Origin of the sequence: Martinezella lusitana (assembly GCF_014207095.1) — a bacterium.
GTDB lineage: Bacteria > Pseudomonadota > Alphaproteobacteria > Rhizobiales > Rhizobiaceae > Rhizobium > Rhizobium lusitanum_B.
The window spans coordinates 169,785-285,127 of record NZ_JACHBG010000005.1 but is presented as its reverse complement, the minus strand read 5'-3'; the positions used below and the strand labels follow the sequence as shown (position 1 = coordinate 285,127).

Below are 115,343 nucleotides of genomic sequence, written 5' to 3'. Positions count from 1 at the left end.
CATTGTGTGAAGCACATCAACTGGATGTATCTGCGGTGCGCTTTGAGCCGCTCCCTGACTATCTGTGGGACTCTTATTTACCTGTCGTATGGGACGAGCCGATCTGGCCTGCGCTCATTTTCGATCCGTTGGCGAGGGGGCGGGGTCTTGAAGATGTTGGTCAGCGCGCCGGCTTTGCGGCGACTGCCATGCGCGCCGCCGGCATCCGCTGGCTGCAGAATGTAGTCGGCCATACAATTCTTGTTTCCGCTACCTCCGCGGATCAACGGTGATCGCCATGTTGAAGTCGCTCAGAGCCGCAATCCTCAATGCTCTCGGCATTACAGCCCTGAGGGCGCAATTGAGTAGCGTCGAGAACAATATCCAGAACAATGTAAGCGCCACGAACCGGATTTTGGCGGAGCAGGAGTTGCGTGCTGCCGGATGGCATGCGGCAACGACGAATCGTCAGCTGAAGCTCGAGCAAACCTTGCGGAATGTCGAGGTTTCTCTTCAACAGATAACAAAGCAAATCGAGTCTGGGGCAAGCAGGGATGAGATGCGCCTGCGGGAACTTGGTCTCGAATTGCAACGCCTGGGCCAGTTGGTAAAACAAGTCCGGGATAGCGGCCAAGAGTTGAGTTGATTATGGATACCTTTGACACCGATCGGTATCCGGGACGACCCAGGATCCTCTTTGTGGGATTCCCGGAAAGTTCACACACGCATTCCTGGATCGACCTTCTGGCAGACGCATCCTTCAACGCGCGGCTTTTTGCATTACCTTCGGCGGATCCTCCGGCTGACTGGCCTGTCAAGACCTATGTGACCTTCACCGGCGGCGCCAACCAAAACAGACCCGACCGAAAACTGGTTTTTCCGCCGGCCGATAGCACTCTGATGGGGTTGGCGGTAACGGCGCGAAGCGCACTTGACCGCGGGATCCTTTCGGCGCGACCACGCATATCCCGTTTGGTCCATGGCGGCGTCAGGCTCGCTGAAAAGATTGGCGGAAATGGCCAGCCGACAACGATCGAGGCGGCTCTGGCAGCCGCCATACGGGACTGGCAACCGGACATAATCCACACGCTTGGCTTCGATTCGGCGAGCTATCTTTATCTCCGCGCCCGCAAGCAGTTTGGGCTTGAGGGTTTGGGCCGCTGGGTAGCGCAGGCGCGTGGAGGGCCGGATCTTGCACTTCAGCGGTACCAGCCCGAATATCGCGAATTGATCGAAGAGGTGCTGCGCACCTGCGATCACTTCATAGCCGATAACCAGCCAAACTACGACTATGCGCTCACCGCCGGACTCACGCCTGAGAAAATGCTTGAACCGGGCATGGGCGTGGTATCGGGCGCCGGTGGTATGGACATAGATGCGCTTCGTAGCATGTGGACGCTCCCGCCATCGCAGCGTGAGAGGGTAATTCTGTGGCCAAAGGCCTATGAGACCTACACCGCGAAGGCGATGCCCGTGTTTGAGGCCATCATCAATGTTTGGGAGCAGATCCAGCCCTGCCGCATCGAGATGATCTGGATGGTGCAGCCGGACATCAAGATTTGGTACGAAAAGATGTTCCCGCCGCACATCAAGATTCATTGCCCAACGGCGGGTAGGCTGACGCGGGAGGAGACTTTGAAGCGGATTGCGTCGGCACGCGTCATGCTGGCGCCCTCGCTCAGTGACGGCATTCCCAATACGATGATGGAGGCGATGGCCCTCGGCGCCGCACCTCTGGTATCTCCGCTTGATACGATCGCGCCCGTTGTTAAGAACGAAGAGAATGTGCTATTTGCGCGCAACCTCTACCCGGATGAGATCGGCGAAGCTCTCGTACGCCTTATGACGGACGATCAGCTGGTTGATCGCATGGCCTCGAATAATCTGGTGCGGGTACGGGAAATGGCAGACAGGCAGCAAGTCAAGCTCCGAGCCCTTTCCTTCTACGAAACGATTGCCGAAATGTCGCGCATCCGTCGCAAAACATCGGAAAACTGATCTATGTCCAACGCTTCTGCGACCGCTTTTCTCTTTAGCAGCCTCAGGAAAAACCGTCGCCTGCTCCTTGAAATGGCGCGTCGCGACATCTCCGATCGCTATGCCGGCCAAATGCTCGGTTCCGTTTGGGCTGTCGTGCATCCCGTCATGACTGTGCTGGTTTTCATCTTCATCTTCGCCGTGGTCTTTCGGGTCAAGGTGGATGACACGCTGAAAATACCCGGTGATCATACGCTGTACATGTTGTCTGGCCTTATTCCATGGCTGGTCATCGCCGATGTATTGGGCCGCAGTTCCTCGATCATTTCGCATCAGGCGTCGCTCGTGAAGCAGGTGGTTTTTCCGGTAGAGATCCTGCCCGTGAAAATGGTGCTGGCGACCTTGCCGACCTTCCTGATCGGCTTCAGCGGGCTGTTGATTTATGCGATGGCAACGGGCCGCATATCATTCGGTATCCTGCTGTATCCTTTGGCGGCCGTACCGCTTTACCTTTTCTTGTTCGGCGTTGCGTTTACGCTGTCGGCAATCGGTGTTTTCCTGCGCGATATCAGGGAAGTCGTTCAAATGTATTCGCTGATCGGCGTCTACATCGCTCCGATCTTCTATTTCATGGACTGGGTGCCGGCCGCGGTAAGGCCCGTGCTCTATGCCAACCCCGTGACGCTTTTTATCGAGACGTTCCATGACGCCGCTTACTACGGCGGCATCAGGAGTTGGTTGGTCTGGATCATTGCAAGTGCCGTCGGACTCCTCTCCACATGGATTGGCGCTACGATCTTTGCGCGGCTGAAGCCGCATTTCGGGAGCTATCTGTGAGCGAAAACAAGGAAATCGCCGTCAAGGTCAGCGGACTCGGCAAGATGTACCGCCTCTACAATCGTCCATCGGATGTCTTGCGCGAGCTCGTCACCCGCAAGACGCGGCATCGCGAACATTGGGCTCTGAAAGACATCGACTTCGACGTTCGCCGCGGCGAAGTCGTGGGAATCATCGGCCGCAACGGCGCCGGCAAAACCACGCTGCTGCGCATCATCGCGGGTACGCTCGACCACACGGTTGGTACCGTCGACGTGCGCGGCCGCGTCTCGGCGATCATGGTGCTCGGCACCGGCTTCAACATGGATCTGAGCGGGCGAGAGAATATTCTCTTAGGCGGCCTGTGCCTAGGCATGACCCATCAGGAAATCTCGGCCAAGACCGATGAGATCATCGCCTTCAGCGGCTTGCAGGATTTCATCGAGTCGCCCTGCAAGGAATATTCGAGCGGCATGGTTGCTCGCCTTGCCTTCAGCATCGCCGTCAGCGTCGAGCCGGATATTCTGATCGTCGACGAAGCGCTTTCGACCGGAGACATGATCTTCAATGCCAAGAGCTACGCCCGTATGCGCGAAATCGCGCGCAGCGGCGCAACCGTCCTGTTCGTGACCCACAGCCTGCAGCAGATCTACGACCTCTGCGACAAGGCCATCCTGCTGAACAAAGGCACCGTCGCAGCAACAGGCAAGCCTCGGAGTGTCGGCTATCTCTACGAGCAGATGGTTCATGAGGAAATGGCAAGCCTCCACGGGGCTGATTCAGCGCCTTCTATGGAAATTGGCGCCAGTACTGCCGATAACACGCGCAAAGCGGAGGTCGTATCGTCGACAATTATGGATGTTGACGGTGGGGTCGCGCGTTATCTTGAAGACGACAGGACTTATCATCTCGTGATCAAGGTGAAGAGCAATGTCGACATCTCCTCCGTATCCATAGGCTTTGATATCCGAACGCAGACTGGCGTCCAAGTCTATGGTACATCGTCCGCCTTTTGCGTCAATGCAACGGATCTTTCGCTGGTGGCTGGCCAGGTGAGGGAATTCAAATTCGAGTTAACGCCGCGGCTGAACAATGGCTCCTACTTTGTTTCTGTAGCTGTGGCCGAGTTCATAAGCGGATTTGAATCCAAGGAGCAGTATTCGCTGCTTCATTTTGTCGGCGACTCATTAATCATAGAATCGCGCAGCGCCACATATTTTCCAGGTCTCGTGAACTTGGAAAGCCGCTTAATCGACCATAGCTGAACATAGCAAGGCGCGAGAAAAGGCCCTTTGCGGTGGCACTTTAGGACGCGATATCAAGGAGAGGATTGGTTTTGAATCCGAAACATCTAGAACTTCTTAGTTGTCCCACATGTCAGTCGGAACTTCGATTGACGGAGGCAACCGAGGTAGGTGGGCGCGTCAAGAGTGGACGTCTCGTCTGCAGCCAAAGCCATTCGTTTCCAATCGTTGAATTCATTCCACGCTTTGTCGACGCCGGACATTACGCCTCCAATTTCAGCTCTCAATGGGATGCCTGGCCGGAGCTGCTGTCGCTATACGACGGATACGGCGAACGTTTTACCAAAGAGACGCGTTGGGGATCCGATTTGTCTGGAGCTGTTATGCTTGAAGCAGGCTGCGGCGCTGGTACCTTTACGCCATTTGCAGCAGCGACGGGTGCAACAGTCGTGTCGTTTGATTTATCCCAGGGCGTGGAGGCGAACTATCGGCGTTCCGGGCATCTGGACAATGTACTGATTGTACAAGCGGACATCTTCTCGATACCTGTCAAGAAGACAATCTTTGACTACGTTTTCTGCTTCGGTGTTCTGCAACACACACCGGATCCTAAAGCCGCATTCCTGTCGCTTGCGACCTGCCTTAAGGCAGAGGGGAAAATTGCGGTGGATGTATACACAATGCCGCCGGCTGGACACCCCTATGAGATTCTTTGGAAGAACAAGTATCGAGCGCGAAAGCTGGTGCGCTCGCTTTCCGATGAAACCATCCTTAAATTGGTCAAGGGTTATGTGAATTTGATGTGGCCTTTGGTGAAGCGCTTGGCGGCGAAGCCAACGGATCGTCGAAGGAAAATAAATCGCTTCTTCCTGTTTGACGACTACAAAGCCCGGCTGCCCGGTATGCTCGAAAGTCGGTATCAGTCATTTGCCAAGCTTGATATCTATGACTTTCTCGGCCCTGCATACGACATACCCGCCACACAGGCGGAGTTGCAAGGCTGGTTCAAAGAGGCTGGTCTTTCCCAAATCGACGTTCATCCGGGCTACAATGGTCTGGAAGGACGCGGTGTGCGATAAGGCTACCTGCACGCGAAGCGCTTGACAGTAACTTAAACGATCGGGCCTAGGTACGATGGGTATTAATGCAGAGCTGGTAAATATGGCCGCATCGTTGCGCCAGTCGGGAAAGTTGACGGGTGCGTCGATTATCGAACTGGGCGCACAGGACGTCTGCGTCGTCGATGAGGTCATCGGCCGGATTTTGTCCCGGTTTGCTTTGCCTCGGGTAACGACGCCGATTTCCGGGGCGGCGGATCTCTACAAGCTGTTGGGTTTTTCCACCTATCGCGCAATCGATGCTAGCGGCCAGCAAGGTTCACTTCTCTTCGATTTGAATGAAGATTTGCAGCGCCGTTATAATTACTCCGAAACATTCGACCTTGTCACCAATCTCGGGACCGCAGAGCATTGTTTCGATCAGCGCACAGTTTTTTCCAACATCCATAATCTCTGCAAGGTCGGTGGTCTGATGATTCACGCACTGCCGGCGCAGGGCAACGTGAACCATGCTTTCTACAACTATCATCCGCGCTTCTTCGCCGATCTGGCGACGGCGAACGGCTATGAAGTCATAGATTTGTCGTTTACGGTTGACTATAAGCCTGCACTGACCGGCTATACTCGCGGAGATTTTCAGAAGTGGGATTCTCACGACATACTGTTCTATGCCTGTTTCAAGAAGGTCGATGACAAAGAGTTTCGTGTGCCCTTCGATGGAATGTTCGCAGCGAACAATCAGCTCGAAGGCTATATGGCGTCGAGCGCCGATCCGCTGAAAACGGAGTTCTCCCCTTATCTGAAGGGTGGCAATTGGGAAAACACCAAAGGCCGATCGATCGACGAGCCTGAGCATAAAAATACCCTTGGGGGTATTCTGAAGCGTCTCTTGGGTGGGCAGAAATAGAATGTGCGGAATAGCCGGAAGTTTTCAGGCAGCAGATCGTGATGCCGTTCAGGCGATGATCGCGGCTATGCGGCATCGCGGGCCTGACGATACCGGCCTGTTTGCCGATGAAAAGGTCGTGCTTGCGCAGGCGCGACTTGCCATTATCGATACATCGAGCGGTGGTCATCAGCCGATGTTCTCGGAAGATGGCAAGATCGCTATGGTCTATAACGGCGAGATCTACAATTTCAAAGGCGAACGCCAGCTCCTCGAAGCGCGTGGCTATATCTTCCAGACCAGCTCCGATACGGAAGTGGTGCTGAAGCTTTATCAGGAGTTCGGCGAGGAATTTCTGGTACGGCTGCGCGGCATCTTCGCGCTGGCGATCTATGATCGCCGCGATGGGCGCGATACTCTTCTTCTCGCGCGCGACCAGTTCGGCATCAAGCCGCTGCTTTATGCCGAAAGCGGCAAGGGTCTCGTTTTCGCTTCCGAGCTGAAAGGATTGCTTGCGAGCGGCAAGGTTGCGCGCACCGTCAATCATCAGTCGCTGCAGCAGCTGCTCAGCCTCGGCTCCATCTATCAACCGGCAACGCTTGTCGCTGGGGTGAAGGCTCTTCCCGCGGCGCATCTGATGCGCATCAACGCCACCGGCATCGAGATCAAGCGCTATTGGTCCTATGGGCTCGACCGGGTGGCGGGCCTTCGAGCCCTGCCATATCGTGAGCAAGTCGAACGGTTTGCGGCGCTGATGCGCGATTCCGTGCGCCAGCAGATGGTCGCCGATGTACCTGTTGGTGCGTTCCTATCCGGCGGCGTGGATTCGTCTCTGATCGTTGCGCTGATGGCGCGGGAAGCAGGTGGACACATCAAGACCTTCTCCGTCGGGTTCGAAGCTGGCGCCGATGCCGCAGACGAGAGCCACGAAGCCGCCGAGGTCGCCAAGCTTCTCGAGACGGATCACAGCCGCGTCGAAATTGCCGCCGCAGACATGGTCGGGCACCTGCAAAACTTCATCCGCGGGCTGGACCAACCTTCCGTCGACGGATTGAACAGCTATTTCGTATCGCATGCGGCGGCCCAGCATGTGACCGTATCGCTTTCCGGAACCGGAGGCGACGAGCTCTTTCTCGGCTACCCCTGGTTTGCGAGTGTCGAGCGGACGATCAAGCAGACGCTTGAAGGCAATCATGGCCGTGTCAACCAGTTCTTGTCGCGCTTGCCGATGGGGCGGGCGATTACCGCCCGCATGGCGCCGCAGGAAATCGATCCCGCAGCGTTTCATGAGATTTTCGGACGCCAGTATCATTGCTTCGGGCCGGATCTTGCGCACGAATTGCTATCTGGCGATGCCCGGAAGACGGTATCGCTCCGAAGCTTCGCCGAGGAGATCGGCGGCTGCGACGAGCTTCGGGACGCAAGCTGGCTCGACCGCGGCAGCGTGCTTTGCCTGAACGGCTACACGCGAAACCAGCTTCTGCGCGACATCGATGCCTGTTCGATGATACATTCGCTTGAAGTGCGTGTCCCTTTCCTGGATGTGGACATTGCCGACTTCGCTTTTTCCCTGCCGACATCAAGCAAGATCCAGATTTCGGAAGAGACCTTTAATCCCTACGCCAGCTACAGCGCGGCGGGAGTGAAGAGAATCGTCTGCGACGTGGCGCGCCGCTATCTGCCGGCCGAATTCTTCGAGACTAGGGCGAAGCGTGGCTTTGCGCTGCCTTATGGCGACTGGATGAAGGGCCCTCTGTCAGATGTCCTCAATGATTGCCTGTCCCGAGAGACGGTGATCAAGGCTGGCTTATTCAATCCGGATACCGTAGAGCGCATCCTCGATGACTTCCATCAAGGGCGTCGCCCCTGGTCGCATCCATGGCTTCTCATGGTGACCGAACTCTGGCGCAGGGAAGTTCTCTCCCCATAAGCAGGCGCCGATGAGACAGCGCGATGCGCCGGACCGGGACATTTGAAACTAGGACTATCACATGACGATCTTTGACAGATTTTTCGGTTGGCGACGCCATGTTGAGCGTCTGAACACCCAGATCGAGCAGCAGAGTAGCCAAATGGAGGCCCTCGCATCCAGGGTTAGCCATCTGGAAGACCGTTTGCTCAGCTACTACAAGAACCGCTTCGATGTGGTTGACAAGCTTGCCGACTATCTCGTCGGTACCGAGATCGAAGGCGACTATCTGGAGTTCGGTGTCTACCTCGGCACGACTTTCGGCTACACCTACCGCACCATGGCTTCGCTGTTTCCTAAGATGCGGTTCGTTGCGCTCGATTCGTTCGAGGGATTGCCGGAACCCAAGGGTCTCGACAAGGTCGGCAACTACACGAGCGGGTTCTACGCGGGACAATTTGCCTGTGACATTGCGGATTTCGAACGCAACCTGCGCACAGCCGGCGCCGACATGACGCGCATTTCGATGATCAAGGGCTGGTTCGACGAAAGCCTGAAGCCCGGATCGGGCAAAACCGGAGACGTTGGTAAGGTGGCTGCTGCCTGGATCGATTGCGATCTATACGAATCCACCATTCCAGTGCTTGATTTCCTGGTCGGGCGGCTCTCGGTCGGATCGGTCATTCTATTCGATGATTGGCGCTGCTATCGCAATCTGGCGGACTATGGGCAGCAGCGAGCATGCCGTGAGTGGCTGGAGCGCAACCCTCAGATCAAGCTCAACCAGTTCGTCGATTTCGGCTTCCACGGACAGGCGTTCACCGTCGCTGCCTGCTGACGGCGAAAGAGCAGGTGTTCGAAATGGCGGCTTACGAACAGTCCATCCCAGCGCTTGAAGGCGGCCCGAAGGTGTCGGTGATCATCCCCACCTACAATCGGGCTCGTTTCATAGGTGCGGCCTTAGAGAGTGTTCTTGCCCAGACCTTCACGGACTTCGAGCTTGTTCTGGTGGATGATGGTTCCACCGACGAAACGCCCGAAGTCGTCGCCCGCTATCTCGATGACCCCAGGGTTCTCTACATCAAGCAGAACAATCGGGGCCGCTCGCAGGCGCGAAACCGGGCGCTCGCCGTAGCGCGGGGCGCCTATATCGCCTTCCTGGATTCAGACGACAGCTATCTTCCCGAAAAGCTCGCCAAGCAGGTTGCTTATCTCGATAGCAAGTCCGATGTGGACATGATCTATACGTCGGCAACCTGTGTGGACGAGGCGGGCAAACCGTTGGCGGTTCAGGCATACAACGCCCGGGAAGAGGGTGACATATACAATCTTATTGCCTTCTTTCAGCCGCTGACGATCACGCTTCCGACTGTTATGGTCCGCCGAGCCGTCATGGACCGGGTGGGCGGTTTCGATATCAATATGGAGCGCTTCGAGGATACGGATCTATGGCGCCGTATTGCTAAATCCCATCGCGTTGGCGCGATGCCGGAGGTTACCTGTCTGCTGACGACCCACGACGATAATTCGCTGGCAAGCCAGAATCCCGGGAAGATCCTTCGGGCTATCGACTACTACATCACCAAGGTGTTTCGCGACGACGCCGACAGGGGAATGCCCTCCCTGCGCCAGGGCGCGTCGCGGCTTTGCGAATATTACGGCCGCGCCCTTCTTCTCGCGGCGGATCATCGAGGTAAGGGCCTGTCACTGCTCACTCGGGCGATCTCCTACGCACCCGGCCGCAGTCCCGGCATCGCGCTGCGTGCCATCAGAACCTTAGTGGGAGCTGTGCTGCGTGGGCGGATTGGCTCGAAGGGTTTGGAGCAATGAACGATTTGAAACCCAAGGTCAGCCTAGTCATTCCTGTCTACAACGGCGCTGATTATCTGCACGAGGCGATCCGCAGCGCCCTTGCGCAAACCTATGGCAACCTCGAAATTATCGTTGTCAACGACGGCTCGAAGGATGGCGGCGCAACCGATGCGATCGCTCGCGAATACGGCGATTCCATCCGCTATATCGCCAGGGAGAATGGCGGCGTCGCCGCGGCCTTGAATACCGCCGCCGAAGCTATGACCGGCGATTATCTCTCCTGGCTGAGCCACGACGATCTTTATGCGCCGCAAAAGGTCGAGCGGGATGTCGACGCCCTCCTCGCCCTCGACACGCGAGAGCGAGACAGGAGCATCATCTATAGCGATTATGCTGTGTTCTCCGATACGCCTGACCGGGCGACAGAGGTGCGGATGGAGGGGGTTCGGCCCGAGGCCTTCCGCTACTGGTTGACGATCAAGAACGCGCTTCATGGCTGTACGCTTCTCGTTCCGCGCCAGGCCTTCGCAGAGTCCGGTGGTTTTGATGAGAGATTGCGCACCACGCAGGATTTCGATCTCTGGTTCCGTCTGGCAGGCCAATATCGCTTTCACCATCTGCCGGAGGTGCTGGTCTATGCCCGCAGTCATGCCGAACAGGGCAGCGTGAAGATGGCAGGCACGGCCTATGAGGAAAGCAACGCCCTGCTCGAGCGCTTTCTCAGTGGGCTGACATCCGACGATTTCAAGGCCGCCGGATACACTGGCCGTTTCGACGCCTATACGGCGTTGGCACGGAGCTTTTGGCGCAGAAGTTTTGTGCCAGCCGCCCGCGCGGCCAGCAATGCAGCTTTTTCGGCGCGCAATGAGGTGCCGTTCTCCGGTCAGATTCGTCTTTTGTCGATGCTCGTTCTGGCGCCGCTGGAAATGCGGTTTTGGCAGACGGTTCGCCGTGTTCTATCGCCGCATCGCCGGGCACGCCTGCGCATGATGGCATCGCTGTTGACGGCAAGGCGGCGTGTGCGTGGTCTCGAGACTGGCGATTTGAAAAAGCGGTTCTCCCGCATCTACAAGGAAAATATCTTCGGCGGTGGTGTCTCCCGCTCGGGCGAAGGCTCGGATCTCGTGCAGACGGAGATCATTCGCCGCGAAATTCCGTCGCTGCTCAAACGGCTTGGCGCTCGCTCGCTGCTGGATGCACCTTGCGGCGACTGGCACTGGATGCAGAAAACCGAGCTTGGTGTGGACCAATATATCGGCGTGGATCTCGTCGAGGAGATGATTGATCTCAACAGCCGGAAGTTCGGCAACGAGCATGTACGCTTCGCGAGTTTGGATTTGACCAGGGATGCGCTGCCGCGTGTCGACGTCATCTTTTCGCGGGACTGTTTGGTGCATTTGACATCCGCCGATGCCCTCAGGATCATTGAGAATTTCAAGCGGTCCGGCGCTCGCTACCTGTTGACGACCACGTTTACGGATCGGCAAAAAAATAACGAGCTGGCCGGCAGTAATGCCTTCTGGCGACCGCTGAACATGCAGGCTGCCCCTTTCAACTTCCCCGAACCCATTGCTTTGATCAACGAAGGTTGCACGGAGGAGCGGGGCAAGTATCAGGACAAATGCCTAGGCCTTTGGGAGCTTGCCGATATCCATATCCCGTCGATGCCCGATAGCGGCGGGCCTCCATGAGCAAGCTTTTGTTGCACGCGCCTAATGTCCATGTGGGAGGAGGCTTGAGCCTTCTTCGCGCCATGCTGCGTGTGAGACCGTCACCTTTTGCCATTGCCCAGCTTGACGAAAGGGCGCGAGGCAAGCTGGACCTTCCCGCCGGCGTCGACGCCGATTATGTGGCGAAAAGCCTGGGGAGCCGCCTTAAGGCGGAATGGCGGCTGCGACGCGTATCCTGTCCCGGTGACGTTGTTCTATGTTTTAACAATCTGCCGCCGCTGTTTGACATAAGAGGCAAGTCGGTGGTCTTCGTGCAAAACCGGCTGCTTGTAGAGCGCTATGGGCTTGACGGCTATCCATTGTTCGTACGCGTTCGCATCGGCTTGGAACGCCTTTGGTTGCGAGCCCGCCGCCGTCAGGCAAGCCGGTATATCGTCCAGTCCCAATCGATGGCGCTTATGTTGCGCCAGCTGGTCGGTGCGGACAAGCCCATATCGATCGTGCCGTTTGTCGGCGAGGATTACGATACCACGCGTCCGAACCGGGATGGCGCGACGCGGCGTTTTGATTTCATCTACGCGGCCAGCGGCGATCCTCACAAGAACCATGCCGTGCTCCTTGAAGCCTGGCGTCTGCTGGCGCAATCCGGCCTCCGCCCGAGCCTTTGCCTGACCGTCGATCCAACCCGTCACCCAGCTCTGGCATCGGCCATCAGCGCGGCGGCTCGAAACGAAGGTCTTGCCATCACGAATGCGGGATGGCTTTCGGCTCCGGAACTTCAGAAGACCTATGCGGAAAGCGGCGCGCTGATCTACCCGTCGCTGGTCGAATCGTTCGGCTTGCCGCTTCTGGAGGCGGACCAGGCAAAGCTACCTATTCTTGCGCCGGAGCGAGATTATGTGCGCGACGTAGCAGATCCGGCGGAAACTTTCGATCCGACCTCGCCTCTGTCGATCGCCCGAGCGGTAAAGCGCTACCTGAAGCGGCCTGAAGAGCCCGTCACGGTTTCGAGCGCGTCTGATTTTCTGGCGGATATCCTGTCATGAAAATCTTGATCTGGAGTCAGTATTTTTGGCCGGAGACCTTCAGAATCAACGATATAGCCGCCTGCCTGACAACGCTCGGGCATGAAGTTACCGTGCTCACCGGCAAGCCGAATTATCCAGAGGGCGACTACTATCCCGGCTATGGTCTCATGGGGGTGAGGCGAGAAAAGTGGCGAGATGCCGAGGTTGTACGCATTCCGCTCGTCCGGCGCGGGCGTTCGCAATTGGGACTGGCGCTCAACTACCTCTCTTTCGTTGTTTCGGGCTATCTGTTTGCGCCGCGCGCCCTTCGCGGGCAGACGTTCGATCTGGTTTTCATTTACGCTCCCTCGCCGATATTCCAGGCGCTACCGGCCCTCTTCCTGTCGCGCGTGAGGAAAATTCCGAGCGTGCTCTGGATACAGGATATCTGGCCGGAGGTGCTGATGGGCCGAGGCGCCTTGCGCAACCGGTTCATCGTCGGTGCGGTGGAGCGCGTCGTGCGGTTCATCTATGACCGGTCGAGTGTCTTGCTGGTTCAATCCGAGGCGTTTCGCCGCTCCGTCAGCCGGCTCACCAGGCATCCGGAAAGAATCCAGTATATGCCGAACCCTGCGGAAGGATTTGCGGCCGGTGCCCATCCGACGCCTCGTGCGGTGGAGCTTGCAGCTCGCATGAGGCGTGCATTCGCCGTAACCTTCACCGGAAATCTCGGCAAGGCACAGGCGCTGGACACGGTGCTCACTGCCGCGGCAATCCTGTCGAACGAGCCGCTGATCGAGCTATATCTCGTGGGGTCGGGAAGCTTATCGGCATGGGTCGAGGCCGAAATCGAGAAGCGCGGCCTGAAAAATGTCATCCTTTCCGATCGCCTCCCTGCTACCGATATGCCGGAAATCATGGCTGCTTCGGGGGCTCTGCTCGTCAGCCTTGCTGCCGATGCCGTCGGTGAGGCGACGATCCCCAGCAAGCTGCAGAGCTATCTTGCCGCGGGCAAGCCGATAATCGCTTGCATGGACGGCGAGGGCGCCCGTATCGTTCTTGAAGCTGAGGCTGGTCTTGCGTGCAAAGCAGAGGATCCTGCCGATCTCGCCGACGCGATCGTCAAATTGTATTCGCTCGATGAAGAAGGCCGGCGGAGACTCGGTGAAAACGGCAAGCGCTACTTTCTTGCCAATTTCGATTTGAGTTTTCTGAGCCAAAGGCTCATTAGCATGTTTGAGGCTCTCCTCACCACTGAGAAAGAAAGATAGCGATGAAGGTTTTGGTCCTCGGGGCATCGGGCATGCTCGGTAGCGCAACGATCCGGACGCTCTCCGAAAATAAAGATCTTGAGGTCTATGGAACGCTGCGCTCGGAGAATGGGCTTCGGCATTTCGAAGCTGAGATTGCGAAGCGGTTACTGACCGGAATCGATGTCGAAAATCAGGATGTCCTGGTATCCACTTTGGGCAAAGTATGCCCAGACGTGATCATCAACTGCGTCGGCCTCATCAAGCAGCTTTCGGCGGCGAAGGATCCTTTGGTCGCTTTGCCCTTGAATGCGCTGTTTCCCCACAAGCTTGCTCGTCTGGCTGCGCTCTCGGGGACGCGGCTCGTTCATGTCAGCACTGATTGCGTCTTTTCGGGTGCGACGGGCAATTACACCGAAGAGAGCACGGCTGATGCAACGGATCTCTACGGCGTTTCAAAGCATCTCGGTGAAGTCGTGACCTACGACAACGCCGTTACCTTGCGCACGTCCATCATCGGGCGCGAACTCACCTCCAACAACTCGCTGGTCGATTGGTTCCTGGCGCAGCAGGGCGAGGTCAAGGGTTACGACAAGGCGATTTTTTCCGGCCTGCCGACCTGCGAGCTTGCGGCAGTCATCAGGGACGTGGTTCTTCCGAACTCAGCGCTGACAGGCCTCTATCACGTTTCGGCCAAGCCCATCTCTAAATACGAGCTGTTGCGACTGATCGCCGCCGAATACGGTAAAGACATAACGATCGTTCGCGATGACAAGGTCGCCATCGACCGCTCTCTGGACTCCTCCAGATTTTCGAAGGCAACCGGCTATGTTGCCGCCGAGTGGCCGGTCTTGGTCAAGCGCATGCACGACAACGATTTCCGCGGAGACAAATAGAATGTTCGACGACAAGACCCTTCTCATCACAGGTGGCACCGGATCCTTTGGCAACGCAGTACTGCGCCGCTTCCTCGATACGAACGTCAAAGAGATTCGCATCTTCAGCCGCGACGAGAAGAAGCAGGAAGATATGCGTATCGCGCTCAGCAACGAAAAGCTGAAGTTCTTCATCGGTGACGTGCGCAACTACGACAGCATCCGCGACGCAATGACGGGTGTCGACTACGTGTTTCATGCCGCCGCACTGAAGCAGGTTCCGTCCTGCGAATTCTACCCGATGGAAGCGCTGCGGACCAACGTGCTCGGAACCGAGAATGTCATGAGCGCGGCTGCGGAGAAATCCGTTCAGCGCGTCGTGTTCCTGAGCACGGATAAGGCTGTCTACCCGATCAACGCCATGGGCATTTCCAAGGCTATGGCGGAAAAGGTCGTGGTGGCCAAGTCGCGCATGATGAATGGCGGCCCTGTCCTGTGTGCCACACGCTATGGCAACGTCATGGCGTCGCGCGGCTCGGTCATCCCGTTGTTCATCAGCCAGATCAAGGCGGGCTTGCCGCTCACGGTCACCGATCCGCACATGACCCGCTTCCTGATGTCGCTCGAGGATTCCGTCGATCTCGTGATCCATGCCTATGAGAACGGCTCACAGGGCGACATCTTCGTTCAAAAGGCCCCGGCCTCGACACTCGAAGATCTGGCGATTGCGCTCAAGGATCTGTTCAACGCCAGCAACCCGGTCAAGATCATCGGCACGCGCCACGGCGAGAAGCTTTACGAAACGCTGGTCGCTCGCGAAGAGATGGCCAAGGCCTACGATCTCGGGCGCTACTACCGCATACCGGCGGACAACCGTGACCTGAACTACAACAAGTATTTCGTCGAGGGTGAGCAGAAGATCTCCGAGATCGACGACTATACGTCTCACAATACCGAGCGCCTCGATGTGGAAGGGGTCAAGAAGCTGCTTCTCTCGCTCGATTACATCCGTGAGGAATTGGCCTCGTAGAGGCGGCTCGTCAGTTTTTCCTACTTACGTCGAAAGCAGAGAGTACAATGTTGAAGGTCATGACCCTGGTCGGCACCCGACCTGAACTCATCAAGATGAGCCGTGTGATCGCGGAGTTCGATGCACATGTGAAGCATGTGCTCGTTCACTCCGGTCAGAACTACGACTACGAGCTCAATCAGGTCTTTTTCGACGATCTTGAAATCCGCAAGCCGGACTATTTCCTCGGCGCTGCCGGAGAAACGGCGGCAAAGACCATCGCGGATGTCATTGCCAAGGCCGATGAGGTTTTCGAGGCGGAAAAGCCTGATGCTCTGATGCTTTACGGCGATACGAACACCTGCCTTGCGGTGATTGCCGCCAAGCGCCGCAAGATTCCCGTCTTTCACATGGAAGCAGGGAATCGCTGCTTCGATCAGCGCGTGCCGGAAGAACTGAACCGCAAGGTTCTCGATCATCTGAGCGATATCAATCTGGTGTTGACCGAGCATGCGCGCCGTTACCTGATTGCCGAAGGCATCAAGCCGGAGACGATCATAAAGAGCGGCTCCCACATGCAGGAAGTCCTCGACTTCTACATGCCGAAGATCGCCGCTTCGGATGTGCTCGAGCGCATGAAGCTCGAAAAGGGCAAGTATTTTATCGTTAGCATTCATCGCGAAGAGAATGTCGACACTCCGGAGAATCTGCGCGATCTGCTTCAGACGCTGAGGGACCTAGCCGAGCGATACGGCTATCCGGTGCTGATTTCCACCCATCCGCGCACGCGCAAGCGGCTGGATGCGCTGGGCGAGCCGATCGATCATCCGCTGCTGCACTTCATGAAGCCTTTCGGCTTCGTCGACTATATCCATCTGCAGATGTCGGCTTTCTGCGTGTTATCGGACAGCGGCACGATCACGGAGGAAGCATCGCTCCTCAATCTTCCCGCCATCACGCTGCGCAATGCGCATGAACGGCCGGAAGGCATGGATGTCGGCACCCTTGTCATGAGCGGCTTGCGCAGTGCCCGCGTGCTGGAAGCCGTTGCCGTCGTCACGTCCCAGCACAATGGCAATGAGCGTGTGTTCCGCACGGTCAACGACTATGAGGCCGGTCCCGTGTCGAAGCAGATCCTGCGGATCGTGCTAAGCTACGTCGATTACATAAATCGTACCGTTTGGCACAAGGAATAGGTGCTGCACTGGCCGGGCACCGTAAGGGCGCCCGGTTTTGTTGATCGCATCTTTGCTGATCGCATCAAGCCGCGGCTTTGGCTTCCTGCTGCCCCGGCTTTGCCGCCGCCAGATATTCTCCCTTCAGCCGCATATGGCACCAGCAGGCGAAGGCGGAGGAGGCGAAGGCTAGGCTTTCGCCGATGGCGAGGCGGTTGTTGGAGTTGCTGAGCAGCGTCAGCGAGAAGAAGACCAGGCATAGGACATAGGCGTGCCATGCTGCTCGCGGGATGATGCCTGCCTTGCGGGCTCGCCATGCGGCGCGCAGAAATACGCCGAGCATCAGCGACATCACCGCTGCGCCGAACAGGCCGAAGCGCACTAGGATCTCAAGATAGCCATTGTGCAGCAGCGTATATTGAATGTGCGAGTAGCGCGTCTCCGCCCAGCGCTCGAGCCATTGGTTGCCCCAGCCGAAGATCGGCGCGGAGGAGAAGACTTCCCAGCTATTGGCCCAGAGCTGCAGGCGCTCATCCATCGATACCGGAGTATTGGCGGAGCTGATCGTATTTGAAACGACGCCGCCGACGTCGTGGCTGCCGGTGACGCCTTCCACCATGGAAAGGGCGGCCGATACGGTCGGCCCGGCCGTCTTGTCGAGATTGTGCCTGACGCCGTAAATGCCCGCGACCAGCAGCGCTGCAACGACCACGATGGCGATGACGCCGCTTTTCATGCGCAGATAGGTCAATGTGACGAGTGCCAGCAGCGGCATGGTAACGCCGAGCGACAGCCAGACGCCTTTCGATTTGGCGCCATAGATGGCGATGAAACAGAGCGCGAAGATCAAGGGCGAAGCGATATAGGCGAAGCGCGCAATCCGGCGGTCGCTGGATTTTTCCGTCAGGTAATGCAGCAGCCAGAACAGGGTGAAGATTATGATCATGCCGCAGGCGACGGCGCCGTGGATCTGATTGTTCATGATCAGCGGGCGGATGGTCTCGCCGGCGAACACTTCGCGCAGATGCTGGGTGGCCACCAGCATGACGAGCACCATCGCGAAATAGGCCGCGACGATCTTCTCCATCAGCTCCTCGTAGAGCAGGAAGGCGATACCCATGATCGGAAAGAAGAAGGTGAAGGCGTAGAGCCAGTCCGAAGCACCGATGTCGTGCTGCGGCGTCAGCCAACAGATGATGGCGAAGCGAGCCATGACGTAGAAGGCCCAGCCCATGCAGAGCCAGCCGATCCAGTCCGTGCGCGGCTTAACCGGCGCTTTCACATAGTAATAGAGGGCGATCAGCGAGAGCAGCGCGGTCGCATAGCGGTAGGCGTCGCTTTCGACGACGGTCGGCGAAGCCACCAGCAGCCAAAGCAGGCTGCCGATGATCGCCATGGCCTTCGGCATGGCGCTCGCTGCCGTGACGACATCGCGGGGGTGGGGCGCGGGACCGATATGCGACGTGTTCATGCGTGAATCATCCAATGTCGTCGTTCCCTTCGTCCGCATCGATTCCCCGTACAACCCGCCGAAACGCTCATGACGGCCCCTATGAGCGCAAAGGGGCAGGAATACGGCGTTTTTACACCTGCGTCCGTTCCGCCTGCGATTTCGCCCGGCGCTCCACTCAGAAATGCTTTAATGGGTCACTCCATCGCGCCGAACCACCTTCAGAGCCGTCAGGGCGATGATCTTGAGGTCGAGAAAGAACGAACGCCGCTGCAGATAATCCTCGTCCAGCGCCACTTTCTGAGGAATCGGCAACTCGTCGCGGCCGTTGACCTGCGCCCAGCCCGTGAGACCCGGCAGCAGCTTATCGACGCCGCACTCGGTGCGCAGGGCAATCAGGTCGTGCTGGTTGAAAAGGGCAGGCCTGGGGCCGACGATGCTCATTTCGCCCTTTAGAATGCACAGGAGCTGTGGCAGCTCGTCCAGGCTGGATTTGCGCAGGAAGGAGCCGATCGGGGTCAGATAGATCTTGGGGTCCTTCAGCAGATGCGTCGCGACAGCGGGCGTATCTGTGCGCATGCTGCGAAATTTCGGCATATGGAAGATCTTGTTACCGCGGCCGACGCGATCCGACCAATAGAGAACCGGCCCGGGCGATGTCAGCCGAACGGCAAGGGCGACGATCAGAATCGGAATGGAAAAGACGATGGCCGCGGCAAGGGCGGCGAGAAAATCGAAAAGGCGCTTTGCGATCGTATAGAGCATCGTCTCTTGCAGTTGCATCGTCTCCCGCGTGGAGCGGTGACGGCGGTTTGATATTTTGTGCATCTCACATTGCGGATTAGTGCACAACTGGCTTGCTCCAGATTCCCCGGCCTTGTTCCCGATCGGTATCCGGTGCAAAGCATCGGGACAGCAATGATGGTTGGCGTGAACGAGCAGAGGCAATGGACGGATGATCCTGATCACCGGTGCGACGGGTTTTGTCGGGCAGGCGCTCTGCGCAGAGCTTGCGCGGCGGCAGATGGCGTATCGGCCGGTAAGCCGCGCGCCGCGGCCTGGCTTCATCGCCACCGGCGCGATCGATGCCACGACGGATTGGTCCGCTGCGCTTGCCGGCCTCGATGTCGTCATGCATCTGGCGGCGCGCGTTCATGTCATGAACGAAAGTGCCGCCGATCCGCTCGCTGCATTTCGCGCAGTCAATGTCGATGCCACGGTCAATCTGGCGCGGCAGGCGACGACGGCCGGTATCCGGCGCTTCATTTTTTTAAGTTCGATCAAGGTCAACGGCGAGGAAACGGCGCCAGGAAGGCCGTTTCGGGCTTCCGACGCACCACATCCGGAAGATCCCTATGGCCATTCGAAGCTGGAGGCGGAAGAGGCGCTGGTCGCCATCGGCGCCGAAACCGGCATGGAAATCGTCATCATACGGCCGCCGCTGGTCTATGGGCCTGGCGTCAAGGCGAATTTCGCCAGCCTGATGAACTGGGCCGCAAAGCCGTTTCCCTGGCCGTTCGGTGCGGTTCGAAACCGCAGGTCGCTCGTCTTTGTCGGCAATCTCGTCGATTTCATGCTGCTCTGCAGCTCCCATCCGGCCGCCGGAAATCGTACCTTCCTGATCAGCGACGGCGCGGATCTTTCAATCGGCGAATTGATCGGCAAGCTGTCATCGGCGCAGGGGAAGAATGCGCTGATGCTACCCGTGCCGCCAATGCTGCTGGAAGGGCTCGCATCGCTGCTCGGGCGCGGGGCTGCGGCACGGCGCCTGCTGGGGTCGCTTCAGGTCGATATTGGTGAGACAAAAGCCGTCACCGGCTGGTCGCCACCCTATTCGGTCGAACAGGGGTTAGCTGTCACGGTTGCCGGCTCCGGAGCGAAGGGCCGCTGAGCCGGCGCCGGAGCCTGTCAAAGGCTCCAGACCGAATGCCCCTGCAGCAATGAATTGTTGCGGTCGAGTGCCGCCTTGACGTCGACGACGACTCCGCTTTCGTTCAGGAGATTGAGAATATCCGCAGCGCCATCGGCCAGATAGGATTTGTGCGGCACGGCAAGAACGACGGCGTCGAGTTTGCCGAAATCCTCAAGTGCTGCCAAGCGTATGCCATATTCCTCTTCGGCTTCATCATGGTTTGCCATCGGATCGTGCACCAGCGGTTCCAGGCCGAACTGATGCAGCTCTCGGATGATATCGGGTACGCGGCTATTGCGCAGATCCGGCACGTTTTCCTTGAAGGTCAGGCCGAAAATGCCGATGCGGGCGCCATTGATGGGCCTTTTTGCCGAGACCAGCATCTTGATAAGCTTCTGGGCGATGAAAGCGCCCATGCCGTCATTGATGCGGCGACCGGAGAGGATGACTTCCGGGTGATAACCGAGCTCTTCGGCCTTGGCCGTTAGATAGTAGGGGTCGACGCCGATGCAGTGGCCGCCCACGAGGCCTGGAGTGAAGGGCAGGAAATTCCATTTCGTCCTTGCCGCCTTCAGCACGTCGGCGGTCCGGATATCCATCTTCTCGAAAATGATCGAGAGCTCGTTCATCAATGCGATGTTGACGTCGCGCTGGGTGTTTTCGATCACCTTGGCGGCCTCGGCGACCTTGATGCTCGGGGCGCGATGGATGCCGGCCTCGACCACGGCGCCGTAGATGGCGGCGATCTTTTCCAGCGTCTCTTCATCATCGCCGGCGACGACCTTCACGATGCGCTCGAAGGTGTGTTCCTTGTCGCCGGGATTGATGCGCTCCGGCGAGTAGCCGACATGGAAGTCCACGCCCTGCTGCAGGCCGGAAACCTCCGCCAGCACCGGGCCGCAGACTTCTTCGGTCACACCGGGATACACGGTCGATTCGTAGACGACGATCGAGCCTTTGCGCAAAACCTTGCCGACCGTGCGCGAGGCGGAGATCATCGGCCGCAGATCCGGCTGGCGGTTGCGGTCGATCGGTGTCGGTACAGCGACAATGAAGATATCGCGATCGTGCAGATCCTCGATCTCGCTGCTGATACGCAGCCCGCTCGCCCTCAGCCGTTCGACGGAAACCTCGCGGGTATCGTCCTCGCCAGCCTTCAGCGCTGTGACGCGCGAGGCCTTGATGTCGAAACCGACCACATCATGAAATTTTTCGGCGAGCGCAATCGCAACTGGAAGGCCCACATAACCGAGGCCGATAACGGCAATTTTTTCGTTCAACACAATTTACCTCGAACAATTCACCTGAATTAGCCCAAATCCGGAGCGCATGTCAGCGCCAATATTTGCCTTCAGGATCTTTTCAGGTGCCAGTCGCATGAATGTGATGACCGGTTGTCCGCTTTGCAACAGACCCAGGATGACGCATTGCCGCAAGCGGCGATTGCAGTTTGCGGGAGATGGATAGGATACCTATCGAAACTTTCTGCCGCCGAACCCATTTATTCAGGTGAGACTTACTTTTTTAGAAAGCGTGGTTTGCGATGCGAAACAGCTATCTCAAACAGTTGCGCACCCAGCGTGAGGTGCTCGAAGCCAAGCTTGAGCTGCATATAGCACGCTATTGTTTCGGCGATGGCGATGTGGATGATGGCACTGAGTCCGAGCTTCGGCAACGAATTGCGGAATTGTCCGACGAAATCACCATGCTTGAAACCCAGTGAGGTGAATAGTCCGCCGATCGCGGGACACAGGCGCCACCTTGCTGACTCCGGCTAGTATTCGGTGCGATATCAGGTGCCAGAAAATCCTGCACGGGGTTCAGTTGCCAATCCGCAAAGGGTGGGTTGGCAAAAACAGCCGCCAAATCCGTAGACACGGGCGCCTGGCAGGCCGAAAACGGCTGGCCGGTCGCGCAAGATCCGGCCTTGATCAGGTCATCGGCGGAGGCCTGGTCGGTTCGCAGGCCGATTTTCATTGCCTCATCCGGCGTAATGAGCCGTATCGAACTTGGAGCGGCACTCATCGCCATATCCAGTATCGACCGATCGATGCCCATTTCCTTGAAGTAAGCGAGGAATCTCGATCGTTGCGATTTTGACAGTTTCGTACTGTCGTGCTGTCCGACAAATTTGCGGCTGATTTCCCGGCGACTGACGAGGCGCTTCTTGCCGTTAACGATCTGATACTTCATCCGGTAGATGATCCGCTCTTGATCATAGGTCGTTTTGACCTGATGGACTCCCACGATACTGAACGGGCTGACGACGCGCCTGACGCCGGCCGCCAGCACGAAAGGGCAGGCCGAAAAACATCTGCTGCCTGCAGAATAGACAACGCCTTTCGATCCGCCGCGCCATCCGTCGGCACAGAGCGGCTGGTTGTTTGGACAGGATTGTAGCCGGGTTCCACCCACGGCCACCGACAGGCCGCGCTTCCGAATGATTTCACCCATTTCCATTGCGGCTTCTACATTCCCGCCGGGCGAGTTCACGATTATCGGCAGCTTCCTGTTGCCGATGCTGGCCAGAAGTTTGCGCAGATCGGTGGGAGATCTCGCATCGATCATGCCTTCAGCCGCGATCCAGTCCATACAACCATCGGGTCGACAGTCGCCGGAGCTGGGGTCGGCATGAACGAGCATGAACTGCATCGGCGCGCCCGGCACTTGCGCCGCTGCGGCCGTCGTTAACGCAAGGAGCCCCAGTCCCGCCGCGGCTCCGAGCCGACAGATCCGAGCAATGCGACGCGAAAGATGCGAGAAAACTATGGGAATCATGAAACGATGCCTCCCAACACCGGTCGGATGGAGAGCCAGTAGAGCACAACTCGGTTAAGCAAGTGGGTACAACCTTGATCTGCAGCATGCTTCCATCGTTCAATTGGCGTCCAGCGGCAGCGTTTTGTGAGGCCGAAGAGCAGGCATCTCGACAGGAGCGGTCGTTCGGCGCGATAAGATCGGTGACGATCGAAGCGCGCGAGGAGCCCAATGAAGCCGAGTCTGCCTACTTTGTTGAGCATCAACGGCGGCTATGTCGACACCGCCGGCTTTCTGGCCTTGCACGGCCTGTTCACCGCCCATGTCACGGGCAATTTCGTCACGCTCGGCGCGGCCTTGGCCTTGGGGGCCTCGGGGGCGGTCGCCAAGCTTCTGGCGCTGCCCGTCTTTTGCATCTTTGTCATTTTTGCTCGCCTCCTGGGCGGCGATCTGTCTCGGCGCAATCTGCCGACGTTGCAGATCGTCCTGACGCTGAAATTCCTGCTGCTCGTGCTTGCGGCGATCCTTGCCCTGCGTTTCGGTCCGTTTGGCGACGGGGACGGCTGGCAGGCGATCCTGACCGGCATGATCCTTGTCGCCGCCATGGCCATCCAAACGACGGCGCATCGCATTCATCTCGGCTCGACACCGCCGACGACGATGATGACAGGCACGACGACGCAGATCATGATCGACATTGCCGATCTGCTGCGCGGGGCCAAGCCCGAGGAGAAGGCGGCGATGAAAGCGCGGCTTGCCCGCATGGGCGCCGCCGTCGGCGGCTTTGCGCTTGGCTGTGCCGTGGCGGCGGCGCTTTTCCTGCTTGTCGGCATGGCGTGTTTTCTCGTTCCGCCGGTTCTGGCGCTTGCCGGAATCCTCATGCAAGCCGGCAATGCGGAGGCAAAGCCGGCTTAGCTTCTGCTACCCGTCCATTCTTGACGATGCCAATCTTGCTCCTTTATCCCGCCTTGCAAGTCGGCTACAGCTCCCTAAGTGTACGCGTCGGATCGAACCGGTCCGCCGCGCTTGGGGCGGCAAATCCTTGTAGTTATTAAGGGGTAGTCATGGCAGGAGAAACGGTACTTGTGGTGGGTGGAGCCGGATATATTGGTTCGCACACATGTCTGGATCTGGCGAATAAGGGGTTTCAGCCTGTCGTCTACGATAATTTCTCCAACGGTCATCGTGAGTTCGTCAAATGGGGACCGGCCGAGGAGGGCGATATCCGCGATCGGGCGCGTCTCGACGAGGTGCTTGCCAAATACAAGCCCGCCGCCATCCTGCATTTCGCTGCGCTGATCGAAGTGGGGGAGTCGGTCAAGGATCCCGTATCTTTCTATGAAAACAACGTCATCGGCACGCTGACCCTGCTTTCGGCCGCCCAGGCGGCCGGCGTGAAGGCTTTCGTCTTTTCCTCCACCTGCGCTACCTATGGTCTGCCGCAGAGCGTGCCGCTCGATGAGAGCCACCGGCAGGTGCCGATCAATCCCTACGGCCGCACGAAATACATCGTCGAGCAGGCCCTTGCCGATTACGACCAGTACAAGGATCTGCGCTCCGTCGTGCTGCGCTATTTCAACGCCGCCGGCGCCGATTTCGAGGGCCGCATCGGCGAGTGGCATACGCCGGAAACCCATGCCATCCCGCTCGCCATCGAGGCGGCTCTTGGCCGCCGTCAGGGCTTCAAGGTGTTCGGCAGCGACTATGACACCCGCGACGGCACCTGCGTGCGCGACTACATCCATGTGCTCGATCTCGCCGACGCCCATGTCCGTGCGGTGGAATACTTGCTGCGCGGCGGCGAATCCGTCGCTCTCAATCTCGGCACCGGCACGGGAACGACGGTGAAGGAACTGCTCGGAACGATCGAAACCGTGTCGAACCGGCCGTTTCCGGTCGAATATGTCGGTCGTCGCGAGGGCGATTCCACGACGCTCGTCGCCAACAACGACAAGGCCCGGGACATTCTCGGCTGGTCGCCGCAATATGATCTGACCCGCATCATCGAATCCGCGTGGAACTGGCATGCCAAATCCAACCAGCATTGAGCGCTCTTCCGGGGGCAAGCGTCCGAATGTTCTGCTGATTTCGGCAGACCAATGGCGGGGAGATTGCCTCTCCGCCGTCGGGCATGAATGCGTCCGGACGCCGAATGTCGATGCGCTGGCCAAGGAAGGCGTGCTTTTCCGCCGCCATTACGCCGGTGCCGCGCCCTGTTCGCCGGCGCGGGCGACGCTCTATACTGGCCTCTATCAGATGAACCATCGCGTTTGCCGCAACGGTTCGCCGCTGGATGCCCGTTTCGACAATGTCGCCCTCGCGGCACGTCGAGCCGGCTACGATCCGACGCTGTTCGGCTATACGGATACCGCGCCGGACCCGCGCGGCCGCGATCCGCGTGACCCGCATCTGACGACTTATGAAGGCGTTCTGCCCGGTTTTACTGCGCGGCAGCTGTTGCCAGAGCATGAAAAACAGTGGCTGTCCTGGCTGCGCTCGCGCGGCCATGCCGGTGCCGTCAGCCGCGATATCCATATCCCGGCCGGTGCGGCGCCGGGCGAGATTTCCAACGATGCGCCCGCCTATTCCAAGGATGAGACGCAGACGGCCTTCCTGACGGGTGAATTCATCCGCTGGCTCGGCGAGCAGGATGCCCCCTGGTTTGCGCATGTGTCCTTCCTGAGGCCGCATCCGCCATTCTCGGTGCCGGAACCCTATAATCGCATGTTCTCGGAAAAGGATGGGCCTGCCTTTGCTCGTGCCGCCGATCGGGCGACGGACATGTCGGCGCATCCGCTGCTTGCCTTCGCGCTGCCGCAGATCAGTAAAGGCGGCTTCATATACGGCGGCCACGGCTCCATCAGCGAATGGACGGCGGAGGACCTATCCGCGATCCGCGCCATCTATTACGGCATGATCGCCGAAGTCGACGCGCAGCTCGGCCGGATCTGGCAGGCGCTGAAAGATGCAGATGCCTGGGACAACACCGTTATCGTCTTCACCTCCGACCATGCGGAGATGATGGGCGATCACTGGATGCTCGGCAAGGGCGGCTTTTATGACGGCAGCTACCATGTGCCGCTCGTCATTCGCGATCCGGGCCAGCCTGCCACGCATGGCCGGCAGGTGGACCGTTTCACCAGCGCTGCGGATATTTTCCCGAGCCTGTGCGACCGGATCGGGGTCGCGCCGCAAAACCATGTCGACGGTGAAACGCTTTTGCCGTTCCTGGATGGTTCCGAGCCGGAGACGTGGCGCAAAGCGGCATTCTGGGAGTTCGATTTCCGCGATATCGCCGATGAGACCTTCGAGCGGCATTTCGGATTGAAATCCAATGCCTGTAATCTCGCCGTCATTCGTGACGAACGGTTCAAATATGTCCATTTCGCCGGTCTCCCGCCACTCTTGTTCGACCTGGCGAAGGACCCGATGGAGCTTTCAAATGTCGTAGATGACGCGGCGTACGCGGCAACGCGGCTTGCCTATGCGGAAAAGCTGCTTTCCTTGCGGGCGGAACATCTGGACCAGACTCTTGCCTATACGGAACTGACGGAAAAAGGGCCGGTTTCGCGCCAGCCCTGATCGGCATCAGCCAAGAGCGCCAAGATAATTCAGCTTGCCGACGGGCAGGCCACGGCTGCGCAGAATGTCGTGCGCCGTGGTCACGTGGAAGAAGAAGTTCGGCAGCGCGAATTTTGCCAGATAATCCTCGCCCTTGAAGGTGATCTTGTTGCCTCCCGGCGAGATCGTCACCTCTCGCGTTTCGCTGCCTTCCATCGTGGCCGGTGTGATTGTCGCCAGGAAATCCTGCGTTTTCTTCAGGCGTTCGCGCAGATCCGACACCGTCGTTTCATTGTCTTCGAAGCGCGGCGCATCGATGCCGGCGAGCCGGGCGATCGCGAGCTTGGCGGTATCGGAGGCTCGCTGGAACTGGCCGGAGAGCGGCAGCATGTCGTCGATCAGGCGAGCGGAGACGAGTTCGTTCGCCTCGATGCCCTTCTCAGCGGCATAGGTTTCGATCTTGTCGAGGTAGGCCGAAAGGTTTTGTAGGCCGCGTTGAAAGACGGGGACCGAGAAACTGTACATTGAGGGCATGTTTGTTCTCCGTTGCGGGCCGCCGCCCGGCGGCCAGAGCCAGTATAATCCTACCCCCTTCCTGTGGCGATGGAATAACCGTTTCATCGGAAGGGGTGCCGATATGTAGGTTCGGTGGGCCGATACTTGCCAGTGGCGCTCGTAAGAAATCCACCTTCTTCGCCTCCCGCGAAGCTGCCTGAAATTAGTATTGACCTTTGCGACGAAAAATGGAATGAATATTCCGTACTTATCGTTTTACGGTTTGTTTGTTCCGTTTTTTCAATGTGGCCGCCATGGGAGTGTCGGCTGAATTGATGACAGGCCCTGCGGTCGAGACCGAGGGCTCCGGCATTAAGGAGGGGTGTGGCCGGACACCGCATCTGGGAGGAAAACATGAAGAAATTCATTCTTGGCACCGCGATGGCGCTTCTGTTGTCGACTGCCGCTCACGCCCAAAACATCGGCGTGTCGATGGCGCTGTTCGACGACAACTTCCTGACCGTTCTGCGCAACGGCATGCAGGACTATGCAAAGGGTCTGAACGGCGTGACGCTGCAGGTCGAAGACGCTCAGAACGATATCGCCAAGCAGCAGAGCCAGATCCAGAACTTCATCGCCAGTAAGGTCGATGCCATCATCGTCAACCCGGTCGATACCGACGCAACGGCTGCCATCTCCAAGCTGGCTGCCGATGCCAAAATCCCGCTGATCTACGTCAACCGCGAGCCGGCCAACGTCGACAGCCTTCCGGACAAACAGGCCTTCGTCGCCTCCAACGAGCAGGAATCCGGCACGCTGGAAGCCAAGGAAGCCTGCCGTCTTCTCGGCGGCAAGGGCAAAGCCGTCGTCATGATGGGCGAATTGTCCAACCAAGCGGCCCGCATGCGCACCAAGGATGTCCATGACGTCTTTGCGACCGACGCCTGCAAGGGCATCCAGATCGTTCAGGAGCAGACTGCAAACTGGCAGCGTACCCAGGGCGCCGACCTGATGACCAACTGGCTCTCCAGCGGTCTCGAATTCGACGCCGTCATCTCCAACAACGACGAAATGGCGATCGGCGCCATCCAGGCGCTGAAGGCTGCCGGCAAGCCGCTGGACAAGATCGTCGTTGCCGGTGTCGATGCGACACAGGATGCGCTTGCCGCCATGCAGGCCGGCGACCTGAAGGTCACCGTGTTTCAGGATGCTGCCGGTCAGGGCAAGGGTGCGGTGGATGCCGCGCTGAAGCTCGCCAAGGGCGATAAGATCGACAAAAAGGTCTATATTCCCTTCCAGCTCGTGACGCCGGCAAACGTCAAGGACTTCGTGAAGAAGAACTGATCGCTGATGATCGACGGATGCGGGCAAGTAAGCCCGCATCCTCACAAATCCGATCTGCCCGGGAGGGAAAAATGGTTGTGAGCCCATCCACCATGGCGGCGGTGCGCGCCAGCGGCGTTGTCCCCAATGCCACCTATCTGCTGAGCGCGGAAGGCATCCGCAAGGAGTTTCCCGGCGTTCTGGCCCTCGACGACGTTTCCTTCCACTTGAAGCGTGGAACGGTGCATGCGCTGATGGGTGAAAACGGCGCGGGCAAATCGACGCTGATGAAGATCCTCGCGGGCATCTATATTCCCGACCAGGGCGACGTGCGCCTTAAGGGCGTCGAAATCCGGCTCAAGTCACCGCTCGATGCGCTGGAAAACGGCATCGCCATGATCCATCAGGAACTCAACCTGATGCCCTTCATGACGGTAGCGGAAAATATCTGGATCCGGCGCGAACCGAAGAACCGCTTCGGCTTCGTCGATCACGCCGCGATGCGGCGCAAGACCGAAGAACTCTTCGACCGCCTGAACATTTCCATCGACCCTGAAATCCAGGTGCGCGAGCTTTCCGTAGCAAGCCGCCAGATGGTCGAGATCGCCAAGGCGGTCTCCTATAATTCCGACGTGCTGATCATGGACGAGCCGACCTCTGCCCTGACGGAGCGCGAGGTCGAGCATCTCTTCCGGATCATCCGCGATCTGCGCACCCAGGGCATCGGCATCGTCTACATCACCCACAAGATGAACGAGCTGTTCGAGATCGCCGATGAATTCTCGGTGTTCCGCGACGGCAAATATATTGGCACGCACGCTTCCACCGATGTGACGCGCGACGACATCATCCGTATGATGGTTGGCCGCGAGATCACGCAGATGTTTCCGAAGGAAGAGGTGCCGATCGGCGACACCGTGCTTTCGGTCAAGGATCTGAGCCTCGACGGCGTGTTCTCGAATGTCTCTTTCGATGTCAGGGCCGGCGAAATCCTCGGCGTCGCCGGACTGGTCGGCTCCGGCCGTTCCAACGTCGCGGAAACCATCTTCGGCGTGACGCCGGCATCGTCGGGCACGATCCAGCTCTTCGGCAAGGCAGCCACGATTTCCTCGCCGGCCGACGCCATCCGTCACCGGATGGCCTTCCTGACTGAAGACCGCAAGGATACGGGCTGTCTTCTCATCCTCAGCGTTCTCGAGAACATGCAGGTCGCAGTGCTGCACGACAAGTTCGTGCGCGGCGGTTTCGTGCAGGAAGGGCCGATCGAGCAGGCCTGCGAGGAGATGGCTAAGAAGTTGCGCGTCAAGACGCCCAACCTCGATGAGCGCATCGAAAACCTTTCCGGCGGCAATCAGCAGAAGGCGCTGATCGGCCGGTGGATGCTGACAAACCCGCGCATCCTGATCCTCGACGAGCCGACCCGCGGTATCGACGTCGGCGCCAAGGCGGAAATCCACCGCCTCGTTACCGAAATGGCGCGCAACGGTGTCGCCGTCATCATGATCTCTTCGGAAATGCCAGAGGTGCTCGGCATGAGCGACCGGATCATGGTGATGCATGAAGGGCGGGTGACCGGATTCCTGGATCGCGCGGAAGCAACTCAAGTGAAGGTGATGGAACTGGCCGCGCAGTAACGCCGCCAACCGTCGCAAGGGAGGATTGAACCATGGTTACCAAAGTTGCAGAGGCGACCGCCCCGGCAGTCACGCGGCCAAGACGCCGCCGTGTTCCGCCCGAGCTCGGCATCTTCCTTGTGCTGATCGGCATTGCGCTTCTCTGTGAAATCCTCGGCTGGATCTTCGTCGGCCAGAGCTTCCTGATGAACCTGCAGCGCCTGAAGATCATGATCCTGCAGGTCTCCGTCATCGGCATCATTTCGGTCGGTGTGACGCAAGTCATCATAACGGGCGGCATCGACCTTTCCTCCGGTTCCGTCGTCGGCCTCACGGCGATGGTCGCCGCGAGCTTTGCGCAGTCCTCGACCTGGGCAAGAGCGGTTTATCCGGCCCTGACGGACATGCCCTTCTTCGTGCCGATCGGCATCGGCCTTCTGATCGGCCTGCTTGCCGGCTTCATCAATGGCCAGCTCATCACCCGGACGAAAATCCCTCCCTTCATCGCTACGCTTGGCATGATGGTCTCGGCACGCGGCCTAGCGAAGCTCTACACTAGAGGGCAGCCGGTCTCCGGCCTCACCGATCAGTTCAATTTCATCGGCTCCGGCATCTGGCCCGTCGCAGTTTTCCTGATCGTGGCAATCATCTTCCATATCGCACTGCGCTACACCCGTTATGGCAAGTTTACCTATGCGATCGGTGCCAATGTGCAGGCCGCGCGCGTATCGGGCATCAATGTCGAGGCACATCTGGTCAAGGTCTATGCAATTGCCGGGCTTCTGGCAGGGCTTGCGGGCATCATCACCGCCGCGCGTGCTCAGACGGGGCAGGCCGGCATGGGTTTGAACAATGAGCTGGATGCGATCGCGGCTGCTGTCATCGGCGGCACGTCGCTCACCGGCGGGGTTGGGCGCATCTCCGGCACCGTCATCGGCACCGTCATCCTCGGTGTGATGATCTCTGGCTTCACCTTTCTCAATGTCAATGCCTACTACCAGGATATCGCCAAAGGGGGCATCATCGTTGCCGCCGTCGCCGTCGACGTTTACCGCCAGAAGAAGCGAGCCAAGCGCTGAAATGCCCGACACATTATCAGCGATCTTGAGGCGGGGTTTTCACCCCGCCTTTTTCGTTTCAGTTGACTGTTCCATGCAAATGCAAATTTTTTTCATTTGGGTATGGCGAATCCTGCCAGCTTTTCTATTCTGGCCGCTTTCCAGTCGCCCCCACCGGGCGCTTCATCCAGGGTAGACGATGCAATCCGTATTCGATGGTCATAACGACGTTCTTTTGAGGCTGTGGCATCATGCGCGCGAAGGCGCCGACCCGATCGCCGAATTCAAGGATGGAATTTCGACCGGCCATATCGATGGACCGCGTGCGCGCGCCGGCGGCCTGATTGGCGGTCTCTGCGCCATCTACATCCCGTCCGGCGATCTCGTCTTTGCCGATCCGGATAGCAATGGCCATTACTCGACGCCGCTTTCCGCTCCTCTGGAGCGGGCGCCTTCGCTTGATATCGCCCTTGAGATGGCGGCGATCGCACTCAGGCTCGATCGCGCCGGCGCCTGGAAGCTTTGCCGCTCCACGGCGGAAATTCGCGATTGCATCGAAAAGGGTGTCTTCGCGGCGGTGATGCACATGGAAGGCTGCGAAGCCATCGATTCCGATCTTGCCGCCCTTGAAACCTTCTATGCCGCCGGCCTGCGCTCGCTCGGCCCGGTCTGGAGCCGCAATAACGTCTTCGCCCACGGTGTGCCCTTTGCTTTCCCCAGCTCTCCGGATACCGGGCCGGGGCTGACGGATGCGGGTTTTGCGCTGGTGCGTGAGTGCAACCGGCTGGGTATTGTCGTCGATCTCGCCCACATCACCGAAAAAGGCTTCTGGGACGTCGCAAAGACCTCGGATCAGCCGCTCGTCGCGAGCCACTCCAATGCGCATGCGCTGACGCCGGTTGCCCGCAACCTCACCGACAAGCAGCTCGACGCCATCAAGGAAAGCCGCGGCATTGTCGGCCTCAACTATGCGACGACCATGCTGCGCGAAGATGCACGCTCGGATATCGATACGCCGATCGAGGACATGGTGCGTCATGTCGACTATCTTGTGGGACGCGTCGGCATCGATTGCGTCGGTCTCGGATCGGACTTCGATGGAGCGACTATCCCGCAGGAAATCACCGATGCGGCAGGCAATCAAAACCTGATTGTTGCCCTTCGCAAGGCTGGCTATGCTGAAACCGATCTTGTAAAGCTGTGCCGGGAGAACTGGCTTCGGATCCTGGCCTCCGCCTGGAAGGAAGACAGCGGAACAAGTGCGTCCTGATATTGTGTAGAGTTTAAAAAAAGGGGAATGAAAACAATGATGATTACCAAGATGAACCGCGGCTTTCGCGCGCTTTCCGCAAGCGCGGCTTTGTCGCTTCTGTTGATGGCGGCGCCGAGCGCTTTCGCCGCAACGCCCAAGGACACGCTGGTCGAAGGCTTCGCGTTCGACGACATTCTGAGCATGGATCCGGCCGAAGCCTACGAGCTGTCCGCCGCCGAAATCACCGGCAACACCTACAGCCTGCTCGTTCGCCTCGACATCAACGATACCTCCAAGATCAAGGCCGACATCGCCGAGAGTTGGTCGGTTTCCGATGATCACCTGACCTATACGTTCAAGCTGAAGCCCGGCTTAAAATTCGCGTCCGGCAATCCGATCACCGCCGACGACGTTGCATGGTCCTTCGAGCGCGTCGTCAAGCTCGACAAGAGCCCGGCCTTCATTCTCACCCAGTTCGGTATCAACGGCGGCAACGTCACGGAGAAGGCCAAGGCCACCGATCCGAACACTTTCACCTTCACCGTCGACAAGCCCTATGCGCCGAGCTTCGTGCTCAACTGCCTGACGGCAACCGTTGCCGAAGTGGTCGACAAGAAGCTGGTTCTCCAGCATGTGAAGCCGGTCACTCCGTCGGCCGACTACAAGTATGACAACGACTTCGGCAATGCCTGGCTGAAGACCGGTTTTGCCGGTTCAGGTCCGTTCAAGCTGCGCGAATGGCGCGCCAACGAAGCCATCGTTCTTGAGCGGAACGAAAACTATTATGGCGACAAGGCGAAGCTGAACCGCGTCATCTACCGTTTCATGAAGGAAAGCTCGGCTCAGCGCCTGGCGCTTGAGAATGGCGATATCGACGTTGCCCGCAACCTGTCGCCGACCGATCTTACCGCGATCGAAAAGAACCCGAAGCTCGCTTCTACCAGCGCGCCCAAGGGCACGATCTACTACATGAGCCTTAACCAGAAGAATGCGAACCTTGCCAAGCCGGAAGTGCAGCAGGCGTTCAAGTCGCTGGTCGATTACGACGCTATCGGCAAGACCTTGATCAAGGGCATCGGCGAAATCCATCAGACCTTCGAACCGAAGGGCATGCTTGGCTCGCTGGATGACAATCCGTTCAAGCTCGATGTCGCCAAGGCCAAGGAACTGCTGGCCAAGGCCGGCCTGCCGAACGGCTTCTCCGTGACCATGGACGTGCGCAGCGTCGAGCCGGATACGGGCATTGCGACCGCAATCCAGCAGACGCTCGGCCAGGCCGGCATCAAGGTGGAGATCATCCCCGGCGACGGCAAACAGAAGCTGACGAAGTATCGCTCGCGCGGTCATGACATCTATTTCGGCAACTGGGGCCCGGACTATTGGGATCCCCATTCCAATGCCGATACCTTCACCACGAACGACGACAATTCCGATACCAGCACCAACAAGACGCTCGTGTGGCGCAATACCTGGACCTCTCCCGAGCTGGAGAAGCAGGCCAAGGCTGCGCTCTTCGAAGGCGATGCGACCAAGCGTGGCGCCATGTATCAGGACATCCAGAAGAAGTTCATGGAAGCCAGCCCGTTCGTCATCCTCTACCAGCAGACGGAAGTCGCCGGCTATCGCAAGGATGTGAAGGACTTCAAGCTCGGTCCGAGCTTCGACAACAACTTCGTCTGGCCGATCTCCAAGTGATGATCCGGCAGGATTAGTTCTTTGAGCACTGTCGAACGGAAAATGCAGGTGCGGCCCCAAAAGGGCCGTGCCGCCCCCTTTTTCATGGGTCTGCTACGGTTTCTTACCGTAGCGGTCACGACCTATCTTGGCCTTCTGGCCGTTACCTTCTTCATAGGGCGTGTCATCCCGATCGATCCGGCATTGGCGATCGCCGGCGACCATGCGCCGCAGCAGGTACTGGAGCGTCTGCGGCGCGAAATGCATCTCGATGCGCCGCTCTATCTGCAATTCTATTACTACCTGATCAGCGCGCTGAGTGGCGATTTCGGCATCTCGGTGTTGACCACCAATCCCGTCATGGACGATATCAAGCGCGTCTTCCCGGCGACGATGGAGCTTGCGACCGTCGGCACGATCATAGGTGCCGTGTTCGGCGTTCCCTTTGGCGTTCTGGCCGCGGTGCGCCGGAACAGTTTCATCGACCAGATCGTTCGCGTCATCGGCCTTGTCGGCTACTCGGTACCGGTCTTCTGGCTTGCGATGGTGTCGCTCGTCATCTTCTATGCGAAGCTGAACTGGGTGGCCTATCCCGGGCGCATCGACATCGCCTATGAGTATACCTTCACGCCGATCACAGGCTTCTTCCTGCTCGATAGCGCCCTGCAGGGGCAGTGGGACGTCTTCTGGGATGTCTTCCGCCACATCATCCTGCCGGCATCGCTGCTCGGCTACTTCTCGCTTGCCTATATCAGCCGCATGACGCGCAGCTTCATGCTGAACGAGCTGGGCCAGGAATATGTCGTTGCCGCCCGTGCGAAGGGTCTTTCCGAGACGCGGGTGATCTGGGGGCATGCCCTGCGCAGCGCCATGGTGCCATTGATCACGGTCATCGCGCTTTCCTACGCAGGCTTGCTCGAGGGCTCGGTGCTGACGGAGATCGTGTTCTCCTGGCCCGGCATCGGCTTCTACATCACCAGCTCGCTGCGCAATGCCGATATGAACGCCGTCCTCGGCGGCACGATCATCGTCGGCACGGTTTTCATCGGCATCAATCTTATTTCCGATCTCCTGTATCGGACTCTCGATCCAAGGACTCGACGTAAATGACGGCTGAGACCACCCAACCCAGCTTGCGGGACTGGCTGCTGTCCGATCGGCCGCAGTCACGCCGGCAGGCAAGACTCGGGCGCGCCTATGTCACCTGGCGGCAATTTTCCGCCAACCGCCTGGCTGTCCTCGGCCTGCTGATCATCATCGCGCTCGTGGTGGTGGCGGCATTTGCCGATGTCATCGCGCCGCACTCGCCCGTCATCGGCGACCTGACCAATGCCTATCTGCAGCCGCCCGGCACGCCGGGTTATCTTCTCGGCACCGACGATCTCGGTCGCGACATTCTTTCGCGCCTGATCTACGGATCGCGATGGACGCTCTACATCGTCGTTCTGGTGGCGATCATATCGGCGCCGATCGGGCTGATCATTGGCATGGTGTCGGGCTATATGGGCGGCTGGGTCGATGTGATCCTGATGCGCATCACCGATATCTTCCTTGCCTTTCCGAAGCTCGTACTGGCGCTTGCCTTTGCCGGCGCGCTCGGCGCCGGCATTGAAAACGCCGTCATTGCCATCGCGATCACTTCCTGGCCGCCCTATGCGCGCCTGGCGCGAGCCGAGACGATGACGGTGCGGCACTCCGACTATATTTCCGCCGTGCAGCTGATGGGCGCTTCGTCGCTTCGCATCATTTTCCGTCACATCATGCCGCTTTGCATCTCCTCGGTGATCGTGCGCGTGACGCTGGATATGGCAGGCGTGATCCTGACCGCCGCCGGCCTTGGCTTCCTCGGCCTCGGTGCACAGCCGCCGCTGCCGGAATGGGGTGTCATGATCGCCAGCGGTTTCAAATACTATCTCGATCAATGGTGGGTGGCGGCCATGCCCGGCATCGCGATCCTGATCGTCAGCCTCGGCTTCAACCTGCTCGGCGACGGCCTGCGCGACGCGCTCGATCCGAAGGAGAGCGGCCAATGACAACGCTGTTGACCGTAGACAATCTCAGGGTTCGCTATCCGACGCGCACTGGCGTCATCGAGGCGGTGCGGGGCGTGTCTTTCACGCTCGGCCGCGAAAGGCTCGGGATCGTCGGTGAAAGCGGCTCCGGCAAGTCGCAGACCGGCCGGGCCATCATGGGACTGACGCCGCCGCACGCGCTCGTCAGTGCCGACACCCTGAATTTCAGCGGCATCGACCTTTTGTCGATTTCCGCCAAGCAGCGCCGTTCCTTGCGCGGCAAGCGCATCGCCATGGTGTTGCAGGATCCGAAATATTCGCTCGATCCCGTCATGACCATCGGCAAGCAGATCACCGAGACGCTGCGCACGCATGAGACGATCAGCAAGGGTGAGGCGCGGGACCGCGCGCTTGCCATGCTGGAGGCCGTTCAGATCCGCGATCCCGGCCGCGTCTACGACCTGCATCCACATGAAGTCTCGGGTGGCATGGGCCAGCGCGTCATGATCGCCATGATGCTCATTGCCGGACCGGAGCTGCTGATCGCCGACGAGCCGACCTCGGCGCTCGATGTGACCGTGCAGCTCGATGTTCTCAAGATCATGGACAAACTGGTGTCGGAACGCGGCATGGGGCTGATTTTCGTGTCCCATGATCTGCGGCTGGTTTCCTCTTTCTGCGATCGTGTGCTCGTGATGTATGCGGGCAAGGTCGTGGAGGAGCTCAAGGCGTCGGAGCTTACCAATGCCCAGCATCCCTATACGCGCGGCCTGCTGAACTGCATGCCCGTCATCGGCGAGAGCAGGCATCCGCTGCCTGTGCTCGACCGCAAACCGGAGTGGGCGGCATGACGGCAGCACTTGCGGTTGACGGCCTCAGCGTCGTTTATAACGGTTACTATGCTCTCGATGCCGTCAGCGTCGACGTGAACAAGGGCGAGTCCTTCGGGCTGGTCGGCGAATCCGGCTCAGGCAAGTCGACGCTGCTGCGTGCCGTGGCAGGCCTTGCTCCCGTCACCGACGGTACGATCCGTGTCGGCAGCGAACAGCTGAAGGGGGCAAGGCGCAGCAAGACCTTCTATCGCCAGGTGCAGATGGTGTTTCAGGATCCCTATGGCTCCCTGCATCCGCGCCAGACGATCGACAGGCTATTGCTGGAGCCGCTGTCGATCCACGGGATCGGTGACGCGGAGACGCGAATTGCCAGGGCGCTCGATGAAGTGGGCCTCGGAAACGGTTTTCGTTTTCGCTACCCACATCAGCTCTCTGGCGGTCAGCGTCAGCGTGTCGCCATCGCCCGTGCGCTGATCGTCGAGCCGTCGATCCTGCTGCTTGACGAGCCGACGTCGGCGCTCGACGCTTCGGTACAGGCCGAAGTGCTCAATCTGCTCGAACAGGTGCGCAAGGATCGTCAGTTGACTTTCGTCATGGTCAGCCACGATCTCGGCGTCGTCACCCATATGTGCGAGCGTCTCGCCGTCATGCGCAATGGCGCAGTCGTCGAGAGGCTGACGGCAAGAGAGCTGGCAGCCGGCGACGTCAAGGAAGACTATACGCGCAATCTCATGGTTGCCAGTAAGGGCTTCGTCCGCGCCTGAGCGGACGATTTCAACCAGCCTGTTAACTTAAAGCGGCCCAGCGTTTCACTAGAGGCGGATGATTTTAGGTCTGTTCGACCTAAAATCTGAATCCGCCCTAGAATCAAATAAGTAGAGCGTGATGTCGTCCGAAAACCGCTAACACTTTTCGGCATCGTGCTCTAAATCGCGGGGTCGCTTTAACTGCTTGTTTTGATGGAATTCCTGACGGAAATCAGCCGCTTCGCCTTTGCCGGAACGGCGTGGTGAGCGCACCGTTGAAACACGACCAATCGTATAGACTATTGACACCTGCCGCAATTCTGTCATGATCTCGTTAATGGCGGTTAACTTTCGTGATCCCGATCATGGGTCACACGCAAGTGGAGGCAGGTATGTTTTTCATGGGTGGCATGACCATGGGCTATCTTCATCCGCCGGTCCCGGCGAAGCAGGAAGGTGCGCGGTCTACCTCCCTTTCCGATGACAAGTGCCGCCGCCAGGCCGGACCTGCCGAAGAGCAGGCTGCCGATGCAAGCGCCATAGAGCGCAGCTTGATTTGGGCTCGACGCATTCTTTGCTGATTTGGCTGTGCCGATCTTTTGAGCCCCAGCAATCCAGTGGTTTATTTTTTCTCGAGCGATCTTCTGGACAGAAATTCATCTCTACCTAATTGATAGGAAATGTATGAATGTCTGTTTCGAGTTCGACACGAGACGCATAAAGAAAAACGAACGGAGGCAACACATGGCGAATTTGGGCATTTCGAATGCGCATGTGAATCAGTTCGATGGTTCCAAGCGGGCTGCGAAGACGCGGCAGAAGATTCAGACGGCAGTTCACGTCGTGCTGTTTTCCGCGGCGTTCCTGTTTGTCGCGGCTATTGTTTGCGGCATCGTGGTCTGATCGAAGCCGCTTGCGGATAAGGCGATCTGAGCGTTCCAGTATCGGTCGTCTTCGTCTTACTTAGTTCCCAACATAACTGGCATTGAAGGCGTGGCCGGCGGGATTGTCGGTGCCGCGCCTTTTAAGCGCTTCGCTCACTTTGTGCGAAGCGGCCATATCCTGTCGAAAAGAACGGTTTCTGCTCGATATGCAAGCCCGACCGGCCTTGCACGCGATCGTGATTGCGGCGATATCGATCGTGTAAAGCCCCGACTCGCGGCGGCTGATATCTATTGTAGTGAGAGAATGACCGCCGTGGCGGCAGGTCCTGACGTGCAGGATCCGCCGATGGATGGCATCGCGTCGCGATCGAAGGCATTTTCGGCTTTGTATCACGATGGCAGACGCCATGTTGCGCCGATACTGCCTTAGACATGGGATGGCTTTTCGGTGGACATTGAACCGCCGGGCGGAAAATGTCTGGTTCCGTCTCAAAAGCGCCCGATGCGGCGGGATACTCGGTCATCGTAATTTACAGGCGGTTATCCCTTCCAGGAGGGACGGCCGATTAGACAGTCGCATTTCTGCACTGTTTTGCGTCGTCGTTCGACGGCAAGGAGGGAACTCTTTGGCTTCGATCGCATTTGATTGACGGAACAGGAGAGTTTCATGAGCTCAAGGGCGAATATCGGCCCGGCAACGGCAAAGCAGATCACTCTGCCGAAGCCGATGTCTCAGAGGGATACGCGGCTCGATGTCCTCAGAGCCTTGGCTCTGATCATGATCTTCATCAATCATGTGCCCGGGCAAATTTTCGAATTCATGACCTCGAAGAACTTCGGTTTTTCAGATGGCGCCGAAGCTTTCGTGTTGATCTCCGGCATATCGGTCGGCCTTGCCTACGGAACCCGGTTTTCTCCCGGCAACCGGCTGTCTGTGGCGTGGAAGGCGGTCAGGCGCGCATTCACGCTCTATACCGCGCATATGATCACGACTTTCGTGACCTTGGTGCTGTTCATTTCCGGTGCGTGGATATTCCAGCAGAAGGGCTTGCTGTGCGAGGTGAATATCCTTGCCCTGCTCATGGACCCGGCCGGCGGTATTCCGGCGCTGCTCACGCTTGGACATCAGATCGGCTACAACAACATCCTGCCCATGTACGCCGCCCTGTTTCTGATGCTGCCGTTGATCATGCTGCTGGAGGCGAGGAGTCCGTTGCTGCTGCTTCTGGTTTCCGCGGGCGTTTGGCTGGTGTCCGGTATCTACTACATCGCGCCCCACACGACATTGCTTGAAGGCTTCTGGTTCCTCAATCCGCTGTCCTGGCAGTTCCTGTTCGTCATCGGCTTTGCCGCCTGCATGCACGTGAAGAAGGGCGGCCGGATATCCGCCCATCCGGCCTTGATCGCACTCGCCGCTGTTTATGTTTTCGTGTCTTTCGTCTGGGTCACGGACAAGCTCTGGGTGCTCGGCGACTATCTGGCGATGCTGGGCTTGCCGACCGTGATCACCGGCTTCGACAAGACCTTCCTGTCGCTGCCGCGACTGCTGCATGTGCTGGCGTTGGCCTATCTGATCGTCAGCGTGCCCGCGATTTCGCAGTTCCTGCGTCGTACCGCCCATCATCCGCTGACGATCCTTGGGCGGCATTCGCTCAACATCTTCGTTGCGGGCACGATCCTCGCCATGGCCGGTCAGGTTCTTCTCTACGTGACAAACAAGAGCCCTGTCGTCGGTGCGATCTATGTCGTCATCGGGGTCACTGCGCAGTTCCTCTATGCCTATCATCTCGAGAACAGACGGCTTCAGGCTGCCGGTCAGCGTTCTGCAAAGATACCGGAGGGAGCGGCGACCATGGTTGCTCCTGTTGCAAAGCGCCCCTGAGAAAGCCTTCAAGGCAGCCGCGCATATGGCGCGGCTCAACCATCTGATTTCCTTGAAGTAATGTTTGTGACGCTTTCACGAAGGAAGTGTGACGTGATTTTTCTGCAACGCGAAATATTTGCGCCGCATCGTGGCGGAAATTTAAGTGCCCAAAATCTTGTTGTGCAAAATTTAATTGTTATATCGTCGATGTGACGGCGCTCGGGAAGTGCCGCCATCGCGTCGCCGGCTTTTCCAAGGGGGATAGCCGCGCATTCGTGGGGATTTGTCAAAATAGGGAAATGGGTGCGGACGTCGAATTCTCGGCGCGATAGCTCATGTCCAATCGATACTGAATTGGAGTAATCTATGAATATCAGAAGTCTTCTTCTCGGTTCGGCCGCCGCTTTGGCAGCTGCATCGGGTGCGCAGGCGGCTGACGCCATCGTGGCCGCCGAGCCGGAACCGCTTCAATATGTTCGCATTTGTGATGCTTATGGCCCCGGCTACTTCTTCATTCCCGGCACGGAAACCTGCCTCAAGGTCGGCGGTCGCGTCCGTACCGAGGGCGAATGGTACGATGCCTACAACGCCCGCAGCAAGAACGGCACGCTCTGGCATACCCGCGCAGAGCTATCGGTCGACACCGCGACCGACACCGAATACGGTCCGCTGAAGACCAATACGGTCGTCCGCTGGGACTGGAACGACGGCAACACGACCAGCACGAAGCTGCTCTGGGCCAATATCAGCCTCGGTGGCTTCCTCGTCGGTAAGGCGGACTCGCAGTACAATTCCTACATGGGCTATGCCGGCAACGTCATCAACGACGATGTCATCTATGACGGCCCGAAGGAACTCAACCAGCTGACCTATAAGTATGATGCCGGCAACGGCTTCACCGCTGTGATCTCGGTGGAAGATTCCAACTCGTCGGGTGATACCTCGTCCTATGGCGGCGCTTGGCAGACCGGCAAGGGCAACCACTACGCTCCGGACGTCGTTCTCGGTGCGGGCTACAAGACGGGTGCTTGGACGCTCCGCGTCATCGGCGGCTATGACAGCGTCGTCGAAGAGGGCGCGATCAAGGCTCGTGTCGATGCCGATTTCGGCGCCTTCAAGGCCTTCCTGATGGGCGGCTGGAATACCGACGGCGACAAGCTGAACAAGTATGCCGGCTCTTACCTCAACAGCAACCGCTCCGCTTGCCCGACCAACGGTGCCGATTGCGGCTGGGGCGACTGGGCTTTCTGGACCGGTGCCAGCTATCAGCTGACCCCGAAGCTGCAGGCCAATGCTCAGGTTGCCTACACCGACTCGAAGATCTTCGCCGCGACCGCCAATGTTGCCTGGCGCCCGGTCAAGGATCTGCTGGTCCAGCCGGAAGTCTCCTACACGAACTGGGATGCTGCCGATCGCGACCAGTGGGCTGGCGTACTCCGTTTCGAGCGCAAATTCTGATCCGATCCCGGTTGGGCGCCGATGCTAACTCCTGGTGTCGCTCAATCGAATTGACCTCCGATCAGAAAGCGGAAAGGCCCGGTTTTCCCGCCGGGCCTTTCTTTGTTTAGGGTGGCCGTGTATTCCGGGCGCAAATTTCTCGCGGACAAAGCCCCTCACCCTAACCCTCTCCCTGCCTGCAGGGAGAGGGGATTATTCCGTGTTTGCAGCACCATCTCGCATATGCTGACGACTGAAGACGTTGGTCTCACGCGGTAAACTCTCTCTCTCCGTTTCAACGAGGAGAGGGCCATATGGGCTTAAGGTGAGGGGGGCATACATCGAACCCGGTGTCGCCCCTGCCTGACAATCATCGCCAGGCTCAAAGCCTCGACAGCAAAAAGCCGGGAGAACGTCGTTCTCCCGGCTTCGATCTTGGGCCCCTTGCGAAGATCAGGCGGCTTCGTTTTCCGTGGCGTATGCCTTGCGGACTTCTTCGTCCGTCAGGATGCCGCTGGCGCGCAGCAGAGCGGCGAAGCGGCCGTTGCTCTGGCTGAGCTCGTTGAAGCTGCCGTTCTCGATGATCCGGCCGTTGTCGAGGAAGAGGACCATGTCGGCCTCGCGAACCGTCGACAGGCGGTGGGCGATAATGAAGGTCGTGCGGTTCTGGCGCAGGTTGTCGATCGCGGTCTTGACCCGGTTTTCGGTTTCAACGTCGAGCGCACTTGTGGCTTCGTCGAGCACGAGGATCGGCGCGTCCTTGAGGATGGCGCGAGCGATCGCGATACGCTGGCGTTCACCGCCCGAGAGCTTGTTGCCACGCTCGCCGACGCGGGTATCGTAACCGCCTTCGCGGGTTTCGATGAAGTCGTTGGCGGCGGCGGCCTGAGCGGCGCGGATCATTTCTTCCTGCGTCGCGCCTTCGCGGCCGAGGCAGATGTTGTCGCTGATTGAGCGGTTCAGCAGACCGGCATCCTGGAAGACGGTGGCGATAAAGCGGCGTAGCGACTTGCGCGTCACCTTGGTGATGTCGTGACCGTCGACGAGGATCTGGCCGTTCTGCGGGTCGAAGACGCGCTGGAGCAGATTGACGAGCGTCGTCTTGCCGGCGCCGGTCGGGCCGACGATAGCAACCGTTTGGCCGGCCTTCACCTTGAAGGAGATGTCGTGCAGGCCCTGCGACGAGTTGGCAAAGCCGAAGGATACGTCGCGGAATTCCACTTCGCCCTTGACGTCCTTGATCTCGGCGAGACCGGCCGGCTCCTCGCGGTCGCGGACGGAATCTTCCAGCGAGTAGAAGTCCACGAGCTTGGCGCGAGCTTCGAAAATCTGGTTGGCGAAGTTGCGCAGCTGCTCCAGACGGCCGATCAGCACGTTGGCGAAAGCGATGAAGGTGATCAGCGCGCCAAGGCTCAGGCTGCCGTCCTGGACAAGTACGGTGCCGATCATCAGGATCGCCATCATGGCCACGGTCGAGGCCGTGCGGTTCAGCGCGCCGGCAAGCGCCCACCAGTCGAGGACCGGATACTGAGCCTCCAGCAGGCGTTCGGTGAACGACTTCAGCGCCTTGGTTTCAGCTTCGATGCGGTTGTAGCTATGCAGCACCGAAACGTTGCTGATCGAATCGCTGACATGCGAGAAGACGGTGTTGTAGTGTCCTTCGACGGAATTCTGGCCGTCCTTCGTACGGTTCATGACCAGGCGGCCGATGCTCCAGTAGAAGATGCCGAGCAGGATGAGCACGGCCGAAAGGCGCAGGTCCATTGCCATGGCGGTCGGGATCATCACGACGAGCGCGACGGCAGTCGTCAGATGATTGCGCATGAATTCGAGCCACAGGCCGAACAGGGCTTCGCAAGCGCGCAGCAGCGTGTTCAGCGCGCTCGCCGTGCCGCGCTGGCTGTGCCAGGACAACGGCATCGAAATGATGCGGCCAAATGCCTCGGTGAGCAGGGATGCGCGGCGGCCATGCGCAAGGCGGTCTGCCTCGCGGGACACCACGATGAAGGCGACTGCACTGAAGACTGCAAAGCCGGCCCACAGCATCATGGTCGGTGTGACGGCTTCTTTCTTGGCAATCGCATCGAAGATGCGGCCGAACAGAACCGGTTCGTAGATGGTGGTCATCGCCAAGGCGATGTTTGCGATCACGACCATCCAAACGCGATAACGATACGCGCCAAGATACTTCAGGGCTCTCGCATAGACTTTGAACAGTGACACGTCTGGCACCCTCTTTGCATCGGCAAAACTCGGAATGCTGGGATGCTACAGATCGCTACCTGAACCGGCGATTAACGGAATCCGACACTGTTTTTCAAAGCGATTTTTCGCGTCATGCGCGCGAGCCTATGTCGTTGACCCTATCGGTTTTGGTTAAAATATGACACCTTGAGGCCACCTTGGTGTTGCGTTGCCATGCGGCGCAAGATCTGCCATCCAAGGTTGAATGATAAAAATTTCGCCAAAAGCGTTTAATTTTGTTCCGGTCTGAGTATGTTGCCGGCGATTGGACGCGCTTTAGGCCAGGCGAGACATCGATGAGAATGTCCAGGCGCCAGCAATTCAGGCTGCAAAGCCAAGGGGTAGATGTGAATATCCATTCGTTATTACAACTGCTTGTGGTCATTGAGGAATGCAAGCTTGCCAAGAATGTCGTTGCAGAACTGGAGCTGGTGCTTCGTTCCTACAAGTTCGATTTTTATGGCCTGCTGAAGCAGCCGCGGCCAAACATCGATCTTGGGCGCTTCATGCTGGCCGGTCGCTGGCCGGAGAAATGGCCGCTGACCTACCAGAACAAGCGATACATGCTTGTCGATCCGGTCGCACGCCATCTTAGCCGGGCGCAGCGGCCGTTCCGCTGGCGTGATGCCATGACCGCGCTCAAGAGCGATCCCCTGCGCCGGCGGATGGAGCAGATGATGGCGGACGCCCGTGCCAACGGCCTGGTCGACGGCTACATCTTCCCGATTCATGGGCGCAACGGCTTGCTGGGCAGCATGACGATCGGCGGCGATGCGGTGGACCTGTCCCCGACGGAGCTGTCTCTCTTCGATGCCGTGGCCAGAAAGACGTTCTGGCGGCTGCTGGAGCTGCGCGACGAGGCGCAGTCTCTCGAAGAGGCCGCCAATGTCGATGCGAAGCTCACCAAGCGCGAGATGGAGGTGCTGAGCCACCTTGCCGAAGGTATGACCTCGATCGAGATCAGCCGCCTGCTCGTCATCTCCAACCACACCGTCGATTGGTACATGAACAGCATCCAGGACAAGCTGAAGGCAAAGAACCGGCAGCACATTGTCGCCATCGCTTTCAGAAACGGACTTATTCCGTAGCGGCAATAATTTCGATTTCCGACGATCGGAGAAATTGACACTTCTTGTGACAAGAAGTTAAGAATTTTCTTCGCGGGTGCAGCATTGCCCGTTCCGATGCCGTGAGGAGACTGCATTGCCTATTTCCAAGATCCTGGTAGCCAACCGTTCCGAAATCGCCATTCGCGTATTCCGCGCCGCCAACGAGCTTGGCATAAAAACGGTGGCCATCTGGGCCGAGGAAGACAAACTCGCGCTGCATCGCTTTAAAGCGGACGAAAGCTATCAGGTCGGCCGCGGCCCGCATCTTGCCCGCGATCTCGGACCGATCGAGAGCTATCTGTCGATCGAGGAAGTCATCCGCGTCGCCAAGCTTTCCGGCGCCGATGCCATCCATCCCGGCTACGGCCTGCTGTCGGAAAGCCCCGAATTCGTCGATGCCTGCGATGCCGCCGGCATCATCTTCATCGGCCCGCGCGCCGACACGATGCGCCAGCTCGGCAACAAGGTCGCGGCGCGCAATCTGGCGATCTCGGTCGGCGTGCCGGTCGTGCCGGCAACCGAGCCGCTGCCCGAGGATATGAAGGAAGTTGCCCGCATGGCCGAGGAAATCGGCTATCCGGTGATGCTCAAGGCCTCCTGGGGCGGCGGCGGTCGCGGCATGCGCGTCATCCGCTCCGAGGCCGATCTTGCCAAGGAAGTGACGGAGGCCAAGCGCGAAGCCAAGGCCGCCTTCGGCAAGGACGAAGTCTATCTTGAGAAGCTCGTCGAGCGCGCCCGCCACGTCGAAAGTCAGGTCCTGGGCGATACGCACGGCAACGTCGTGCACCTGTTCGAGCGCGACTGTTCGGTTCAGCGCCGTAACCAGAAGGTCGTAGAGCGCGCGCCGGCGCCCTATCTCACCGAGGCGCAGCGCCAGGAATTGGCCGCTTATTCGCTGAAGATCGCCGAAGCCACGAATTACGTCGGCGCCGGCACCGTCGAATATCTGATGGATGCCGATACCGGCAAATTCTACTTCATCGAAGTCAATCCGCGCATCCAGGTCGAGCATACCGTGACCGAAGTCGTCACCGGCATTGATATCGTCAAGGCGCAGATCCATATCCTCGACGGCTTCGCCATCGGCACGCCGGAATCGGGTGTTCCGAAGCAGGAAGACATCCGCCTCAACGGCCATGCGCTGCAGTGCCGTGTGACGACCGAGGATCCGGAGCACAATTTCATCCCGGATTACGGCCGCATCACCGCCTATCGTTCGGCCTCGGGCTTCGGTATCCGCCTCGACGGCGGCACCTCCTATACCGGCGCGATCATCACCCGCTACTACGATCCGCTGCTGGTGAAGGTGACGGCCTGGGCGCCGAACCCGCAGGAGGCGATCGCCCGCATGGACCGTGCGCTGCGCGAATTCCGCATCCGCGGCGTTGCAACCAACCTTACCTTCCTCGAAGCGATCATCACGCACCCGAAGTTCCGCGACAACAGCTATACGACGCGGTTCATCGATACGACGCCGGAGCTGTTCCAGCAGGTCAAGCGCCAGGACCGCGCCACCAAGCTCCTGACCTATCTTGCCGATGTCACCGTCAATGGCCATCCCGAAGCGCGCGGCCGTCCCGCGCCGTCGCCCAAGGCTGCCCAGCCGGTGGTGCCCTATATCGATAGCGCTGTTCCGGATGGCACCAAACAGCTGCTGGACAAGCTCGGACCGCAGAAATTCGCCGAATGGATGCGCAACGAAAAGCGCGTGCTGATGACCGATACGACGATGCGCGACGGCCATCAGTCGCTGCTCGCGACCCGCATGCGCACCTATGACATCGCCGGCGTTGCCGGCACCTATGCGCGCGCTTTGCCGCAGCTCCTGTCGCTGGAATGCTGGGGCGGCGCCACCTTCGACGTTTCCATGCGCTTCCTCACGGAAGACCCGTGGGAGCGTCTGTCGCTGATCCGCGAGAGTGCGCCGAACCTGCTTCTCCAGATGCTGCTGCGCGGCGCCAACGGCGTCGGCTATACGAACTATCCCGACAACGTCGTGAAATATTTCGTCCGCCAGGCGGCCCAAGGCGGCGTCGACCTCTTCCGCGTCTTCGACTGCCTGAACTGGGTCGAGAACATGCGCGTGTCGATGGATGCGGTTGCCGAGGAGAACAAGCTCTGCGAGGCGGCGATCTGCTACACCGGCGACATCCTCAACTCCGCCCGCCCGAAATATGATCTGAAATATTATACCGATCTCGCCGTCGAGCTGGAAAAGGCAGGCGCCCATATCATCGCGCTGAAGGACATGGCCGGCTTGTTGAAGCCGGCGGCTGCCAAGGTGCTGTTCAAGGCGCTGCGCGAGGCAACGGGACTGCCGATCCACTTCCACACGCATGATACCTCGGGCATTGCAGCCGCAACCGTGCTGGCTGCGGTCGATGCCGGCGTCGACGCCGTGGATGCGGCGATGGATGCGCTTTCGGGCAATACCTCGCAGCCTTGCCTCGGCTCGATCGTCGAAGCCCTCAAAGGCTCCGAGCGCGATCCGGGCCTCGATCCCGAATGGATCCGCCGCATCTCCTTCTATTGGGAAGCCGTTCGCCACCAGTATGCCGCCTTCGAAAGCGACCTCAAGGGACCGGCTTCGGAGGTTTATCTGCACGAAATGCCGGGCGGACAGTTCACCAACCTCAAGGAGCAGGCCCGCTCGCTCGGTCTTGAGACCCGCTGGCACCAGGTGGCGCAGGCCTATGCCGACGCCAACCAGATGTTCGGCGATATCGTCAAGGTGACGCCGTCCTCCAAGGTTGTCGGCGACATGGCACTAATGATGGTGAGCCAGGATCTGACGGTTGCCGATGTCGAAAACCCGGCCAAGGATATCGCCTTTCCGGATTCGGTCGTTTCCATGCTGAAGGGCGATCTCGGCCAACCGCCGTCCGGATGGCCGGCAGCGCTGCAGAAGAAGGCGCTGAAGGGCGACAAGCCCTATACCGTCCGTCCCGGCTCGCTGCTCGCCGAAGCCGATCTTGATGCCGAGCGCAAGGTCATCGAGACCAAGCTCGAGCGCAAGGTCGACGATTTCGAGTTCGCCTCCTACCTGATGTATCCGAAGGTTTTCACCGACTATGCACTTGCGGCCGACACCTATGGTCCGGTCTCGGTGCTGCCGACACCGGCTTATTTCTACGGCCTCAAGGAAGGCGACGAGCTCTTTGCCGAAATCGAGAAGGGCAAGACCCTCGTCATCGTCAACCAGGCAATGACCGCGACTGACGAGAAGGGCATGGTGACTGTGTTCTTCGAACTCAACGGCCAGCCGCGCCGCATCAAGGTACCGGATCGTGCCCATGGCGCTTCCGGCAGCGCTGTTCGCCGCAAGGCCGATGTCGGCAACGCGGCCCATGTCGGCGCGCCGATGCCGGGCGTCATCTCCACCGTCTTCGTCTCGCCCGGCCAGGCGATCAAGGCCGGCGACGTGCTGGTTTCGATCGAAGCCATGAAGATGGAGACGGCGCTGCACGCCGAAAAGGACGGCACGATCTCCGAGGTGCTGGTGCGCGCCGGCGACCAGATCGACGCCAAGGATCTGCTTGTCGTCTACGGCGCCTGAGCATAGGTAAGAACAGAGGAAAGGGGCGGCTCACTGATCCGCCCCTTTCTCTTTTGCAAATCTCAGGCGGAGCCAGTCATGACCAATCATTCCCTGCATGTCGGGCAGTACGACGTTACGCTTCTGCTTGACGGCCTCTTCGAGGCGCCGGCGGACGTGTTGATCCACGCGGATGGTGATGTCGCTCGGCAGCACGCAATCGCAAACTGGGGCAAGCCGACGCTTCGGGTCGATGTGAACTGCTTCCTGCTGCGCGGACCTGCCGGTGTCTTTCTCGTCGATGCGGGTACGGGCACGTCGTGGGGGCCGAAATACGGCCATGCGCGCGCAGCACTGCGTGACGTGGGTGTCTCGCCGGATGAAATCCGGGGTGTCTTGCTCACCCATATCCATGGCGATCATGCGCTCGGTTTGTTCGATGGTGACGAGGCATATTTCCCTCATGCAGACGTGTTCGTATCGGAGCGCGATATGGCCTTTTTCACCGATCCGGCCGAACGAGAGGCTCTGCCGGAAGCGAGACGCGGTGGCTTCAAGATTGCCGAGCAGCTGCTACGCGTCTACGGGCCGCGCATAAGGCGGATCGGGGCAGGCGAAGTGCTGCCGGGCATAGAGATGCATCCGCTGCCGGGTCACACGCCCGGCCATATCGGCTATCTGCTTCGCGGCAACGACCGTTCCCTGCTTCTCTGGGGCGATACCTTGCATCTGGGGGATCTGCAGCCCGGCGATCCGAAGATCGGACTGGCCTATGATCTCGGTCCCGCGCAGGCGGTTGGAACCCGCATGGCCGCTCTGGAGGATGCTGCGCGCGAAGGCTGGATCGTTGCCGGCGGCCATATCACCGGCTTCGGCCGGGTGGTGCGGGAAACACCGGGCTATAGGCTTCTGCCAGTTTGATATATCCTTGATCGCGAGGGGCCGCATCAACGATGCTCCTCTCGTTCATGAGTAAGCGCGTCGGAGCGTGCGCCTAGAGTTGTGCGTCAGCTAACCCGTTTTTCGATGATGGCGGCCCAGAATGCAGCCAGCAGTGCGAGCAAGGCTGAAATTAGCATCAGGGCGAACAGGGTATGGATCATCGGCGATCGTTCGAGGAACAATCCTGCAATGGAGCCTATGAGCGCGCCACCCGATATCCGCATGGCGGCGGCAAGCCCCGCAGCTGTCCCGACCGTATCTGATCGCACCGACATCGCGCCGCTATTGGCGGCCGGCATGGTCAGCCCGTTGCCGATGCCGATGAAGATGCAGGGGCCGAAGAGCGCCAGAACATGCGTCGCGCCCGACAGCGACAAAGCGAGCCCGGTCGCCAGGCCGATGCAGGTCAGAAGCCGGGCAGTGACCAGGATCATGCCGATCCGGATTCTTGCTGCATAGCGGCCAGCCAGGTAGCTGCCAAGGATGAAGCCAGCGGGAACGAGGCCCATGTAAAATCCGAGCTTGGCGCTCGAGTCATCGAGTGTGTCGCCGATTGTGAGCGGTGCTCCACCAAGGAAGACATACAGCACACCCATCGAGCAGGCCATGCAGAGCGTATAGGCCCAGAACCGCGCTGAGCGCAGAAGCAGCCCATAGGAGGCAAGATAGTTGCTGCCCATTCCCGACAATGGCGGCCTCGATCCTTTCAGTTCGCGCAGGGACAGAAGAAAGGCAGCAATGCCGAGGATTGCGAGAACGACGAAGCTTGCCTGCCAGCCGAAAAGCTGGTCCAGCGTGCCACCGAACAGCGGGCCGACCATCGGTGCCAGTGCCCATCCCATGGCGAGATAGCCGAATTTGCTGGCTGCCTCCCGATCGCTTGATGTCTCTTTGATGATGACGAGCGCCACGGAGTAGCAAGGACCGATGCACGCCTGCATCATGCGGCATAACAGGAAGATGCCTATACTCGGAGCGAGAATGCAGCCGATCGATGCGACGATGAAGACCGAGAGCGCCGTCAGGACAACTGGCCGACGGCCAAAACGGTCCGATATCGCGCCGCCGATGGCTTCCAGGAACGCGGTGACAATGGAGAAGCCGGCGACCGAGAGGTTCACGAGGGCGAAGTCGGCATGGAATGCTGCCGATATTTTTGGAAGCGATGGCAAGATCATGTTGACCGGCAACACAGCGAGGGCGGAAAGCAGGATGAGGGTCGTCAGCCGCGGCTGCGCGGCGGCTCTTGCCTTGGTCGGGTCGTCGACGGCTTGCTTGGATGAATGGTCGATGCGGCTTTCGGTGCGCGTCATGGCCTTGTCCGTCGTCCAGGTGGAAGGTTGAGGGAGATCTGACGAGGCGCCGCCCGGATTTCGGGCAATAAAAAAGGCCCCGTCAGGAGCCTGCTTACCGCACATGGGTGCTTTCGCCGGATGGTTACACCATCCTGCCCATGCGCCTTCCTACCACTACGAGAACCAATGCCGTGTTCATGGGCATTAGAGCTAAACGGAAAGCCGCGCATGGTCAATGCGCGGCTTATTCTCCGGAGCCAGCACTCTAATGGGCGATACTAGATGTCGTAGCTGTGGCCGGCATTCAGCGTCGAGATGAACTGCTTGGTCCGCTCCTGCGCCGGCGCGCCGAAAATGTTGCGCGAGGAGCCGGTCTCGACGATGCTGCCCGCTTCCAGGAAGACGACGTTGTTGGCGATCTTCGAGGCGAGGCGCAGATCATGTGTTGCCATGACCATGGTGGTGCCTTCGCTGGCGAGCTTGCCGAGAACGTCGACCACCTCAGCCGCCAGTTCCGGATCGAGCGCCGAGGTCGGTTCGTCGCAGAGCAGCACGCGCGGCGTGGGAGCAAGGGCACGGGCGATGGCGACGCGCTGCTGCTGGCCGCCAGAGAGCGTCGAGGGCCAGGCATCCATCTTGTGCGCCATGCCGACCTTGGTCAAAAGTTCCACGGCGCGGGCGCGCGCCTTGTCGGCCGGCCAGCGCAGCACGGTCGTCAGGCCCTCCATGACATTTTGGATCGCGGTTTGATGCGGAAAGAGCTGGAAATTCTGGAAAACCATGCCGGTCTGGCGGCGGATCTTCTGGATTTCAGGCCAAGCAGGCTTCTTGCCCGGCTGGAAGGTGGCTGCCTCATCGCCGATGCGGACCGTTCCGGCGGTTGGGATCTCCAGTAGGTTGATGCAACGCAGCAGTGTGCTCTTGCCGCCTCCCGAGGGACCGACGAGCGCCGTCACCGTGCCTTCGGGAAAGACGAGGCTGATATCTTTCAGGATGACGTTGTCACCGAAGCGTTTTTCGATATGCGACAGCTCGATCATGTCCTTGCCTCCTCTAGCGTGCCGCCGGAGCGGGCGAAGCGGCGTTCGAGGTAGCCCTGCAGCGTCGACAGGAAGGTGCTGAGCACGAGATAGATGATGGCGGCCTCGATATAGAGGATCAGCGGCTCATAGGTCGTCGCCACGATGCGTTGTGCGGCCTGGAACAGCTCCGGCACGGTGATTGCGGCGGCGAGCGAGGTATCCTTGACCAGCGAGATGAAGGTGTTCGACAGCGGTGGCACAGCGACTCGGGCTGCCTGCGGCAGGATGGTGCGGCTCATGGCCTGGCGCCAGTTCATGCCGATCGAATAGGCGGCTTCCCACTGGCCCTTCGGTACGGAGGAGATGACGGCACGGATGATTTCGGACGTATAGGCTCCGACGCTGAGCGTAAAGCCGATCACGGCGGCCGGGAACGCATCGAGCAGGATGCCGAGGCTCGGCAGGCCGTAGAAGATCACGAAGAGCTGCACCAGGAGCGGTGTGCCGCGAATGACCCAGACATAGAAACGCGCAACGGCCACCAGCGGTGCCGGGCCGAATAGCCTTGTCACGGCCGTGAGCAGGCCGAGCAGCAAGCCGAGAATGAAGGTGATCAATGTGAGCGGGATGGTGAAGACGAGCCCTGCCCAAAGCAGCGTACCCAAAGACTCCCACATCAGTTGCAACCAGTGCTCCACGCAGAAGCGACCTTTCCATAAGAGAATGCGTCCGGAGATGTCCCCGGACGCATCTTTTTCACAATTTAGCGTTTCTGCCTATTCCCCTTACTTCGAAACGTCCTGTCCAAAGTATTTCTGGGAGATCTTGCCATAGGTGCCGTCAGCCTTGATGTCGGCCAGCGCCTTGTTGATGGCAGCCTGCAGTTCTGGCTCGCCCTTGCGGATGATGGCGGCGGAATAATCGGCATTGGCCTGCTGTGCGACGATTTTCACCGGCGCATCCGGCTTGTGCTTCTTGAAATCGAGGAAGGAGAGGCTGTCGTTGATCGTGGCGTCGGCACGGCCGGTCAGCACGAGCTGGATCGACTGGTCGAAGCCATCGGTGCCGACGAGTTCGGCGCCGGACTCGGTGGCGAGCTTGCCGAAGTTGCTGGTCAGCGACTGTGCAGCCTTCTTGCCCTTCAGATCGGGGAAGTCCTTGATGCCGCTGTTGCTTTCCTTGACGATCAGCACGGCCTTGGAGGCGATGTAGGGATCGGAGAAGTCATACTTCTTCTTGCGGGCATCGGTGACGCCGACTTCGTTGATGACGGTGTCGTAGCGGTTGGCGTCGAGGCCGGCGATCAGGCCGTCCCACTTGCCTTCCAGGAACTGCGCCTTGACGCCGAGCTTCGAGGCGATGGCTTCGGCGATCTCGACATCGAAGCCGGTGAGCTTGCCGCTCTCGTCATGATAGGTGAAGGGCGCATAGGTGCCTTCCGTGCCAACCTTCAGCACGCCGGCAGCCTGGATCGCCTTGAGATTGTCGCCGGCATGGGCGGGCACGAGAAGCGCGGCCTGCACGAGGGCGGCGGCGGCAACAGTCTTCAACCAGTTCATCGTTTTCTTCCGTTTCTTGAGAGCGGTTTCGATCAATGCGGCATACATTGCAGAAATACCGCATCGAGAAAGCGTAGAAAACTGCGAAAGAAAGCGGCAAATGCGAATATTTTTCTCAAAGAAGGAGTTGTGGCGATTTTTGGTGAGAACGAGATGCCGGCGAATATCATTCGCCGCCGGAGGCGTCTCTCATCCGCGGTGAGTGCGGCATATCCAGCCGAGTTGTGGCGAAGTTAATGTGTCCGTTTGATCCCGCATTTTTCGATCCAGTCTGCCGGCAGTACGTTGACGGCGACATCTGGCTTCAATTCAACCAAGGCCATGCGGCTGTAGCTCCAGATGTATGGCACGCAATGTCTTAGAGCAGCGGAATGGACGTAAAACTGAAATTCGCGGGGTACTTCGCGAATGGAATCGAAAAATGAGTGTTGAAGTTCCAGATCCGGCTGAAATTCGAAGATCGCCTCCCTTCTCTTCCAATCTGCATAGGTTCCGACTGAGAACACACCCAGAAGCATCCCTACCGCAAGAAAGACGGGCGGGCGAAAAACCGCACCAAGCCAAGGCATGAACGTGCGAGAGGTTATGAGCGTGGCGAACGCAACAGTTGCGGTCAGCACAATTCCCTCGAACGGAATGCCAAGTCGATCCGCAAATGTGAGAGAAAGTGCAATGAAGGTATATATATTACCGAAGATCAGTAATGAGATAACACAATAAACGATGATGGAAAGCACGAGAGATATCAATACTTCCATATGCTAATCCATCTGAATGAAGTTATAATTTTCAATTTACCAAGTTTGCCAGCTATTGAGTTGGCATCCATATTTTAACGGCTGCTGCGCCCCGAGACCGGCTGTAAGCAGTCTGATAAGAATTATCAAAATCAACTTATAATTGACAATGTGCTGAACAACAACTTTTTGCTTGTCGTCATTGATGCCATTTGAGCGGGGAGACAATCTGATCTGCTTTTGGAAAAGCGCTTGCCATGTTATCGCTCAAGCTCTTCGGGACTGGCATTTTCGTAGCCCAAGTCCGGGCTCTACACTGTCGGCCCTCGCGTCGCCCACTGCGACATCACTACGGTATTGATTGATGCATCCGAGACTTCTCAGGACATTCCTCGCCGTCGCCCGCAACAGAAGCTTTACGCGCGCTGCCGAGGAGGTTCACCTCGCGCAATCGAGTGTCAGCGATCAGATGCAGAGCTTGGAGGCGGAGCTCGGCGCCGAACTCTTCGTCCGCTCGCGGCAAAGCTTGGATTTGACGCAGGCCGGTAAGGTCCTGACCTCCTACGCCGAGGAAATCCTCGTGCTGGCGGATGAGGCGCGGATAGCCATTGCCGCTGCGGGCGGTTCCGAGAAGGGGACTGTCACCATCGGTGCGCTTGAGACCATTGCCTCCGTCCGGTTGCCGGAATGGCTAGCCGGCTTTCAGGCGACTCATTCGGACATTGCGCTTCGGTTGAAGATCGCGGGAACCGGCGAGTTGATGCGCAAGCTTGAAGCCGGCGAGCTCGACGTCGTCTTCTGTTTCGATGGTGGCGGTCTTGATGAGCGTTTTGTGAAGCGTGCGGTTGCCAAGGAAGCGCTGGTTCTCGTGGCGCACAAAGGCGGCGCCTTTGACGCGCGACAGCCGGATCTGACCGAGCTTGCCGCGATGGATTTCCTGGCAACCGAGGTTGGATGCGTTTATCGAGCCATGTTCGACAAGGCCTTTGCCGACGCCGGCCTGGCGCCGCCGAGGCTCGCCGCGGAGGCCGGGAGCATCGGCGCGATCGCGAGGCTGGTTGCCGCGGGGGCGGGCATGGGACTGGTGCCGCGCCTTGGCGTCGCCGATGCCATTGATCGCGGTGAGATCAACGAGCTGCGTTGGCCTGGGCCGTCGCAAACCGTTCCGCTTGTCATGATCTGGCGGCGTCGGCGCGTGCAGCCGCCGCCGCTGAAGTTGCTGCTGGCGGCTGCAAGCGAAGGCTTCGCATCGGTTAAATCAACCGATGCCCGCCCTCGACATGCAGCACAGTTCCAGTCGTAAAGCCGTTGCCCATCAGATAGCCAATGGCGTCGGCTATATCCTCGGGCTGCCCGACACGTCCGGCCGGTAACCGTTTGGCCATGGCATCCAGGGTCTCGTTTCTTTTATCGCCGGCAACGAATGCCCAGATGGGCGTGTCGACCCAGCCGGGCGATACGGCATTCACACGGATCGGCGCCAGTTCGACCGCAAGCGCCCGAACCAGCCCTTCCAGCGCGGCATTGATTGCCGCCACGACAGATCCGCGCGCCGAGGGGCGATAGGCTGCAATGCCGGAGGTGAAGGTGAGGGAGCCGGAGGGCGACAGTGCGGGCGCGCCGTATTTCGCCAGCAGCAGCGGGCCGAAGAACTTGCTGTCGACGACCCTTTGGGCGGCGCTCAAGTCCATGTTGGGCAGGAGTTCATAGGCTCCCTCGATGTCGGCGGCGGTGCTCACGATGTGATCGACCGTGCCGATGCGATCGAACATGGCGGCTACCTCCGCTTCACGAGAAATGTCTATCGTCACCGTCGATAGTGCCGGATACGACAGTTCCGCGCTGGCACGGCCGAGCTTTTCCGCATTCCTTCCGGCGATGATGACGTCTGCTCCGGCGGCAAGCGATTGCTTCGCCAGCGCCAAGCCCATTCCCGAACTGCCGCCGACAATCAAAACCCTTGAGTTCGCTATATCTTTTATTGTCATGTTTTTCATTCCTACAGCTGATGACCGCAGGGGGAGATTTGTCAGAGACGGGCGGGGAGCGAAAACGGAGAAAACCGATGGCGCTATCGGCATGTCCGATGGCGGCCTGACGGCTGGATTTCAGGCAGGTGAAAGGAAACCCGCTCGAAGGCTTACGGTTTCGGATGTAAACAATGCGAGGGTGTATTAAACAACCATGGAGCGTGCAAACTATATCGGGGCTTTCCTGCTCGCGGTATCGTCAGTCGCTACGGCTCTATGAATGAGCCAGCATCGACTTGCGGATGCAAACACGGTGTTTGATTTCGGCTTCCGGCCTTTCGTCGTCATCCACATCGTTTGAGCAGCGGCAGACAACTGAACTACAACACGATCCGCTCTTGGAAACCCTTATCATGCTATCGCTGAAACCCTTTTCGACTGAACATTTCGCAGTTTTGCCTACATGGTTCGACAATGAGAGGGAGTTGGCTCAATGGGGCGGTCCGGGTTTCAGCCATCCGCTTGACGCTTCGCAGCTTGCTCCCCTGCTTCAGGTGGGCCATGGCGATCGCCCCGAGCGGCACTGCTGGATGGCCGAGGACGAAAGCTCAAGTCCGGTCGGCCATGCCCAGCTGGTTTACGATTGGCAGAACGGGGTGGCGCGGATAGCAAGGGTCGCGATAGCGCCGGCCATGCGTGGCAGGGGAATTGCCGTTCCGATGCTGAAACTGGTTCTGGCTAGGGCTTTCTCCGAAGGCGCAATCGAGCGGGTGGAACTCAATGTCTACACCTGGAACGAGCCTGCCATACGCACTTACGCAAAACTTGGCCTTATCAGGGAAGGCGTGCGCCGATCCTCCGCAAAGGTCGGGGAGGAGCGATGGGATACCGCGATCATGGGAATTCTGCGGGCCGAATGGAACGAGGTGGTCACAGCCATATGAGCGAGGCAGCGCCGCTCACGATCCCGTGGAAGCTTCGACGTTCGTCCCTTTGAAGAGTGCTATTGCCAATTCTGCCTCGTCGAACGCACTCGCCAGATTGAGCGCTTCCTCCAAAGAGGCCTGCTTTTGCAGGAGATGATAGAAAAAGCCGTGTACGAAGAGCGGAATTGCGGCGCCATCCGGGTATTCGGCGGGAGCAATGTAGGCGCGCACGCCGCCGGAAAGAAAGGCTTGCGCGAAGGCCTCGTTGCCCGTCAGGCAGGCCGTACTCAGAACGACCTTGCCCGGCAGATTGATCCTGCTCATCAGATTGGCAGGCGGTAAGCTCCCTTTGACGAGGGCAGAGGTGTCGATTTCCTCGACGAATTCCCCGAGCACGAATCCCGTCTCATCGCCGTGGCCGGATAGGATGATATATTCCGGAGCATCGGCCCCCTGATCCAGGCATTTGAGGACGTCGTCAGGTGTTCCCGGCAAATGCAGCAATACCACGGCTCCAAGGCTCTCGAGAACGGCTCTCAAAAGAAGCGCCTCGCCGGAATCGCCGATCGCGACAATAGCAACCGGTTCACGCGGCCAGGAAAAGGACTTGTCGATCATCATCGGTCTCTATCATCTCGGCGGATGCGAAGGTCCCGCAGGATGCGGGTTGCTCCATACCTTACCGCGAAAACCCGCCGAGGACACCTTTGGCGATAGAGCGCGTAGCGCAACGGTGTGGTGACAGCTTTGCTGCGCTGACATACGCTGTATCAAGGATCTAAAGTGCGAGAATCGTGTCTGAAAGACCGCCACGCGCTCTAGAATTTGTCCTTGTGCGCTTCAAGCGGCGGCGGCGCGCCGCTTCATCCGTTCGCTGATGATGATGATGAAGCCGGCGCTGAGGATGAGGATGGCACCGATGAAGGTGTTGCTGCCGGGGATGTCTCCCCAGATGACGTAGCCGAGTAGGAAGGCCCAGACGAGCGATGTATATTCGAACGGCGCCAGCACCGAGACGGGCGCCTGGCGCATGCCCTCGAACAGCGCGAGCTGGCCGGCGCCGGCGATGATGCCGGTGAGTAGCAACAGGACGATCTGGAACGGTGTCGGCGTATGCCAGTAGGCGATTGCCATACCGGCGGTCAGGATGATGAACAGGATGTTGGAGACAGCCATCTGGATATGGCTCTTCTCGTGTAGTGCGGTCTTGCGCAGGAGCACCATGCCGCTTGCCCAGAGGACGGCCGCCTGCAGCGCAAGATAGACGGGCCAGGAGATCGACAACCCAACAGGATTGGAGGCGATCACCACGCCGCAAAAACCGACGCCCACGGCCATCCAGCGCGCGAAGGTGACCTTTTCGCGCAGCACGATGGTGGCGAGAATGGTCCCGACGATCGGCGCGGCGTAATAAAGCGTCGTGACTTCGGCGAGCTGCAGGTATGAGGCTGCGGTATAATAGGAGATCCAGGCGATCAGGATGATGATGCTGCGCAGGATCATCGGCTTGATGATCGGCGAGCGCATCACCTTGTGAACGAGGGCAGGGCCTTCAAAAACGAAGCAGCCGGCGAGGATGGTGCAGCTCCGGATGAACAGGACCTGCCAGACAGGGATCGAAGAGACGAGCAGCTTCACCGCCGAATCGTGGGCAGTAAACAGCATGTAGGCAAACACCGTAAGAAGGATGCCGTAGCTGATGGGGTTTTTCACGGGGGAGCACCAAGGGATAGCCGGCAACAGACCGACTGAAGAATCTTTCAGGCCTCAACCGATAGGAGCCTACCTTTTCGCCGTCAATAGCGCTTTTTACCAATGCCGTACGCATATGAATTATTTATTTGAGGTTGTGACGTCTTTGCCTCCGCTTTAACAGAGGGAGACGAAATGTGACCGGTGCCGCTCTTTTCCGTCGTTGAGATTTCAATCGATTTAAATAGACTGCGGCACCGATTTGGAGGAATTCTTATGGACGACATGACGAGATTGGAGGGTCTGGAGGCCCGGCGAAGCGGATTTTTCACAAAACCGCGTGCGGCCGTCTCGTTGATGTTCCTGCTGAACGGCTTCATGGTTGGCTGCTGGGCGCCGAAGATTCCGGAGTTTGCCGAGCGCCTGCAATTGTCGAAATTCGAGCTAGGCCTGATGATCTTGGTTTTCGGCGTCGGCTCGTTGACGATGATGCCGCTTGCCGGCGCGCAGATCGCCGTGCGCGGCTCGCACATCGTCGTCAAGATTCTTGCCGTGCTGATGTTGCCGATGATTCTGGCTCTGACGCTGGCGCCGAATGTCTGGACAGCCGCGATTTCGCTCTTCCTCTTCGGCGGCTTCGTCGGCGCCATGGACGTGGCGATGAACGCCAATGCCGTCTCGGTCGAAAAATCCATGCGCCGGGCGATCATGTCCTCGTGCCATGCCTTCTGGAGCCTTGGCGGCCTGCTCGGCTCGGCGATCGGCGGTTTGCTGATTTCGCGCTGGGGCGTTCTCGGCCATGCCGAGGCCTCGACCGCAATCGCCGTCCTTTTCCTGGTGGTTGCCTGGCCGATGGTTCTCAGCGACCAGCCGCACCATGATAAGGCCAAGCCGAAGGCAAAACTGCCGATGATTCCGCTGCCCTGGCTGCTTGGTATCGTCGCACTGTTCTGCATGGTGCCGGAAGGTGCAGTTCTCGATTGGAGCGCGCTCTATCTCAGCCAGGAAAAGGGCGCGTCGGTGGCATTGTCGGGCTTCGGTTTCGCTGCCTTCTCGGCAACGATGGCGACCATGCGCTTTGCCGGCGATTTCGTGCGCGATTGGCTCGGCGCCATCAGGACGTTGCGTGTCTGCACGGTCTTTGCCATCGTCGGCATGCTGACGGCGGCACTGGCTCCCAATGCCGAGATCGCCATTCTCGGCTTTGCGCTCTGCGGCATCGGTATTTCCAACATGGTGCCGATCGCCTTTTCGGCAGCCGGCAATATTCCCGGTCTGCAGCCTGGTATCGGTATCTCCGTCGTCACGACGCTTGGTTATTCCGGCATGCTGGTGGCGCCTTCGGCGATCGGCTTTGCTGCCGAGCATATCGGCTTCTCGCCGGTGCTCATGGCGCTGCCGGTGCTGCTGCTTGTCGTGCTGGCGCTGTCGTCGCTGGCGCGATACGCCGACGGTATTGGAGATGCCAAGCATTAATTTCGTCGCTTTTGCTCGGTAACGGATAGATCTTTGCCGATCAAAAGAGATCGCCGGAGCGGTTGACAACGACCGCTTCGTGATCCACCTGAAAGGCACCCGTTTCAAAGGCCTGCGAGAGCTTTCCATGTCGTCCGCCACCGATTTCGACCCGAAACCGCGCCGTTCCTCCGTTGCCGTCGATGTCGGCGGCGTGATCGTCGGCGGCGGTGCCCCCGTCGTCGTGCAGTCCATGACCAATACCGACACGGCCGATATCGATTCGACCGTCGCCCAGGTCGCCGCCCTCTACAAGGCCGGCTCGGAACTCGTGCGCATCACCGTCGATCGTGACGAAAGCGCCGCCGCTGTGCCGAAGATCCGCGAGCGGCTGTTGCGGCTTGGCATGGACGTGCCGCTCATCGGCGATTTCCATTATATCGGCCACAAGCTGCTTGCCGATCATCCCGCCTGCGCCGAGGCGCTGGCGAAGTACCGCATCAATCCCGGCAATGTCGGCTTCAAGGACAAGAAGGACAAGCAGTTCGCCGAGATCATCGAGATGGCGATCCGCTACGACAAGCCGGTGCGCATCGGCGTCAACTGGGGCTCGCTCGATCAGGATCTCCTGACCGCGCTGATGGACAAGAATGCCGCCGAAGGCTCGCCGCTGTCGGCCCGTCAGGTGACGCGCGAGACGATCGTGCAGTCGGCGCTGATCTCCGCCGATCTTGCCGAGGAAATCGGCTTGCCGCGCAATCGCATCATCCTGTCGGCCAAGGTCAGCCAGGTGCAGGATCTGATCGCCGTCTATTCCATGCTGTCGGAGCGTTCCGACCATGCGCTACATCTCGGCCTCACCGAGGCCGGCATGGGTTCCAAGGGCATCGTCGCCTCGTCCGCCGCCATGGGCTATGTGCTGCAGCATGGCATCGGCGACACCATCCGCGTTTCGCTGACGCCAGAGCCGAATGGCGACCGTACCCGCGAGGTGCAGGTGGCGCAGGAGCTGCTGCAGGTCATGGGCTTCCGCCAGTTCATCCCCGTGGTTGCGGCTTGTCCCGGCTGCGGCCGTACGACCTCGACTGTCTTCCAGGAACTGGCGCAGAACATCCAGAACGACATCCGCAAGAACATGCCGGTCTGGCGTGAGAAATATCCGGGCGTCGAAGCGCTCAACGTCGCCGTCATGGGCTGCATCGTCAACGGCCCCGGCGAAAGCAAGCATGCCGATATCGGCATTTCGCTGCCCGGCACCGGCGAGACACCGGCCGCCCCGGTCTTCATCGATGGTCAGAAGGCGATGACGCTGCGCGGCCCGAACATAGCGTCGGATTTCGAGGCGCTGGTGACCGACTATATCGAAAAGCGGTTCGGTCAGAAGAACGTCGCGGCGGAGTGATCCGCCGCCTAAACCGTCCTATTGTTGGCTTTCGCGCGATTTCGCATGGCAAACCACCATGCGATCTTCTCCTATGGTTGCTCTATAAATTGCTGGTCAGCAGCTTGATGCCGGCGAAGCAATAGAAGCCGGCCATCGCGCCTTCGATCCAGCGGCGCGCACTGCGGTAGATCTTCAGCGCGTGTGGCGTGGAGAACAGGATCGAATAGCCCATGAACACCACCAAGCCGGTGCTGCAGCAGACGACGATGATCAGCACGGCAACCGAGGCGGGGGCGCCCTGCGGCATGCCGAGCGCGATGATGGCGAGCCACGCGAAGATCGCCTTCGGGTTGGTGACGTGGATGCCGTAGCCGCGCAGGATCAGCGATTTGAAGCTGGGCATCTTTGGCCCCTCTGCCGCGGCCGTCAGCTCTCCGTTTGCGCGGACGGCGCGAAACGCCTTGTAGGCGAGATAAAGCAGATAGAGCCCGCCGAAAATCTTCAGGATTTCCAGAGCCATCGCATAGGTCTGCAGCAGAGTGGCGAGGCCGGCGGCAGCGGCAATTGCCCATGTCACCGATCCCCCGAAGATGCCGAGCGAGAGGGTCATGCCCGCCTTGCGGCCGTGGGTCATCGATGTGCCGATGATGGCCATGATGGCCGGGCCGGGGCTGGCGACGGCGATGATGTAGGCGACGTAGGCCGGCAGAATCTGCGGCAGATAGGCGAGCGCTTCGCGCATAGGTGACTTTCCCGGGAACTCGGCCGACGCGAAGAATTTCGCGTTCGAAGGTCAATTCGGATGCGGAACTTGTCACAGAACCGGCCGGAAATCACCCTCGGGCTGGTGGATTCTTGTCACCGTGACATTCAGGGGCTTCGTTCGGGTGGTCCTGTGCCGGGCAAATTGCGGGAGAGAAGCTCAGCTTCTGCGGTTCGCCACGAAGCTGGCCGTCTCGACCAAGGTGCCTGCCTTGTCGCCATAGACGGATAGCAGGTCGCCCGCTTCGCTCACCAGTCTCGAAACGGTGGCTTCAGCCCATTCCTGACCATGCAGGCCCACCAGCGTTCCCTTGCCGCGGGCGGCATCCTTGCCGGTCGCCTTGCCCATGGTGGCGGCGTCAGCCGTGAGGTCGAGCAGGTCGTCGGCGAGCTGGAAGGCGAGGCCGATCTTCTCGCCGAAGGTCCGAAGGCGCTTGCGATCTTCGGCGGAGGCGCCGGCGATGATGGCACCGGCTTCGCAGGCGAAACGGATGAGCGCGCCGGTCTTCATTGCTTGCAGCGTCGTGATGCCGTCTTCGTCGGGCGTTTCCTTCTCCGCGGCGAGATCGAGCGCCTGGCCGCCGGCCATGCCGCCGATGCCGGCTGCCCGCGACAGCGCAAGCACGAGCGCCATTTTCCGGTCGGCGGGCAGATCGGTTTCCGGGGCGGCGATGATGTCGAAAGCGTAGGTCAGCAGACTGTCGCCCGCCAGGATTGCGGTGGCGTAATCGTAAGCGATGTGCACGGTCGGCTGGCCGCGGCGCAGGTCGTCATCGTCCATGGCCGGCAGGTCGTCGTGAACGAGCGAATAGCAATGCACGCATTCGAGTGCCGCGCCGATCCGGAGGGCGGCGTCGGCATTGCCGCCGAGAAGTGCTGCGGACTCCAAGACGAGGAAGGGCCTTAACCGCTTGCCGCCGTTCAGTACGCCGTGGCGCATCGCGCTTAGCAATCGGGCAGGGCGAACGACCTCGTCATCGAGGCTGGCATCGGCCAAGAGCCGGCTGAGGAGGGCTTCGATCTTGCCGGCACTATCCTTAAGGCGGCGCTCGAATGAGGAGTGGGTGCTGTCCATGGCGGCTGTTTGGCATGAGAGGCGGTTGCTGGCAACGAGAATTGTCGACAGCGGGGTAGGGAATGGCGTCGCACTCTGGTCATCGCTCTGTGTAGGCGATATGACGAGTGCAGCATCAGAGCGTTTCCCGGATACATGGGGAGTGTATCGGGATGGAGCGACCGTGGACGTCAGACAATTGGACATATCGACGGACAATGAAGAGGAAGCTGAGGTGCCGCGACGGTCCTCCCTGTTGGCGCGCTTCCGTGTCCGCCCGCTTTGGCAGCGTATCGTCCTCGTGGTGATCGGCTTGTTTTTGCTGCCTTATCTCTTCATTCTATTCTACGTCCTGCCGTTCATTCACCCGGTTTCGACGCTGATGATCGGCGATGCCGTAACCTTCCAGGGATATGATCGCCGCTGGGTTCCGCTGGAGAATATTGCCCCGGTCCTGGTGAAGTCCGTCATGGTCTCGGAGGACGGGCAGTTCTGCTTTCATGGCGGCGTCGATTGGGGCGAGATGCGCTTGCTTATCCAGGAGACGATGCGGGGTAAATCGACACGCGGCGGCAGCACCATCCCCATGCAGACGGTAAAGAACCTGTTCCTGTGGAACAGCCGCTCGTTTGTACGCAAGACGATGGAATTGCCGCTTGCGGTCTCGGCCTCCACAATCTGGTCGAAGCGGCGGATGATGGAGATCTATCTCAATATCGCCGAATGGGGGCCTGGCATTTACGGCATCGAGGCGGCGGCGCGTTATCATTTCAAGGTGCCGGCTTCCAAGCTGACGGGCCGCCAGGCGGCGCTTCTGGCCGTCTCTCTTCCCAACCCGATCGACCGCGTGGCCAGCAGGCCGGGGCGCGGGCTCAGCCAGCTTGCCTCGCTGATCCAGCGCCGTGCGCGCAATGCCGACGCATATATCAAATGTCTTTATGACTGAGATCAGAACTTGTCGTTCGATCGGCTTGTTGTCATCTGGCATTCTTGGCCATGACGTAAGGGCGGATGATCTGCCAACGAAGATCGGACGCCCCATGAATTTCGACGTTTTCTCTCCCGAGCTGCTCAAATATGCCAAGAGCCTGCATCCGGAGCCGCCTCTCCATCTCGGCACGCGCTACGATCGCTCCGGCATCTTCAAGCCCGAGCCGGGCAATACGATCGTCTGCCATGTCGAGGACGGTTCGCAGACGCAGCGTGCGATGGTTGCCGCCCGGCAAAGATATCTCGATATGCCGGAGGCCGGACAATTTGCCTTCACGCCGGTCTCAAGCCTGCACATGACCCTGTTTCAGGGCATCATCGAATATCGCCGCAGCCGGCCCTTTTGGCCTGCCGACATTGCGCTCGATGCGCCGATCGACGAGATGACCGAGATCATGGGCGAGCGGCTGAAGGTCTTTTCCATGCGCGATCCCTTCAAGGTGGCGGTGACGAAGGCGCGACCGAGCGGCCTTCTGGTCGATGGAGCTACGGAGGCGGACCGCAAGACAATGCACGCCTGGCGCAATGCGCTGGCGGATCTTCTCGACTATCGCCATCCCGATCACGAGACCTATCCTTTCCATATCACGTTTGCCTATGCCATCGAGCGGCTGGTGGACGAGGCGCTGCCGCGCTGGCAAACCATGCTGGATGAGGTTGCGGCGATGCTGCATGCCGAGGTGCCCGTTCTGGAATTGCGGCCGCCGGCCTTTTGCTCGTTCGGCGACATGAACCATTTCGAGGAACTCCTCGTCTTTGAATTTCAAAACTAACAGGAAAGCAGGGCTTATGGACAAGCTAACCCTCTACATCGGCAACAAGAATTATTCCTCATGGTCGTTCCGGCCATGGATCGCGCTGGAGGGTTGTGGTGTCGCCTTCGAAGAGGTGTTGATCCCGTTCGATTTTTCGGCGGGCAATCCGCAGATCCGCGAGGTTTCTCCGACCGGCAAGGTGCCGATGCTGGACCATGGCGGCTTCAAGATCTGGGAGTCTCTCGCCATCATCGAATATGTGGCCGAACTCTTCCCCGATGCCGGTCTGCTGCCGCAGGATCGGCAGGCACGGTCCCTGGCGCGCTCCTACAGCATGGAGATGCTTTCGGGCTTCAGTGCTCTGCGCAGCAATTGCCCGATGAACATGCGTCGTCCTGTTGGCCGTCCCGATCTGCCCGGCGAGGTCATGAAGGATGTGGCACGCATCGAAACCATCTGGCACGAAGCCCGCTCCCGTTCTGGCGGTCCGTTCCTGTTCGGCGCCTTTTCCGGCGCCGATGCCATGTTCGCGCCGGTCGTCAGCCGCCTTGAACGTTACGATATCGCCGTCTCGGCCAAGACAAAGGCCTATATGGCCGCTATGAAGGCGCTGCCTGCCTGGAAGAAATGGGAAGAGGCGGCGTTGAAGGAAACCTGGATCGTTCCGGAGGATGAGGACTGACGGGCCGATTCGACCGGATTCGGGCGCGCTGGGCAAAAAATGCTGGAAGGGACTGGTCAAAGCCCCGTAAGCCATGTATAAGCCCGCCCAATTTCCGAAATTGATGCATGTCTATTTCGGCCGCCTGGCTGGCCGCGGATATGTTTCGTCCGCCAATTGGAGTAACGAGAATGGCTGTACCGAAGAGAAAAACGAGCCCGTCCAAGCGCGGTATGCGCCGCTCGGCTGACGCACTGAAGGCTCCGACCTATGTCGAAGACAAGAACTCCGGCGAACTGCGCCGCCCGCACCATATCGATCTGAAGACCGGTATGTATCGCGGCCGTCAGGTTCTGACGCCGAAGGAAAGCGCATAATTTCAGCGCCACCTCGATGGCATGAATAAAAAAGGCTGGCGTTTCGCCGGCCTTTTTGTTTGCGGATTGTGATTTCGTCAGTCCGAAAAGCCTTGGTGGTTCTCGCATCCGCTGCGGATGCGAGGTCTGATCTTAGAGGCTGTCCAGCTTGCTCTGCATGGCGCGGAGCTGCTCCTTCAGCTCGTCGATGTCCTTGGCTTCGGCCTTGCGGCTTTCTTTGGCCGGCGGCTTCATGAAGGGTGAGAACATCTGCATGGCTTGCTGGAACATCTCGGTGTTGCGGCGAACCTGTTCCTCGACCATCTGCATCGGCAACTGCAGGTTCTTGCCAAGCGGCGTCTCGCCGAAGGCACGGTTCATCTGCTCGCGCATCTGCGTCTGCTGTTCGGTGAAAGCGCGCATGGAATGCTCAAGGAAGCTCGGCACGACCATCTGCATCTGATCGCCGTAATAGCCGATCAACTGCCGCAGGAAGGAAATCGGCAGCAGCGTGTTGCCGGTCTTCGATTCCTGTTCGAAAATGATCTGCGTCAGGACCGAATGCGTAATATCCTCACCGCTCTTGGCATCCTGGACGGTAAACTCCTCGCCCTTCTTCACCATCTCCGCCAGGTCGTCCAGCGTCACGTAGGTGCTGGTGCCGGTATTGTATAGGCGGCGATTGGCGTATTTCTTGATTACGATCTGGCCGTCATTCTTCGCCATTATCAGTCTCCTGGCCCCGTCTGATTGTATGGAATGCTCCTCCACCGCTGAGTGTAGACGCAAAAGAAGCTTGGTGACAATCGCTTTGTGCGATGCGGCAAGCCCTTTCCTTTGATTGGATTTTTTGCGGGCAATGACGGCTTCATGAAATCTGCGTGCCGGAAATTCTTGCAGTTTGACTCCGGCGCAAAGCTTTGACAGTTTCGCCTCATATACACGTTCATCCTGTGAGGAGGCTTCCATGAGCAGTTCATCCATCGTTGTCGCCAGCGCGGCCCGTACCGCCGTCGGCTCCTTCAACGGCGCGTTTGCGGCGGTTCCGGCTCATGAGCTTGGCGCCACCGCGATCAAGGGCGCGCTGGAACGCGCCGGCGTCGACGCAAAGGAAGTCGACGAAGTGATCCTCGGCCAGGTGCTGCAGGCTGGTGAAGGCCAGAATCCGGCCCGCCAGGCCGCCATGAAGGCCGGCATTCCGCAGGAAGCGACCGCATGGGGCGTCAACCAGCTTTGCGGTTCGGGCCTGCGCGCCGTCGCGCTCGGCATGCAGCAGATCCTGACCGGCGATGCCAAGATCATCGTCGCCGGCGGCCAGGAATCGATGTCGATGGCGCCGCATGCCGCTAATCTGCGTGCCGGCACGAAGATGGGCGACATGAAGATGATCGACACCATGATCAAGGACGGCCTGACGGACGCCTTCTACGGCTACCACATGGGCATCACGGCGGAAAACGTCGCGCGGCAGTGGCAGCTTTCCCGCGAGGAGCAGGACCAGTTCGCCGTTTCCTCGCAGAACAAGGCGGAAGCCGCCCAGAAGGCGGGGCGCTTCAAGGATGAGATCGTCCCCTTCACCATCCAGACGCGCAAGGGCGACGTAACCGTCGATGCCGACGAGTATATCCGCCATGGCGCGACGCTGGACGGCATGGTGAAGCTGCGCCCGGCCTTCGACAAGGAAGGCACCGTGACCGCCGGCAATGCCTCCGGCCTGAACGACGGCGCGGCTGCCACCGTGCTGATGACCGAGGCGGAAGCCTCGCGCCGCGGCATCCAGCCGCTCGCCCGCATCGTTTCCTGGGCAACGGCAGGCGTTGATCCGCAGATCATGGGCACCGGCCCCATTCCGGCATCCCGCAAGGCTCTGGAAAAGGCCGGCTGGTCCGTTGGCGATCTCGATCTCGTCGAGGCCAACGAAGCCTTCGCCGCCCAGGCTTGCGCCGTCAACAAGGATCTCGGCTGGGATACGTCCATCGTCAACGTCAATGGCGGCGCCATCGCCATCGGTCATCCGATCGGTGCGTCCGGCGCGCGCGTTCTCAACACACTGCTGTTCGAAATGAAGCGCCGCGGCGCCCGCAAGGGGCTTGCCACGCTGTGCATCGGCGGCGGCATGGGCGTTGCCATGTGCTTCGAGGCGCTTTGACGTCTCGCAGCGGGATTTTCTGTCGGAATCGGTGAAGAGAGGCGGAGCGGGCGACCTCGCGATCGGTTGTCACGTCTCGGTCCCAACAAAGGGGAGTGGCACATGAGCAGAGTGGTATTGGTAACCGGTGGAACGCGCGGTATCGGAGCGGCCATTTCGATGGCGCTCCACAACGCCGGCTACAAGGTTGCGGCGACCTATGCCGGCAACGAGGAAAAGGCTCATGCGTTCCACGAGGTCACGGGTATTTCCGTCTATCGGTGGGATGTGGCCGATTACGAGGCTTGCGGCAAGGGGATCGCCAAGGTCGAGCACGATCTCGGCCACGTCGACATCCTGGTCAACAATGCCGGCATTACGCGCGATGCGATGTTCCACAAGATGACGCCGCAGCAATGGCATGAGGTTGTCAACACCAACCTCACCGGCCTGTTCAACATGACCCACCATGTCTGGCAGGGCATGCGCGATCGTAGCTTCGGCCGCGTCATCAATATTTCGTCGATCAACGGTCAGAAAGGGCAAATGGGGCAGGCCAATTATTCCGCCGCCAAGGCCGGCGACCTCGGCTTTACCAAGGCGCTTGCGCAAGAAGGTGCTGCCAAGAATATCACGGTAAATGCCATTTGCCCCGGCTATATTGCAACGGAGATGGTGCTTGCCGTGCCGGAAAAGGTACTGAACGAGCGTATCATTCCGCAAATTCCGGTCGGACGACTGGGCGAACCGGAGGAAATCGCACGCATTGTGGTTTTCCTCGCCAGCGACGATGCCGGTTTCATCACCGGGTCAACCATCACCGCAAACGGCGGACAGTTCTTCGTCTAAACAGGCATTTTCGACGGGATTGCCGGGGCAACCCGGCAATCATCCACGGCCCGAGCCGGCCGATTGCCGTTGTCGCGGCTTGAATTCCAGGATGACAGCTTCGATTGCCATTCGCCGTTTCTCCTTGCCGCGTGTTCTTGCGGCGGAGCCGAGCGCGTAGAAGGTTGTTCCGACGAATAAAAGTGCTGCAATGCTTGCGATAATTGCGGCCATAACGCCGTTCCTTTCTCAAAACACTGCTATTTCTCTCCCCGCAGCCGGTTGGTGCGGGGAGAGGATGATGTTGGCCAAGCGGCGCTACGATCTTTAAAATTGGCTTCGTGCGCTCCAGGCTTTTGATTTTGCGCATGTCGTTGCGGCAAAAACGCCGCATGTTTTGCGCAGCATGCCCGAGCTTGTTTCGCGCCACTGTCTTGCGGCGCTGACATCATGACCGGCCGACCGCAAGGCAGCCGGTCATGAGACGTTCGTCTTAGCGGCAACGAGCCTCGTAGCGGCGGCCGTAACGGTCGCGATAGATGCAATAGCCGCGGCGATCTTCGGATTGTCCGATGAGGTTGCCGACGAGGCCGCCGGCGACTGCGCCGACCGCTGCACCACCCCAGCTATGCGTGGCGACGCCGCCAATCAAAGCACCGGTACCGGCGCCGATGGCCGTGCCCTTTTCCGTTGCGGTGCACGATGCCAGTGCGCCGACGAGGGCGATGGCGGCAATGATCTTTTTCATGATGTTAGCTCCCTGGTGTTTCGAGGTTTTCAACGATGATCTGCGGATCAGATCCGCCCCATCAATAGCAGAATAAGGACAATGACGAGAACAAGCCCGAGACCACCCGACGGGCCGTACCCCCAAGCGCGGCTGTAACCCCAGCTAGGAAGTGCGCCAACCAGCAGCAGAATCAGTATTATGAGCAATATCGTACCAAGCATGATATGTCTCCTCCATGTCCGCCGCTGAAGTCTTCCCGGCAGCGCAAAGCCATCCAGCGACTTACTTCAGCGTCTCGGCCAGATCCACTCGCAGGAAGTGCGACCGGAGTTTGTGGCATTTCTGCTGTGGAAACTTGTTTCCTCGAAAATTGTTCCGGTTCAGAAATAAAAATACTCGCTGCCGACCGTTTCCATGGTCAGCAAAACATTAACGCACGGGCACGGATCGGCCGGGACCGCTGGGGTATGTGAGTTAACTCTATGGTTAAAATATGATTAAAATACAACTGGTTGCGGTGAACGAAACAAGAAAGGACCGACGTCTGCGATTCGTCGGTGATTCGTTCTGCTTTTGGGCTTTGGTTAACATCGAAGCCGTCTGGGCCGGAATTTAGCTCTCAAGCCAGCGTGCGAATGAAGGCGTGGCATCGGCCAATCGGCACCACGGATAGTCGCCGAAAAGTAGAGCTCGGACATTTCAATCGTTAACGGCGGCACATTCGTCAGCTGCCTGCTGCCAATCGCAGTTCTTCATGTCGCGACGCTATCGGTCCGTTGCCACCATATATAGCCGTGAACAAATGAAATACGCGCATGAATCAATGATTCGTCGCCGATTCGTTCCGGCTTTGATCGAAGCGTTAATATGAACACCTTTTGGTTGTATATGTCGATTTTTATATTTGTACTCGCTGAAAGATTAATCGCAATCCAGGATTCGGCGTGATTCGCGGCTTCAACCCTTCGGAGTCCTGCGTGATTCCAGCGGAGAGGCACCATATATGGTGTAGAACAAAGGCGGAATCGGCCGAAATCGCCGATTCGTTCAGGTTTTGAGCCGAATCTTAACTAGGCAGATCTCTGTGAGAAAATACCTATTATTTACAGATTGTTAACCATGAACTTATTCGAATTTCAGCCCAGCTAGGACTCCCCGCTTGACTCGTCTTGTCTGGAAGAACGCGCGAAAAATGCGATTCAGTATTTGGTGGGACTCTATCAATCGAAATCCATATATAGTAGAGAACACATAGGGAACGCTGCTGAGTCAGCGATTCGTCTCCGATTCGTTCTCAGGCTGTTCCGGAATCGCCGGGACTCGCGTGGGCTGTGGGGGTAATGTAGCTTTTGGTTGAATTGGCTTGTTGTGAAATCGAATGTTGCGGCTGTTGTTTTTTCATTCAGGTCTTGCCTTTGTCACATATGGTCGTCATCTCTTCCTTTCTTCCAGAGGAGCTTGCTGATCGGAAGACGGTAGTTTCTCGCCCATGCACGGACCAATGACTAAAAATTCCCAGCCTATGATCCTGAGCGGACGCGGCGTAACCGCGGTGCTCGGACCGACCAATACCGGCAAGACCCATTATGCCATCGAGCGTATGGTGGCGCACGGCAGCGGCGTTATCGGCCTGCCGCTGCGGTTGCTGGCGCGTGAGGTTTATACGCGCGTGGTCGAGAAAGTCGGGCCGCAGCATGTGGCGCTTGTCACGGGTGAAGAGAAGATATCGCCACCCAATGCGCGCTATTCGGTCTGCACGGTGGAGGCCATGCCGCGTGAGACGCGCGCCTCCTTCGTTGCTATCGACGAAGTGCAGCTGGCGGGTGACCTTGAGCGTGGTCACATCTTCACGGACCGCATCCTGCATCTGCGCGGCCGGGACGAGACGTTGCTGCTCGGCGCCGGCACCATGCGGCCGATTCTGGAGCAGCTGCTGCCGGGTATCACCGTTCTTGAACGGCCGCGGCTTTCGCACCTTTTCTATGCCGGGCAAAAGAAAATCACGCGTCTGCCGCAACGTACCGCGATCGTCGCCTTTTCCGCCGACGAAGTTTATGCGATCGCCGAGCTCATCCGCCGTCAGCGCGGCGGCGCCGCGGTGGTGCTAGGCGCGCTCAGCCCACGCACCCGCAACGCTCAGGTTGCGCTCTATCAGGCCGGCGACGTCGAATATCTGGTCGCGACCGATGCGATCGGCATGGGCCTCAACCTCGATGTCGATCATGTCGCCTTTGCCCAGGATCGCAAATTCGACGGCTATCAGTTCCGCAATCTCAATCCGGGCGAGCTAGGCCAGATCGCCGGCCGTGCCGGCCGTCATCTCAAGGACGGCACTTTCGGCGTGACCGGCCAGGTCGATCCTTTCGACGACGAGCTGGTGCGCCGGATCGAAGGGCACGAGTTCGATACGGTAAAGGTGTTGCAGTGGCGCACCAAGGATTTCGATTTCTCTTCAATTGCCGCATTGCGTGCCAGTCTGGAAGACGCGCCACGCGTGCAGGGCTTGACGCGGACGCTGCCTGCGGTAGACCAGCAGGCGTTGGAATATTTGTCACGCGATCTGGAGATTGTCGATCTTGCCAACAACCCGGCCCGGGTTGAGAAATTATGGGAGGCCTGTGCGCTTCCGGACTACCGGCGCATTACGCCTGCCCAGCATGCCGATCTCATCGCCACCCTCTTTTCCGATCTTGTCCGCTATGGCACGGTGAAAGAGGATTTCCTCGCCGAACAGGTGCATCGCGCCGATCGGACAGATGGGGAGATCGACACGCTTTCGGCGCGAATCGCGCAGATAAGGACTTGGACCTATGTGTCGAATCGGCCCGGCTGGCTTGCCGATCCGACACACTGGCAAGAAAAGACGCGGGAAATCGAGGATCGATTGTCCGACGCGTTACATGAGAGGTTGACGAAACGCTTTGTTGATCGCAGGACATCTGTGCTCATGAAGCGCCTGAGAGAGAATGCGATGCTGGAAGCTGAAATCAGTGTGAATGGGGATGTCTTCGTCGAAGGGCATCATGTGGGACAGTTGACCGGATTCCGGTTCACGCCTATCTCGGGAACCGAGGGGCCGGACGCCAAAGCTGTCCAGGCTGCCTCGCTGAAGGCGCTCGCGCTGGAATTCGAGGCGCGTGCCGCCCGCATGCATGCGGCTGGCAACGGCGATCTTGCGATCAGTGCCGATGGTCTGGTGCGCTGGCTTGGCGACCCTGTGGCGCGCCTGTCGGGCAGCGATCACATCATGCGTCCGCGCGTCATCCTGCTCGCCGACGAGCAGCTGACGGGCAATGCGCGTGATCATGTCGCCGCGCGTATCGAGCGTTTTGTGAATCATCACATCAGCACGATCCTGAAGCCGTTGGACGATCTCCAGCGCGCCGAAGATCTGCAGGGCCTCGCCAAGGGCCTGGCTTTCCAGCTGGTGGAGAATCTCGGCGTTCTGTTCCGCCGCGACGTTACCGAAGAGGTAAAGTCGCTGGATCAGGATGGACGCGCCTCCATGCGTCGCTACGGCGTTCGCTTCGGCGCCTACCATATTTTCGTGCCCGCACTGCTAAAGCCGGCTCCGGCCGAGCTCATCACTTTGCTTTGGGCATTGAAGAACGACGGTCTCGACAAGCCGGGCTATGGTGATTTGATCCCCGTACTGGCCGCAGGCCGTACGTCTGTCGTCACGGATCCGAGCTACGAGCGTATGTTTTACAAGCTGGCGGGCTTCAGGTTCCTCGGCAAGCGTGCGGTGCGCATCGACATTCTCGAGCGCCTGGCGGACCTCATCCGTCCGCTGCTGCAGTGGAAGCCCGGCCAGGCTTCGCGCCCGGAAGGTGCCTATGACGGTCGCCGATTCACGACGACGACGGCGATGCTCTCCATCCTCGGTGCAACGCTCGAAGACATGGAAGAGATCCTCAAGGGTCTCGGCTATCGCGCTGATGCCGTGAAGCCGGAGGAGGCAGCTGCCTTCCTGGCGCAGCAGGATGCGAGCGCCGCGCCGGCGCCGGTAGCGGAAGCTGCTGGCGAGAGTGCTGACCATGACGATGCCGACGCAGCTAGCGAAGAGCCGGCTAAGGAGGCAGAAGCCGTTGCGCAGGAAGTAGCTCCGGCTGCCGAGGCTGCCCCGGTTGAAGCTGCTGCTGCAGCCGAAGTTGTGGCTCCCGATGCCGAAGTTGTCGAGCCGAAGTCGGTTCTGCTTTGGCGTCTTGGCGGACGCAGCGATCAGCAGCAGCGTCAGGGCGGCCGTGGTCACGGCGATCGTCGTGGCCAGCAGGGCGAAGGCCGCGGTCATCAAGGCAATCGTCGCGCTGGCGGCGAGCAGGCAAGCGGTGAAGGCAACCGCGAGGGTCGTGATCGTCGTGACGGGCGTGAAGCTCGTGGCGGTGACAAGGGTCCGCGTGGTAACAATCGCGAGGGCGGCCGTCCGCAGCAACAGGGTGGCCGTGGCGAGCGAAACGACCGTCAGGAGCGTGGCGACCGAAACGATCGCAACAATCGGAATGATCGCAACAACCGTGGCGCATCGCAGCCTCTGCGCTTCGAAGCAAAGCCGCCGCGCAAGGAAAAGCCGATCGATCCGGATTCTCCGTTCGCAAAGCTCGCTGCCCTCAAGGAGCAGATGAAGAAATAGGCCATGAAGGACGAGAAGCAGCCATTTTCCGGTTCGCGCCAGCGCATCGACAAATGGCTCTTCTTTGCCCGGATGGTGAAATCCCGCTCGCTGGCGCAGCTGTATGTGCAGAATGGCAGCGTGCGGGTGAACGGTGATCGCGTCGTTCAGCCAAGCTACAATTTGAAGGTCGGCGACCGTATAGAGCTCTCGCTGGAGCGTCGCGACATCATCCTGATCGTGCGGGCAGCCGGTGAACGCAGAGGGCCTTTCGAGGAAGCCAAGCTCCTCTATGAAGACCTGACACCGCCGCCGAGTGAGGCAAAACACCTCACCCCCTTCGAGCAGGCTCAGCGGGCGCCGGGCAGCGGCAGGCCGACCAAACGCGACCGGCGCGCAATCGATCGTCTGATCTCGGACGATGATTAGAAAACTCTGTCCGTCACCGGCGGTTTTGAAGATTGTTTGTCCTTGAAATTGGCTGATAAAGTCGGTACCTCACGATCAACCTGCCGGTAACCAGCTGGACGGCGAGTCTGCGCAATGCGCATTCGTCTGCTCGTTCGGCTCCGTGGACAAGGTGCGACGTTCCAGGTTGCGCAACCGCGGAAGCTAGAGACATTCCTGGAGTGCTTCATGACATATGTCGTGACCGACAATTGCATCCGCTGCAAGTATACCGATTGCGTAGAAGTCTGCCCTGTCGACTGCTTCTACGAGGGCGAGAATTTCCTCGTCATCCATCCCGACGAATGCATCGATTGCGGCGTCTGCGAACCGGAATGTCCGGCGGAGGCTATCAAGCCCGATACGGAGCCGGGCCTCGACAAGTGGCTGAAGATCAATGCCGAATATGCATCCATCTGGCCGAATATCACGGTCAAGCGTGACGCGCTTCCGGAAGCCAAGGAGATGGACGGCGAGCAGGGTAAGTTCGAGAAGTATTTCTCGACGAATCCCGGCGCCGGCGATTGATCAGGGGCGGTGACAGGCCGCCCATAAAGGTGTAGTCGATATTGCACGGAGCGAATCACCACGGCTGAGCCGCATGGTGGTCAACGTGGCCATTTTGGCGTGCGTGAAGCAAATTATTGATTTCCTCAGATTTTTGTGATAGCTTGCTCATACTGATCCACAGCGGCATTTCGCATGCCCAAAACCATCACGAAAGCAAATAGCCAATCCGTACGCGGTTTCCCTGCCATATCAACGTTTTGTGTGTCGGGTCTGGGGTCGCGATGGATGGGTTAGTGTTTGCATGAGTCTGGCTGGACCAGGATGAAGTCCTTGACGGTGCTTCCGTCTCATCCGGGCCTGACTGACCCGGCCCCGGCCCTTAACCCGGGCGCGTAACAGGGAGTTTTTGAAAAGAATGACGACCCAGCAGAAAAAACCTTCAGCAGCACGCCATGGCTTCAAGACTGGTGAAGCGATCGTTTATCCGGCCCACGGTGTCGGCACGATCACTGCGATCGAAGAGCAGGAAGTTGCGGGCATGAAGCTCGAGCTGTTCGTAATCGACTTCGAGAAAGACAAGATGCGCCTGAAGGTGCCGGTGGCCAAGGCCATGAGCATCGGCATGCGCAAGCTCTCCGAGACGGATTTCGTCGATCGTGCATTGAAGGTCGTGCAGGGCAAAGCCCGCGTGAAGCGCACCATGTGGTCGCGCCGCGCCCAGGAATATGATGCCAAGATCAATTCCGGCGATCTGATCTCGATTGCGGAAGTGGTTCGCGACCTCTATCGCGCCGAGAACCAGCCGGAACAGTCCTATTCCGAACGTCAGCTTTATGAGGCTGCGCTTGATCGCATGGCGCGCGAAATTGCCGCCGTCAACAAGATGTCGGAAACGGAAGCTGTCCGCCTTGTCGAGACCAATCTCAACAAGGGTCCGAAGCGTGGCAAGGTCATCGAGGAAGACGATTCCCAGGACGAAGCCGCATAAGGCCAAGGCGCCCTATACCACTTTTAAAAACCCGGCCTTCGCGCCGGGTTTTTTCTTTGGAACCTTTTTCGTGCTGCCGCGTTTTAACCTCGTGTTTGCGGTTGGTGTGGGTGCTCTCCGGTAGGAGAATTTCCAGGCAGGCCGCTTCATGAATGTTCACGAGGACCGGCCTATGCGTTTTCATCCGAAGCTCCCCGGCGATCTGAAGATGCTTCAATCGTCAGACCCGTTCGATGAGATCGAACTAGACTAGTCATCGATCATCCGGCGCGCCGGAGATCGGTCTCCAATTTCGCATTTCATTCAATTGATTTTCATCCGAACAGCGATGTCCGGAAACGATGACTGCTGCCCTTCTCGTCGACCGCGGCATAGAGACGATTTGAGGCCGAACCCAGGAGATGCATATGACGAATATGTCTGCAGATCGGCGAATGATCAAAGTCGCAATGGCTGCTCCCTATCTCGATCGCGACGAAGAGCATGACCTTGCCATACGCTGGAAGGACCATGAGGATCGCGGCGCCCGCAATCAGATCGCAACCGCCCATATGCGCCTTGTTATTTCGATGGCGGGCAAGTTTCGCAATTTCGGCTTGCCGATGAGCGATCTCGTACAAGAGGGCTATGTAGGTCTGTTGGAAGCGGCGGCAAGGTTTGAGCCGGAGCGGGAAGTGCGTTTTTCGACCTATGCCAGCTGGTGGATCCGCGCGTCGATCCAGGATTATATCCTGCGTAACTGGTCGATCGTTCGCGGTGGCACGAGTTCGGCGCAGAAGGCGCTGTTCTTCAATCTTCGCCGTCTGCGCGCCAAGCTCGCGCGAAGCGATTCGAACGTCACCGTCCAGGCCATCCATGAGGAAATCGCCGTGACGCTCGGTGTCAGCCTCGCCGATGTGCAGACGATGGATGCGCGTCTTTCCGGCAGCGACACTTCGCTGCAGGCACCGTCGATATCGGGCGATTCCGAAAGCGCCGAGCGCATCGATTTTCTGATCAGCAGCGAGCCGCTTCCGGACGAACAGGTCTCGGACATGATCGACGGCGAACGCCGCCGCGTCTGGCTCGCATCGGCGCTGAAACACCTCAATGAGCGTGAAATGAAGATCATCCGTGCTCGCCGCCTTGTCGAAGACGGCGCGACGCTGGAGGAGCTTGGTGCCGATCTCGGCATCTCCAAGGAGCGCGTTCGACAGATCGAGAGCCGCGCGATGGACAAGCTTCGTTGCGCCTTGGTCGACGCCGATCCGCGCATGGCGAGCTACGCCTGACAGCAGCCTTCTCCCGGTGGGGAGAAGGTAACGCCCCTACAGCCTTTCCGCTTTTCTGCGAAACGCGAAAATGCTCTCTTTGTTGTTACGCAATATTGGACGGAAAACCGCTTCGGCCTTTTCCGTGAATTGTTCTATTCGGCGATAATCTTGACCTTGTCGCCCGGTGCGATGCTTGCGCCGGTGGGCAGGGCATTGATCAATTTGAACAGGTCGAGCTTGCGGTCGGTGCCCATCATGCGGGCGGCAAGCGTGGTGATCGTGTCGCCCGGCTTGACGGTAACGACGCGAACGCGCAGCGGCTTTAGCGATGCCGCCTCTTCCGGTGTCATGTGCCGGAAGCTCGCGCGTAGCACATTGGCCGTCTGATCCAGCTGGGCGATATTTCCCTTCGGAACTGCCGTCAGGAAGCGGAAAATTTGCGTGCGGTCGCGGATCACCGTGACGTCGAAATCCCAACGGTCGGCGGAGGCGCGCGCGGTTGCGGCCGGCATGCCGTTGACGGTGATCGACTTGATCGACGAGGGATCGAGGCCGGTTACCCAGCCGCTGGAAATATAATTCGTCAGATTCTGGTTCTGGGTATCGGCGACGCCGTCGAAACGGATGGCGATGTCGCCCGGGCCAGTCGCCATGACGGCTTCGACCTTGTTGTCGATGCGGAAATCGGGCGGCACGTCGAAACGGATGCCGAGGCCGCCATGCAGGAAGGTCTGGCCGCGCACATAGCCTTCTTCGGGGCTGTCGCCATAGAGCAGGCCGTCAATGCCGCCTAGATAGTAACCGCGCCCGGTGTCGCCGACTTTGCCTTCCTCGCCGAATTGGCGGGCATGCGCCTTGGCAAGGTCGATGCGCTGTGGCGTGCTCGGATGGCTCGACAAGAAGTCCAGACTCTGATCGGCGTCGGAATTGGCCGTCATGAAGCGGCTGTAGTCTTCCATGGCGTTGAGGAAGCGCGCTGCGGCATAGGGGTCGTAGCCGGCTTGGCCGAGCGTGCGGATACCGATCTCGTCCGCCTGCAGTTCCTGCTGGCGCGAGAATGCGGCGAGACGCAGCTTGCCGCGGGCAAGCGCCTGCTTGCCGGCAAGATCGCTTGACAGAACTTCAGCAACGACGCGGCTGGCAATGACTTCAGCCTCTTCGCGCTTCTGTCGTTCGATGCCGTGATTGGCAGTGACGTGCGCCATTTCATGCGACAGGACTGCGGCGACTTCCGACGCGTCGTTGGCCAAGGCCAGCAGGCCGCGCGTCACGTAAAGATAGCCGCCCGGCAGCGCGAAGGCGTTGATCGATGGCGAATTGAGAATGGTGATGCGATAGGACTGCTGCGGGTTCTCCGACACGCTGGTCAAGGCGCCGGCAATGCGGGCAACGAGGCGCTCCGTCTTGGCGTCCTTATACTCGCCGCCGTAGCTCGCGAGAATGCGCGGATGTTCGCGGGCTCCCATTTGCGCGCGCGGGTCGTTCTTCTGTACCTCGGAAACGATCTGCGGATTGGCCGAAGGCGAGACGCTCGGCTGATACGACTGATCCATCACCGTTTGGCAACTGTTCAGCATCGCTGCGGCGACAAGAAGAGGCGCCAAGCGGCGCAAACGGGCTGCGACGATCGCTCTGATCCTTCGTTCTGCTCGTTCGCTCTGCTTGTTTACCAGTGTCTCACTCATTTCGCTGCCATGCCGGCTCGGCGCCAAATCCGGTTGATCATGACCGGGCGGATCATCGTCGCGCGCCGATAAAGGTTGCCTTTACCCCATCGATCCGCATTTGCCCGGACGGTCTCCACCTTTTGCTGTAGCCGATTTTGGCACCGGTTGCATAGCGAGACTCCGTTTAAATGTGGCAGCGTTGTATTTTAGCAAGCATTTCCCCGGACTTTCAGCCGCTCGGCGCGACGAAATTAAGGCAAAGCCCGCGGCATAATGCTGCGCCGCACTTAATGGCGGAGAAATGTTGTAAGTGCCGGGATATCGACGGTGTTTAGAAACGTCTCGATGGGGGCGGAAAGTGCGATTCTGCCGCCGTCGATAAAGACGGCATGGTCGGCAAGGCGCCGCACCTCCGCAGGATCGTGCGAGACGATCAGCACCGTATTGCGGGTCTCCCGGTGCAGGGTTTTCAGTAATTCAACCATGCCGGAGCGCAGTCCGGGATCGAGCGCTGCGAAGGGTTCGTCCAGGAGCAGGATCGGCTTGTCGCGCACTAATGCCCTGGCGAAAGCGGCACGCTGGCGTTCGCCACCCGATAGGGTTCCGGGTTCACGCCGTTCGAAACCGGCCAGCCCGACGCGCGCAAGTGCCTCCGAGACCCTTTGCCGGTCCTGCGCGGAGAGCTTCAGCGAAGGGTTGATGCCCAGCCCAACATTGGTGAAAAGGTCGAGATGGGCAAAGAGATTGTTGTCTTGGAAGACGAGCGATACCGGCCGCTCAGCGGGATGTTTGCCGGTCACGTCCTGTCCGGCGAGGAGAACGCGGCCCCGATCGGGTTGTTCGAAGCCGGCCAAGAGATTGAGGAAGGTCGATTTGCCCGAACCGGAAGGTCCGGCAACCGCAATGATTCCGCCCTGCGGCAATGTGCAATCGAAGCGGAAATCATGCGTTCCGAGCCGCAATTCGACGCCTGTCATCGCGATGCTGCGTTCGATCATATTGCTGCCGTCAGTCATCTTGCTTGCCTTCACCGTCGCGAGCGCCCTGGCCCACCGTGCCGGCGATGGTGAGGAGAAAGCATACCATGCCAAGGATCAGGGCATATCCATCGGCGTCGTTGGTGCGGTAACTGCCAAGCTTGCTGTAGACCAGCCAGGGCAGGGTCATCAGGCTGCTGGAGCCGAAGAGGGCCACGGCGCCGAGATCGCCGAGCGAAAGCGCCATGGCGAAGGAGAGCGCGGTGAAGAGGGGCTTGCGAAGGCCGGGCCAATCAATGAGCCGGAGTCGCGTTACGCCTTGAAGGCCAAGGCTTGCAGCCAGCCGCGCGGTGCGCCGCCGATGAACGGCATAGGCCGGCTCCAATACCCGGATAGCGAAAGGAAGTGCCATCAGCGCGTTGATGACGACGATCAGGATTGCCGCAAATCGGCTGGGGTCGCCGAGCGAGCGCAGCGCCAGGAACCAGCCGGTCGCCAGCACAATCGGCGGAACGAGCAGAATGAGCGAGGAGGCTCCCGTCAGGGTAGCCGCAAGGCTGCGCAGGCTCCGCGATTTCTTGCGATCCGCGGAGATCACCGAGCGGGCATGAATGATGGCAAACGATATCGCGACGGCCAAAAGCCCGGCGGCAAGCGCGATTCCGAGGCTGGTTATGGCTGCCTGCAGAAAGATCGCCTGACCGGCGAGCTTGAGAAGATTGGCTTCGAGACCAGCGACAATGACGGATGCGAGTGGCAGGCCGATGAAGAGGGCGGCGGCAAGCAGCAAGGCGGCGTCGGCCCATCGGGCGCCGCGCAGTTGCCCGTCGATGCGCCGCAGGGCACGGCCGCTCGTCAGCCCGTGGTCGTCCGCCGAGGGAAACAGCGTCATCGCTCCGAGGATCGCCGCCGTAACGACGATCTGCAGCAGCGACAGCATCACGGCGCGGCCAGGATCGAAATCGAAACGCAACGCCTGATAGATCGCGACTTCCAGTGTCGTTGCGGCCGGACCGCCGCCGAGGGTTAGCACCAGCGTGAAGCTGGTGGCGCAGAGCATGAAGATCAGCCCGGCAATGCCGGGGATGAGGCCGCGCAGCACAGGCCACTCGATAAAGCGGAATACGGAATGTGGTTTCATGCCGAGGCCGCCGGCTACCAGCCAATATTCCGCCGGCACACGCTCCAGCCCGGCCAGCATCAGCCGGCAGGCGAGCGGCATGTTGAAGAAGACGTGCGCCAGCAGAATGCCGGCCAAGCCATAGATGCTGATCGGCTGCGATAGGCCAAGGGTTGCAAGCGCCTGATTGAGCAGACCCTGCCGGCCCCATATGCCGAGCAGGCCGAGCGCGCCGATCAGCACCGGCAGACCCATGGGCACGGCCATCAGCCGGATCAGCCATAGCCGGCCGGGAAAGCGCGGCTGGCGCGCAAGCGCGCGGGCGACCGGTATGGCGAGCGCGACGGAAAGCAATGTCGATAGGATCGCCTGCAGCAGTGTGAACTGCAGCACGCGCAGCAGGTAGGGGTCGGTCAACGGGTTGTGGCCGCCGGAGTTGATCCCGGCGGCAAGCAGGATTACCACGGCGATCCCAACGAAAAGCGCGATGCCAGCGAGGCTGAGCGCCCCGCCGGAAATGGCACGCCTTCTTTCGGATGCCGTGAGCATGGTCGCGATATCAGTTGCCGCTGGTGGCCGTCAGCCACTCGTCGATCCAGGCCTTGCGGTTCTTTTCGACGACATCGGGGCTGATGAGGAAGGTCTTTGACGGCACGACGAGCTTGCCGAAGGCGTCCGGCAGCGGCGTCGAGGTGGCCGAGACCGGCATCATCCAGTTGCTTGTCGGGATGATGTCCTGGAAGCCCGGAGAGACCATGAACTTCAGGAAGTCGTGGGCCAGGTCCTTATTGGGTGACGACTTGATGAGACCGGCAACCTCGATCTGGATGTAATGTCCCTCGGAGAAGCCGGCGGCCTGATAGCGGTCGGTCTTCTCCTCGATCATGTGATAGGCCGGCGACGTCGTGTAGGAGAGCGCCATTGGTGCTTCGCCCTTGGTGAAGAGGTCGTAGGCTTCCGACCAGCCGGGCGTTACCGTCAGGATGCGGCCCTTGAGCTTTGCCCAGGCATCGGCTGATTTATCACCATAGATCGACTTTACCCAGAGCAGCAGGCCGAGGCCGGGCGTCGAGGTGCGGGGATCTTCGATGACGATCTTCTGCTTGGGGTCGCCCTCGACGAGATCCTTCATGCTCTTAGGCGGATTCTTGATTGTCTGTGTGTCGTAGATGACGGCGAAATGGCCGTAGTCATAGGGCACGAAGATATCGTTCTTAAAGTCGCCGGGAACCTTCAGTGCCGAGGTATCGACGCCGCTTGCGTCGAAAAGGCCGGTATCCTTGGCTTCGTCGACGAGGTTGGTATCGAGGCCGAGGACGACATCGGCCTTGGTGCCGGCGCCTTCGAGCTTCAGGCGGGAGAGAAGCGCAACGCCATCGGTGACGCTGACGTAATTGACCGTGCAGCCGCAGGTCTTTTCGAAGGCGGCTTTGACCTTCGGGCCGGGACCCCATTCGGACGTGAAGCTCTCATAGGTATAGATGGTCAGCGTCTTATCGGCGGCAGCGGCAGGCTGGGCGGCGAAAAACGTCGTTCCGGCGGCGAGCGCCAGGCCGGTGATGAATGACAATAGCGAACGGTCGTGCATGGCAGCGCCTCCTCTTTGGTTTCGTCTTGAAGGGGAAAAGGGCGCTATGATTTCGTCACGCGTCTAATCCCTCCGCCGGTGTTAGCCGGATCAGGTTCCGCGGGTTGGCCGGTGAAAGCCTCTCAGCCAGATGTCCGATTGGACATAAGGCACCCCGTTAGAGCGTCGGCAGATTTAGCCCTGTGACGAAGGGATGACAAGGGAAATGATTCCCTTGTCGATTGCAGCATGGAAGACCTACTCGGCAGCTTCCGCGACGGCGGCGTTTTCCTGCGCCTTGCTGGCGCCGGGAAGCTGCACGTTTTTCAGCGTGAGAGACGTCAGCAGGCCGAGCAGGCAGATGCCGGCAGCGGTCATGAAAAGCGGGCTGAAGGCACCCGCATAGGCGTTGGCGACGGCTTCGCGGGTTGCCTCGGGCAAGGCGGCCATCATCTTCGGAGTCAGCTGTTCGATATCGGACACACCGGGTATGGAAACGCCGATATTGCCAAGCTTTGCGGCAATGATGGCGCCGTAGATCGAGATGGCGATCGAGGCGCCGCCCATGCGCGAGAGCGTGACAGCGCCGGTCGCAGCGCCGACGTCGCGGGCCGCTGCCGCGTTCTGCACGCCGATGACGGGCACCTGCTGGGCAAGGCCGATGCCGATGCCATGCAGCAGCATCAAAGCGCCGATGACGGCGATCGGCGTTCCGGCATGGACGAAGCCGAGCGAGGCAAAGGCGATGGTGCTGCAGGCGGCGCTGGCGACCGCGAAAGGCTTGTAGCGTCCCCTTGCTGCGATCAGCCGGCCGGCAGACAGGGAGCCGCAGACGAGGCCGCCGGTCAGCAGAATGAACAGCAATCCGGTTGTCGAAGGCGAAAGGCCGGTTGTGGTCTGCAGGAACAGCGCGAAGTAGTTGACCATGCCGATGGCGACGGCGCCGCTGGTGATCGAGATGATCAGAAGCCGGCCGAATGTCGGATTGCGGAAGAGCGACATCGGGACGATCGGCTCCGGCGCGCGGCGCTCGATAAAGACCCAGGTGACGGCGCAGAGGACGCCGAAAGCGATGATGCCGAGGCATTGCGGCGACAAGAGCGATCCGAAAAGCTCGCTGCCATCTGCGGCAAGCACGATGCTTGTCGTCGTCAAGGCAAGGACGATCGCGCCGGCATAATCGATCTTCGGTCGGCGGACCGGCTTGCGGTAGGGCAGCATGGTGGCGAGGCCGGCCAGCACAATGAAGCCGATCGGTACGTTGACGAGGAAGATGGAGCGCCAGCCGAACAGATCGCTCATCGTGCCGCCAAGGACGGGGCCGACGGCGCCGGATGCCATCAGCACGAGGCTGGAATAGCTCTGGTAGCGGGCGCGCTCGCGCGGTTCGAAGAGGTCGGCGTTGACGGCGAAGATCGAGACCATGATGCCGCCACCGCCGAAGCCCTGCAGCACGCGGGCGGCGATCAGCGTGTTCATCGAAACCGCAAGGCCGCAGACGGCGGAGCCGATCGTGAAGATCGCGATCGCCGTCATCATCACATATTTGCGGCCGAAGAGATCGCCGAGCTTGCCGTAGACCGGCATGACGGCGGAAAGGGAGAGGAGATAGGCCGATCCGATCCAGCCGAAGCGTTCGAGATGGCCAAATTCGCCGACGATTGTCGGGAGCGCCGTCGATACGATCTGGTTGTCGAGCGTGGCCATGAACATGGCGGTCATCAGGAACAGGAAGAGAATAAGCCGCCGTCTATGATCCGCCACGAGCGGCGCGAACTTTGTCTGCATGTCCATGGGGCAACAAATCCGAACTTGGCCGGAGCGTTGCGCTATCGAGCGAATGCGCGGGACGCCCAGTCTTCATGGATGAAGCATATGTGCTATTAGCATATAATTGTCAATGGCAAGTGATTGCCATTTGCATGTTTTGTTTCCTCTCAACCTCTGCTATGGTGGAAGGATGACATCTGTGACGAATACACGCGAAGTTGAAGCCCAGGCGCCGGCCGAGGACGAGAGGTTCCAGCGCATCGGTCAGGCGATGTTGCGCATGCGTCTGCTGACAGGCCGCCGCATGATCGGCAGGCTTGCCATTCGTAACGTTGCTCCCGGACTTGAGCTTTCGCATCTCGATGTGCTCGACGCTGTAAGGCGGGCCGAGGGTACGGGCGAAGTGACCGTCGGCACCATCGCCGAGCTGCTGCGCATCGATCCTTCACGGGCAAGCCGCATCGTCGCCGACATGGTGGCGCGGGGCGTGTTGCGGCGCAAGGCCTCGCAGGCGGATGCGCGACGCATCGTCGTGGTGTTGACCGCGCTTGGGCAGCGCTTGCTGGCCGATATCCAGGCGCAAAAGCACGCGGTGATCGAAAGCATTTTCGCCGACTGGTCGCCCGAAGATGTCGAGAGCTTTTCATGGCTATTTGATCGATATGTTACCGGCTATGAGCGCATTTTCCAGGATTGTATGAAGGAAACAACCGACTGACCGGCCCGACTGGGCTGTTCTGGCGAACGGCGCTCTTCCCTAGGTGTAGGACTTTGCGCTATGGGCTTGGCCCATGAACCAGTCCACCACCTTCACCATCCTGCTTGGCGGCGAGCTTCGTCTGACGGACCGGCTGCGTGCGGCCGTTTCAGGTAGCCGTTTCATTGCCGCCGATGGCGGCATGCGCCATGCCATCGCGCTTGGAGCCGAGCCGGAACTGTGGGTCGGTGACTTTGATTCCACGCCGGCGGATCTGCTCGAAGCATTTTCGGACGTGACGAAGCAACCCTATCCGGCGGCGAAAGCGGCAACCGATGGCGAGATTGCCGTATCGGACGCGATCGACCGAGGCGCCGTGAGGCTGATCCTGGCCGGCGCCATGGGCGGCGAGCGTTCGGATCATGCGATCCAGCATTTGCTCTATGGTCTACAGCTCGCCGAAAAGGGCTTCGATGTACTGCTGACCTCGGGTGATGAGGAGGCCGTACCGCTGCCACCGGGTAAACTGGAACTCGATCTACCGGCCGGCTCGCTGTTTTCGGTGCTCGGTTTCAGCGATCTCACGGGCCTTTTCATCGAAAATGCCCGTTATCCCTTGCGCGACTTCCATCTGCCCTTCGGCGGGTCGCGCACCATTTCCAATGTGGCGGAAGGTGCAGTTCGCTTTTCGCTCGGCAGCGGCAGGGCGATCGTTCTTGCCCGCCCTTATGATCTCAGCGGAGTCTGATCTTGGCCCCTCCTATTCTGAAACTCGACGACATCTTCCTGAGCTTTGGCGGCGCGCCTCTTCTGGCCGGCGCCGGTCTGCAGGTCGAGCCGGGTGACAAGATCTGCCTGGTCGGACGCAACGGTTCCGGCAAGTCGACGCTTCTGAAGATCGCTGCCGGCATCGTCGAAGCGCAGTCGGGTGAGGTGTTCCGCCATCCGTCGTCGACCGTGCGCTATCTCGAACAGGCGCCGGATTTCGCCGGTTACAAGACCGTGGCGGCCTATGCCGAAGCCGGCCTCGGACCGGGCGACGATCCCTATCGCGTCACCTATCTCCTCTCCCATCTCGGTCTGACTGGCGAGGAAGACCCGAAGAACCTCTCGGGCGGCGAGGCGCGTCGCGCGGCTCTCGCCCGCGTCATGGCGCCCGAGCCGGATATCCTGCTGCTCGACGAGCCGACGAACCATCTCGACCTGCCGACCATCGAATGGCTGGAAGGCGAGCTGCAGAAGAGCCGCAGCGCGCTCGTGCTGATCTCGCACGACCGTCGTTTTCTCGAGAAGGTCTCGACGGCGACCGTCTGGCTCGATCGCGGCACCTCGCGCCGGCTGGACAGGGGCTTTTCCCATTTCGAAGCCTGGCGCGATCAGGTGCTCGAGGCCGAAGAGCTGGAACAGCACAAGCTCGGCAAGGCGATCGAGCGCGAGGAGCACTGGCTGCGTTATGGCGTGACCGCACGGCGCAAGCGCAATATGCGCCGCCTCGGCGAGCTGCAGGATATGCGCGCCCGCCATCGTGGCCACAAGGGTGCGTTGGGCACGGTACAGGCGTCGGCCTCCGATGCGCAGGAAAGCGGCAAGCTGGTGATCGAGGCCGACAAGATCACCAAGACCTATAATGACCGCGCGATCGTCGCACCGTTCTCGATCCGCGTCCATCGCGGCGATTGCATCGGTCTCGTCGGTCCGAACGGCGCCGGCAAGACGACACTTTTGAAGATGCTGACCGGCCAGCTGGAGCCTGATAGCGGTACGGTGAAGCTCGGCACCAATCTGGAGATCGCCACGCTCGACCAGAAGCGCGAGGAGTTGAACCCGGAAGACACGCTCGCCAACTACCTGACCGACGGTCGCGGCGAGAACCTCCTCGTCAATGGCGAGCAGCGGCATGTGACCGGCTACATGAAGGAATTCCTCTTCCAGCCGGAGCAGGCGCGCACGCCGATCAAGAATCTCTCCGGCGGCGAGCGTGCGAGGCTGATGCTGGCGCGCATCCTGTCGCGGCCGACCAATCTGCTGATCCTCGACGAGCCGACGAACGATCTCGACATCGAGACGCTGGATCTGCTGCAGGAAATCGTTTCCGGTTTTTCCGGCACGGTCATCCTCGTCAGCCACGACCGCGATTTTCTAGACCGCACCGTGACATCGACGATCGCGCCGGCCAACCCGGAAGATCCCGATGGCCGCTGGATCGAATATGCCGGCGGCTATTCCGATATGCTTGCCCAGCGCAAGGGCGTGATCGAAGAGCGCAAGCGCGCTGAAAAGGCGGCCGAGAAGCCGAAGGCTGCGGAAGCGTCATCATCGTCCGGCGACGCCTCGAAAGGCAAGAACAAGCTCTCTTACAAGCAGAAGTTCGCCCTCGAAAACCTGCCCAATGAAATGGCCAAGGCGGAAGCCGAGATCGCTGCGCGCGAAAAGAAGATGGCCGATCCGAACCTCTTCACCAAGGATCCCGCCACGTTCAACCGTCTTGCGGCCGAGATGGAAAAGCTGCGTGAGAACCTGACCAAGATGGAAGAGGAATGGCTGGAGCTTGAGATGCTGCGTGAGGAGCTGGAGGGCTGAGGCACCGGCCAGCTCACCCTATGCGGGTCTATCTATATCAAGAAAAAACAAGTGGTTGCGCTTGATGGCAGCCGCTTCTTTCCCTGTTGTCGAATCCGATAAACCGTTTATACATTAAGGCACGTTGCCGGACAAAGCGCCGGTTGATACCCCCGGGCCGGCGTGGCCCGTGGCGCATGTTGGGGAAGTTCGAAGCGACCTGATTGGAGTTTCGCGACCAGAGCGAACGGGTCCTTCGTTAAAATTTGCAGGCAAATATCTTGGACGCTTAACGCGGCGGCGCATTTTGCCGTCCGCGGTTTTTCGAGGGGGCTTTCATGCCAGTGCTGCCGCGTGCCATTTTGTTCAGCTGTCTCATAGCCGCTTTCTCGGGAGGCCAGGCGTTTGCGCAGAGCGCGCCGCCGGCTCCGCCCGTAACTGTCGCCAAACCCGTCGTTCGCGATGTCATCGATAGCGATGAGTTCATCGGCCGCTTTCAGGCTGTCGATGAAGTTTCCGTGCGCTCGCGTGTCGGCGGTTATCTGCAGGAGGTGCATTTCAAGGATGGCACCTTGGTCAAGCAGGGCGACCTGCTTTTCGTCATCGACCAGCGACCCTTCATCACGACGCTGAATGAATCGACCGCCTCGCTGGAGGTGGCGAAATCGTCGCTCACGCTTGCCGATGCGCAGTACAAGCGGGCGGAATCCCTCTCGACCACGGGCAGCCAGTCGGCCTCGACGCTGGATGACCGCCGTCGCGATCTTCTCGCCGCACAGGCGAATGTGCGCGGCGCGCAGGCAGCCGTCGATCGTGCCAACCTCGACATGGACTTTACCCGGATCACTGCGCCGCTGAGTGGCCGTATCGACCGGCGTCTCATTTCGGTCGGCAATCTCGTGCAGGCCGATCAGACGGCGCTGACGACCATCGTGTCGCTCGATCCCATCGATTTCTATTTCGATGTCGACGAACGCCGGCTGCTCTCCTACGCCGATGAGGCCCGCAAGAACGGCAGCGCCCTGCAACAGGGCGGCGGCGGGCTCGATGTGACGGTGACGATCGCCGATCCCAAGCAGAAGCCGTTCAAGGGCAAGCTGGATTTCGCCGAAAACCGCGTCGATAACGAAACGGGGACGATCCGCGTTCGCGCCCGCTTCCCGAACCCCGATCTCATCCTTCAGCCCGGCCTTTTCGGGCGCGTGCAGGTGCAGGGATCCAACACCTACAAGGCAATCCTCGTTCCGGACGAAGCCATTGGCTCGGATCAGAACCAGCGCGTAGTTTACACCGTCGACACCGCCGGCACCATCACGCCGAAATCCGTTCGCCTCGGGCCGAAACTCTACGGCTATCGCGTCATTCGTGACGGCATGACCGGCGACGAAACCATCATCGTCAACGGACTGATGCGTATCCGGCCGGGCGTCAAGGTTGCGCCGCAGCTGATCGAATTGCCGCAGCAGGCGGCGAACGATGAGCCGCCGACGCAGGCCGATACACAGGGGACGGATCAATGAGGTTCTCCCATTTTTTCGTCGACCGGCCGATTTTCGCATCTGTGCTGTCAATCGTGCTGCTGATCGTCGGCGGCATCGCCTATTTCCAGCTTCCGGTAGCGCAATATCCCGAGGTTGCGCCTCCCACTATCGTCATTCGCACCTCCTATCCCGGTGCTGATGCACAGACCATTGCCGATACGGTGGCAACGCCGATCGAGCAGGAAGTCAATGGCGTCGAGGACATGCTCTATATGTCCTCCTATTCCAGCGCCGATGGCTCGATGTCGTTGACGATCACCTTCAAGCTCGGAACCGATCTCGACAAGGCGCAGGTCCTGGTACAAAACCGCGTGGCTATTGCCGAGCCGCGCCTGCCTGACGATGTTCGCCGCATCGGTATCACCACGGTCAAGAGCTCGCCCGATCTGATGATGGTCGTGCATCTGCTGTCGCCGAACAATCGCTACGACCAGCTCTACATTTCCAACTATGCCCGCACGCGCCTCCGCGACGTCCTCGTCCGCCTTGATGGCGTCGGCGACGTGCAGCTTTTCGGCGAGCGGCAATATTCGCTGCGTATCTGGCTCGATCCGCAAAAGCTCGCCGCCTACGGCATGACCGCAGGCGATATCGTGCAGGCGCTTCGGGACCAGAACGTGCAGGTCTCCGGCGGCACGATCGGCGGACCGCCCGTCTCCGGCACCAATGCCTTCCAATATACGGTGACGACGCAAGGGCGCTTTTCCGACGCGAGGCAATTCCGCTACGTCATCGTCAAGGCGACCGGAAACGGCCGTCTCGTGCAGCTTCAGGACGTCGCCCGGATCGAACTCGGCGCGCAGGACTACGTCACCAACAGCTACCTGAACGGCAATCCTGCGGTCGCGCTCGGCGTTTTTGCCCGGCCGGGCACCAACGCGCTCGATGCCGCCGCCGACATCCAGAAGACCATGCAGAGCCTGTCGAAGGATTTCCCGCAGGGGCTCGAATACCGCATCATCTACAACCCCACAGACTTCATCGCCGAATCGATCAACGAGGTCTACAAGACGATCTTCGAGGCGGCCGTTCTCGTCGCCATCGTGGTGCTGGTCTTCCTGCAGTCATGGCGGACGGCGATCATCCCGATCGTTGCCATTCCGGTTTCGCTGATCGGCACTTTCGCTTTCCTTCTGGCCTTCGGCTTCTCGCTGAACATGCTGACGCTGTTCGGCCTGGTGCTGGCCATCGGTATCGTCGTCGACGACGCCATCGTGGTGGTGGAGAATGTCGAGCGTAATCTCGCGCTCGGCATGACGCCGAAGGAAGCGTCGCATGTGACGATGAACGAGGTGGGCACCGCCGTTCTGGCGATCTCGCTCGTGCTCATTGCGGTCTTCCTGCCGACGGCCTTCATTCCGGGGATCACGGGACAATTCTACAGGCAGTTTGCCGTGACGATCTCGGTCGCGACGGCGATCTCCTGTCTGAATTCGCTGACGCTGTCGCCCGCCATTGCCGCGATCGTGTTGCGTCCTCACGACCACAAGAAGTCGAACAATGTCTTCTCGCGTTTCGGCCGCGCCCTGGGCGATGGGTTCAATCGCGGCTTCGAGCGGATGAGCAGCGGCTATTCCTGGATCGTGCGCCACCTCGTCACGACCTGGACGGCGCTTGCCTGCGCGCTTCTTGTTTTTGCCGCCCTCCTGGCCGGCACCTGGTATATGGGGCGGATCGTGCCGCAGGGCTTCGTTCCGACAATGGACCAGGGCTACGCCATCGTCGTCGTGCAGCTGCCTGACGGCGCGTCGCTGGCGCGCACCAATGCCGTCATTCAGAAGGCGACCGCGATCATCAACAAGACGCCGGGCGTCGAGAATGCCGTCGCCTTTGCCGGCTTCAACGGCGCCACCTTTACCAACGCCTCGAATTCCGGTGTCATCTTCACACCGTTCAAGCCCTTTGAAGAGCGCTTGAAATCCGGGGATACGGCCGGCAAGATCATCGGCACGCTCTACGGCAGTCTGCAGGGCATTCAGGAAGCCTTCATCATCGCCATCCCGCCGCCCTCTATCCGCGGCGTCGGCAATTCCGGCGGCTTCAAGATGCAGATCATGGACCGGGAAAATGCGGATATGCGCCGCATCCTGCCGCTCGCCTATCAGATGATGGGCGTTGCCGCGCAGAATAAGGGTGTCAGCGGCGTCTTCACGACCTTCTCCGCCAACAGCCCGCAATATTTCCTGGCGATCGACCGCGACAAGGCGCGTGCGCTCAATGTGCCGATCCCGAATATCTTCGAAACCCTGTCGATCAACCTCGGTGCGTCCTACGTCAACGACTTCAATGCCTTCGGCCGCGTCTACCAGGTGCGCGCCCAGGCCGATCAGAAGTATCGCATGGATCGTGACGATATTCTGGCGCTGAAGGTGCGCTCGGCGACAGGCGCGCTGGTGCCGCTCGGCACGCTGGTCGACATCCGCGACACGACCGGACCGGCGCTCGTGCAGCGCTACAACATGTATGTCTCGGTTCCCGTTCAGGGCAATCCGGGACCGGGCGTGTCTACCGGCTCGGCCCTCGACATCATGGAGGGCATGGCACAGAACCTGCTGCCGGCGGGCACGACCTTCGAGTGGACGGAACTGGCCTATCAGGAGAAGCATACCGGCAATACGGCGATCTACATCTTCGCGCTGTCGGTGATCTTCGTCTTCCTGGCGCTGTCGGCGCAGTATGAAAGCTGGATCCTGCCGCTCGCCATCATCCTCATCGTGCCGCTGGCCGTCCTTGCGGCGTTGATCGGCGTGCATCTGAGAGGGATGGACAACAACATCCTCACGCAGATCGGGCTCATCGTGCTGATCGGCCTTGCGGCCAAGAACGCGATCCTGATCGTCGAGTTTGCCCGACAGGCGCAGGCTGAGGGAAAGAGTGCGGTGGAGGCGGCGATCGAAGCCAGTCACTTGCGCCTGCGCCCGATCCTTATGACGGCGTTTGCCTTCATCTTCGGCGTCGTGCCGCTGATGATCGCCACCGGCCCGGGTGCCGAAATGCGCCAGTCGCTCGGCACGGCCGTTTTCTCCGGCATGCTCGGGGTGACGCTGTTCGGCCTGTTCTTGACGCCGGTGTTCTATGTCGTCCTGCGCCGGCGGCGCAAGCAGGCGGAGACTGCCGCGGAAGAACCGTTAGCGAACGACGCGGCGGCACAATAACGGCGATTGGGGCGGTTCGGCGTTTCACGGGAATCACTCGATCGCTCCCATCCTTTGCCCAATATGAAAAGCCCGGCGAAATACCTGCCGGGCTTTTCTGTTTTTGACTCAGAGGTGCGGATTGCGTGGCCGATATTTTTTGACCAGCTGCTGGTTGATCTCCTTGGCGCCCGGCATGTTGGCGCTGAGATAGACCGGCGGATTGCCATCCTTGCAGAGTTCGGCGGCAACATCAGCGAAGATGGCGTTCAGCACCGTCGTGCCGACAGCCGTCGATGCCGGTCCGACCTTCAGCTCGGTGCCCGGCAGGTCGACCATGGCGTCGCCAGGCGGCAGGCCATTGTCCAGCACGATATCTGCGAGGTCGGCGAGCCTCCTGCGACCATTGGCAATGGCAGCCGAATAGGCGAGCGATGTGATGGCGATGACGGTCGCGCCGATCTCGCGGCCGTAATCCGCAGCTTCGATGGGCGCAGCATTGACGCCGGAATTGGAAGCGATGATCAGCACGTCGCCCGGCTGCATGCCGTAGCGCTCTAGGACCGGGCGGATAAGGCCCTCGATGCGTTCGTAGACCGTGCTGATGACGGCGCCTTCATGCAGCATCGCGGATCCGATGAGCACGGGGATGGTGAAGGCCAGCCCGCCGGCACGATAATGCACCTCTTCCGCCAGCATATGCGAATGACCGGTGCCGAAGATGTAGACGCGGCGATCGCTGCGGGCCGCCGCGCAAATGGCGGCGGAAGCCCTGGACATGGGCTCAGCAAGCGTTTCGCGCAGGGTTTCCAGCCGGCCGATGAGGGCGGAGAAATAGCTGTCCGTGACTGCGGTCATGCCGAGCCTCCATTTTTAGAGCACTGCCGGGAAAAATGCGCAGCCGTTTTCCGTCCGGAATGCTTGAGAACAACAAGATCGAGCGCTTCCGCTATTCAAAGAATGGCGGAAACGCTCCGATGTTTCAGGCCGAAGGCTGGCCGGCGATCCATGTTTCGGTGGCCTCGATACCGTCGTTGATATGAACGAGGTCGGCGCGGGCTCCCGGTGTCAGGTGGCCCCGATCCGTGAGCCGCAGGAAGCGTGCGGGGTAGGAGGTTGCCATGCGCAGCGCCTCTGCCAGCGGCAGTTCAAGCACGTTGACGCCGTAGCGGATGGTCGAAGCCATGTCGACGTCGGAGCCCGCAAGCGTGCCGTCGTCCAGCGTCAGCTTTGAGCAATAACCGCCCTTGGTGCGATAGACCGTGCGGCCGTTCAGCGTGAAGCTCGGAAGATCCGTGCCGACGAGCGACATGGCGTCGGTCACGAAGAACAGGCGGCCTTCGCCGCGCTTGGCGCGTAGAGCAACCCTGAGCGCTGTCGGCTCGACATGGTGGCCGTCGGCGATGATACCGCACCAGGGGGCCGGATGATCGATTGCGGCGCCGACGAGGCCGGGTGCGCGGTGGCCCATCTGGCTCATGGCGTTGAAAAGATGGGTGACGCCGCGCGCGCCTGCATCGAAACGCGCATCTGCGGCTTCCGCCGTGCAATCGCTATGGCCGATGCTGACGATGACGCCGCCTTCGGCAAGCGCCTGCACCTGGCGCTCGGTTACCTGCTCGGCCGCGATAGTGACGAGCAGGGTGCCGATAGCCTCGCGGGCGCGGATGAAGGTTCTGACGTCGCTGTCTTCGACCGGGCGCATCAGTTCCGCCAGATGCGCGCCCTTGCGGGCGGGCGCCAGATGTGGGCCTTCCAGATGCAGGCCGGCGACGCCGCGATTGGCCTTTACCGCCTCGATTGCCGCCTCGATCGCCGTGGTGGTTGCCGCGGCGACATCGGTGATGAGGGTCGGTAGCAGCGAGGTCGTGCCATAGGGGCGATGCCCCTCGGCAATCAGATACATGGATTCGGGCGAAGGCTCGTCGTTGAGCATCCGGCCGCCGCCACCGTTCACCTGCGCGTCGATGAAGCCCGGAGATAGGACGCCACCCTTTAACTGGATGGTTTCGGCATTACCGGGCACATCGTTGACGCCGGTGATGGCTTGAATGCGGCCGTTGCCGATCACGAGCGCGCTGTCTTCATGAAAGCGGTCACCATCGAAGATGCGCGCACCTGTAAAGACCTTGTAGTCCATCACATGGTCTCCGTTACCTTGAGGAGGTTAGCCGGCTTATCCGGGTCGAAACCCTTGCGGCGCGTTACCGCTTCTATGAGGCGATAGTAGCAGAGCAGCGATACCAACGGATCGAGGAGGCCGTTGCCGGTGCTGGGCATATGCAGGTTGATGCCGGCAAGCGGAGCGGTCGAGAAGGAGACGGCGGTCGCGCCGAGCTTCTGCAGACGCTCCAGCGCTTGAGCGTTGTTGGGGAAAGCGGCATCGTCGGGCGAGAAGGCGACGATCGGGAAGCCCGGCTGCACGAGGCGCATCGGGCCGTGCATCAGTTCGGCCAGCGAGAAAGCTTCCGCATGGATGCCAGCGGTTTCCTTGGCCTTCAGGGCCGCTTCGAGCGCGATGGCAAAAGCGGGGCCACGACCGCCGGTATAGAGCGAGGAGGCGTTGAACAGCACGTCCTCGGCGGCCTTGCCGTCGATGCCCGAGGTTGCTGCAAGCGCTTCCGGCAGGTTGGCAAGACCGGCGGATAGCGCCTTGTCCTGCGTGATCGCTGCGGTGACGCCGGCAAGCGCGGCAACGGAAGCGATGAAGGATTTCGTGGCGGCGACGCTCTGTTCTTTGCCGGCATTAAGGCCGAGGACGATGTCTGCTTCATGGGCGAGGGGGCTGTCGGTGACGTTGACGACGGCGATCGTGGTTGCGCCACCCTTCTTCGCCGCGGCCTGCAGGGCGATGATGTCAGGGCTGCCACCGGACTGCGATACGGTGAAGTGGATGCCGCCCTTCAGGTGGAGAGGTGCGTTGTAGACCGAGGCGATCGACGGGCCGACCGAAGCGACCGGGACGCCGCAGGAGATTTCGAACAGATATTTGAAGAAGGTTGCCGCGTGGTCGGAAGAGCCGCGTGCCGCTGTCGTAATCAGCGAGGGGCGAGCGGAGGAGAAGAGCTTTGCGATTTCCGCAAAGGCAGGCTTTTCCTTTTCAAGCAGCGTCGCCACTACCTCGGGCGACTGGCCGGCTTCCGTCAGCATAAGGGATTGGGTGTTGCTCATAGGTCATCTCCAATTCTCAATTCAGTAACAAAATCATAGGCATCGCCGCGGTAATGCGAGCGGGTATATTCAACGACGCGCTGGTCTGCGAGGCGGGAGACTCGCTCGATCAGAAGCGCAGGGGCTCCGGCCTTGACGGTCAGGATCGATGCGGAGGTGGGATCCAGGGTCACAGCGGTCAGCCTCTGCTGGGCGCGCACGGGCTTGAAGCCTCTTGCGGCCAGCGCATCGTAGAGTGACCCCTCAGACACGGTGTCTTCGCCCAGGAACTTGATCGGCACGACGGCGCGCTCGATGGCAAGCGGCTGACCGTCGGCGAGGCGCAGACGGTCGAGCCGCAAAACGGGCTCATCGAGGCCGAGGCCGAGAAGGAAAGTCTCTTCGGGCGCTGGCGGGCTGATGGTGCGCTGGAGGATGCGGGCGGCCGGCTCGCGACCACGAGAGCGCATATCGGCAGAGAAGGAGGAGAGCCGCCAGAGCGGTTGCTCGATGCGCTCGACATGCTGCGAGACGAAAGTGCCGCTGCCATGGCGCGATTCGATGACGCCGGAGGCCAGAAGGTCGCGATAGGCTGTGCGTACCGTGACCCGGCCGATCTGTAGGGCGCCGGCAAGATCGCGCTCGCCCGGCAGCGCCGTGCCCGACTTAAGCAGGCCTTCCTGGACAAGCCCCGTCAATGCCCGTGCCAACCGCTTATAGAGCGGCCCGCTCCCGGCCCCCTCGCCGAGACCGCGATTGTTTAATTCAGCGATCAAACTGGTTCTATCCATGGATAATATTTAGAACCTATTTAGAACCAATTTACAAGGTGAATCTGTTCGCAGGACAAAAAGAATCGGCCGGGCGTTTGGAGCGCCCGGCCGATGATTGAGAGCGTTGAGCATGCCCGGCTCAGTTCTTGGTGAAGATATAGTCCGTTTCCTGGCGCAATACCTCGCCCGGGCGGAGCACCGCATTGGGGAAGCCCTCGTGATTGATGGCATCCGGCCAGACCTGGGTTTCCAGGCAGAAGCCCGCAAAAGGTCCGATCTTTTGGCCGTCATGACCGGGAACCGGAACGTTGAGCTTGAAGGCGGTGTAGAATTGAACGCCGGGCTCGGTCGTGCGCACTTCCAGCGACACGCCGGAATTGACGCTGCGGGCAAGCACGACGGAACGTTTGGCCGTCCGTTCGCTGGAGAAGCAGAAATTGTGGTCGTAAAGCGCCTGTTCCGATCCTTCGAAGCGCTTCATCGGCGACATCTCGCGGAAATCGAACACCGTGCCTTCGACCGAGCGGATTTCCCCCGTCGGCACCTGCTTGTCGTCGGTCGGAGTGTAGTGATCGGCGGCGATCATGATGTCGTGGCCAAGCGTGTCGTCACGGCCGTCGAGGTTGAAATAGGCGTGCTGGCAGACATTGGCGAGCGTCGGCTGGTCGGTGGTCGATTCGTAGGTGACCGACAGCTCACCGTTACCGTGCACGCGATAGGTCGCCTGGATCGTGCAGTTGCCGGGATAGCCGGCGCGGCTATCGGGATCGACGATTTTCAGGACGACGTGGTCGGTATCGTGCTCGACGATGGTCCAGTTGCGTTTGGCGATATTGTCCTTGCCGCCGTGCAGATGGGTGACGCCCTTCTCGTTGAGCTCCAACTGGTACTGCTTGCCATCAAGCGTGAAGTGGCCGGCGCCGATGCGATTTGCGCAGCGGCCGGGCGTGGCGCCGAAATAGGAGGAATGGGCGGGGTAGTCGGCGAAATTGTCGAAGCCGAGCAGTAGGGCAGGCTGGTGGCCCTCAAGTCGCAGGTCCTGGATGACGGCGCCCCACGAGATGACGTGCGCGGTCAAACCGCCGCCGACGATCTTGACGCGATAGACGGTTTCCCCATCGGCCGTCGTTCCAAAAACTTCCCGCTGCAAAGCATTTTCCGTCATATCAGCTCATCCATGGCTATCGAAAAGGCAAGGCCAGACCCTACCCCATTCGCGTCGTTCCGCAACCGATTCGATTGCGAAAGTTAGGGGCGGGCGATGGGGGATCAAGCCTCACTCGGATTTCTTTCATCGCTTCGGAAGACAAACCTGCGCCGCAAATGTGCAGGGCGTACGACAGTCGGCCAAGAGGAGATGATAAACCGCAGGCGCCGATGGTGACGCGATGGCGCGCAACTGATATTGAAACATTCAGGTGCTTGCCTTGGGCAGTGCACCCAACGGCAGGAGATTTATGCGCAGAGACTTTAGCTGAATCGCGCAATGCGGTGTGCGTAGCGTTCCGATTGGACGCTGTCTTTGTTTGCATTTTTTCTGCAGGTCACATCATGAAAAACCTGAACATATCGATGCGCGCCTATGAACAGGCGGCGGACCTCCAAGCACTATCGGCCATCTGGTTTGGCGCATCGCATCGCGCCCACGCCTTCATCGGCAGAGAGCGCCTGCTAGAACAGCGCATTCTGATCGAAACACAATACCTCCCAAGCGCGGGGACCTGGGTCGCCTGCTATCAGGGAAAACCGGCCGGCTTCATCAGCCTGCTCGACACCTTCATCGGCGGCTTGTTCGTCGCACCCGACTATCAAGGACATGGCATCGGCAGGCTCTTGGTTGCCCATGCTCTGAAGCTGAAAGGCAAGCTGCGGCTGGAAGTTTATACCGAGAACGCGCGGGCATTCTCCTTCTACAAGAGCCTTGGGTTCGAGGAATTGTCGAGACGAGCCGAAGACGATGAGGGCCCGCCATTCGAGAATGCAGATATGTTGCTGAAGGGCTGAACACAGGAGAGGGCGGCGTTAAGGGCTGCCCTCTCCAGCATTTGCCTTCGGTTGTTGGAGTGTGCGGCAGGTGCATCTGTGGGGGATTTTCGGCTGGCCGCTCCCTAGCTGTGCGGCGTCAGCAACCTGGCAATCTGAGGGGAGACGATCGCGGTGAACAGTTCGGGATCGCCGAGAGTCCTCGCAGAGAGCATCGCTCCATGGGCGGATGCCATCAGTATTTGGGCCTCTTCTTCCGGTCGTTTGGCCAAGCTGAACAGGCTCGCTCTTGTTCCGGTTTCCAGTACCGAGGTGAGCCATTGGGCGAGACCATTGAAATGCGCACGGACGCGGGATGCGACCTCTGCCGGCAGCATTTGCATCTCGCAGGCAAGCATCGCGCAGACGCAGAAGGGCAGAGAGGCATCTCGAATGCATGTCTGCCAGAAATTCACATAGGACTGCAGTTGTTCGGTAGGGCTTGAGAACTGCTCGCGAAGAGAATTCAGCCCCGCTTCAGCCTGTTGCCGGTAGCGATCCACCAGCACCGAAACCAGCTCGGCTTTCGTCGGGAAATGGTGGTGGATGCTGGCCTTTCTGATGCCGATCGCAGCCGAAATATCAGCATAGCTGAACCCATTGTAGCCACCCGCGACGATGAGGGATTGTGCGGTGTCGAGAATTTTTTCGGATGTGGAAGTCATTGATTTCATGTTGCTGCCTACCTTCTGGTAGGTTGTTTGTCAAGGTTTCACGGTATCTCCGATCCCTCACAAAGAGGTGTTCGAGCATTAGGTTGACTCATGGATTTAGCCTTCCTACTAGTAGGTAGATTTCAATCTGGAGCTTACCGATGCCAAGCAACTCCCTAAGCCAATCGAACTGGCTGCGATCCTATTATTTCGTCCGTGCACTCTTCTCCATCGCCTGGATTGCCGCCGCCATTCTCCTCCGGGGGCAACCCGATGCAACCGCATTCTTGCTCGTGATCTACCCGGCATGGGACGCCCTCGCCAATCTGGTTGACGCGCAGGCAAACGGTGGTCTGAAAGCCAATTCCTCGCAGGCATTGAATGTCGTCGTCAGCACGGTCACCGCGCTTGCCGTGATCGTTGCCGTTAGCAACAGCACCTATGCCGTTCTGGCGGTGTTCGGGATTTGGGCGATCTTTTCGGGGTTGCTGCAGCTCTACACCGGAGTAAGGCGCTGGCGTCACTATGGTGCACAATGGGTGATGATCCTGAGTGGTGCCCAATCGGCCCTCGCCGGCGGCTTCATGATCAGCCGATCGCTCGGCACGGCAGCGCCGACGATTTTGGACATCACTCCCTATGTCGGGTTCGGCGCGTTCTACTTCCTGCTTTCGGCAATCTGGCTCTCTGTTGCAGCCTATCGCAAGGCAGGCGCATAGACCCTCTCGAATGCGGCGGCAGGGCTGAAGTCGTTGAGCGATAGAATGCTCAGCGCGACAATTCCTTCGTCGCCCTTTCCAGCCCGCCGAGTGTCAGGGGATACAAGCGGTCGATCATCAGGCGGCGGATGATGGATATCGCCTAGTCCAACTATTTTCCAGCAACCGGTCAAAGCTGATACATCGGTAGAAATGCTGCGACTTAGGATGCTTACCTTACATGGAGGCGCAGTATCGCCGGCTACTGAAGCTTGCGCAGTGCGGCTTCTGCATCTTTTTTGGTAGCCGGAGCGATGAACTGATCTGGAAAGGCCAGGGCGGCGTTATAGTCCGCTATTGCTTTCTCCTGATTGCCAATTTTGGCAAAAGCATCACCACGAGCGATCAGGCATTCAGCGCAGATTGGCTGGGTGGAGAGGGCAAGATCATATTGAGAAAATGCTGAATCGATCATGTTTTTCTTCAAATATGCGTTGGCTATTCCAATCATTGCATAAGCATTCTTGGGCTGAAGTGTAAGGCAATCCCGATAATCCTGAATCGCGCGATCCGGCTCGCCCCTGGTCAACAGGAGGTCAGCCCGGACACGAAGGGTAACTGGCTTTGCAAATTTGTCTTCCATAGCTCTGTCAAAATCCGCAAACGCTTCCTTGTCTTTGTTCAAGGCAGCGTAAGCCATTCCTCGGCTGACAAAATCGGTGCTGAGCTTTGGATTTAAATCCAAAGCTCTTGTGTAGTCCTGGATCGCCAGCTCATATTTCTTCATGGAGAAATATGCGCCGGCTCTGTTCTGATAGTATGTTGGGAGCATGACCCCCTTTGGCTCGGAAAGCTCTATCGCGCTGGTGTAATCGGCCACAGCCTTGTCGTATTGCATTGCAAAGCCGTATGCTTCGGCCCGATTGGCGAAGGCGTCAGGCGACTTTTGCTCAGCGAGTTCAGTCGTGCACAGGGCAATGGCCTGCTCACCTCTTGCTGAAAAACACGTTGCTTCTGGCGCCGTTTTCATTGGCGTGAGGCTGGAAGCAAATAATACATCGGTCCAAGCGGACAGCGCCAACATGAGGGCTGTCGCTGCGGTGATGCTGCTATTGACTTGCATTTTGCTTGTGCGCCTTTTGTCAAACCTTCAGTTCAGGAGGCATGGCAAATCATCTTGATGGCACACGGTCAAGTTGGACGGTTTGCGCGCACTCGACTTTCCGGATTCATGCTGTACGAATTTATCACGTTCAGCGTGACAATTCCTTCGTCGCCTTCTCCAGTCCGCCGAGTGTCAGCGGGTACATGCGGTCGCTCATCAGGCGGCGGATGATGGAGATCGAGGTCGTGTAGCCCCAATAGTTTTCCGGCACGGGGTTGAGCCAGATGCATTTGCGGAAATGGCCGGTCACTCGGCCAAGCCAGGCTTCGCCCGCTTCCTTGTTCCAATGCTCCACCGAGCCGCCGGGATGGTTGATTTCGTAGGGGCTCATCGAGGCATCGCCGACGAAGACGACCCGGTAGTCGGGGCCGAAGGTGCGGATGAGATCGGTTGTCGCCGTGACGTCGACGCGCCGGCGGCGATTGTCCTTCCACACGCCTTCGTAGAGGCAGTTGTGGAAATAGAAATATTCCATGTGGCGAAACTCTGATCGCGCGGCGGAAAACAACTCCTCGACCACGCGGATATGATCGTCCATCGAGCCGCCGACATCGAAAAACATCAATAGCTTGACGGCATTGCGCCGTTCCGGCCGCGTCTGGACGTCGAGATAGCCATGCTCGGCGGTGGAGCGGATGGTGCCGGAAAGATCGAGCTCCTCGGCGGCGCCCTCGCGCACCCATCGGCGAAGCCGTTTCAGTGCCACCTTGATATTGCGGGTGCCAAGCTCGACGCCATCGTCGAGATTCTTGAAGTCGCGGCGATCCCACACCTTGACCGCGCGGCGGTGGCGCGATGTTTCCTGGCCGATGCGCACGCCCTCCGGATTGTAGCCATAGGCGCCGAAGGGCGAGGTGCCGGCCGTGCCGATCCATTTGGAGCCGCCCTGATGCCGGCCCTTTTGCTCGGCCAGCCGTTGGCGCAGCGTCTCCATCAGCTTCTCGAAGCCGCCAAGGGCCTCGATCTCTCTTCTTTCCTCTTCGGTCAGATGCCGTTCGGCGAGCTTGCGCAGCCATTCTTCGGGAATGGTGGTCGCTTCGACTGCCTCCCCCTCGGCACTGCCGCGGATCGCTTCCACGCCGCGGAAATAATCGGCGAAGACCTGGTCGTAGCGGTCGATGAAGCGCTCGTCCTTGATGAGCGTCGTGCGCGCCAGATAGTAGAATGCCTCGATGTCATAGTCGGCAATCCCTTCTTCCATTCCTTCAAGCAGCGACAGGAATTCCCGGAGCGTCACCGGTACCTTCGCTTCCTTCAGTTTCAGGAAGAAGGGAATGAACAAGCCTCAGGTCCTTTCCTGGCCGATCTCCTCCAGATCGTACGGCGTGGTCTGGTAGATCTCGTTGATCCAGTTGCCGAAGAACAGATGGGCATGGCTGCGCCACCGGTTCTGCGGCGGAATTTCCGGGTCATTATGCGGGAAGTAGTTGTGCGGCATCTTGATCGGCACGCCCGCATTCACATCGCGGAAATACTCATCCGCCAGCGAGGTGGAATCATACTCCACGTGATTGAACATGTAGAGCCGGTTGCAGGCCTGCTCGTGCACGAGGCAGACGCCCATCTCGCTCGATTCCATCAGAATCTGCAGGCTCGGAACCTTCTCGATGTCATCGCGGCGCACTTCCGTCCAGCGCGAGACGGGAATGGCGAAATCGTCGGAGAAGCCGTTGAGGTAGACGGAGGATGGCGCGAGATTCTGGTGGCGATAGACGCCGAAGGCCTTTTCCTTCAGCGTATGCTTCGGCACGCCATGGAAATGATAGGCGGCGGCCATGGCGCCCCAACAGACGTTCATCGTCGAATGGACATTGGTTGTCGTCCAGTCGAAGATCTGCCGCATCTCGTCCCAGTAGGTAACCTCTTCATATTCGAGCAGTTCGATCGGTGCACCGGTTATGATGAAGCCGTCGAACTTGCGGTGCTTCACCTCTTCCCAGGTTTCATAGAAGGAGAGCAGATGCTCCTCGGAGGTGTTCTTCGCCTTGTGGGCGCCGATGCGCACCAGCGAGAACTCGACCTGCAGCGGCGATGCGCCGACCAGGCGCGCCATCTGGACCTCGGTCTTGATCTTGTTCGGCATGAGGTTGAGAAGCCCGATCTGAAGGGGGCGGATGTCCTGACGGAACGCCACCGTTTCGGTCATTACCCGCACGCCCTCGCTCTGGAGGGTTTCGAATGCGGGTAGCGTATCGGGGATCTTGATGGGCATTGTTTCACTCGCCAAATACAAAAAAACCGGCCGCGATGAATCGCTACCGGTCCGCACGCGGCCCTTTAGCGACTTATTTAACGTGGCTGCAAGCCGGCCGGCCAAATCACCACAGAGCAAAATCCATAAACCCGCTGTCGCGGCGGGTCAATGGGCTAGCTTTGCGAGGACTGGCGGCCGCGCTCTGATGTCGGTTGCCGCTTACGGATGTTCAAGACGCTCGCCGCGGGGGCTGCATTATTTGCCTTGCCCACGCGCCATGAACGCCAGCCGTTCGAAGAGATGCACGTCCTGCTCGTTTTTCAGCAGTGCGCCGTGCAGCTTCGGCAGCGCATTCTTCGCATCGGCGCGCAGCGTGGCTGGATCGACATCGTCGGCGACGAGCAGGCGGATCCAATCAAGAGCCTCTGAGGTTGAGGGCTTTTTCTTCAAGCCCGACACATCGCGGATTTCGAAGAATTGCGTTAGCGCCGCATGCACCAGCGCCTGCTTGATGCCGGGGTAATGCACCTCGACGATGCGTGCCAGCGTCTCCATGTCGGGGAAACGGATATAGTGAAAGAAGCAGCGGCGCAGGAAGGCGTCCGGCAGCTCCTTCTCGTTGTTCGACGTGATGATGACTATCGGGCGGACGGCGGCACGGACGGTTTCGCCGGTCTCGTAGACGTGGAATTCCATGCGATCGAGTTCCTGAAGCAGGTCGTTGGGGAACTCGATGTCGGCCTTGTCGATCTCGTCGATGAGCAGCACGCATTTTTGAGACAAGGTGAAGGCCTGCCAGAGCTTGCCCCGGCGAATATAGTTGCGGACATCGTGAACGCGCTCATCCCCGAGCTGGCTGTCGCGCAGGCGCGAGACGGCATCGTATTCGTAAAGGCCCTGCTGTGCCTTGGTGGTCGATTTGACGTTCCACTCGATGAGTTCCAAGCCGAGCGCTGCGGCGACCTGCCGTGCCAATTCCGTCTTGCCCGTGCCGGGCTCACCCTTTACGAGAAGCGGACGCTCCAGTCTGATGGCGGCATTGACGGCGACCATCAGGTCCTTATCTGCGATATAGTCGGCAGTTCCTTGAAATTGCATCGGAAGGCTTTCTCAATCTTTCGAATGCAAGCTAATTGCTGACCTAATTCGGTTCAAGACGCGAAACCGTGTATATAGGAACGTGATCGCACCGATCTGTTGCAAGGATGGACATGAGGGCGGGTCATGATTAACTGACGGGACGTGCGTCGCAGGGAAGTGCTGATGGCAGTTGAAGCGCAAGCCAAGCCGAATATCCAGGGGAACGAGCAGGTCGGATACGATTTCAGCCTCTTCTTTCGGCTGAAAATGATGTTCTCGGCCTTCTGGAATTCGCCGGTTCGCATCAAGATCATTTCGTTGACCGCCGCGCTCCTGGTGATCATCCTGCTCACCGCTTACGTTCAGGTGTTGTTGAACAGCTGGAACGCTCCGTTTTACGATTCGCTCGCCCGGCGCGATATCTCGGCCTTCTTCCACCAGCTCGGCGTGTTCGGCATCATTGCCGGTTCGCTGCTGGTGCTCAACGTCATCCAGGCCTGGCTGAACCAGATGACCGCGCTCTACATGCGCGAGGGGCTGGCGAGGGATTTGGTGAACCAGTGGCTGCAGGCCAAGCGGGCGCTTCGCCTTGCATCCTCCGGCCTGATCGGTGTCAATCCCGACCAGCGTCTGCATGAGGACGCCCGCAACCTCGCCGAAAGCACAACCGGGCTTGCCATCGGTCTGGTGCAGGCAACGATCCTGCTTTTGAGCTTCATCGGCGTGCTCTGGGAGCTGTCGAGCGGCATGGTCTTCCACTTCAGGGGGGCGAACTTCTCCGTCCCAGGCTACATGGTCTGGGCGGCAATTCTTTATGCCGGCTCCGCCTCCTTTCTCAGCCAGTTCGTCGGCCGTCGTCTGGTGCGATTGAATGCCGATCGCTATTCGAAGGAAGCCGAGCTACGTTTCGCGCTCATGCATGCCAACGAGCATATGCCGGCGATTACCATTGCCGGAGGCGAGGAGAACGAACGCAAGCGGATCAATCTCGATATTTCCGCCGTACTTGGCGTCATCCGTCAGCTTGCCATAGCCAACACCAACCTCACTTGGGTTTCCGCCGGCTATGGCTGGCTGGTGCTGATCATTCCGATCCTGGTGGCGGCGCCCGCCTATTTCTCCGGCGGGCTTACTTTCGGCCAGCTCATGGTGGCGGTCGGCGCCTTCAATCAGGTCAATTCGGCGCTGCGCTGGTATGTCGCCAATTTTGGCCCGATCGCGGAATGGCGCGCGACGCTGATGCGCGTCACCGATTTCCGTCAGGCGCTGACCGAGATGGACGACAAGCCGCCGATGCCGCATACCCTCACCTTCGACAAGGCGGCTCCCGGCACGATGGTCTGGACCGATCTCGAGGTGTCGACGAAGACCAATGACGAGGCCACGGAAAACGGCTTTCGGATTGCCGAGGGCACGATCACGATCAACGTCGGCGAGCACATTATGATCAACGGCGATCATGGCGTGAACCGGAGACTGCTGTTCGAGGTATTGGCGCATCAATGGTATTGCGGCGCCGGAACGGTCAGCCTGCCGCCGATGGACGATATGCTGTTCGTGCCGCACACGCCCTATGTACCGACCGGTACGCTCAGGGAGGCCATCTGCTTCCCCGACGACAGGGACGCTTACGACGATGCCGCCGTCGATGCCGTCATGGAGAAGGTGGGCCTTGGCCGGCTGAAGAGCCGCCTCGATACCCAGGCCCGCTGGGACCGATTGCTTGATACCGAAGAGCAGAAAGCCGTCGGCTTTGCGCATCTGCTGCTGGCGAAGCCGAAATGGATCATCCTCGACGATGCCTTTGAAGGGCTGGAGGCCGAGGTTCAGGCGAAGGCCTGCGCCATGCTGGCGGACCTCACCGATGTGACCATGATCTATATCGGCCGCTCGGATGCCTATATGCAAGCCATGTCGCCGCGTATTCTGCACATGCAGGCTTTGGCCCTGCAGGAGCACAGCACCGCCATGGACACGCCTGCCGAAGCCGCCAAAGCCGAACCCGCTAAAGCGGAAGAGGCGAGCGAGAAAAAAGCCAACACCCGTTGATGTGATCTTGCCTGCGGGCGCGATGCCACGGTGGGTTTCAATCCAGCCAAAACGCAAAACGCCCCGTCGCGAGGACGAGGCGTTTTTCATACAAGCTACGGGCTTGAAGCTCAGTCCTTGGCGCGCTCAACGTAGGAATTGTCTTCCGTGGCGATGACGACGCGGGTGCCGGCGTTGATGTGCGGCGGCACCAGGGTGCGGATGCCGTTCGACAGCATGGCGGGCTTGTAGGAAGAGGATGCCGTCTGGCCCTTGACGACCGGCTCGGTCTCGGTGATTTCGAGCGTGACGTGGCGCGGTAGTTCGAGCGCCAGCGGGATGCCTTCGTGGATCGACAGGATGCAGGTCATGCCTTCCTGCAGGTAGGCCTTCTGGTCGCCCATGGTGTCGACATCGACGACGACCTGGTCGTAGGTGGCCGGGTTCATGAAGTGGAAGCCTTCGCCGTCTTCATAGAGATACTGGAAGTTCACGTCTTCGACGAAGGCGCGCTCGACCTGCTCGGTGGTGCGCCAGCGCTCGGAAACCTTCACGCCATCGACGATGCGGCGCATGTCGACCTGGGTGACTGGGGTGCCTTTGCCCGGATGAAAGTTCGCGGCGGTGAGAACGACGTAGAGCTTGCCGTCGACGTCGAGAACGTTGCCCTTGCGGACCGAAGAGGCGATGACCTTGACCATAAGACTTCCTTGTAACGCTGCGCTTTGCGTCGTAGAGGGACTGTCTAAATGCTCTCCGAGACGCAGCAATTGTTTGCTTGGGGGCGCAACTACCCTAAATCAATGGAAATTGCCACCCCCAACGCGGCTTGCGCCCCGAAGAAAGCTAGGAATGAAGCCAACGACGAGCAAAGCGTCCCCCTGGTGGACCCGCAATGTCCATGCGGACCGGCGGCCATTCCTGATCGGCCGCAATGCGATCCAGGCGGCGATGCGCGTGTTCTTTGCAAGCAACGATTTCATCGAGGTCGATACGGCGACGCTGCAGGTGTCGCCGGGCAACGAGGCGCATCTCCATGCTTTCGAGACCGAGGCGTTGACGATCGATGGCCGGGCTTCGCCTCTCTATCTTCACACGTCGCCAGAATTTGCCTGCAAGAAGCTGCTTGCGGCCGGTGAGGAGCGCATCGCCTGCTTTGCCCATGTCTATCGCAACCGTGAGCGCGGCCCCTTGCACCATCCGGAATTCACCATGCTGGAATGGTATCGGGCAGGCGAGAGCTATGAGGCCCTGATGGCCGACTGCTCCGTGCTTTTGGCGCTGGCGGCCGAGACTGTCGGCGCGAAGAAGCTGACCTATCGCGGCGCCGAGACCGATCCGTTCCTGCAGCCCGAGCGCATCAGCGTCGCAGCCGCTTTCGAGCGCTATGCCGGCATCGACCTCTTTGCTTCCATCGGCCTCGACGGTTCGACGGATCGCGAGCGGCTGGCGGCGGATATGCGCAAGAGCGGTATTCGCTTTGCCGACGACGATCTTTGGCAAGATCTCTTCAGCCGGGTGCTGGTCGAGAAGGTCGAGCCTAATCTCGGTTTCGGCCGTGCCACGATCCTCGACGAATATCCTGTCTCCGAGGCAGCACTTGCCCGGCCGTCGGCACGGGATCATCGCGTTGCCGAACGTTTCGAGCTTTATGCCTGCGGCGTCGAGCTTGCCAATGCCTTTGGCGAGCTTACCAATGCCGTCGAGCAGCGCCGCCGGTTCGAGATCGAAATGGTCGAAAAGCAGCGCGTCTACGGCGAGACCTATCCGCTGGACGAGGAGTTCCTGGAGGCGCTTGCCGTCATGCCCGATGCAAGCGGCATCGCGCTCGGCTTCGACCGGCTCGTGATGCTGGCAACCGGCGCCTCGCGCATCGAGCAGGTGCTTTGGGCCCCGGTTGTGGAGTATGACGCATGAACGTGATGCGTCCGGTGAGGAGCGTCGGCGAGCTTGAGCGCGCCGGATTGGTCGATGCGGATCAGGCGATCGCGCTTGAGGCTGTAGCCGAGCGCTATGCCGTGGCCTTGACGCCATCTGTCGTGCGCTTGATCGATCCGGCCGATCCGGCCGATCCCATCGCCCGGCAGTTCGTTCCCGATGTGGCGGAATTAGTCGTCACGCCCGAAGAGCGCGCCGATCCGATCGGCGACCATGCGCATAGCCCGGTCGAAGGTATCGTGCACCGCTATCCGGACCGCGTGCTACTGAAGGCCGTGCATGTCTGCCCGGTCTATTGCCGCTTTTGCTTCCGCCGCGAAATGGTCGGGCCGCAAGGCCTGGGCACGCTGGATGGCGATGCGCTCGACGGCGCCTTTGCCTATATCCGCGACCATAAAGAAATCTGGGAAGTCATTCTGACCGGCGGCGATCCGCTGATTCTTTCGCCGCGGCGACTGGAAGAAATTCTCAGGCAACTTGCCGATATCGATCATGTGAAGATTGTCCGCTTCCACACGCGCGTTCCCGTCGTCGATCCCGCCAAAATCGACGGTGCCTTACTCTCGGCGCTGAAGGCGAGTGGCAAGACCATTTATGTCGCCCTGCATGCCAATCATCCGCGCGAACTGACAGACGAGGCACGAGCTGCCTGCGCTCGACTGGTCGATGCAGGGATCGTGCTCGTCAGCCAATCGGTTCTCCTCAAGGGCGTCAACGACGATCCGGACGTGCTGGCCGCATTGATGAAGGCCTTCGTCGAAACGCGGGTGAAACCCTATTATCTGCATCACCCCGATCTCGCTCCCGGCACCAGCCACTTCCGTTTGACGATCACCGAGGGGCAGGCGATCGTAAAGGCGTTGCGTGGCCGGATTTCCGGCCTTTGCCAGCCGACCTACATCCTCGATATCCCGGGCGGCTACGGCAAGGCGGATATCGGCGGGAGTTCGGTTCGCGCAGTTGGCGAAGGCTGTTATTCTGTTTCGGATTATCGCGGCGGCGAGCATGTTTATCCGCCCGAAGGCTAGAGCCGGCTCTTCCATTCCGTAATTTACTGACGCTATGATTGTTATGAGATTTCCCGAATAAAACGAGACGGCGAGTTGGTGCGTTAACCTTCTTGCATGCGCCGTCTTTCCGCAAAATCGCCAGCACATAATATTGGGATTATTGAATATGTGTGTGCCGGCCGCGGCTTGCTTGGTTTATGCTTGGTAAATTTTTATCAAACAAATGCCGAATATAGAATTATTCTGCAAAGTATAAGTTGGTTGTATTTACCACGTCGATTAGCGGAATGTTCTATTTTGCCTGTTACTTCTTGGCGACAATAAGAGTGCGTAACCACGGTTATGCTTGCAATTGCCAGAAGGGACTAGACTATGAATAAGACGATTCGCGATTTGCTGGCCAAATTCGGTGCGCTTCCCGTTGTTGTCGATCAGATCGAAGACGATGCTGATCTCTATGCGACAGGGCTATCCTCATTTGCCTCTGTTCAGCTGATGCTCGGCATCGAGGAGGCCTTCGACATCGAGTTTCCCGATAATCTGCTGAACCGCAAATCCTTCGCCAGTATCGCTGCGATCGAAAGAACCGTCGGCATGATCCTGGACGGCAGAAAGGTCGCGTGATGACAGCTGCGGTCGCTCGAATTGAGGTTGGGACGGGCGAGGGAGCGGCAGTACGTGCCGTCCGCGTCGCAGCGATCGCCAGCCAACATGCCGATGCCGTCGATGCCGAGGGTCGGTTCCCACGCGAAGCTGTCGACGCCATGCGCGCCGAGAAGCTGCTTTCCATCCAGATCCCCGCGGCATTTGGCGGCGAGGGTGCCACGATCACGGAGATTGCCGAGCTTTGCTCGATCCTTGGTCAAGCTTGCGCCGCCAGCGCCATGGTCTTTGCCATGCATCACATCAAGCTTTCGAGCCTGGTCGAGCATGGTGACGAAAGCGAATGGCACCGCGACTTCATGCGCCGCATCGCAAGCGAGCAGCTGCTTCTGGCCTCGGCAACGACCGAGGGTGGGATCGGCGGCAACCTGCGCAACAGCATCTGCGCGATCAAGGTCGAGGGCGATACCTGCTACCTCGAGAAGGATGCGACCGTCATCTCCTATGGCTCCCATGCCGACGCCATCCTGATCACTTCGCGTAGCCATGCCGACGCCGCGTCTTCCGACCAGGTGCTGACCTGCTTCCTTAGGGATCAATACGATATCAAGCGCACGGTCGAGTGGAACACGCTCGGCATGCGCGGCACCTGCTCCGACGGCTTCCTCTTCAAGGGCGAGGCTCCGGCCAAGCAGATCCTGCCGAAGCCGTTTGCCGAGATTGCCGCGCAGTCGATGCTGGCAAGCTCGCATCTGCTTTGGAGCGGTGTCTGGTATGGCATTGCTGCCGACGCTGTTTCCCGCGCCCAGGCTTTCGTGCGTGCCGCTGCCCGCAAGTCTCCCGGGGCACCGCCGCCTGGCGCACTGCGTCTCGCTGAAGCCTCCAGCATGCTGCAGATGGTGAAGTCCAATGTGGTTGCCGGGCTGAAGGCCTATGAAGAGGCCAAGCTCGATGCCGATCGGCTGTCGTCGATGGCCTTTGCCGTGGCAATGAACAACGTCAAGATCGCGTCGTCCGAGATGATCCTGCCGATCATCAACCACGCGATGCTGATCTGCGGCATCATGGGCTACAAGAACGGTACGCCCTACAGCCTCGGCCGCCACCTGCGCGACGCGCACTCGGCGCAATTGATGATCTCGAACGACCGCATCCTCGGCAATACGTCGACGATGTTGCTCGTCCACAAACAAGACACCAGCCTGTTGGGGTAATCGCCATGGATATGCAATCCTCGTTTCTCGACCGTCTTTTCGATTCCGGTCTTCTGATCGACACAGGCGTTGACGGCCTCTACGGCCGCAGCGGCCTGTTCGAAGACGTCATTTCCGCCTTCGAGCGTCTGATCGACAAGTTCGGCGGTGCCGATGGCGCCGAAGCCATCCGCTTTCCGCCCGGCATGAACCGCGCTTTCTTCGAAACAAGCGGCTACATGAAGAGCTTTCCGCAGCTCGCCGGCACGGTGCACAGCTTCTGCGGTAACGAACTCGATCACATGAGCCTGTTGAAGTGCATGGAAGTCGGCGACGACTGGACGAAAGACCAGCAGGCGACCGATATCGTGCTGACGCCGGCTGCCTGCTATCCGCTCTATCCGACGGTTGCCAAGCGCGGCGCCATTTCGGAAAACGGCGCGCTCTACGACCTGCAGTCCTACTGCTTCCGCCACGAGCCCTCCAAGGACCCGGCCCGCCAGCAGCTCTTCCGCATGCGCGAATATGTCTGCATGGGCAGCGAGAAGCATGTGACGGATTTCCGCCAGAGCTGGATGGATCGCGGTGTCGAGATGATGAAGGCCGTCGGTCTCGATGTGACCATCGACGTCGCCAACGACCCGTTCTTCGGCCGCGCCGGCAAGATGCTTGCCAACAACCAGCGCGACCAGAACCTCAAGTTCGAGCTGCTGATCCCGATCACCTCCGTCGCCAAGCCGACCGCCTGCATGAGCTTCAACTACCACCAGGATGCCTTCGGCACCAAATGGGGCCTGAACTTTGCCGATGGCAGCGTCGTGCATACGGCTTGCGTCGGCTTCGGCCTGGAGCGCATCGCGCTGGCGCTGTTCCACACCCACGGTCTCGACGTCAAGGAATGGCCCGAGAGCGTCCGCAAGACGCTGTGGGGCTGATCGCTTCCATGGCCTCTGTGTTTCAGGGACTGGATCCCGCCGCCTACAAGCCACATGCGCTGCACGACAGCGAGCGCATGTGGCCAGAGACGAATTGCTATATCGATCTATGGATCGAGGTGCTTTCGAGCATGAAACTGCCGCCGGAAGCCATGCTCGGCTTCACGGTGACACAGGATTTCGAGGGCGACCAGTTCACCTTCTTCAAGGTGCCGCTCGAGGATCTGGAAGCGCTCTATGGCGTGCGCTGTACCGAACTTGCGATCTACGACAAGGTAGAGAACCATGTCGCCGAGCAGATCGGCCGCGGCCGGCTCTGCCTGGTGGAGATGGATTCCTTCTTCATGCCGGATACTCAAGGGATCGGCTATCGCCGCGAACACGGCAAGACGACGGTGGCAATCAACCGGCTCGACATGGAAGGCCGCACGCTCGATTATTTCCACAATGGCGGCTTCTTCCAGCTGTCCGGCGAGGATTTTGACGGGCTGTTCCAGCTGCATCTGACGGATGAGGATCTGCCCTTCCTGCCCTATACGGAATTTGCGAAATTTCCGGAGAAGGCGCCGGCCGAAGCCGCGATCCGTGAGACGGCACGGCAGCTTCTGTCCTTCCATTTCCGTCGTCGCCCCGGCGCCAATCCGATCCGTGCATTTGCGGAGGTTTTCCCCACGCAGGTGGAAGCGGTCGCCGAACGGCCTTTCGGCTTCTTCCATAAATACGCTTTCAATACGCTGCGTCAGCTCGGCGCCAATTTCGAGCTTGCCGGCAGCCACTTCGACTGGCTCTCTGCCGATTTGGCCAATGCGGCCGGCGAGGCACGGAAAATTTCCGAGACGGCAAAATCGGTGCAGTTCCAGCTGGCCCGCGCCATCACGCGCAAGAAATTCGAGCCGTTGCGTACAGCCCTTGATCCCGCCGCGGATGCGTGGGATGCCATGATGGGCGAGCTCGAACGGAAGCTTTAATCGGCTTCCGTTGGATCGTCCTACGGCTGGGTTATTTCTGAACATATTGGGGCGGGGGCAATCCCTCGAAAATGTCATGGGCGGGCGCTTGGCGGATCTCGGCGGTGGAATGCGGCTGAGCGAGGGATGGAATCTCGTGTTGACGGATGCAGGCACCTGCATCTTGCCGTCAGATGTGCCGCTGACCTCTGGTTTCATTCCGGCACCCGTGCCGGGCACGGTGGCGGAAGCGCTGGAAAAGGCCGGGCGTTTCGACCGGACGAGGTCTCAGCCTCTGCATGACAGCGATGCCTGGTACATTTGCCGCCTGGTGGATACGGAGGCCGGCGAGGCGGTCTTGAGGCTCGAAGGGCTGGCAACGCTTTGCGAAGTCTTCCTCAACGGCCAGCAAATCCTCGTTTCCGAGAGCATGTTCGAAGCCCATGACGTCGACGTCACCTTGCTTGGCGGTGACGAACTGGCGCTTTGCTTCCGCGCCCTGGAGCCGAAGCTTTCGGAAACTGGGCCGCGCGCCCGCTGGCGGCCACAGATGATCACGCCGCAAGGCTTGCGGATGGTGCGCACGACGCTGCTCGGCCATATGCCCGGCTGGTGCCCGGAGGTTCACGCCGTCGGCCCATGGCGGCCGATTTCGCTGCTGCGGCCAAGCGCGCCAGTCATCCGCGATCTCTCCTTGCGGCCGGATTTGCTCGAGAACGGCGAGGGCAGGCTCTATGCCTCGCTTGCGGCCGAGGGTGGTATCAACGAGTTGGTATTGAAATGCGGGGAGACCGAGCAGGCATTCGAGAAGCATGGTGCCGGGCGCTACACCGCAATCCTGAAAATTCCCGATGTGGCGCCCTGGTGGCCGCATACGCATGGCACCTCGCAGCTCCATGATGTCACGCTCATCGTCGATGGCATAGAACACGCGCTTGGGCAGACCGGTTTTCGCCGGCTATCGATCGATCGTGGCACCGATGGCCAGGATTTTGCTTTGATCGTCAATGGCGAGCGGATCTTCTGCCGAGGCGCTGTGTGGACCACGGCGGACATCGTACGTCTGCCCGGCGGTCGCGACGATTATCAGAGCTGGCTGCGGCTGGCGGCTGAGGCCGGCATGAACGTGATCCGCATCGGCGGCACCATGGCCTATGAAACGCCGGACTTCTTCCGCCTCTGCGATGAGCTCGGCTTGATGGTCTGGCAAGACTTCATGTTCGCCAATTTCGACTATCCGAAGAACGACAAGGTGTTCACCGCCCATGTCGAGGCGGAGATTTCACAGCTTCTGAGCCGTACGCGCATGTCGCCATCTCTGGCAGTTCTTTGCGGTGGCAGTGAGATCCACCAGCAGGCGGCGATGATGGGCCTACCGGAACAGTTCTGGAAAAGTCCGATCGTCGAAGAAATCATCCCGCCGCTGGTGCAGTCGCTCCGGCCGGATGTGCCCTATGTGGTCAATTCGCCCTCCGGCGGCCCGATGCCGTTTTCGCCGAATGCGGGCGTCACACATTACTATGGCGTCGGCGCCTATATGCGGCCGCTTGCGGATGCGCGCCGCGCCGATGTCCGGTTTGCCGCCGAGAGCCTGGCTTTCGCGCATGTGCCGCAAGCCCGCACCCTTGGGCAGCATCTGCCGGTCCCCGCAGTCCATAGCCCGCTATGGAAGGAGCGCGTGCCGCGCGATCGCGGCGCATCCTGGGATTTCGAGGATGTGCGCGATCATTATCTTCAGGAGCTTTACGGCTTCGAGCCCAACCGCCTGCGGCGGGAAGATCCGGATCTTTATCTCAACCTTTCCCGCGCCGTGACCGGCGAAGTGGCCGAAGAAACCTATGCCGAATGGCGCCGCCAAGGTTCCGGCTGCAATGGCGCGCTCGTCTGGACGCTGCAGGACCTGCTTCCCGGCGCGGGTTGGGGCGTGATCGACTCGACCAGGGAGCCGAAGCCGGTCTGGTACGGGCTGCGCCGGGCCTTCCGGCCGGTGCAGGTGCTGTTGATGGACGAGGGCACAAACGGTCTCGACGTGCATGTCATCAACGAAAGCGAGGCGGCGCTCGAGCTGACCGTCGAGGTCTCCTGCCTGCGCGATGGCCGTCAGGTCGTCGTCGGTGGCGGCCGCGATCTGGTGCTCGAAGCCCGCAGCAAGCAAAAGATTGCGTGCACTGAACTTTTCGGTGCCTTCTTCGATACGACCTATGCCTTCCGTTTCGGACCTCCGTCGCATGATGTCACGGTCGCGCGGCTGACGTCCTCGGCAACCGGCGCTGCAATCGCTCAGGCCTTTTACTTCCCGCTGGGGCGGAGCAAGGCGTTCCACGATGCCGAGATTGCAGCATTGGCGGTGCAGGAGGGCGAGGATTGGTTTCTTGATCTGAGCACCGACCGTTTTGCGCAATCGGTACAGATCGATCTGGAAGCCTATCGCGCGGAGGATGAC

Annotated in this window: 102 protein-coding genes and 2 riboswitches (2 of these 104 cut by a window edge); of the genes, 67 read left to right on the top strand and 35 right to left on the bottom strand. The window is 59.7% G+C overall.

Going from position 1 to position 115,343, the window contains the following annotated elements; all coding sequences use genetic code 11:
• From GGD46_RS13990 to wecB, 16 genes are all read left to right on the top strand, one after another.
• On the top strand, positions 1 to 272 hold the final stretch of the coding sequence (locus tag GGD46_RS13990) for a class I SAM-dependent methyltransferase (RefSeq protein WP_184704763.1). Its footprint begins 718 nt before the window's first position; the window shows 272 of its 990 coding nt (coding positions 719-990); its start codon lies beyond the left edge, outside the window; the stop codon is at positions 270 to 272.
• Between the two features lie 5 nt (positions 273 to 277).
• On the top strand, positions 278 to 625 hold the full coding sequence (locus GGD46_RS13985) for a hypothetical protein (RefSeq protein WP_184704761.1): 348 nt from the start codon (positions 278 to 280) through the stop codon (positions 623 to 625).
• Between the two features lie 2 nt (positions 626 to 627).
• Entirely contained in the window at positions 628 to 1,977 is a 1,350-nt protein-coding gene (locus GGD46_RS13980; RefSeq protein WP_210325558.1) for a glycosyltransferase family 4 protein, read from the top strand.
• Between the two features lie 3 nt (positions 1,978 to 1,980).
• Positions 1,981 to 2,793 (top strand): ABC transporter permease, encoded by an 813-nt coding sequence (locus GGD46_RS13975; protein WP_184704758.1) that lies wholly within the window; start codon positions 1,981 to 1,983, stop codon positions 2,791 to 2,793.
• Entirely contained in the window at positions 2,790 to 4,037 is a 1,248-nt protein-coding gene (locus GGD46_RS13970; protein ID WP_184704757.1) for an ABC transporter ATP-binding protein, read from the top strand. The genes GGD46_RS13975 and GGD46_RS13970 overlap by 4 nt, the downstream gene beginning before the upstream one ends.
• 128 nt (positions 4,038 to 4,165) lie before the next feature.
• Positions 4,166 to 5,095, top strand: a complete 930-nt coding sequence (locus GGD46_RS13965) for a class I SAM-dependent methyltransferase (protein ID WP_184704755.1) — start codon at positions 4,166 to 4,168, stop codon at positions 5,093 to 5,095.
• A 55-nt stretch (positions 5,096 to 5,150) separates the two neighbouring features.
• Positions 5,151 to 5,981, top strand: a complete 831-nt coding sequence (locus tag GGD46_RS13960) for a hypothetical protein (protein ID WP_184704754.1) — start codon at positions 5,151 to 5,153, stop codon at positions 5,979 to 5,981.
• 1 nt (position 5,982) lies between these two features.
• On the top strand, positions 5,983 to 7,890 hold the full coding sequence (gene asnB / locus GGD46_RS13955; RefSeq protein WP_184704752.1) for an asparagine synthase (glutamine-hydrolyzing): 1,908 nt from the start codon (positions 5,983 to 5,985) through the stop codon (positions 7,888 to 7,890).
• 61 nt (positions 7,891 to 7,951) lie between these two features.
• Entirely contained in the window at positions 7,952 to 8,707 is a 756-nt protein-coding gene (locus GGD46_RS13950; RefSeq protein ID WP_184704750.1) for a TylF/MycF/NovP-related O-methyltransferase, read from the top strand.
• Positions 8,708 to 8,730: 23 nt separating this feature from the next.
• Positions 8,731 to 9,699, top strand: coding sequence for a glycosyltransferase family A protein (locus GGD46_RS13945; protein ID WP_184704748.1), 969 nt, complete (start codon positions 8,731 to 8,733; stop codon positions 9,697 to 9,699).
• Entirely contained in the window at positions 9,696 to 11,372 is a 1,677-nt protein-coding gene (locus tag GGD46_RS13940; protein WP_184704746.1) for a glycosyltransferase, read from the top strand. Before GGD46_RS13945 ends, GGD46_RS13940 begins: the two co-directional genes overlap by 4 nt.
• A gap of 44 nt (positions 11,373 to 11,416) precedes the next feature.
• Positions 11,417 to 12,397, top strand: a complete 981-nt coding sequence (locus tag GGD46_RS13935) for a glycosyltransferase (RefSeq protein WP_184704744.1) — start codon at positions 11,417 to 11,419, stop codon at positions 12,395 to 12,397.
• Entirely contained in the window at positions 12,394 to 13,629 is a 1,236-nt protein-coding gene (locus GGD46_RS13930; RefSeq protein ID WP_184704742.1) for a glycosyltransferase family 4 protein, read from the top strand. Before GGD46_RS13935 ends, GGD46_RS13930 begins: the two co-directional genes overlap by 4 nt.
• Positions 13,630 to 13,631: 2 nt before the next feature.
• Positions 13,632 to 14,504, top strand: coding sequence for a dTDP-4-dehydrorhamnose reductase family protein (locus tag GGD46_RS13925; RefSeq protein WP_184704740.1), 873 nt, complete (start codon positions 13,632 to 13,634; stop codon positions 14,502 to 14,504).
• A gap of 1 nt (position 14,505) precedes the next feature.
• A complete protein-coding gene (locus GGD46_RS13920; protein WP_184704738.1) occupies positions 14,506 to 15,513 on the top strand; it encodes a polysaccharide biosynthesis protein in 1,008 nt (335 codons plus the stop codon).
• 47 nt (positions 15,514 to 15,560) lie between these two features.
• Complete coding sequence (gene wecB, locus GGD46_RS13915; RefSeq protein WP_184704736.1) at positions 15,561 to 16,688, top strand: non-hydrolyzing UDP-N-acetylglucosamine 2-epimerase; 1,128 nt, start codon at positions 15,561 to 15,563, stop codon at positions 16,686 to 16,688.
• Positions 16,689 to 16,752: 64 nt separating this feature from the next.
• Here wecB and GGD46_RS13910 read toward each other — a convergent pair whose 3' ends face one another.
• Positions 16,753 to 18,138, bottom strand: a complete 1,386-nt coding sequence (locus GGD46_RS13910) for an O-antigen ligase family protein (RefSeq protein WP_246806297.1) — start codon at positions 18,136 to 18,138, stop codon at positions 16,753 to 16,755.
• 168 nt (positions 18,139 to 18,306) lie between these two features.
• The gene (locus tag GGD46_RS13905; RefSeq protein ID WP_184705043.1) at positions 18,307 to 18,882 is read right to left on the bottom strand and encodes a sugar transferase; all 576 of its coding nucleotides are present in this window, start codon (positions 18,880 to 18,882) and stop codon (positions 18,307 to 18,309) included.
• A gap of 190 nt (positions 18,883 to 19,072) precedes the next feature.
• On the opposite strand from GGD46_RS13905, the gene GGD46_RS13900 reads away from it, so the two are divergent.
• On the top strand, positions 19,073 to 20,008 hold the full coding sequence (locus GGD46_RS13900; RefSeq protein ID WP_184704732.1) for a UDP-glucose 4-epimerase family protein: 936 nt from the start codon (positions 19,073 to 19,075) through the stop codon (positions 20,006 to 20,008).
• A 17-nt stretch (positions 20,009 to 20,025) separates the two neighbouring features.
• Here the strand turns inward: GGD46_RS13900 and GGD46_RS13895 are convergent, their stop codons facing one another.
• On the bottom strand, positions 20,026 to 21,312 hold the full coding sequence (locus GGD46_RS13895) for a nucleotide sugar dehydrogenase (RefSeq protein ID WP_184704730.1): 1,287 nt from the start codon (positions 21,310 to 21,312) through the stop codon (positions 20,026 to 20,028).
• 260 nt (positions 21,313 to 21,572) lie between these two features.
• On the opposite strand from GGD46_RS13895, the gene GGD46_RS33780 reads away from it, so the two are divergent.
• The 4 genes from GGD46_RS33780 to GGD46_RS13875 all read left to right on the top strand — a co-directional run bounded on the left by GGD46_RS33780 (position 21,573) and on the right by GGD46_RS13875 (position 26,368).
• Positions 21,573 to 21,752, top strand: a complete 180-nt coding sequence (locus GGD46_RS33780) for a hypothetical protein (RefSeq protein ID WP_246806296.1) — start codon at positions 21,573 to 21,575, stop codon at positions 21,750 to 21,752.
• A gap of 1,265 nt (positions 21,753 to 23,017) precedes the next feature.
• A complete protein-coding gene (locus GGD46_RS13885; protein ID WP_184704726.1) occupies positions 23,018 to 23,701 on the top strand; it encodes a YoaK family protein in 684 nt (227 codons plus the stop codon).
• A 149-nt stretch (positions 23,702 to 23,850) separates the two neighbouring features.
• On the top strand, positions 23,851 to 24,834 hold the full coding sequence (gene galE / locus GGD46_RS13880) for a UDP-glucose 4-epimerase GalE (RefSeq protein ID WP_184704723.1): 984 nt from the start codon (positions 23,851 to 23,853) through the stop codon (positions 24,832 to 24,834).
• Positions 24,812 to 26,368: an alkaline phosphatase family protein gene (locus GGD46_RS13875; RefSeq protein WP_184704721.1), complete on the top strand. Its 1,557-nt coding sequence runs from the start codon at positions 24,812 to 24,814 to the stop codon at positions 26,366 to 26,368. Before galE ends, GGD46_RS13875 begins: the two co-directional genes overlap by 23 nt.
• Before the next feature lie 6 nt (positions 26,369 to 26,374).
• On the opposite strand, the gene GGD46_RS13870 is transcribed toward GGD46_RS13875, so the two are convergent.
• Positions 26,375 to 26,881 carry a DUF1993 family protein gene (locus tag GGD46_RS13870; protein ID WP_184704719.1) on the bottom strand — a complete coding sequence of 169 codons (507 nt, stop codon included), beginning with the start codon at positions 26,879 to 26,881 and terminating at the stop codon, positions 26,375 to 26,377.
• Positions 26,882 to 27,256: 375 nt separating this feature from the next.
• Between GGD46_RS13870 and GGD46_RS13865 the strand changes: the two genes are divergently transcribed.
• The 13 genes from GGD46_RS13865 to GGD46_RS13805 all read left to right on the top strand — a co-directional run bounded on the left by GGD46_RS13865 (position 27,257) and on the right by GGD46_RS13805 (position 41,559).
• Positions 27,257 to 28,186 (top strand): sugar ABC transporter substrate-binding protein, encoded by a 930-nt coding sequence (locus tag GGD46_RS13865; RefSeq protein ID WP_184704717.1) that lies wholly within the window; start codon positions 27,257 to 27,259, stop codon positions 28,184 to 28,186.
• Positions 28,187 to 28,257: 71 nt separating this feature from the next.
• A complete protein-coding gene (locus GGD46_RS13860; protein ID WP_184704715.1) occupies positions 28,258 to 29,799 on the top strand; it encodes a sugar ABC transporter ATP-binding protein in 1,542 nt (513 codons plus the stop codon).
• 32 nt (positions 29,800 to 29,831) lie between these two features.
• A complete protein-coding gene (locus tag GGD46_RS13855) occupies positions 29,832 to 30,857 on the top strand; it encodes an ABC transporter permease (RefSeq protein ID WP_184704713.1) in 1,026 nt (341 codons plus the stop codon).
• Between the two features lie 178 nt (positions 30,858 to 31,035).
• Complete coding sequence (locus GGD46_RS13850; protein ID WP_184704711.1) at positions 31,036 to 32,106, top strand: dipeptidase; 1,071 nt, start codon at positions 31,036 to 31,038, stop codon at positions 32,104 to 32,106.
• A 36-nt stretch (positions 32,107 to 32,142) separates the two neighbouring features.
• Positions 32,143 to 33,783 carry an ABC transporter substrate-binding protein gene (locus GGD46_RS13845; protein ID WP_184704709.1) on the top strand — a complete coding sequence of 547 codons (1,641 nt, stop codon included), beginning with the start codon at positions 32,143 to 32,145 and terminating at the stop codon, positions 33,781 to 33,783.
• 21 nt (positions 33,784 to 33,804) lie between these two features.
• Positions 33,805 to 34,872: an ABC transporter permease gene (locus tag GGD46_RS13840; protein ID WP_184704707.1), complete on the top strand. Its 1,068-nt coding sequence runs from the start codon at positions 33,805 to 33,807 to the stop codon at positions 34,870 to 34,872.
• The gene (locus GGD46_RS13835; RefSeq protein WP_184704705.1) at positions 34,869 to 35,795 is read left to right on the top strand and encodes an ABC transporter permease; all 927 of its coding nucleotides are present in this window, start codon (positions 34,869 to 34,871) and stop codon (positions 35,793 to 35,795) included. The genes GGD46_RS13840 and GGD46_RS13835 overlap by 4 nt, the downstream gene beginning before the upstream one ends.
• Entirely contained in the window at positions 35,792 to 36,625 is an 834-nt protein-coding gene (locus tag GGD46_RS13830) for an ABC transporter ATP-binding protein (RefSeq protein WP_184704703.1), read from the top strand. The genes GGD46_RS13835 and GGD46_RS13830 overlap by 4 nt, the downstream gene beginning before the upstream one ends.
• The gene (locus tag GGD46_RS13825; protein WP_184704702.1) at positions 36,622 to 37,371 is read left to right on the top strand and encodes an ABC transporter ATP-binding protein; all 750 of its coding nucleotides are present in this window, start codon (positions 36,622 to 36,624) and stop codon (positions 37,369 to 37,371) included. Before GGD46_RS13830 ends, GGD46_RS13825 begins: the two co-directional genes overlap by 4 nt.
• Before the next feature lie 374 nt (positions 37,372 to 37,745).
• Entirely contained in the window at positions 37,746 to 37,934 is a 189-nt protein-coding gene (locus GGD46_RS13820) for a hypothetical protein (protein WP_184704699.1), read from the top strand.
• A gap of 163 nt (positions 37,935 to 38,097) precedes the next feature.
• The gene (locus GGD46_RS13815) at positions 38,098 to 38,256 is read left to right on the top strand and encodes a hypothetical protein (RefSeq protein WP_184704697.1); all 159 of its coding nucleotides are present in this window, start codon (positions 38,098 to 38,100) and stop codon (positions 38,254 to 38,256) included.
• A gap of 708 nt (positions 38,257 to 38,964) precedes the next feature.
• Entirely contained in the window at positions 38,965 to 40,119 is a 1,155-nt protein-coding gene (locus GGD46_RS13810) for an OpgC family protein (RefSeq protein ID WP_246806307.1), read from the top strand.
• A gap of 348 nt (positions 40,120 to 40,467) precedes the next feature.
• Positions 40,468 to 41,559: a porin gene (locus tag GGD46_RS13805; RefSeq protein WP_184704692.1), complete on the top strand. Its 1,092-nt coding sequence runs from the start codon at positions 40,468 to 40,470 to the stop codon at positions 41,557 to 41,559.
• Positions 41,560 to 41,991: 432 nt separating this feature from the next.
• Here GGD46_RS13805 and GGD46_RS13800 read toward each other — a convergent pair whose 3' ends face one another.
• Positions 41,992 to 43,761 (bottom strand): glucan ABC transporter ATP-binding protein/ permease, encoded by a 1,770-nt coding sequence (locus GGD46_RS13800; RefSeq protein WP_184704690.1) that lies wholly within the window; start codon positions 43,759 to 43,761, stop codon positions 41,992 to 41,994.
• A gap of 368 nt (positions 43,762 to 44,129) precedes the next feature.
• Between GGD46_RS13800 and GGD46_RS13795 the strand changes: the two genes are divergently transcribed.
• The 3 genes from GGD46_RS13795 to GGD46_RS13785 all read left to right on the top strand — a co-directional run bounded on the left by GGD46_RS13795 (position 44,130) and on the right by GGD46_RS13785 (position 49,347).
• Positions 44,130 to 44,870, top strand: a complete 741-nt coding sequence (locus GGD46_RS13795) for a helix-turn-helix transcriptional regulator (RefSeq protein ID WP_184705041.1) — start codon at positions 44,130 to 44,132, stop codon at positions 44,868 to 44,870.
• 115 nt (positions 44,871 to 44,985) lie between these two features.
• Positions 44,986 to 48,447, top strand: a complete 3,462-nt coding sequence (pyc, locus tag GGD46_RS13790; RefSeq protein WP_184704688.1) for a pyruvate carboxylase — start codon at positions 44,986 to 44,988, stop codon at positions 48,445 to 48,447.
• A gap of 78 nt (positions 48,448 to 48,525) precedes the next feature.
• Positions 48,526 to 49,347 (top strand): MBL fold metallo-hydrolase, encoded by an 822-nt coding sequence (locus GGD46_RS13785; RefSeq protein ID WP_184704686.1) that lies wholly within the window; start codon positions 48,526 to 48,528, stop codon positions 49,345 to 49,347.
• Positions 49,348 to 49,433: 86 nt separating this feature from the next.
• Here the strand turns inward: GGD46_RS13785 and GGD46_RS13780 are convergent, their stop codons facing one another.
• The 5 genes from GGD46_RS13780 to GGD46_RS13760 all read right to left on the bottom strand — a co-directional run bounded on the left by GGD46_RS13780 (position 49,434) and on the right by GGD46_RS13760 (position 54,002).
• A complete protein-coding gene (locus tag GGD46_RS13780; protein WP_184704684.1) occupies positions 49,434 to 50,681 on the bottom strand; it encodes a multidrug effflux MFS transporter in 1,248 nt (415 codons plus the stop codon).
• Positions 50,682 to 50,941: 260 nt separating this feature from the next.
• Complete coding sequence (locus GGD46_RS13775; RefSeq protein WP_184704682.1) at positions 50,942 to 51,703, bottom strand: amino acid ABC transporter ATP-binding protein; 762 nt, start codon at positions 51,701 to 51,703, stop codon at positions 50,942 to 50,944.
• Positions 51,700 to 52,362 carry an amino acid ABC transporter permease gene (locus GGD46_RS13770; RefSeq protein ID WP_210325557.1) on the bottom strand — a complete coding sequence of 221 codons (663 nt, stop codon included), beginning with the start codon at positions 52,360 to 52,362 and terminating at the stop codon, positions 51,700 to 51,702. The genes GGD46_RS13775 and GGD46_RS13770 overlap by 4 nt, the downstream gene beginning before the upstream one ends.
• 108 nt (positions 52,363 to 52,470) lie before the next feature.
• Entirely contained in the window at positions 52,471 to 53,244 is a 774-nt protein-coding gene (locus tag GGD46_RS13765; RefSeq protein ID WP_184704678.1) for an amino acid ABC transporter substrate-binding protein, read from the bottom strand.
• 233 nt (positions 53,245 to 53,477) lie between these two features.
• Positions 53,478 to 54,002: a hypothetical protein gene (locus GGD46_RS13760; protein ID WP_184704676.1), complete on the bottom strand. Its 525-nt coding sequence runs from the start codon at positions 54,000 to 54,002 to the stop codon at positions 53,478 to 53,480.
• A 343-nt stretch (positions 54,003 to 54,345) separates the two neighbouring features.
• On the opposite strand from GGD46_RS13760, the gene GGD46_RS13755 reads away from it, so the two are divergent.
• Positions 54,346 to 55,284: a LysR family transcriptional regulator gene (locus GGD46_RS13755; RefSeq protein WP_184704674.1), complete on the top strand. Its 939-nt coding sequence runs from the start codon at positions 54,346 to 54,348 to the stop codon at positions 55,282 to 55,284.
• Here GGD46_RS13755 and GGD46_RS13750 read toward each other — a convergent pair.
• A complete protein-coding gene (locus GGD46_RS13750) occupies positions 55,235 to 55,969 on the bottom strand; it encodes an SDR family oxidoreductase (RefSeq protein ID WP_184704672.1) in 735 nt (244 codons plus the stop codon). The genes GGD46_RS13755 and GGD46_RS13750 overlap by 50 nt on opposite strands.
• Before the next feature lie 395 nt (positions 55,970 to 56,364).
• Here GGD46_RS13750 and GGD46_RS13745 point away from each other — a divergent pair, with 395 nt between their 5' ends.
• The gene (locus GGD46_RS13745; protein ID WP_184704670.1) at positions 56,365 to 56,895 is read left to right on the top strand and encodes a GNAT family N-acetyltransferase; all 531 of its coding nucleotides are present in this window, start codon (positions 56,365 to 56,367) and stop codon (positions 56,893 to 56,895) included.
• Positions 56,896 to 56,910: 15 nt separating this feature from the next.
• On the opposite strand, the gene GGD46_RS13740 is transcribed toward GGD46_RS13745, so the two are convergent.
• Entirely contained in the window at positions 56,911 to 57,495 is a 585-nt protein-coding gene (locus GGD46_RS13740) for a hypothetical protein (RefSeq protein ID WP_184705039.1), read from the bottom strand.
• Positions 57,496 to 57,717: 222 nt separating this feature from the next.
• Positions 57,718 to 58,590, bottom strand: coding sequence for a DMT family transporter (locus GGD46_RS13735; protein WP_184704668.1), 873 nt, complete (start codon positions 58,588 to 58,590; stop codon positions 57,718 to 57,720).
• 255 nt (positions 58,591 to 58,845) lie between these two features.
• On the opposite strand from GGD46_RS13735, the gene GGD46_RS13730 reads away from it, so the two are divergent.
• Together GGD46_RS13730 and ispG are read left to right on the top strand one after the other, a co-directional pair.
• Positions 58,846 to 60,045: an MFS transporter gene (locus tag GGD46_RS13730; protein WP_184704666.1), complete on the top strand. Its 1,200-nt coding sequence runs from the start codon at positions 58,846 to 58,848 to the stop codon at positions 60,043 to 60,045.
• A 127-nt stretch (positions 60,046 to 60,172) separates the two neighbouring features.
• Positions 60,173 to 61,426 (top strand): flavodoxin-dependent (E)-4-hydroxy-3-methylbut-2-enyl-diphosphate synthase, encoded by a 1,254-nt coding sequence (gene ispG, locus GGD46_RS13725; RefSeq protein WP_047634391.1) that lies wholly within the window; start codon positions 60,173 to 60,175, stop codon positions 61,424 to 61,426.
• Between the two features lie 82 nt (positions 61,427 to 61,508).
• On the opposite strand, the gene GGD46_RS13720 is transcribed toward ispG, so the two are convergent.
• On the bottom strand, positions 61,509 to 62,150 hold the full coding sequence (locus tag GGD46_RS13720; protein WP_184704665.1) for a LysE family translocator: 642 nt from the start codon (positions 62,148 to 62,150) through the stop codon (positions 61,509 to 61,511).
• A 180-nt stretch (positions 62,151 to 62,330) separates the two neighbouring features.
• Positions 62,331 to 63,245, bottom strand: a complete 915-nt coding sequence (locus GGD46_RS13715; RefSeq protein WP_184704663.1) for a polyprenyl synthetase family protein — start codon at positions 63,243 to 63,245, stop codon at positions 62,331 to 62,333.
• A 100-nt stretch (positions 63,246 to 63,345) separates the two neighbouring features.
• Here GGD46_RS13715 and mtgA point away from each other — a divergent pair, with 100 nt between their 5' ends.
• The 4 genes from mtgA to rpmF all read left to right on the top strand — a co-directional run bounded on the left by mtgA (position 63,346) and on the right by rpmF (position 66,007).
• Complete coding sequence (gene mtgA / locus GGD46_RS13710; RefSeq protein ID WP_409527683.1) at positions 63,346 to 64,170, top strand: monofunctional biosynthetic peptidoglycan transglycosylase; 825 nt, start codon at positions 63,346 to 63,348, stop codon at positions 64,168 to 64,170.
• A gap of 94 nt (positions 64,171 to 64,264) precedes the next feature.
• On the top strand, positions 64,265 to 64,987 hold the full coding sequence (locus GGD46_RS13705) for a DUF1868 domain-containing protein (RefSeq protein WP_184704661.1): 723 nt from the start codon (positions 64,265 to 64,267) through the stop codon (positions 64,985 to 64,987).
• 16 nt (positions 64,988 to 65,003) lie between these two features.
• Positions 65,004 to 65,651 (top strand): glutathione S-transferase family protein, encoded by a 648-nt coding sequence (locus GGD46_RS13700; protein WP_184704659.1) that lies wholly within the window; start codon positions 65,004 to 65,006, stop codon positions 65,649 to 65,651.
• Positions 65,652 to 65,821: 170 nt separating this feature from the next.
• A complete protein-coding gene (gene rpmF, locus GGD46_RS13695) occupies positions 65,822 to 66,007 on the top strand; it encodes a 50S ribosomal protein L32 (RefSeq protein WP_003543812.1) in 186 nt (61 codons plus the stop codon).
• Between the two features lie 132 nt (positions 66,008 to 66,139).
• Here the strand turns inward: rpmF and phaR are convergent, their stop codons facing one another.
• Positions 66,140 to 66,712, bottom strand: coding sequence for a polyhydroxyalkanoate synthesis repressor PhaR (gene phaR / locus GGD46_RS13690; RefSeq protein ID WP_092847967.1), 573 nt, complete (start codon positions 66,710 to 66,712; stop codon positions 66,140 to 66,142).
• Between the two features lie 241 nt (positions 66,713 to 66,953).
• Between phaR and GGD46_RS13685 the strand changes: the two genes are divergently transcribed.
• Both GGD46_RS13685 and GGD46_RS13680 read left to right on the top strand, forming a co-directional pair.
• Positions 66,954 to 68,135, top strand: a complete 1,182-nt coding sequence (locus tag GGD46_RS13685; protein WP_184704657.1) for an acetyl-CoA C-acetyltransferase — start codon at positions 66,954 to 66,956, stop codon at positions 68,133 to 68,135.
• Between the two features lie 102 nt (positions 68,136 to 68,237).
• Positions 68,238 to 68,963 carry a beta-ketoacyl-ACP reductase gene (locus tag GGD46_RS13680; RefSeq protein WP_184704655.1) on the top strand — a complete coding sequence of 242 codons (726 nt, stop codon included), beginning with the start codon at positions 68,238 to 68,240 and terminating at the stop codon, positions 68,961 to 68,963.
• A gap of 39 nt (positions 68,964 to 69,002) precedes the next feature.
• Here the strand turns inward: GGD46_RS13680 and GGD46_RS13675 are convergent, their stop codons facing one another.
• From GGD46_RS13675 to GGD46_RS13665, 3 genes are all read right to left on the bottom strand, one after another.
• Positions 69,003 to 69,176: a hypothetical protein gene (locus GGD46_RS13675; protein WP_184704653.1), complete on the bottom strand. Its 174-nt coding sequence runs from the start codon at positions 69,174 to 69,176 to the stop codon at positions 69,003 to 69,005.
• 259 nt (positions 69,177 to 69,435) lie between these two features.
• Complete coding sequence (locus GGD46_RS13670) at positions 69,436 to 69,693, bottom strand: YMGG-like glycine zipper-containing protein (protein ID WP_184705035.1); 258 nt, start codon at positions 69,691 to 69,693, stop codon at positions 69,436 to 69,438.
• A 44-nt stretch (positions 69,694 to 69,737) separates the two neighbouring features.
• Positions 69,738 to 69,893: a DUF3309 family protein gene (locus GGD46_RS13665; protein ID WP_184704651.1), complete on the bottom strand. Its 156-nt coding sequence runs from the start codon at positions 69,891 to 69,893 to the stop codon at positions 69,738 to 69,740.
• 1,280 nt (positions 69,894 to 71,173) lie between these two features.
• On the opposite strand from GGD46_RS13665, the gene GGD46_RS13660 reads away from it, so the two are divergent.
• The 5 genes from GGD46_RS13660 (at position 71,174) to GGD46_RS13640 (ending at position 77,497) form a co-directional block, all read left to right on the top strand.
• Positions 71,174 to 74,302 carry a helicase-related protein gene (locus GGD46_RS13660; protein WP_184704649.1) on the top strand — a complete coding sequence of 1,043 codons (3,129 nt, stop codon included), beginning with the start codon at positions 71,174 to 71,176 and terminating at the stop codon, positions 74,300 to 74,302.
• Between the two features lie 3 nt (positions 74,303 to 74,305).
• Entirely contained in the window at positions 74,306 to 74,710 is a 405-nt protein-coding gene (locus tag GGD46_RS13655; RefSeq protein ID WP_184704647.1) for an RNA-binding S4 domain-containing protein, read from the top strand.
• 207 nt (positions 74,711 to 74,917) lie between these two features.
• Positions 74,918 to 75,256: a ferredoxin FdxA gene (gene fdxA, locus GGD46_RS13650; RefSeq protein ID WP_004127002.1), complete on the top strand. Its 339-nt coding sequence runs from the start codon at positions 74,918 to 74,920 to the stop codon at positions 75,254 to 75,256.
• A gap of 397 nt (positions 75,257 to 75,653) precedes the next feature.
• Entirely contained in the window at positions 75,654 to 76,226 is a 573-nt protein-coding gene (locus GGD46_RS13645; RefSeq protein ID WP_184704645.1) for a CarD family transcriptional regulator, read from the top strand.
• Positions 76,227 to 76,633: 407 nt separating this feature from the next.
• A complete protein-coding gene (locus tag GGD46_RS13640) occupies positions 76,634 to 77,497 on the top strand; it encodes an RNA polymerase factor sigma-32 (RefSeq protein ID WP_184704643.1) in 864 nt (287 codons plus the stop codon).
• A gap of 134 nt (positions 77,498 to 77,631) precedes the next feature.
• Here the strand turns inward: GGD46_RS13640 and GGD46_RS13635 are convergent, their stop codons facing one another.
• From GGD46_RS13635 to GGD46_RS13615, 5 genes are all read right to left on the bottom strand, one after another.
• Positions 77,632 to 79,056 carry a M48 family metalloprotease gene (locus tag GGD46_RS13635; protein ID WP_184705033.1) on the bottom strand — a complete coding sequence of 475 codons (1,425 nt, stop codon included), beginning with the start codon at positions 79,054 to 79,056 and terminating at the stop codon, positions 77,632 to 77,634.
• A 377-nt stretch (positions 79,057 to 79,433) separates the two neighbouring features.
• Positions 79,434 to 80,162 (bottom strand): ATP-binding cassette domain-containing protein, encoded by a 729-nt coding sequence (locus GGD46_RS13630; RefSeq protein WP_184704641.1) that lies wholly within the window; start codon positions 80,160 to 80,162, stop codon positions 79,434 to 79,436.
• Complete coding sequence (thiP, locus tag GGD46_RS13625) at positions 80,155 to 81,792, bottom strand: thiamine/thiamine pyrophosphate ABC transporter permease ThiP (protein ID WP_184704639.1); 1,638 nt, start codon at positions 81,790 to 81,792, stop codon at positions 80,155 to 80,157. Before thiP ends, GGD46_RS13630 begins: the two co-directional genes overlap by 8 nt.
• Before the next feature lie 10 nt (positions 81,793 to 81,802).
• Positions 81,803 to 82,831 (bottom strand): thiamine ABC transporter substrate binding subunit, encoded by a 1,029-nt coding sequence (gene thiB / locus GGD46_RS13620; RefSeq protein WP_184704637.1) that lies wholly within the window; start codon positions 82,829 to 82,831, stop codon positions 81,803 to 81,805.
• Between the two features lie 50 nt (positions 82,832 to 82,881).
• A riboswitch (TPP riboswitch) is annotated at positions 82,882 to 82,998 on the bottom strand.
• Between the two features lie 70 nt (positions 82,999 to 83,068).
• Positions 83,069 to 84,604 carry an MDR family MFS transporter gene (locus GGD46_RS13615; RefSeq protein ID WP_184704635.1) on the bottom strand — a complete coding sequence of 512 codons (1,536 nt, stop codon included), beginning with the start codon at positions 84,602 to 84,604 and terminating at the stop codon, positions 83,069 to 83,071.
• Between the two features lie 166 nt (positions 84,605 to 84,770).
• Here GGD46_RS13615 and GGD46_RS13610 point away from each other — a divergent pair, with 166 nt between their 5' ends.
• From GGD46_RS13610 to GGD46_RS13590, 5 genes are all read left to right on the top strand, one after another.
• Positions 84,771 to 85,298, top strand: coding sequence for a MarR family winged helix-turn-helix transcriptional regulator (locus tag GGD46_RS13610; protein WP_184704633.1), 528 nt, complete (start codon positions 84,771 to 84,773; stop codon positions 85,296 to 85,298).
• Positions 85,299 to 85,371: 73 nt separating this feature from the next.
• Positions 85,372 to 86,025 (top strand): thiamine diphosphokinase, encoded by a 654-nt coding sequence (locus GGD46_RS13605; RefSeq protein WP_184704630.1) that lies wholly within the window; start codon positions 85,372 to 85,374, stop codon positions 86,023 to 86,025.
• Between the two features lie 2 nt (positions 86,026 to 86,027).
• Positions 86,028 to 87,857 (top strand): ABC-F family ATP-binding cassette domain-containing protein, encoded by a 1,830-nt coding sequence (locus GGD46_RS13600; protein ID WP_184704628.1) that lies wholly within the window; start codon positions 86,028 to 86,030, stop codon positions 87,855 to 87,857.
• A gap of 317 nt (positions 87,858 to 88,174) precedes the next feature.
• Positions 88,175 to 89,356, top strand: coding sequence for an efflux RND transporter periplasmic adaptor subunit (locus GGD46_RS13595; protein ID WP_184704626.1), 1,182 nt, complete (start codon positions 88,175 to 88,177; stop codon positions 89,354 to 89,356).
• Positions 89,353 to 92,532 (top strand): efflux RND transporter permease subunit, encoded by a 3,180-nt coding sequence (locus GGD46_RS13590; protein WP_184704624.1) that lies wholly within the window; start codon positions 89,353 to 89,355, stop codon positions 92,530 to 92,532. Before GGD46_RS13595 ends, GGD46_RS13590 begins: the two co-directional genes overlap by 4 nt.
• Before the next feature lie 108 nt (positions 92,533 to 92,640).
• On the opposite strand, the gene GGD46_RS13585 is transcribed toward GGD46_RS13590, so the two are convergent.
• From GGD46_RS13585 to GGD46_RS13565, 5 genes are all read right to left on the bottom strand, one after another.
• Positions 92,641 to 93,369: an SIS domain-containing protein gene (locus tag GGD46_RS13585; protein WP_184704622.1), complete on the bottom strand. Its 729-nt coding sequence runs from the start codon at positions 93,367 to 93,369 to the stop codon at positions 92,641 to 92,643.
• A gap of 124 nt (positions 93,370 to 93,493) precedes the next feature.
• A complete protein-coding gene (gene nagA, locus GGD46_RS13580; RefSeq protein WP_184704620.1) occupies positions 93,494 to 94,651 on the bottom strand; it encodes an N-acetylglucosamine-6-phosphate deacetylase in 1,158 nt (385 codons plus the stop codon).
• A complete protein-coding gene (locus GGD46_RS13575) occupies positions 94,651 to 95,682 on the bottom strand; it encodes an SIS domain-containing protein (RefSeq protein ID WP_184704618.1) in 1,032 nt (343 codons plus the stop codon). Before GGD46_RS13575 ends, nagA begins: the two co-directional genes overlap by 1 nt.
• Positions 95,679 to 96,452: a GntR family transcriptional regulator gene (locus GGD46_RS13570; protein ID WP_184704616.1), complete on the bottom strand. Its 774-nt coding sequence runs from the start codon at positions 96,450 to 96,452 to the stop codon at positions 95,679 to 95,681. Before GGD46_RS13570 ends, GGD46_RS13575 begins: the two co-directional genes overlap by 4 nt.
• A 121-nt stretch (positions 96,453 to 96,573) precedes the next feature.
• Complete coding sequence (locus GGD46_RS13565; RefSeq protein ID WP_184704614.1) at positions 96,574 to 97,599, bottom strand: aldose epimerase family protein; 1,026 nt, start codon at positions 97,597 to 97,599, stop codon at positions 96,574 to 96,576.
• A gap of 212 nt (positions 97,600 to 97,811) precedes the next feature.
• On the opposite strand from GGD46_RS13565, the gene GGD46_RS13560 reads away from it, so the two are divergent.
• A complete protein-coding gene (locus tag GGD46_RS13560) occupies positions 97,812 to 98,438 on the top strand; it encodes a GNAT family N-acetyltransferase (RefSeq protein ID WP_313206297.1) in 627 nt (208 codons plus the stop codon).
• 104 nt (positions 98,439 to 98,542) lie between these two features.
• On the opposite strand, the gene GGD46_RS13555 is transcribed toward GGD46_RS13560, so the two are convergent.
• Complete coding sequence (locus GGD46_RS13555) at positions 98,543 to 99,130, bottom strand: TetR/AcrR family transcriptional regulator (protein WP_184704612.1); 588 nt, start codon at positions 99,128 to 99,130, stop codon at positions 98,543 to 98,545.
• Between the two features lie 140 nt (positions 99,131 to 99,270).
• Here GGD46_RS13555 and GGD46_RS13550 point away from each other — a divergent pair, with 140 nt between their 5' ends.
• Entirely contained in the window at positions 99,271 to 99,828 is a 558-nt protein-coding gene (locus GGD46_RS13550) for a DUF308 domain-containing protein (RefSeq protein WP_184704610.1), read from the top strand.
• A gap of 241 nt (positions 99,829 to 100,069) precedes the next feature.
• Here the strand turns inward: GGD46_RS13550 and GGD46_RS13545 are convergent, their stop codons facing one another.
• The 4 genes from GGD46_RS13545 to GGD46_RS13530 form a co-directional block, all read right to left on the bottom strand.
• Entirely contained in the window at positions 100,070 to 100,930 is an 861-nt protein-coding gene (locus GGD46_RS13545; protein WP_184704608.1) for a tetratricopeptide repeat protein, read from the bottom strand.
• Between the two features lie 130 nt (positions 100,931 to 101,060).
• On the bottom strand, positions 101,061 to 102,254 hold the full coding sequence (locus GGD46_RS13540; protein WP_184704606.1) for a vWA domain-containing protein: 1,194 nt from the start codon (positions 102,252 to 102,254) through the stop codon (positions 101,061 to 101,063).
• Between the two features lie 3 nt (positions 102,255 to 102,257).
• Positions 102,258 to 103,184, bottom strand: a complete 927-nt coding sequence (metA, locus tag GGD46_RS13535; RefSeq protein ID WP_184704604.1) for a homoserine O-succinyltransferase — start codon at positions 103,182 to 103,184, stop codon at positions 102,258 to 102,260.
• Positions 103,185 to 103,229: 45 nt separating this feature from the next.
• Positions 103,230 to 103,307: riboswitch (SAM riboswitch) on the bottom strand.
• Between the two features lie 114 nt (positions 103,308 to 103,421).
• Positions 103,422 to 104,264, bottom strand: a complete 843-nt coding sequence (locus GGD46_RS13530; RefSeq protein WP_184704602.1) for a MoxR family ATPase — start codon at positions 104,262 to 104,264, stop codon at positions 103,422 to 103,424.
• Between the two features lie 165 nt (positions 104,265 to 104,429).
• On the opposite strand from GGD46_RS13530, the gene GGD46_RS13525 reads away from it, so the two are divergent.
• Complete coding sequence (locus GGD46_RS13525; protein WP_184704600.1) at positions 104,430 to 106,295, top strand: ABC transporter ATP-binding protein/permease; 1,866 nt, start codon at positions 104,430 to 104,432, stop codon at positions 106,293 to 106,295.
• 110 nt (positions 106,296 to 106,405) lie between these two features.
• Here GGD46_RS13525 and efp read toward each other — a convergent pair whose 3' ends face one another.
• Positions 106,406 to 106,975, bottom strand: a complete 570-nt coding sequence (efp, locus tag GGD46_RS13520; protein WP_184704598.1) for an elongation factor P — start codon at positions 106,973 to 106,975, stop codon at positions 106,406 to 106,408.
• 151 nt (positions 106,976 to 107,126) lie between these two features.
• Here efp and epmA point away from each other — a divergent pair, with 151 nt between their 5' ends.
• The 7 genes from epmA to GGD46_RS13485 form a co-directional block, all read left to right on the top strand.
• Positions 107,127 to 108,191 (top strand): EF-P lysine aminoacylase EpmA, encoded by a 1,065-nt coding sequence (epmA, locus tag GGD46_RS13515; protein ID WP_184704596.1) that lies wholly within the window; start codon positions 107,127 to 107,129, stop codon positions 108,189 to 108,191.
• Positions 108,188 to 109,240 (top strand): lysine-2,3-aminomutase-like protein, encoded by a 1,053-nt coding sequence (locus GGD46_RS13510; RefSeq protein WP_184704594.1) that lies wholly within the window; start codon positions 108,188 to 108,190, stop codon positions 109,238 to 109,240. The genes epmA and GGD46_RS13510 overlap by 4 nt, the downstream gene beginning before the upstream one ends.
• A gap of 354 nt (positions 109,241 to 109,594) precedes the next feature.
• Positions 109,595 to 109,846, top strand: coding sequence for an acyl carrier protein (locus GGD46_RS13505; RefSeq protein ID WP_184704592.1), 252 nt, complete (start codon positions 109,595 to 109,597; stop codon positions 109,844 to 109,846).
• Entirely contained in the window at positions 109,846 to 111,039 is a 1,194-nt protein-coding gene (locus GGD46_RS13500) for an acyl-CoA dehydrogenase family protein (protein ID WP_210325555.1), read from the top strand. The genes GGD46_RS13505 and GGD46_RS13500 overlap by 1 nt, the downstream gene beginning before the upstream one ends.
• 5 nt (positions 111,040 to 111,044) lie before the next feature.
• On the top strand, positions 111,045 to 111,953 hold the full coding sequence (locus GGD46_RS13495) for an amino acid--[acyl-carrier-protein] ligase (protein ID WP_184704590.1): 909 nt from the start codon (positions 111,045 to 111,047) through the stop codon (positions 111,951 to 111,953).
• Between the two features lie 8 nt (positions 111,954 to 111,961).
• Positions 111,962 to 112,921 carry a DUF1839 family protein gene (locus GGD46_RS13490; protein ID WP_184704588.1) on the top strand — a complete coding sequence of 320 codons (960 nt, stop codon included), beginning with the start codon at positions 111,962 to 111,964 and terminating at the stop codon, positions 112,919 to 112,921.
• Between the two features lie 76 nt (positions 112,922 to 112,997).
• Positions 112,998 to 115,343 carry the 5' portion of a glycoside hydrolase family 2 protein gene (locus tag GGD46_RS13485; RefSeq protein ID WP_184704586.1) on the top strand. 123 nt of this gene lie beyond the right edge of the window, so the window shows 2,346 of its 2,469 coding nt (coding positions 1-2,346); it begins with the start codon at positions 112,998 to 113,000; its stop codon lies beyond the right edge, outside the window.

Coding starts and splice junctions, on each gene's coding strand:
- GGD46_RS13985 (WP_184704761.1), top strand. CDS start 278: ATGTTGAAGTCGCTCAGAGCCGCAATCCTCAATGCTCTCGGCATTACA.
- GGD46_RS13980 (WP_210325558.1), top strand. CDS start 628: ATGGATACCTTTGACACCGATCGGTATCCGGGACGACCCAGGATCCTC.
- GGD46_RS13975 (WP_184704758.1), top strand. CDS start 1,981: ATGTCCAACGCTTCTGCGACCGCTTTTCTCTTTAGCAGCCTCAGGAAA.
- GGD46_RS13960 (WP_184704754.1), top strand. CDS start 5,151: ATGGGTATTAATGCAGAGCTGGTAAATATGGCCGCATCGTTGCGCCAG.
- asnB (WP_184704752.1), top strand. CDS start 5,983: ATGTGCGGAATAGCCGGAAGTTTTCAGGCAGCAGATCGTGATGCCGTT.
- GGD46_RS13950 (WP_184704750.1), top strand. CDS start 7,952: ATGACGATCTTTGACAGATTTTTCGGTTGGCGACGCCATGTTGAGCGT.
- GGD46_RS13945 (WP_184704748.1), top strand. CDS start 8,731: ATGGCGGCTTACGAACAGTCCATCCCAGCGCTTGAAGGCGGCCCGAAG.
- GGD46_RS13940 (WP_184704746.1), top strand. CDS start 9,696: ATGAACGATTTGAAACCCAAGGTCAGCCTAGTCATTCCTGTCTACAAC.
- GGD46_RS13930 (WP_184704742.1), top strand. CDS start 12,394: ATGAAAATCTTGATCTGGAGTCAGTATTTTTGGCCGGAGACCTTCAGA.
- GGD46_RS13925 (WP_184704740.1), top strand. CDS start 13,632: ATGAAGGTTTTGGTCCTCGGGGCATCGGGCATGCTCGGTAGCGCAACG.
- GGD46_RS13920 (WP_184704738.1), top strand. CDS start 14,506: ATGTTCGACGACAAGACCCTTCTCATCACAGGTGGCACCGGATCCTTT.
- wecB (WP_184704736.1), top strand. CDS start 15,561: ATGTTGAAGGTCATGACCCTGGTCGGCACCCGACCTGAACTCATCAAG.
- GGD46_RS13910 (WP_246806297.1), bottom strand. CDS start 18,138: ATGAACACGTCGCATATCGGTCCCGCGCCCCACCCCCGCGATGTCGTC.
- GGD46_RS13905 (WP_184705043.1), bottom strand. CDS start 18,882: ATGCTCTATACGATCGCAAAGCGCCTTTTCGATTTTCTCGCCGCCCTT.
- GGD46_RS13900 (WP_184704732.1), top strand. CDS start 19,073: ATGATCCTGATCACCGGTGCGACGGGTTTTGTCGGGCAGGCGCTCTGC.
- GGD46_RS33780 (WP_246806296.1), top strand. CDS start 21,573: ATGCGAAACAGCTATCTCAAACAGTTGCGCACCCAGCGTGAGGTGCTC.
- GGD46_RS13885 (WP_184704726.1), top strand. CDS start 23,018: ATGAAGCCGAGTCTGCCTACTTTGTTGAGCATCAACGGCGGCTATGTC.
- galE (WP_184704723.1), top strand. CDS start 23,851: ATGGCAGGAGAAACGGTACTTGTGGTGGGTGGAGCCGGATATATTGGT.
- GGD46_RS13875 (WP_184704721.1), top strand. CDS start 24,812: ATGCCAAATCCAACCAGCATTGAGCGCTCTTCCGGGGGCAAGCGTCCG.
- GGD46_RS13870 (WP_184704719.1), bottom strand. CDS start 26,881: ATGCCCTCAATGTACAGTTTCTCGGTCCCCGTCTTTCAACGCGGCCTA.
- GGD46_RS13865 (WP_184704717.1), top strand. CDS start 27,257: ATGAAGAAATTCATTCTTGGCACCGCGATGGCGCTTCTGTTGTCGACT.
- GGD46_RS13860 (WP_184704715.1), top strand. CDS start 28,258: ATGGTTGTGAGCCCATCCACCATGGCGGCGGTGCGCGCCAGCGGCGTT.
- GGD46_RS13855 (WP_184704713.1), top strand. CDS start 29,832: ATGGTTACCAAAGTTGCAGAGGCGACCGCCCCGGCAGTCACGCGGCCA.
- GGD46_RS13850 (WP_184704711.1), top strand. CDS start 31,036: ATGCAATCCGTATTCGATGGTCATAACGACGTTCTTTTGAGGCTGTGG.
- GGD46_RS13845 (WP_184704709.1), top strand. CDS start 32,143: ATGATGATTACCAAGATGAACCGCGGCTTTCGCGCGCTTTCCGCAAGC.
- GGD46_RS13835 (WP_184704705.1), top strand. CDS start 34,869: ATGACGGCTGAGACCACCCAACCCAGCTTGCGGGACTGGCTGCTGTCC.
- GGD46_RS13830 (WP_184704703.1), top strand. CDS start 35,792: ATGACAACGCTGTTGACCGTAGACAATCTCAGGGTTCGCTATCCGACG.
- GGD46_RS13825 (WP_184704702.1), top strand. CDS start 36,622: ATGACGGCAGCACTTGCGGTTGACGGCCTCAGCGTCGTTTATAACGGT.
- GGD46_RS13820 (WP_184704699.1), top strand. CDS start 37,746: ATGTTTTTCATGGGTGGCATGACCATGGGCTATCTTCATCCGCCGGTC.
- GGD46_RS13815 (WP_184704697.1), top strand. CDS start 38,098: ATGGCGAATTTGGGCATTTCGAATGCGCATGTGAATCAGTTCGATGGT.
- GGD46_RS13810 (WP_246806307.1), top strand. CDS start 38,965: ATGTCTCAGAGGGATACGCGGCTCGATGTCCTCAGAGCCTTGGCTCTG.
- GGD46_RS13805 (WP_184704692.1), top strand. CDS start 40,468: ATGAATATCAGAAGTCTTCTTCTCGGTTCGGCCGCCGCTTTGGCAGCT.
- GGD46_RS13785 (WP_184704686.1), top strand. CDS start 48,526: ATGACCAATCATTCCCTGCATGTCGGGCAGTACGACGTTACGCTTCTG.
- GGD46_RS13780 (WP_184704684.1), bottom strand. CDS start 50,681: ATGACGCGCACCGAAAGCCGCATCGACCATTCATCCAAGCAAGCCGTC.
- GGD46_RS13775 (WP_184704682.1), bottom strand. CDS start 51,703: ATGATCGAGCTGTCGCATATCGAAAAACGCTTCGGTGACAACGTCATC.
- GGD46_RS13770 (WP_210325557.1), bottom strand. CDS start 52,362: ATGTGGGAGTCTTTGGGTACGCTGCTTTGGGCAGGGCTCGTCTTCACC.
- GGD46_RS13765 (WP_184704678.1), bottom strand. CDS start 53,244: ATGAACTGGTTGAAGACTGTTGCCGCCGCCGCCCTCGTGCAGGCCGCG.
- GGD46_RS13760 (WP_184704676.1), bottom strand. CDS start 54,002: ATGGAAGTATTGATATCTCTCGTGCTTTCCATCATCGTTTATTGTGTT.
- GGD46_RS13755 (WP_184704674.1), top strand. CDS start 54,346: ATGCATCCGAGACTTCTCAGGACATTCCTCGCCGTCGCCCGCAACAGA.
- GGD46_RS13750 (WP_184704672.1), bottom strand. CDS start 55,969: ATGACAATAAAAGATATAGCGAACTCAAGGGTTTTGATTGTCGGCGGC.
- GGD46_RS13745 (WP_184704670.1), top strand. CDS start 56,365: ATGCTATCGCTGAAACCCTTTTCGACTGAACATTTCGCAGTTTTGCCT.
- GGD46_RS13740 (WP_184705039.1), bottom strand. CDS start 57,495: ATGATCGACAAGTCCTTTTCCTGGCCGCGTGAACCGGTTGCTATTGTC.
- GGD46_RS13730 (WP_184704666.1), top strand. CDS start 58,846: ATGGACGACATGACGAGATTGGAGGGTCTGGAGGCCCGGCGAAGCGGA.
- ispG (WP_047634391.1), top strand. CDS start 60,173: ATGTCGTCCGCCACCGATTTCGACCCGAAACCGCGCCGTTCCTCCGTT.
- GGD46_RS13720 (WP_184704665.1), bottom strand. CDS start 62,150: ATGCGCGAAGCGCTCGCCTATCTGCCGCAGATTCTGCCGGCCTACGTC.
- GGD46_RS13715 (WP_184704663.1), bottom strand. CDS start 63,245: ATGGACAGCACCCACTCCTCATTCGAGCGCCGCCTTAAGGATAGTGCC.
- mtgA (WP_409527683.1), top strand. CDS start 63,346: ATGACGAGTGCAGCATCAGAGCGTTTCCCGGATACATGGGGAGTGTAT.
- GGD46_RS13705 (WP_184704661.1), top strand. CDS start 64,265: ATGAATTTCGACGTTTTCTCTCCCGAGCTGCTCAAATATGCCAAGAGC.
- GGD46_RS13700 (WP_184704659.1), top strand. CDS start 65,004: ATGGACAAGCTAACCCTCTACATCGGCAACAAGAATTATTCCTCATGG.
- rpmF (WP_003543812.1), top strand. CDS start 65,822: ATGGCTGTACCGAAGAGAAAAACGAGCCCGTCCAAGCGCGGTATGCGC.
- phaR (WP_092847967.1), bottom strand. CDS start 66,712: ATGGCGAAGAATGACGGCCAGATCGTAATCAAGAAATACGCCAATCGC.
- GGD46_RS13685 (WP_184704657.1), top strand. CDS start 66,954: ATGAGCAGTTCATCCATCGTTGTCGCCAGCGCGGCCCGTACCGCCGTC.
- GGD46_RS13680 (WP_184704655.1), top strand. CDS start 68,238: ATGAGCAGAGTGGTATTGGTAACCGGTGGAACGCGCGGTATCGGAGCG.
- GGD46_RS13675 (WP_184704653.1), bottom strand. CDS start 69,176: ATGGCCGCAATTATCGCAAGCATTGCAGCACTTTTATTCGTCGGAACA.
- GGD46_RS13665 (WP_184704651.1), bottom strand. CDS start 69,893: ATGCTTGGTACGATATTGCTCATAATACTGATTCTGCTGCTGGTTGGC.
- GGD46_RS13660 (WP_184704649.1), top strand. CDS start 71,174: ATGACTAAAAATTCCCAGCCTATGATCCTGAGCGGACGCGGCGTAACC.
- GGD46_RS13655 (WP_184704647.1), top strand. CDS start 74,306: ATGAAGGACGAGAAGCAGCCATTTTCCGGTTCGCGCCAGCGCATCGAC.
- fdxA (WP_004127002.1), top strand. CDS start 74,918: ATGACATATGTCGTGACCGACAATTGCATCCGCTGCAAGTATACCGAT.
- GGD46_RS13645 (WP_184704645.1), top strand. CDS start 75,654: ATGACGACCCAGCAGAAAAAACCTTCAGCAGCACGCCATGGCTTCAAG.
- GGD46_RS13640 (WP_184704643.1), top strand. CDS start 76,634: ATGACGAATATGTCTGCAGATCGGCGAATGATCAAAGTCGCAATGGCT.
- GGD46_RS13635 (WP_184705033.1), bottom strand. CDS start 79,056: ATGCTGAACAGTTGCCAAACGGTGATGGATCAGTCGTATCAGCCGAGC.
- GGD46_RS13630 (WP_184704641.1), bottom strand. CDS start 80,162: ATGACTGACGGCAGCAATATGATCGAACGCAGCATCGCGATGACAGGC.
- thiP (WP_184704639.1), bottom strand. CDS start 81,792: ATGCTCACGGCATCCGAAAGAAGGCGTGCCATTTCCGGCGGGGCGCTC.
- thiB (WP_184704637.1), bottom strand. CDS start 82,831: ATGCACGACCGTTCGCTATTGTCATTCATCACCGGCCTGGCGCTCGCC.
- GGD46_RS13615 (WP_184704635.1), bottom strand. CDS start 84,604: ATGGACATGCAGACAAAGTTCGCGCCGCTCGTGGCGGATCATAGACGG.
- GGD46_RS13610 (WP_184704633.1), top strand. CDS start 84,771: ATGACATCTGTGACGAATACACGCGAAGTTGAAGCCCAGGCGCCGGCC.
- GGD46_RS13605 (WP_184704630.1), top strand. CDS start 85,372: ATGAACCAGTCCACCACCTTCACCATCCTGCTTGGCGGCGAGCTTCGT.
- GGD46_RS13595 (WP_184704626.1), top strand. CDS start 88,175: ATGCCAGTGCTGCCGCGTGCCATTTTGTTCAGCTGTCTCATAGCCGCT.
- GGD46_RS13590 (WP_184704624.1), top strand. CDS start 89,353: ATGAGGTTCTCCCATTTTTTCGTCGACCGGCCGATTTTCGCATCTGTG.
- GGD46_RS13585 (WP_184704622.1), bottom strand. CDS start 93,369: ATGACCGCAGTCACGGACAGCTATTTCTCCGCCCTCATCGGCCGGCTG.
- nagA (WP_184704620.1), bottom strand. CDS start 94,651: ATGGACTACAAGGTCTTTACAGGTGCGCGCATCTTCGATGGTGACCGC.
- GGD46_RS13575 (WP_184704618.1), bottom strand. CDS start 95,682: ATGAGCAACACCCAATCCCTTATGCTGACGGAAGCCGGCCAGTCGCCC.
- GGD46_RS13570 (WP_184704616.1), bottom strand. CDS start 96,452: ATGGATAGAACCAGTTTGATCGCTGAATTAAACAATCGCGGTCTCGGC.
- GGD46_RS13565 (WP_184704614.1), bottom strand. CDS start 97,599: ATGACGGAAAATGCTTTGCAGCGGGAAGTTTTTGGAACGACGGCCGAT.
- GGD46_RS13560 (WP_313206297.1), top strand. CDS start 97,812: ATGGTGACGCGATGGCGCGCAACTGATATTGAAACATTCAGGTGCTTG.
- GGD46_RS13555 (WP_184704612.1), bottom strand. CDS start 99,130: ATGAAATCAATGACTTCCACATCCGAAAAAATTCTCGACACCGCACAA.
- GGD46_RS13550 (WP_184704610.1), top strand. CDS start 99,271: ATGCCAAGCAACTCCCTAAGCCAATCGAACTGGCTGCGATCCTATTAT.
- GGD46_RS13545 (WP_184704608.1), bottom strand. CDS start 100,930: ATGCAAGTCAATAGCAGCATCACCGCAGCGACAGCCCTCATGTTGGCG.
- metA (WP_184704604.1), bottom strand. CDS start 103,184: ATGCCCATCAAGATCCCCGATACGCTACCCGCATTCGAAACCCTCCAG.
- GGD46_RS13530 (WP_184704602.1), bottom strand. CDS start 104,264: ATGCAATTTCAAGGAACTGCCGACTATATCGCAGATAAGGACCTGATG.
- GGD46_RS13525 (WP_184704600.1), top strand. CDS start 104,430: ATGGCAGTTGAAGCGCAAGCCAAGCCGAATATCCAGGGGAACGAGCAG.
- efp (WP_184704598.1), bottom strand. CDS start 106,975: ATGGTCAAGGTCATCGCCTCTTCGGTCCGCAAGGGCAACGTTCTCGAC.
- epmA (WP_184704596.1), top strand. CDS start 107,127: ATGAAGCCAACGACGAGCAAAGCGTCCCCCTGGTGGACCCGCAATGTC.
- GGD46_RS13510 (WP_184704594.1), top strand. CDS start 108,188: ATGAACGTGATGCGTCCGGTGAGGAGCGTCGGCGAGCTTGAGCGCGCC.
- GGD46_RS13505 (WP_184704592.1), top strand. CDS start 109,595: ATGAATAAGACGATTCGCGATTTGCTGGCCAAATTCGGTGCGCTTCCC.
- GGD46_RS13500 (WP_210325555.1), top strand. CDS start 109,846: ATGACAGCTGCGGTCGCTCGAATTGAGGTTGGGACGGGCGAGGGAGCG.
- GGD46_RS13495 (WP_184704590.1), top strand. CDS start 111,045: ATGGATATGCAATCCTCGTTTCTCGACCGTCTTTTCGATTCCGGTCTT.
- GGD46_RS13490 (WP_184704588.1), top strand. CDS start 111,962: ATGGCCTCTGTGTTTCAGGGACTGGATCCCGCCGCCTACAAGCCACAT.